This is a genomic window from Curtobacterium sp. 'Ferrero' (assembly GCF_002412165.1).
In the GTDB taxonomy this organism is placed as follows: Bacteria; Actinomycetota; Actinomycetes; order Actinomycetales; family Microbacteriaceae; genus Curtobacterium.
This window is the reverse complement of record NZ_NXIA01000005.1, coordinates 56530-171379: the sequence shown is the minus strand read 5'-3', so window position 1 is coordinate 171379 and position 114850 is coordinate 56530. Positions and strand designations below refer to the sequence as shown.

Sequence of the window (114850 nt, the reverse complement as noted above, 5' to 3'; positions counted from 1 at the left end):
GGTCGACGGCACGGCCGTGTCGATGCTCCCCGCGGCGCTCTGTCGTCGACACGGGGTGCTCGGCGTCGGGTTCGAGGGGGAGACCCTCGTGCTCGCGATGGTGAACCCGACCAACGTGCTCGCGATCGACGACGCCCGAACGGCCTCCGGCCGGAACGTCAAGCCGCTGCAGGTCGAGGAGCGCGACCTCGTCGCCGCGCTCGACCGGTACCTCCGTGCTGACGACGAACTGAACGACCTGACGTCCTCGCTCGAGGAAGAAGCGGCCCAGCAGTCGCAGCAGCAAGCCGACCTGACCGACGGGTCCCTCGACGACGTCCCGATCGTCCGGTTCGTGAACCTGCTCGTGTCCCAGGCGATCCAGGACCACGCGTCCGACATCCACATCGAGCCGGGCGAGCACGAGGTCCGGGTGCGGTACCGCATCGACGGCGTGCTGCACGAGATGACCCCGGCGCCGAAGAACATCCAGAACGGTGTGATCAGCCGCCTGAAGATCATGAGCGACATCGACATCGCCGAGCGTCGCAAGCCGCAGGACGGCCGCATGTCGGTGCGGCACGGCGGGCGCCAGATCGACCTCCGTGTCGCTACCCTGCCGACGGTGTGGGGCGAGAAGGTCGTCATGCGGATCCTCGACAACACGAACACGTCGCTGACCCTGAAGGACCTCAACCTCCTCGAGCACAACTTCCGGGCCTACCAGCGCTCGTACTCGAAGCCCTACGGCATGATCCTGGTCACCGGGCCGACCGGCTCGGGCAAGTCGACGACCCTGTACACGACGCTGAACGCCGTGGCCCGACCCGAGATCAACGTCATCACCGTCGAGGACCCGGTCGAGTACCGCATGGCCGGCATCAACCAGGTGCAGGTGAACCCGAAGGCCGGGCTGACGTTCGCGTCCGCGCTCCGGTCCATCCTCCGGTCCGACCCGGACGTCGTGCTCCTCGGTGAGATCCGCGACCACGAGACCGCGCAGATCGCGATCGAGGCGTCGCTCACCGGTCACCTCGTGCTCTCGACCCTGCACACGAACGACGCACCGTCCGCGGTGACGCGGCTCACCGAGATGGACATCGAACCGTTCCTCGTCGGCTCGGCGCTCGACTCCGTGGTCGCGCAGCGGCTCGCCCGCCGGCTCTGCGACCGGTGCAAGGCCCCCGCGTTCTACGAGGCCGAGCAGCTGCACGTCCTCGGGTTCCTGCCGTCGCCGGACGCCGAGGTCCCGGAGTTCTTCGCGCCGATCGGGTGCGCCGTGTGCTCGAACACCGGCTACCGCGGGCGCATCGCCCTGCACGAGGTCATGACCGTGACCGAGGAGATCGAGCGGCTCGCCGTCGCGCGGGCCTCGAGCGCGGAGATCAGCCGTGTCGCCCAGCAGCAGGGCATGCTCACCCTCCGGCAGGACGGGTGGGAGAAGGTCAAGCTCGGCCTGACGAGCGTCGACGAGATCCTGCGCGTGGTCGCGTAGCCCGGGGGAGTGGACCGATGACCGATTCCGTGTACGACATCACCGGGGGCGACGACCCGGTCGCGGGCTGGCACCCGGGCGCCCCCGGGAACGAGGTCGGCGGTCGACGTGCCGCACGACTGGCCGCCGCCGCAGCTGCGGCCGCGGCGCAGCCGACCTCGCCCGTCGACGGGGCAGGGACGGCAGCGCCGAGCGCGTCCCCCGTCTACGACCTCGCCGACGACGCGGCCTGGGCAGCGCCGGCGCAGTCGACCTGGACCGAGCCGGCGCAGGACTCCTGGACCGACCCTGGGCAGGCGGCCGTCTGGCCCGCACCGACCGGCGACCCCGTCGCCGTGCCGGTGGCGCAGCCGCAGGCGGCACCCGCCACGCCACCCGCAGCCGTCCCGCCCTCCACGGCGTCCTACGGGTACGCCGACGAGGCGACCCGGCAGTACCCGGTCGTCGGTGGCGGCGTCCCCACGGGCCTCCAGACCGGACCCGCCCCGGAGGGGCACGAGGAGATCGGCTTCACGCGCCACGCGCGTGAGGTCGCCGACCCCGACCTCATCACGGCGCTCGCCCAGGTCGTCTACCAGGGCGCGTCCGACCTGCACCTCACCGCGGACGCACCGCCCACCGTGCGGGTCGACGGCTCGCTCCGACCGGCCGTGCCGGGAGGCCCCTGGTCGCGCAACAAGGTCATCGCGGCCCTCAAGACGCTGCTGTCCGTCGAGCAGGCCGGCCAGTTCGACCACGAGCAGGAACTCGACTTCGCGTACTCGCTGTCGCCCGAGTTCCGCTTCCGCGTGAACTACTACCAGCAGCGCGGCAACTGGGGAGCCGCCTTCCGCATCATCCCCACGAAGATCAAGACGCTCAAGCAGCTCGGCATCCCCGAGTACGTCGGTGACTTCGCGAAGCTGCCCCGCGGGCTCGTCCTCGTCACCGGCCCCACCGGCTCCGGCAAGTCCACCACCCTCGCCGCACTGATCGACCTGGTCAACGAGACCCGGGCCGACCACATCGTGACGGTCGAGGACCCGATCGAGTTCATGCACGACCACAAGAAGGCGATCATCAACCAGCGCGAGGTCGGCGCCGACACGCACTCGTTCGCCGCCGCGCTCAAGCACGTGCTCCGGCAGGACCCCGACGTCATCCTCATCGGCGAGCTCCGCGACCTCGAGACCATCTCCGTGGCGCTCACCGCCGCCGAGACCGGCCACCTCGTGTTCGCGACCCTGCACACGCAGAGCGCCCCCGGCACCATCGACCGCGTCATCGACGTCTTCCCGCCGCACCAGCAGGGACAGATCCGGACGCAGCTCGCCTCCACGCTCGAGGGTGTCGTCTGCCAGACCCTCGTGCCGAAGGCCAACGGCTCCGGACGGGTCGTCGCCACCGAGATCATGAAGACCACCCCCGCGATCGGGAACCTCATCCGCGAGGGCAAGACCTACCAGATCACCTCCGCCATGCAGGCCGGACGCGACCTCGGCATGCACACCATGGACCAGGACCTCGCGGAGCTCGTCAACGTGGGCACCATCACCCGTCGGGCCGCCATGGAGAAGGTGCACGACCACGACGGCTTCGACCGGCTCGTGCAGCGCGTCGAGTCCCCGTCCGACTCCTCGGCCGCAGCGATCGCCGCGTCCGAGATCGACTTCGGCGACAAGTACTCGGGAGGGCACTGATGTCACTCGCGTTCGACTACCGGGGCCGTGACGGCAGCGGGAAGCTCGTGAAGGGGCGGCTCGATGCCGCGTCCGAAGGGGCCGTCGTCCAACGACTCCGGGGCATGGGCGTCTCGCCGATCGCGATCACCGAGGCGAAGCCCGGCACCGGCCTGCAGACCGAGATCAAGATCCCCGGGTTCGAGAAGGGCGTCGGGCTCAAGGACCTCGCGATCATGTCGCGTCAGGCGTCGACGATGCTCGCGTCCGGGCTCTCGCTGCTGCGTGCCCTGTCGATCCTCGCCGACCAGACCGACAACAAGAAGCTCAAGGAGATCCTCGGGAAGGTCCGCGACGACGTCGAACGGGGTGTGTCCTTCTCGGACGCGGTCGCGAAGTACCCGGTGGACTTCCCGCCGATCATGATCAACATGATCCGGGCGGGGGAGACCGGCGGCTTCCTCGACCAGGCGATGGACTCGATCGCGACGAACTTCGAGAAGGAGCACAAGCTCCGGTCGACGATCAAGTCGGCGATGACCTACCCGGTGGTGGTGCTGTGCATGTCGCTGGCAGCCGTCGTGATCATGCTGGTCTTCATCGTGCCGATCTTCCAGAACATGTTCGCGTCCCTCGGCGGTCAGCTGCCGTTGCCGACACAGATCCTCGTGGGCCTCTCGCACGCGATGCGGTGGGTCGGACCGATCCTGGCGGTGGCCGTGATCGTGGGGTGGCTCTGGTACCGCGCCAACAAGAACACCGATCGTTTCCGGTCGTTCCGGGATCCGCTGCTGATGCGCCTGCCCGTGTTCGGGCCGCTGACGAAGAAGATCGTCATCGCGAGGTTCGCGCGCAACTTCTCGAACATGATCGGGGCCGGCGTGCCCATCCTGCAGGCATTGCAGATCGTCGGGGACGTCTCGAACAACTTCGTCGTGAAGAAAGCGCTCGAACGTGTCGGCGAGAGTGTGCGAAAAGGTGAATCAATCGCGGCGCCGCTCGGCGAGGAGAAGGTATTCCCGAGCATGGTTTCGCAGATGATCGCAGTGGGTGAGGACGCCGGTTCCCTCGAGGTCATGCTGGACAAGATCGCGATCTTCTACGATGCCGAGGTCGAGTCGATCACCGAGTCGCTCACGGCGCTCATCGAGCCACTGCTGATCGCCTTCCTCGGCGTCGTCGTGGGCGGGATGATCATCGCGCTGTACCTGCCGATCTTCCAGATTACGTCGCTCGTCAAGTAGTGAGCCGTCGCCGCTGAGCCCGAGGCGGACCCTCGCGCGGGGGTGGTTTGCCCCTCCGTGCCCCCGGTAGTGGGGGCATTTCACTGCGGCGGTGGCCCCCGTTCTCGGGATTATGCACCGAAACGGCCGTGAATAATCTTGTCAGCGGCGGCGGAGCAGTCCCCGGCAACATTTCCCAATTGCATTCCTGAAGAATGGAAACCACCATGTACTTCGCACTCATGGGCAAGCTCGACGCTCGCCGCAAGGGTCTCCTCGAGGACAACGAGAAGGGCTTCACGCTCATCGAGCTCCTCGTCGTCGTGATCATCATCGGCATCCTCGCCGCGATCGCCATCCCGGTCTACCTGAACGTGCAGAACAACGCGAAGGACGCCTCGGTGAAGTCCGACCTCGCCAATGCCAAGACCGCAGTCATCGCATACCAGACCGACAAGAACGGTGCGCTGCCCGCGGCAACGGACTTCAACCAGACCACGCTCGGCCAGTACGGCTTCACGCAGAGCACCGGTAACACGCTCACCTACAAGGCGATTTCGACGACGTCCTTCTGCATCGCTGGGGTTGGCGCCACGACCACCTCGTACAAGATCACCGACAGCACCTCGGCCGTCGCGGGGACCTGCTGACAGGCCTGATCGCTGAGGGGCGGCCCGTCATCCGACGGGTCGCCCCTTCCAGTTCCGATGACTGACGACCCACGATCGACGAGGAGGTGATCATGATCCAGCGACTGCGCGACGTCCTCAGCCCACGTGACGTGCGCGGGATCGAGGCGGGCTTCTCGATCATCGAGGTGATGGTCGCCATGATGGTGTTCGCCATCATGTCGGTCGGCATCGCCTACGGCATCGCGAACACCCTGCAGCTGACGCAGACCTCACGAGGTCGCGAGACCGCGGTTGCGCTCGCCTCGCAGGACATCGACACGCTCCGCCAGACGGCAGCGGCGTCCACCGGCGGCATCTTCAAGGTGATCAGCGCAGCCGGTACCGACAACACGAAGACCGTCGGGGGTGTGCAGTACCGGATCGACCGGGCGGTCTCGTGGGTCCAGAGCGACGGTGCGACCGGGGCCTGCGGCACGTCGAACGGCAAGCTCGCCTACAAGAGCGTGGTCGAGACCGTTAGCTGGCCGAGCCCGCGAGGTGGCGGGACGAGTTCCACATCGGTCACCTCGGCGATCGCTCCGAGCGACGCCGTGACCGATCCCGGGTACGGCACCCTGATCGTCTCGGTCGCGACCGCGTCGGGGGCGCCGTACGCGGGAGTCGCCATCACCGTCACCCCGGTGTCCGGGAGCGGTGCCGCGGCCCTGACCACGGCTGTTCAGCCGACCGACGCGCAGGGCTGTTCGTACGCCGTCAACGTGACGCCGGGTGACTACACGGTCACTGCGTCCACACCGGGTGGCATCGACACCGCACAGGCGCAACCGTCCTCGCAGACGCCGATCACGGTCACGGCCGGAGCCAGTTCTCCGGTCCCGTTCGTCTACGATCGCGCGAGCCAGCTGACGCTGCGCTACGCCGAGGGGTTCAACGCGACGCTGCCCACCAACATGGTGACGACGCTCTCCTCATCGAGCGGCGGGCTCGACACGGTCAGACCGTGGGACGTCACCAGCAGCACGCTCGCCATCACCTCCTCCTCCACCCCGAGCCTCCCGGTGTTCCCGTTCACCTCCGGCTACACGGTGTACGCGGGACCGTACTCGAACAGCTCTGCGTCCTCGTCGAGTTGCCTCAGCCCGAACCCGGCCGCGTGGTCGACCCCGAACCCGTCGGGTGCCATCGGAGTCGCTCCGCAGTCCATCGAGACCTCGCCCGGAGCAGCAGCGTCCGCTTCGGTGATGATGGGCGTCGCCGCCATCAAGGGCGTCAAGGGTCGCTACATCACAGCGGTGTCGTCGTCCAGCCCCGCCGCAGGCGACCCCGGCTGCTCCGCCGGCATGACGATGAAGTTCCCCGTCTCGGCTTCGGACACGGCGACCATCGCCCTTCCGTTCGGGACGTGGACCCTGTACTCCGGCACGGCGTTCGGAGCCACGACCAAGAACGAGGTCGCCTCGAACGCCTCGAACGTCTCGACGGTGACCAGCGGCAGCGTCAACCAGAAGAGCGTCCTCCTCGTCATCAGCTACGACAACACCATCACCCTCGACCCACGGGGACAGACCTCGTGAGCGGCTGGCTGCGGCGGCTGCACGCGGACGAAGCAGGCGTCTCGCTCTCCGAGTTGCTCGTGGCGATGAGCGTCGCGATGGTCATCCTCGTCGCGGTCGGGGGGTTCTTCACGGCGACGCTCCGAGCCGGTTCGACGAACACGACCTCGGACCAGAACTCGCGATCCGCATCGATCGTCATGAACTCGGTGACGCGGTACATCCACGCTGCGAGCCTGTTGCCCAAGTCCGATGGGAGCTACGCTGCCGCACTCACCGAAGCCGGCCCGACACGCGTGACCTTCTACGCGTACATCAACCTGGACGGCAACAGCACCGACAAACCCGTACAGATCCGTTACTCGGTGAACGCCGCGAAACGGATCGTCCTGGATCAGTGGGACGGCACCGTGTCGAACGGCTTCTGGACCTTCCCGCCGACGACCCAGACACCGGCGCGCTCGATGGTGGTCGGCGGTCCAGTCGCGTCGCCGACCAGTGACGGCGACCCGCTCTTCGAGTACCTCGGCGCCGACGGGAACGACCTCCCGATCCAGACCGACGGCACGCTCGCGACGTCTCAGTTCGGCAACGTCCGCGCCGTCCGGGTCAACCTCGAGTTGGGGTCGTCGACGCCGGGCCTGCCGGGGAACACCCACATCCAGAACACCCTCTACCTGTTCAACGTCGTGTACGGAACGAGCACCGGAGGATCGTCGTGAACCGCATCAGTGCATTCCTGAGTCGAGCCGACCGTGAAGAACGCGGCATGATCCTCGGCAACGTCCTCATCTTCGGCACGGTCATGATGCTCCTCGTCGCGACGATGATCGCGGTGTCGACGTCCGGGGCGGTGAAGTCCGCGACCGACCGCAACTTCCAGAACGCGATGACAGCCGCCTACGCGGGTCTGGCCGACTACCAGTCCAAGCTCTCCAACGACAACGGGTACGCCCTCTTCGGGAACGCAGCAGCGCAGTTCAGCAAGGACAGCGGATCGAGCTTCTCCGGCCAGAACGGCAACGGAGCCTTCAGCGCGTGGACCAAGGTCATCGGGTCGACCGACCAGTGGTACCGCTACGAGGTCGACAACTCGAACTACTCAGCGAAGGGTGTCCTCAAGGTCCGGGTGTCCGGCAAGTCGGGGAGCAGCGTCCGCTCCCTGGTGGCCAACCTCAAGGGCGACGGGTTCATCAACTACCTGTACTTCACGAACTACGAGTCGTCGAACCCGGCCATCTCCGGGAGTTCCTGCACCACGGCGTACCAGTGGCAGTCCGGGAGCAAGTGCCCGGCGGTCCAGTTCGCGAGCACCGACATCCTGAACGGACCGATCCGCACCAACGACGTCTTCACCGCAGCGTGCTCAACTGTGTTCAACGGCAGTGTCGAGCAGCACGACACGTCCGTGCGGTCTTCGAGCGGCGGGTGCAGCGGCACGTTCAACGGCGGTGCGGCAACCGCGGTCCCCTACCTCGGACTCCCGGCCCTGAACTCGAACATGTCCCAGGAGACCCGAGCAGACCTGCCGACGACGGTGCCCCGTCCCGGCTGCCTCTACACCGGCCCCACCCGTGTGGCATTCCTCGGCAACGGCAAGATGACGGTGTGGTCGCCCTGGACCAAGGCCACGCAGATCCAGGTGGTCGCCTCGACAGGGGAGGTCCAGGCAGCGAGTGACGCCGCCAAGTCGGCGGCCCTCTGCGGCACCGTGTCGGATCTCCAGAGCGCCGCCGGTGCCACCATCCCGACCCTCCCGTCCAACCTCATGTACGTGCAGGACATCCCGTCCGCGTCCAGCAACGTCAACTCCTGGGCGACGAACACCTACCCGTCGAAGTACACGAACACGTACTGCACGACAGCCGTCACCGTGAAGTCCAACGGAAGCGTGACGACCACGTCGAACCAGCCCTTCAGCAACGGCCAGGGGTTCCCAGCCGCAGGAGAGTGGATCAACGGTGGAGCATCTGGGTCCTCCTACCAGACTGGGTCGGCCTCGGACGCGTACAGCTGCTCTGCCGGCGACGTGTTCGTCAGCGGAGCGTTCAGCGGCGCGATGACGATCGCCTCGTCCGGGACCATCTGGGTCACCGGCGACGTCACCTACGTCAGCGCCACCGACGACATCCTCGGACTGGTCGGGCAGAACGCGGTCGAGGTCTACAACCCGGCACGGTGCACGTCCTACCCGACGGTCTACCAGCGCGGCGTCGGCTACGTCACGGACACCACCCGCTGCAACCAGAACGGAGTCGGGCTGCTCAACCGGAGTGCCGGGAATTCCCTGACGATCAGTGCAGCGATCGCGAGCAATGCGGGCACCTTCCTGAACCAGGACTACGACATCGGACCGAAGCTCGGAGTGCTCAAGGTCATCGGGTCGATCGCTCAGAACTGGCGCGGTCCCGTCGCGACGACCGGCGGCACCGGGTTCTCGAAGAACTACGTGTACGACCAGCGGCTGCTCACGACCGCGCCCCCGAAGTTCCTCCAGCCCGTGTCCACCTCCTACGGCGTCACCACACAGGTCGAGGTCCAAGCCGCGTTCAAACCCGACGGGTCGTGCGCGACGACCAGTACGGGGGCATGCCGATGAGCGTCCTGGCGCAGTCCGCGACGGTCCTCGTCGTGCTGGCAGCCGTACTGGGCCTGCTGGTCGGTTCGTTCCTGAACGTCGTGGTGTACCGGGTCCCGGCTGGCTTGTCGGTGGTGGCGCCGGCCAGCGCATGCCCGGAGTGCGGCCATCCGATCCGTCGTCGTGACAACGTGCCGGTTCTGTCGTGGATGCTCCTCCGCGGACGGTGTCGTGACTGCGCGGCCCCGATCTCGGCCCGGTACCCGCTCGTGGAAGCCGGGACGGCGACGCTCTTCGCCGTGGCGGCGATCGCGGCGGTCCCGTCAGCGCCCGGTGCTGGAGCCGCCCCTCGATCCACAGCGGCGGCGCTCGTCCTCGTGATCGCGCTGCTCTACCTCATGGCGGTCTCCGTGGCGCTCGCGCTCATCGACATCGACACCCACACCCTGCCGAACGCGATCGTCTACCCGTCGGCGGTCGTCCTGGCAGGACTGCTGGCGGTCGTGACGATGCTGAGCGGCGATCTCGGAGCGCTCGCACGCGCGGGGATCGGTGCCGTCGTGCTCGGTGGCGCCTACCTCGCGCTCGCGGTGGTGGTCCCGGGGGGCATGGGGCTCGGCGACGTCAAGTTGGCGGTCGTCCTCGGCCTCGTGCTCGCGTACCTCGGATGGGGACCCCTCGCAGTGGGAGCTTTCGCAGCTTTCATCGTCGGCGGTACCGTCGCGATCGCGATGCTCCTCACGAAGCGCGTGCGGTGGCGTGGCGGTGTCCCCTTCGGCCCGTCGATGCTCGCCGGCGCATGGATCGGCATCGTGTTCGGGCACGCCATCTGGAACCAGTACCTCGGACTCCTCGGGCTCTCCTGAGCAACCGCAGCCGAATCGAAGGAAGCAGCATCATGGGCAAGACCATCGTCGGCGTCGACATCGCGGGCGCATCGATCCGCGCGGTCGAGGTCGCGAACGCTGATCGGGCGCGGCCGACGGTGCTGCGCTTCGCCGAGGTCCCGACCCCGCCCGACTCGGTCAGTCGGGGCGAGGTCCTCGAGCCGAACACGGTGAGCGCGGCACTGCGTTCCCTCTGGTCCATCGGCAGGTTCCGATCCCGCGACGTCGTGATCGGCATGGGGAACCAGCGCGTCCTCTCCCGCGACCTCACCGTACCGGCCGCACCGCTCGCCCAGATCCGACAGAGCCTCCCCTTCCAGGTGCAGGACATGCTGCCGGTCCCGGTCGGCGACGCGATCCTCGACTTCTACCCCGTCAGCGAGGGGACGGAGGAGGGCGGTCCCGTCCTGCACGGGCTGCTGGTCGCCGCGATCAAGGATGCGGTGCTCGCCAACGTGAAGGCCGTCCAACTCGCGGGCCTCAACCCGGTGGGCGTCGATCTCATCCCGTTCGCGCTCACACGAGTCCTCGTCGGCCGGGCAGGTCTGCAGGGAACGACCGCCCTGGTGCAGCTCGGAGCGGACACGACGACCGTGGTCTTGGCTTCTGACGGCATTCCCCAGTTCGTCCGGATCATCCCGACAGGGGGAAACGACATCACGAAGGCACTGGCGGCATCCCTCGAGATCGATGCCGGACAGGCGGAGGCGGTGAAGCGGCACCTCGGCATCGGAACGGGAGCCCGCACCCACGACGACGTCCGAGCCGTCGGAGTGATCCGCGACGCGGTCATGGAGCTGATCGCGAGCATCCGCAACACGATCTCCTACTACGTCAACACGCGGCCGGGTGAGCTGGTCGAGCGGATCGTGCTCGTCGGCGGAGGCAGCAAGCTCGTCGGTCTCCCTGATGCGTTGGCGACGCACGCCCATCTGCCGGTGCAGCGGGGTTCCGCGTTCGCCGCCGCCGATGTGGCGCGCTCGATACCCCGCGAGGACGCAGCCGAACACGAGGACGCGATCGCAGTTGCCTTCGGCTTGGCTGTTGGAGGGCGGGCCGCATGACCGCCGTCGATTCGCGGAGCCCCTCTGCCCACGGCATCGACGGTGCGTTCGGGAAGTCAGGCGCACTGAAGCGATCGGCAAGCAGCGGCCGCCCCACGATCGTGGGCAGCGAACCCCGGGTCGACCTGTTGCCGACCGAGGTGCACACCGATCGTCGGGAGCGCGCGACGGCACGCCGGGCCTGGCTCGCCGTCATCGTGGCTGTGCTCGTGGTGGCTCTCGCCTGTGGTGCCGCATTCGTGCACCAGGCGGACACAGCGCAGTCGTTCGCCGACGCGCAGAACGAGACCACTGCCCTCCTCCAGCAGCAGCAGCGATACGCCGAGGTCCGCGCCGCCGAGAACGACACCCGGTTGCTCGAAGCTGCGCAATCCGTCGGGGGGTCGACCGAGATCGACTGGGCTTCGACCCTCACCGAGCTCCGGTCGGTGCTCCCGGCGGGAGTTTCGATCACCGCGATCACGATCCAGTCGGCGGACTCAACCGAGGCGTTCGCACAGTCGACCGTTCCCATGCAGGGCGCGCGTGTGGCAACGCTCCAGATGACGGTCCGGAGCCCGAGCATCCCGTCGGTGCCGGATTGGGCTGCCCGGCTCTCGCAGCTCCGCGGGTACGTGGACTCCACCATCACGACGGTCGCACTGGAGCAGGACAGTGGCCAGTACTCGGCGACGATCGAGGCCCACCTGGACGAGAAGGCCTACGACGGCAAGTACACGAAGGACGGGTCGAAGTGAACAAGAACCAGCTCTCGTTGATCGTGGCCCTCGCGGCGACGGGCGCGGTGCTCGCCGGTGGATGGTTCGTCGGGGTGCAACCGCAGCTGGCGCTCGCGGCGTCGAACACGGCTCAGCAGGCGGACATCGATGCGGCGAACGCTCGCAACCGGACGGAGCTCCGCCGTCTCGAAACCGCATATCGCTCGCTCGACGCGACCAAAGCGGAACTGGCAACCCTGCGTGACTCGGTTCCATCGTCCCCCGACACCGCCTCGCTCGTCTCCGAGATCAACGCGGCCGGGTCGGTCAGCGGGGTGACGGTGACGTCCGTCACGATCAGCGACCCGAAGGCGTACACGCCCGTGGTCGACCCGACCTCGGGCTCCACCGCGAGTGCCGCGACCGGCGCGACGCCGTCCCCGAGCGCGACGCCGGCACCGACCGCGACGCCGTCGACTCCGGCGGCTCCGGCGCCGTACCGCGATGCCCAGATCACCAGCACGAACTTCCTGGTCGTCCCGGTGACCACAGCCGTCAGCGGCTCGTACGACCAGGCAGTCGCCTTCACGAAGCGCGTGCAGAACGGCTCGCGGCTCTTCCTCGTCAACAGCCTCGCCGCGACGAGTGGCGACTCCGGCACCGACCCGATGTCGGACCAGTCCTGGTCGCTGTCCGGGTACGTCTACGTGCTCGCTGACTCCGCAACCTCCACCCCCGCCAACGGCTGACCCTCCACCGCTGAGCGACCCCCCGCGAAGTGGGTGCGACACGCCACGCCGCACCCACTTCCGTCGAGGCTCCCGGTCTGCGTACGATGCTCCCGGCCCCGCACTCGCGGTAGCTCATCCCCCTCTCGAACGGTCGCACAAGTCGGCCGTTCCTCGTCGTGCCCGGAGTCGCGCGTGTTGGTCGGAATCGTGGAGTTCCTCGGTTGGTTCGGAGCCGTGACCGTTCTTGCTGGTTACATCTTGTTCTCGACGGGCAAGCTCCAGAACGGGCCGACGTACCAGCTCCTCAACCTCGTCGGAGGGCTGGCGATCGCGGTCAACGTCGGCGCACACCACGCCATCCCGTCGCTCATCGTCAACGGCATCTGGTCGATCGTCGCGGTCGTCGTGCTGACCAAGATGCTCCGAGCGCGCCGGGCGGCGCAGCGTGGCACCCCGATCGAGTCCGCCGCCGCCAGTGCGCTCGTCGAGCCGCCGACCACCACGGCGATCTTGCCGGTCATCGGGCCGGCCCTCCGCGACCACGAGGACGAGCACGAGCACCAGCACGAGGACGCGCACGAGGACGAGCACGAGCACCAGCACGACGATGCGCACGAGCCCGACCGCGCGCACGAGCCCGACCACGCGCACGAGCCCGAGCATGCACACGGCGTCGTGACCGGCGAGGCCAGCCCCGTCGGAGCCGAGCGCCCCGCGGAGCACGCCGCCACGGGCCTCCTGGCCTCCACCGGAGCCGACGACGCCGAGCCGGCACCCGCGCCGATGACGGAGACCGTCCCGATCATCACCGCGACCATCGCGTTGGCGCTCGTGGCCGCAGCCCAGCAGGAGCAGCAGGACCAGCAGGCCCAGCACGAACGAGCCCGGCACGACCAGCGAGTCCAGCACGACGACCGGACCCAGCAGGCCCACCACCCGCACTGACCCGATCCGGACCCCGCGGCCCGATCCGGACCCCGCGACCCCCGCCCCGGCCGAGCGGCCCGGCGATACGATCACCTCATGTCCCGATGGCTGATCGCGACGATGACGTCGATCCTCTTCATCGCGCTCGTGATCGCCGTTTCCGGCTTCGAAGCGCTCCTCGCCGACGTCGAACCGATCACCCAGCCCGACGCGACCCCGTACCTCGGCCCGGCCATGGTCGTGTCGGTCGCGATCGTGGTGTTCCTCGCCACCGCGTCCGGCGCCCGCGAGGGCAACCCCGGCGTGACGGGCCTCGTGGCGGCGGCGACGGCGTACCTCGTCATGCTCGGCGTGGGGGCGGTCGGGTACTCCCTCATCCGCGCGGACGCCACGGAACTCCTCGTGTTCCCGGCCGGCTACGCGCTCGGGCCGTTCGTCGTCGGGTCGGTGGTGGTCGCGCTGGTCACGGTCGTCGGCGGCATCGCGGTCGCGCGGCACCAGTCCCGGGCGTCCGTGGAGGGTCGTCACGACGGCCGTCCGCAGTAGGATCGCCGGGTACGACGCACGGCGACCGGGGACCCGATGACCGACCACCACCAGGCCGACGGCTGGGACGCCGTCCCGCACGTCGCCGCCATCAGCGGAACACGCGTCGCCGCCATCAGCGGAACACGCGACGCCGCCCCCGGCCCCGTCACCGACGACCTCCGGCGCCCCCGGCGCCCCCGCTCCCGCCCGTTGCGTCGCCGGACGCTCGTCGCGCTCGTCGCCGGCGGCGCCGCGCTCCTGCTGGTCGTCGTGGGCGGCATCGTCGGCCTCTCGGTGGGCGCGGGCGCGCACACGGCCGACCGCCCGGTCCGCGCGTTCCTCGACGACCTCACGGCCGGACGGGTCGCGACGGCGCTCTCGGACGCCGGCATCGACCACAGCGCCGACGACGTCCTGCTGACCGAGGCCGCCTACCGAGCCGCGGAGGACACCGTCACCGGCTACCGCGTGGCCCGGGTCCGGCAGGGCGACGGCTCGGCGACCGTCGACGTGTACCTGCGCCAGGGCGGGAGGGACGTCGGGGCGACCTTCACGCTCACCCAGACGGGCACCGACTGGGGCGTGTTCCCGGTGTGGCACCTCGACGCCCCGAAGCTCGGGACGGTGGAGGTCGCCGTCCGCGGTCCGTCCGGCACCCGGTTCGACGTCGCGGGACGCTCCGTGCGGACACCGCAGGACGGCACGGTGACGCTCTCAGCGCTGCCGGGCACCTACCCGGTGACGCTCGACGGCGGGAAGTGGGTGGCGTCGACGAGCAGCTCCGCGACCGTGAGCGGCTTCGGACAGACGGCCTCGAGCCCGGTCTCGATCGCGACGACGCTCACCGCGGCCGGACGCCAGGCCGCCACGAAGGCCGTGGACGGCTGGGTCGACGCCTGCATCGCGTCGGCCGACCCGGCGCCGTCGGGTTGCAGCTTCTACGCCTACGGCGAGGACCCCACCTACACCTACACGAACGAGCACTGGACCCTCGACACCCGTCCGGTGGTCTCGGTGGGCGACTGGACCTCGGCGGGGTGGATCGTCACCACCACCACGTACGGCCGCGCCACCTTCACGGCTGACATCTCCGGTCCGGGAGGCGTCGGCACCGCCTCCGCGGGACCGATGAACGTCAACGCGAGCGGCTGGATCACCGGCTTCACCGCGGACGGTGCGACCTTCCGGTCGGCCGTGGCGGGCTCTTCGGCCGAGTCCGGTTCCTGACCGGGGCGCCGCAGCGGGAAGCCGCCGGCCGGGAGGCACGACGCACCTCCGACGGACCACCCGCCGACGGCGCAGGCCGGGAGGCGCGACGCACGCCCGTCGGACCACCCACCGGGACCGCCGACCGGGAGGCGCGACGCTTGTCCGGCAGGCGGCCAGCGGCCGCACCGGGGTGCGGACGGCGAACGCGACCACGCACCGGGCGGGCGTTCGCCCACGGCGTCCCCACGGGCCTCCCGGGCGACGCGCCCGGATTGATTTCGCGTGGTGCCGCGGGTAGGCTCTACCGGGTGTGCGCCCTCGGGCGCGCCCGAAAGTCCGGTCGGCCGACGGCCGTCACCGGACCACTCCGTCCCCCACCGATCCCCTCCGCCGACCGGCGGTCCTCGGTGTGGGACGAGGAAGCCGGCGGTCCGCGCCGGCCGGAGAGCACGAGCGAAGAACCAGGAGAACAGTTGCCTACCATCCAGCAGCTGGTTCGCAAGGGTCGTACGCCGAAGGTCACCAAGACCAAGGCGCCCGCCCTCAAGGCGAACCCCCAGCAGCGTGGTGTCTGCACCCGCGTCTACACCACCACCCCCAAGAAGCCGAACTCGGCACTGCGCAAGGTCGCTCGTGTCAAGCTCTCGAACGGCACCGAGGTCACGGCCTACATCCCCGGTGAGGGCCACAACCTCCAGGAGCACTCGATGGTGCTCGTCCGTGGCGGTCGTGTGAAGGACCTGCCCGGTGTCCGCTACAAGATCATCCGCGGTGCGCTCGACACGCAGGCCGTGAAGAACCGTAAGCAGGCGCGCAGCCGCTACGGCGCGAAGAAGGGTTGAGTCAATGCCTCGTAAGGGTCCCGCTCCCAAGCGTCCCGTCGTCGCAGACCCGGTCTACGGCGCGCCGATCGTCTCGCAGCTCGTGAACAAGATCCTGCTGGACGGCAAGAAGGGCCTCGCCGAGCGCATCGTCTACGGTGCACTCGAAGGCGTCGCCGCCAAGAACCAGCAGGACGCCGTCGCGACGCTCAAGAAGGCGCTCGACAACGTCCGTCCGACCCTCGAGGTCCGCAGCCGCCGCGTCGGTGGCTCGACCTACCAGGTCCCGGTCGAGGTCAAGCCGCACCGCGCGAACACCCTCGCGCTCCGCTGGCTCACCTCGTACGCCAAGGCCCGTCGCGAGAAGACGATGACCGAGCGCCTCATGAACGAGATCCTCGACGCGTCGAACGGTCTCGGTGCCGCGGTGAAGCGCCGCGAGGACACGCACAAGATGGCCGAGTCGAACAAGGCCTTCGCCCACTACCGCTGGTAGACCCGGCATCGTTCCGGGGCGTCGGCGGTCAAGAACCCCGGCGCCCCGGAACGGACGCCCATCTCTCCTACAACTCTTCCGGAGGAACCCTGTGGCACAGGACGTGCTCACCGACCTGAACAAGGTCCGCAACATCGGCATCATGGCGCACATCGATGCCGGCAAGACCACGACGACCGAGCGCATCCTGTTCTACACGGGCATCACGCACAAGATCGGTGAGGTCCACGACGGCGCTGCGACGATGGACTGGATGGCGCAGGAGCAGGAGCGCGGCATCACGATCACGTCGGCCGCGACGACCTGCTTCTGGGACAACAACCAGATCAACATCATCGACACCCCCGGTCACGTGGACTTCACGGTCGAGGTGGAGCGTTCGCTCCGCGTCCTCGACGGTGCGGTCGCCGTCTTCGACGGCAAGGAGGGCGTCGAGCCCCAGTCCGAGACCGTGTGGCGCCAGGCGGACAAGTACAACGTCCCGCGCATCTGCTTCGTCAACAAGATGGACAAGCTGGGTGCGGACTTCTACTTCACCGTCGACACGATCATCAACCGCCTGGGTGCGGAGCCGCTCGTGCTCCAGCTCCCGATCGGTGCCGAGAACGACTTCGTCGGTGTCGTCGACCTCATCGAGATGCACGCCAAGGTCTGGCCGGGCGACGCCAAGGGTGATGTCACCATGGGCGCCCAGTACGAGGTCCAGGAGATCCCCGCGGACCTGCAGGCCCGTGCCGAGGAGTACCGCGCGAAGCTGATCGAGCGCGTCGCCGAGTCCGACGACGCCCTCCTCGAGAAGTTCTTCGACGGCCAGGAGCTCACCAAGGACGAGATCCGCGCGGGCATCCGCAAGCTCACGATCGCGTCCGAGGTCTACCCGGTCCTCTGTGGCTCGGCGTTCAAGAACCGCGGCGTCCAGCCGATGCTCGACGCCGTCATCGCGTACCTCCCGTCGCCGCTCGACGTCCCGCCGATGATCGGTCACGACGTCAAGGACGAGGAGAAGGAGATCATCCGCAAGCCCGACGCCTCGGAGCCGTTCTCGGCCCTGGCGTTCAAGGTCGCGGTGCACCCCTTCTTCGGTCGCCTCACCTACGTCCGCGTCTACTCGGGCTCGATCGAGTCGGGTGCCCAGGTCATCAACTCGACCAAGGGCAAGAAGGAGCGCATCGGGAAGATCTTCCAGATGCACTCCAACAAGGAGAACCCGGTCGACAACGTGACCGCGGGCCACATCTACGCGGTGATCGGCCTCAAGGACACCACCACCGGTGACACGCTCTGCGACCCGAACGACCAGGTCGTCCTCGAGTCGATGACGTTCCCGGAGCCGGTGATCGAGGTCGCCATCGAGCCGAACACGAAGGCCGACCAGGAGAAGCTCTCCACGGCCATCCAGAAGCTCGCGGAAGAGGACCCGACGTTCCGCGTCGAGCTCAACGCCGAGACCGGTCAGACCACGATCAAGGGCATGGGCGAGCTCCACCTCGACATCCTGGTCGACCGCATGAAGCGCGAGTTCAAGGTCGAGGCGTCGGTCGGCAAGCCGCAGGTGGCCTACCGCGAGACCCTGACCAAGCCGGTCGAGCGCTACGACTACACCCACAAGAAGCAGACCGGTGGTTCCGGTCAGTTCGCGAAGGTGCAGATCGCGCTCGAGCCCATGGAGGTCACGGCCGAGAAGGTCTACGAGTTCGAGAACGCCGTCACCGGTGGCCGCGTCCCGCGCGAGTACATCCCGTCGGTCGACGCCGGTATCCAGGACGCCATGCAGGTCGGCATCCTCGCCGGGTACCCGACGGTCGGCGTGAAGGCCATCCTCAAGGACGGTCAGTCGCACGACGTCGACTCGTCCGAGATGGCGTTCAAGATCGCCGGTTCGATGGCCTACAAGGAAGCTGCCCGCAAGGCCGGCCCGGTCATCCTCGAGCCGATCATGGCCGTCGAGGTCCGCACGCCCGAGGAGTACATGGGCGACGTGATCGGTGACCTGAACTCCCGTCGTGGCCAGATCGCCTCGATGGAGGACGCTTCGGGCGTCAAGGTGGTCCGCGCGAGCGTGCCGCTGTCCGAGATGTTCGGCTACGTCGGCGACCTCCGGTCGAAGACCTCTGGTCGCGCCGTCTACTCGATGACCTTCGAGACCTACGCACAGGTCCCGGCCAAGGTCTCCGAGGAGATCGTCGCGAAGAGCAAGGGCGAGTAACGCTCCCGCGTTGCTCCCCAGGCGAGGGCGCCCGGCGACGGGCCCCTCGTCACCAAGTACAGTAAAGACACACACCCTGCAGGCCAACGGTCCAGAACGGACCGGGGGCATGCGATCCGAGTCCTGAGGAGGACCCACAGTGGCCAAGGCCAAGTTCGAGCGGACCAAGCCGCACGTCAACATCGGAACCATCGGTCACGTCGACCACGGCAAGACCACGCTCACGGCGGCGATCACCAAGGTTCTGCACGACCAGTACCCGGACCTCAACGAGGCTCGCGACTTCGCGCAGATCGACAACGCTCCCGAGGAGCGCCAGCGCGGCATCACGATCAACATCTCGCACGTCGAGTACCAGACCGAGAAGCGCCACTACGCGCACGTCGACGCCCCCGGTCACGCCGACTACGTGAAGAACATGATCACGGGTGCGGCGCAGATGGACGGCGCGATCCTCGTGGTCGCCGCCACCGACGGCCCGATGCCCCAGACGCGTGAGCACGTCCTGCTCGCCCGCCAGGTCGGCGTCCCCTACATCGTCGTCGCGCTGAACAAGTCCGACATGGTGGACGACGAGGAGATCCTGGAGCTCGTCGAGCTCGAGGTCCGTGAGCTCCTCGGCTCGCAGGAGTTCGACGAGGAAGCCCCGGTCGTGCAGGTCTCGGCCGTCGGCGCGCTCGAGGGCGACGAGAGGTGGGTCAAGTCCGTCCAGGACCTGATGGCCGCCGTCGACGAGAACGTCCCGGACCCGGTGCGCGCCACCGACCAGCCGTTCCTCATGCCGATCGAGGACGTCTTCACGATCACCGGTCGTGGAACCGTCATCACCGGTCGCGTCGAGCGTGGCACGCTCAACGTGAACGAGGAGGTCGAGATCGTCGGTATCCGTCCGACGCAGAAGACCACCGTCACGGGCATCGAGATGTTCCGCAAGCTGCTCGACTCGGCTGAGGCCGGCGACAACGCCGGTCTGCTCCTCCGTGGCCTCAAGCGTGAGGACGTGGAGCGCGGCCAGGTCGTCGTGAAGCCGGGTTCGGTCACGCCGCACACCAACTTCACCGCGAACGCGTACATCCTGACCAAGGACGAGGGTGGGCGTCACAACCCGTTCTACGCGAACTACCGTCCGCAGTTCTACTTCCGCACCACGGACGTCACCGGCGTCATCACGCTGCCCGAGGGCACCGAGATGGTCATGCCCGGCGACACCGTCTCGATGACGGTCGAGCTAATCCAGCCGATCGCCATGGAGGAGGGCCTCCGCTTCGCCATCCGTGAGGGTGGTCGTACGGTCGGCGCCGGTACGGTCGAGAAGATCATCAAGTAACTCCGGTTGCTCCCACAGCGGGGTCGGGCCTTCGGGCCCGGCCCCGCTGTTCGTTTCCGTGGTGCGGACCGCACCACGCGACGGACGGGAGGCGCGGTGCGCGTCGTGCGCCGCGCCTCCCGTCCGCCACTGGGTCACGTCGTCCGGGATGGGCCGCTCCCGGGTGTCCCCTCGTTGGGGGACTCCGCGTACCCCGCACTGGGTGTGGTTGCGGTTTCCCGCAGGTCGATACTCTCGGGTCGCGGGGCCGAACCGGCCCCGAGTGGTGACCCGAACACCGCACTCACGCACGCTGGACCCTGCCGGCGTGCGTGACCTCGCTTCGCGCTGCGTCCACGCCGCGCGGTCGTCGTCGTGCGCGCCCCGGGCCGCCGACCGTCGACCCGAAGGACCAGCGTGTCTCCGAAGCACCGTGCTCCAGCACGTCGCCGTTCCGCCCGTCTGCTCGCAGGAGTCGCCGTCACCGCGCTGGTCGCGGGTGGCGCGGTCGTCCTGTCGCCGCAGTTGGCGTCGGCGGCGGCCCCGTTCCCGACCACGCAGCTGTACGCGACCGTGTCGGGGTCGTCCACGGTGTACTCCGTCGACCGCTCGACCGGCGCAGCGACGGCCGTGCTCACCGCCCCGAACAACGCGACCGGGCTCAACCAGATCGGCATCTCCGGCGACGGGGACCGGCTGTTCATGACGAACAGCACGACCGTGTTCGAGTACACGGCGTCGACCGACTCGTGGGAGACGGCTGCTCGGCCGAACCCGCCGCTGGTGGCGAACCAGATGGGCGGCGTCGACCCGAAGTCGGGGAAGTTCTTCTTCGGGGGACAGTCGAGCGGCTCGACCTTCACCTTCACCTCGTACGACCCGGACACGAACACGATCTCGTCGAACGTGACCTCCGTGACGGTGCCGAACCCGCCGGGCGGCAACGGCGACCTCGCGTTCGACCGCCAGGGCAACCTCTACTTCATCTCGAGCAGCGCGACGGCAGCCCAGCTCTACCGTGTCGACGCCGCAGACCTCGGCGGAGGGTCCACCACCGCGACGCCCGTCGGCCCGATGATCACCCCCGCTTCGGCCCTGACGTCCCTGGCGTTCGGCGACGACGGGTACCTCTACATCGCCGGTTCCACGGCCAACACGTTCCTCCAGGTGAACCCGGTGACCGGCAAGACGGTCGCGCAGCGGAGCATCGCGAACGGCGGGACAGCCCTCGCCGTCACCGACCTCGGATCCCGCGCGGTCCCCTCGACCGGTGCCGCGTCCGGCGGGTTCACGGACGGCAGGGCGAAGCCGACCGACCAGCTGACGGTCAGCGTCGGCGGCGGAGACGTCCCCACACCGGTCAACGCGACGACGTCCTCGGGCAACGACACGGTGACCGCCGGTCCGATCATCTTGCTCCCGGGCCAGTCGTACACCGTGACCCAGAGCCCCGGCAACGCCTCGACCGATCCGGACGACTACGACACCTCGTACACCTGCACGAACCTGGTCGACAACACCGTGGTGTCCTCCGGCAGCGGCACCACGGCACCCTTCACGGTGCCCGCTTCGGGCGGCGACGTGAGCTGCGCGTTCGTCAACCCGCTCAAGCCGAAGGTGGAGAACACCTCGTCGACGGCGAACACCCCGGGTCAGCCGGTCACGGTCGACGTCCTGCAGGGCTCCACCGGCGACATCGACCCCACGTCGGTGCAGCTGACCGACACGGGCGTCCCCGGTTCCACGGTCAGCGACGCCGGCAAGACCCTGACGGTGCCGGGCCAGGGCGTCTGGACCGTCGACCCGCAGAGCGGCGCGGTGACCTTCACGCCGGAGCGCGGCTTCACGAAGAACCCGACCCCCGTCACCTACACGGTCCAGGACACCCGCGCGAACACCACGCAGGGTCAGGTGTCCGTCACCTACCGCGGCGCGGCCCAGGACGACACCGCGACGACGACGCAGGGGACCGCCGTCACCGTGGACGTCCTCCGCAACGACCAGGGCGGCGTGGTTGCGACCTCGGTGGTCTTCCCGACGGCGGGTCAGCCGGCGAGGGCCACGGTGTCCGCCGACGGCCGCACCCTCACCGTCCCCGGCGAGGGTGTCTGGACGGCCGACCCGTCGACCGGCGCGGTCACGTTCACGCCCGAGTCGACCTTCCGCGGGAGCGCCACCCCGGTGACCTACCGCGTCGCCGACGCCGACGGGAACACCTCCACGGCGCAGATCGCGGTCGACGTGACCGCGGTCGGGCCGAAGGCCGCGAACGACAGCGCCACCACGCAGCAGAACACCCCGACGACCATCGACGTCGCCGGGGACGCGACCCCGGGCGTCAGCGGCGGCACCCCGATCGACCCGACCTCCGTCGTGTTCCCGACCACCGGGCAGCCGACCGGCGCGACCGTGTCGGACGGCGGCAAGCGGCTCACCGTGCCGACCGAGGGCGTCTGGACGATCGACCCCGACACCGGCGTCGTGACGTTCACACCCGCCGAGGGCGTCACCGGCACCACCAGCCCCGTGACCTACCAGGTCGGGGACACCGGCGGTGCGACCGGTACCGGCACGATCGTCGTGAGGGTCACCCCGGTGGCACCGACGGCCGCACCCGACACCGCGACGACCACGCAGGGCGCGGCGACCACCGTCGACGTGCTCCGCAACGACACCGCCGGCAACGCGAGGACGCCCCTCGACCCCGCCTCCGTGGTGTTCCCGAGCGCCGGCCAGCCGAGCGGCGCCAGCACCTCGACCGACGGCCGCCAGCTCGCCGTCCCCGGTGTCGGCGTGTACACGGTCGACCCGTCCACCGGCACCGTGACGTTCACCCCGGAGCCGACCTTCCGCGGGACCGCGTCCCCGGTGACCTACCAGGTGGCGGACGTCGACGGCACCACGACGTCCTCCACGATCACGGTCACCGTCGCGCCGCTCGGGCCGGTCGCCGAGGCCGACGTCGCGAGCACCGGGCAGAACACCCCCGTGTCGATCACCGTCCTCGGCAACGACCGACCCGGCGTCGCCGGCGGGACACCGATCGACCCGACGTCGGTCGTGTTCCCCGCGACTGGTCAACCCGCCGGAGCGGTGGTCTCCACCGACGGACGCACCCTGACGGTCCCTCACCAGGGCGTCTACACCGTGGACCCGGCGGACGGGCACGTCGTGTACGTTCCGGCACCAGGCGTCTCCGGCACGGCGACCCCGGTGTCGTACCAGGTCGCTGACACCGGCGGACGGACCACCACGGCCACGATCACGGTGACCGTCGTCGCGGTGCGACCGACCGCCGCCCCGGACACCGCCCGGACGGCGCAGGACACCCCGGTGGAGATCCCCGCGCTCGGCAACGACACCGCCGGCAACGCACGCACGCCGATCGAGCGTGGCTCGGTCCGCCTGGTGGACGCCGGCGGCCAGGCCGTCACCACGCTCGCGGTCCCGGGCAAGGGCACGTTCACGATCGACACGTCGACCGGGACGGTCACCTTCACCCCGGCGGCCGGCTGGACCGGCACGGTCGTGGAGCCGTACCGGATCGCCGACGTCGACGGCACCGAGGCGGCCTCGACGATCACCGTGACGGTGGGTGCGGCGCCGAAGGCGGTCGACGACGTCCGGACCGGGACCCCCGGCCAGCCGATCACCGTCGGCGTGCTGGGCAACGACGGGCAGGGGTCCTCGCCGATCGACGCCGGTTCGGTCCGGCTCGTCGACCCGACCACGGGCGGGCTCGTCACCACCGTGACGAAGCCGCACGAGGGCACCTTCACGGTCGACCCGGACGGCACGATCACGTTCACGCCCGACCACGGTTTCAGCGGCACCGCCGAGATCGCGTACTCGGTCGCCGGTGACGACGGGAGCCGAGCGACCGCCACGCTGACCATCACCTACCCGGCAGCGCCGGCAGCGGCCGCACACGGTGGCGGACTCGCCTTCACGGGCACCGACGTCGTGTGGCCGGGCTCGATCGCCGCGCTCCTGCTGCTCACGATCGGCGGCACGGTCCTGGTCCTGCGGCGTCGCCGCCGCGCGTAGCGACCACACGACGGACGGGAGGCACGGATCACCGCGATCCGTGCCTCCCGTCCGTCACAGGGTCGGGTGGGCATGCTCGGAACCGTGACCCGTCTCCGCCGCTCCACGACCACCGGTCGTGGCTACCACCGTGTCCGGTCCGGACGCGGGTTCTCGTACCGCGACCCGGACGGCGCCACCGTCACCGACCCGGCGGTCCGCCGGCGCCTCGAGGACCTCGTCATCCCGCCCGCCTGGGAGGACGTCTGGATCTCCCCCTACGAGAACGGGCACATCCTCGCGACCGGGATCGACGGGGCCGGACGCCGCCAGTACATGTACCACCCCGGCTGGCGGGAGCGGATGGACCGCATCAAGTACGACCGGGCCCTCGCGCTCGCCGAGTCGCTGCCGAGCGCGCGACGGATGGTGACGCAGGACCTCCGCCGCCCGGAGCCGGACCGGCGCCGGGCGCTCGCCGCGGCCTTCCGGATGCTCGACCAGGGATCGCTCCGGGTCGGTTCGGAACGGTACGCGACCGAGCACGGCAGTCGTGGGCTCTCGACGCTGCTCTGCGCGCACGCCCATGTGTCGGGCGACGACATCGAGCTCGACTTCCCCGGCAAGAGCGGGCAGGAGTGGTCCTCGTCCATCCACGACGCGGACCTCGCCCGGGTCATCGCCGGCATGAAGCGTCGTGGTCCGAACGCCCGCCTGCTGTCGTTCCGCGAACGGCGCGGCGCCGAGTGGGAGCCGCTCTCGGCCGAGGACATCAACGAGTACGTGAAGGAACGCGCGGGCGAGGAGTTCACCGCCAAGGACTTCCGCACGCTGCACGGCACGGTCGCGGCCGCCGTCGACCTCGCCGTCACCGGGCCGCAGACGAGCCAGGCGAAGCGGAAGAAGGCCGTCTCGCACGCGGTCAAGGCCGCGAGCGAGGAGCTCGGCAACACGCCGACGGTGTGTCGGCAGAGCTACATCGACCCGCGGCTGCTCGACGCCTTCGAGCACGGGGAGACCATCGACCCGGCACGCCTGCACGCCGCCGAGTCCGAGGTGCGCGCGCTGCTCTACCGGCAGTGACCGGAGGGGCGCCCGGATGACGTACCGTTGACCACCGTGCCGCCCACCCCACACCCGGCACGGAAGGACCCCCGACAGTCGTGACCGACGAGTGCATCCACGGTTTCCCCACCGAGCTCTGCGACATCTGTTCCCCGCGCCAGCGGGAGACGCCCGTCACCCCCGCCGCCCCGGCACCGCGCCGGACCCGCATCACCACCGACCTCCGTTCGACCCCCGCCCCGTCCCGCGCTCCCGGGACCCCGTTGCGCAGCGCCGTCCCCGACCTGCCGGCGGCGCGGGTGTTCGCCTCGCTCCGGGCGCACCACGTCACCCACCTCGACAACCTCGACGGCATCGTCTCCGCCGGTGCGATCCTCGCGGCCGACCAGGCCGCTCCCGCCGTCGACGTGAGCTCGGCCGCCACCCGTGCGGCGCGCGCCGAGGCCCAGGCACCCGACGGCTCCCCGGTCGCCGGGCACGTCGCGTTCACGCTGTCGCCCGACGCCACCCGGTGGGACGAGCTCCGCCGCGGCGCCGAGGGCGAGCGGTGGTCGGACGCGGCACGGCGCACCCGTGCGACCGACTTCGTCGTCCTCGTCGTGCCGGTGTCGGCGTTCGGGGCGTCGGTGATCGTCGCCGACCAGGACGCCGAGGCGGAGGACGTCCGGTTCGCCGTCGGCCCCGAGGCGGCGACCAACCTCATCCGCCGCACCGACTTCACCGACCCGGAGATGCACGGCCTCGAGCTGCTCGCGGGCCCGAGCGTGCCGTTCTCGGCGGTCGCCGTCATCGGGGTGCCGAACGACCGCGCCCGCCAGCAGGTGAAGGCGCTCCTGGCCGACCACGGCGGCCACGCACCCCGCGTCGCGGTGTTCCCGCCGTGGTTCGTGCCGCCCGTGGCCGACGCCGAGTAGCGCGCACGGCGAGCCCGTCAGCATGCCCTCCCGACCCCGTCGGGAGGGCATGTCGCACGTCCGGGCCGGGACGTGCCTCCAGGCCGTCGATCCCCGTCGTTCCGGGGGAGTGGCCCGTCCGCGACACGCCCGCGGATCGCGACACGCCCGGGTTGCATGGATGCCGTGCCTGTGCGAGACTTGTCCGGTTCCGAATTCCGCAGGGCGCTCGCGCCCGCAGGATCACTGCTCTGGCAGTGCACAACCCCCCTGTCCAGCAGGGCTGGGTTGGGCCGCAGGCAGCAGAACACGATCGAATCCCCCTCGAAGCGCGACGAGCACTGCTGTGCCCGGACCGCGGGGGAAGCGACATGCCCACGCTGGACGGCCCCGGTCGCCCTGCGCGGTTGACAGGAGAACAGCGGTCATCCCCAGTGGATGCGGCCGGTTGGTTCAGGTAAACGGCCTGGCCCGCAGCAGTGCGGAGCGCAGGCGGCGTCAGGCGGCCCGGAAGGGTGCGCGGCGCAGAGAGGACAGAGAGACACATGGCGGGACAGAAGATCCGCATCCGGCTCAAGTCGTACGACCACGAGGTCATCGACACGTCGGCCCGGAAGATCGTCGACACGGTGACCCGTGCCGGTGCGACCGTGGTCGGCCCGGTGCCGCTCCCCACCGAGAAGAACGTGGTCACCGTGATCCGTTCGCCCCACAAGTACAAGGACTCGCGCGAGCACTTCGAGAAGCGCACGCACAAGCGGGTCATCGACATCGTCGACCCGACGCCGAAGGCCGTCGACTCGCTCATGCGTCTCGACCTCCCGGCCGACGTCAACATCGAGATCAAGCTGTAAGGGGGCACTGACAGATGACTGCAACCAAGACTGTCAAGGGCCTGCTCGGCAAGAAGCTCGGCATGACCCAGGTGTGGGACGAGAACAACAAGTTCATCCCCGTGACCGTGATCGAGGTCGGCCCGAACGTGGTCACCCAGATCCGCAACGTCGAGCGCGACGGCTACGAGGCGATCCAGATCGCCGCCGGCGCCATCGACCCGCGCAAGGTCAACAAGCCCGCCGCCGGCCACTTCGAGGCCGCCGGCGTCACCCCGCGTCGCACCCTCACCGAGGTCCGTACCGCGGACGCCGCTGAGTACACGCTCGGCCAGGAGCTCACCGTCGACACGTTCGAGGCGGGCCAGAAGGTCGACGTCGTCGGCACGTCCAAGGGCAAGGGCTTCGCCGGTGTCATGAAGCGCCACGGCTTCGCCGGCGTCTCCGCATCGCACGGTGCGCACCGCAACCACCGCAAGCCCGGTTCGATCGGCGCCTCGTCGACCCCGTCGCGTGTCTTCAAGGGCATGCGCATGGCCGGTCGCATGGGTGGCGAGCGCGTGACCGTCCTCAACCTCACGGTGCACGCCGTCGACGCCGAGAAGGGTCTGCTGCTCGTCAAGGGCGCCGTCCCCGGTGCTCGCGGTCGCTCCGTCTTCGTCCGCACCGCCGTGAAGGGTAAGTGATCATGGCCACCACGACCGCAACCACGATCGACGTCCTCGACGCATCGGGTGTGAAGTCCGGCACCGTCGAGCTCCCCGCAGCGATCTTCGACGTCGAGACCAACGTCCCGCTGATCCACCAGGTCGTCACCGCGCAGCTCGCCGCCGCGCGTCAGGGCACCCACAAGACCAAGAACCGCGGCGAGGTCCGCGGTGCGGGTCGCAAGCCGTTCAAGCAGAAGGGCACCGGCCGCTCCCGTCAGGGTTCGGTCCGCGCTCCGGAGCACACCGGCGGTGGCGTCGTCCACGGACCGACCCCGCGCGACTACTCGCAGCGCACCCCGAAGAAGATGATCGCCGCGGCGCTGCTCGGCTCGCTCTCGGACCGCGCCCGCGGTGGCCGCATCGCCGCCGTGGAGGGCTTCGTCGGGGCCGACGTCCCGTCGACCAAGACCGCCCGCACGCTCCTCGAGAAGGTCGCGCCCGTCAAGAACGTGCTCGTCGTGCTCGAGTCGGACGACGAGCTCACGCTCAAGTCGGTCCGCAACCTGCCGAACGTCCACGCGCTCTCGTACGGCCAGCTCAACGCCTACGACGTGCTCCGTGCCGACGCGCTCGTCTTCAGCAAGAGCGCACTCGACGCCTTCATCGCGTCGAAGACCGCGAAGGAGATCTCCGCATGAGCGGCTTCAACAAGGACCCGCGCGACATCATCATCTCGCCGGTCGTCTCGGAGAAGAGCTACGGCCTGATCGACCAGGGCAAGTACACGTTCATCGTGGACCCCCGTTCGAACAAGACCGAGATCAAGCTCGCCATCGAGAAGATCTTCGACGTCAAGGTCGCGAGCATCAACACGCTGAACCGCCCGGGCAAGACCCGTCGCACGCGTTTCGGCATGGGCAAGCGCAAGGACACCAAGCGCGCCATCGTGACGCTCAAGTCCGGTTCGATCGACATCTTCACGGCTGTCGGCTGAGGACCAGAGGGATAAATCATGGCTATTCGTAACTACAAGCCGACGACCCCGGGTCGTCGCGGCTCGTCGGTCGCCGACTTCGCCGAGATCACCCGCTCGACGCCGGAGAAGTCCCTGCTTCGTCCGCTGCCGAAGACCGGTGGTCGCAACAGCTCGGGTCGCATCACGACCCGCCACATCGGTGGTGGCCACAAGCGCCAGTACCGCGTGATCGACTTCCGTCGCCACGACAAGGACGGCGTCGACGCCAAGGTCGCGCACATCGAGTACGACCCGAACCGCACCGCGCGCATCGCGCTCCTGCACTACGTGGACGGCACGAAGCGCTACATCATCGCGCCGAACAAGCTCAAGCAGGGCGACGTCGTCGAGCAGGGCCCGGGCGCCGACATCAAGCCCGGCAACAACCTGCCGCTGCGCAACATCCCCGTCGGTACGGTCGTGCACGCGATCGAGCTCCGCCCCGGTGGCGGCGCCAAGCTCGCCCGTTCGGCCGGTGCCTCGGTGCGTCTCGTCGCCAAGGACGGCCCCTACGCGCAGCTCCGCCTGCCGTCGGGCGAGGTCCGCAACGTCGACGCCCGCTGCCGCGCCACGATCGGCGAGGTCGGCAACGCCGAGCAGTCGAACATCAACTGGGGCAAGGCCGGCCGCATGCGCTGGAAGGGCGTCCGCCCGACCGTGCGTGGTGTCGCGATGAACCCGATCGACCACCCGCACGGTGGTGGTGAGGGCAAGACCTCCGGTGGTCGTCACCCGGTCAGCCCGTGGGGTCAGGCCGAGGGTCGGACGCGCAAGCCGAACAAGCCGAGCGACAAGCTCATCGTCCGTCGCCGTAACGCCGGCAAGAAGCGCAAGTAGGAGTTCAGAAGATGCCACGCAGTCTGAAGAAGGGCCCCTTCGTCGACGAGCACCTGCTCCGCAAGGTCGTCACGCAGAACGAGGCCAACACCAAGAACGTGATCCGCACCTGGTCGCGTCGCTCGATGATCGTCCCGAACATGCTCGGGCACACGATCGCCGTGCACGACGGCCGCAAGCACATCCCGGTGTTCGTCACCGAGTCGATGGTCGGTCACAAGCTCGGCGAGTTCGCGCCGACCCGCACCTTCCGTGGTCACGTGAAGGACGACAAGAAGGGCCGTCGCCGCTAACGCGGGGACGCAGAGGAGGAACGAAATGGTGGAGTCGATCGCACGCGTGCGACACATCCGCGTCACGCCTCAGAAGGCCCGTCGCGTCATCGAGCTGATCCGCGGCAAGCAGGCCCACGAGGCGCTCGCCATCCTGAAGTTCGCCCCGCAGGCCGCTTCGGAGCCCGTGTACAAGCTGGTCGCCTCGGCGATCGCGAACGCCCGGGTGAAGGCGGACTCGACGAACAGCTTCCTCGACGAGCGCGACCTCTACGTGAGCCGCGTCTTCGTCGACGAGGGCACGACTCTGAAGCGGTTCCAGCCGCGTGCCCAGGGCCGCGCCTTCCGCATCAACAAGCGCACCAGCCACATCACGGTCGTCCTCGCGACGCCGGAAGAGGCCGAGGTCGCAGCGACGAGCAAGAAGGCGGTCAAGTAATGGGCCAGAAGGTCAACCCGTACGGCTTCCGTCTCGGGATCACGACGGACCACGTCTCGCACTGGTTCACGGACAGCACCAAGGCCGGTCAGCGCTACGCCGACTACGTGGCCGAGGACATCAAGGTGCGCGAGTACCTGAAGAAGACCCTCGACCGTGCCGGCGTCGCCCGCATCGAGCTCGAGCGCACCCGTGACCGTGTCCGCGTGGACATCCACACGGCGCGTCCGGGCATCGTCATCGGTCGCCGTGGCGCCGAGGCCGAGCGGGTCCGCGGCGAGCTCGAGAAGCTCACCAAGAAGCAGATCCAGCTCAACATCCTCGAGGTCAAGAACCCCGAGACCGAGGCCCAGCTCGTCGCGCAGGGCATCGCCGAGCAGCTCTCCGCGCGTGTCGCGTTCCGTCGCGCCATGCGCAAGGGCCTGCAGGGTGCGCAGCGCGCCGGCGCCAAGGGCGTCCGGATCCAGGTGTCGGGCCGTCTCGGCGGCGCCGAGATGTCGCGCTCGGAGTTCTACCGCGAGGGCCGCGTGCCCCTGCACACGCTCCGCGCGAACATCGACTACGGCTTCTACGAGGCCCGGACCACGTTCGGCCGCATCGGCGTGAAGGTCTGGATCTACAAGGGCGACATCACGAACAAGGAGCTCGCTCGCGAGCAGGCGAACCAGCGTTCGTCGCGCCCGGAGCGTCGTGGCGGCCCCCGTGGCGAGCGCGGCGACCGTCGTGGCGGCGACCGTGGCGGCCGCCAGCAGCAGGCCCCGCAGGACGCGCCGGCCGGCGCAGGAGTTGAGGCGTAACCATGCTTATCCCCCGTCGAGTCAAGCACCGCAAGCAGCACCACCCGAAGCGTTCGGGTCAGGCGACCGGTGGCACCAAGGTCAGCTTCGGTGACTTCGGTATCCAGGCGCTCACCCCGGCGTACGTGACGAACCGGCAGATCGAGTCCGCTCGTATCGCCATGACCCGTCACATCAAGCGTGGCGGCAAGGTCTGGATCAACATCTACCCGGACCGCCCGCTCACCAAGAAGCCTGCCGAGACCCGCATGGGTTCCGGTAAGGGTTCGCCCGAGTGGTGGGTCGCGAACGTCAAGCCGGGTCGTGTGCTCTTCGAGCTCTCCGGCGTCAACGAGGACATCGCCCGCGAGGCGTTGACCCGTGCAATCCACAAGCTGCCCCTCAAGGCACGCATCATCAAGCGCGAGGAGGGCGACGCATAATGGCGATCGGTTCCAAGGAGCTCCGTCCGACTGAGCTCGACACGTTCGAGAACGAGCGTCTTGCCGACGAGCTGAAGAAGGCCAAGGAGGAGCTGTTCAACCTCCGCTTCCAGTCGGCCACCGGCCAGCTGGAGAGCCACGGCCGTCTCCGTGCCGTCAAGCGCGACATCGCCCGTATCTACACCGTCCTCCGCGAGCGCGAGCTCGGCATCCGTGCCACGCCCGCGCCCGTCGAGACCGCCACGAAGGCCAAGAAGTCGACCAAGAAGGCTGAGAAGCCGGCTCAGTCGACCGAGGCTGCCGAGACCGCCGAGGAGAACTGATGGCGAACGAAGAGAAGGACTCCGCCGCCGTCGTCCGCGGCTACCGCAAGACCCGCCGCGGCTACGTCACCAGCGACAAGATGGACAAGACCATCGTCGTCGAGGTCGAGGACCGCGTGAAGCACCCGCTGTACGGCAAGGTCATCCGCCGCACCTCGAAGGTGAAGGCGCACGACGAGCTCGGCACCGCCGGTGTCGGCGACCTCGTCGTGATCAGCGAGACCCGTCCCCTCAGCGCCTCGAAGCGCTGGCGCCTGGTCGAGATCCTCGAGAAGGCCAAGTAGGCCTCGGCCCGCTTGAGAAATAGGAGACAGCAGTGATTCAGCAGGAATCCCGCCTCAAGGTCGCCGACAACACGGGTGCCAAGGAGATCCTCACCATCCGTGTCCTCGGTGGCTCGGGTCGTCGCTACGCCGGCCTCGGTGACGTCATCGTCGCCACGGTGAAGGACGCCATCCCCGGCGGCAACGTGAAGAAGGGTGACGTCGTCAAGGCCGTCATCGTTCGCACCAAGAAGGAGACCCGTCGTCCGGACGGCTCCTACATCAAGTTCGACGAGAACGCGGCAGTGATCCTCAAGGCTGACGGCGACCCGCGCGGCACGCGCATCTTCGGTCCGGTCGGTCGTGAGCTTCGTGACAAGAAGTTCATGAAGATCATCTCGCTCGCGCCGGAGGTCATCTAACTCATGGCGAAGATCAAGAAGGGCGACCTCGTCCAGGTCATCACCGGCCCGTCCCAGGACCGCGGCGGCGACCGTGGCAAGCAGGGCAAGGTCATCGAGGTGCTGCCGGACCAGGAGCGCGTCGTCGTCGAGGGCGTGAACTTCGTCACGAAGCACGTCCGCGTCGGCCAGACCCAGCGCGGTTCGAAGACCGGCGGCATCGAGCAGCACGAGGCTCCGATCCACGTGTCGAACGTCGCGATCGTCGACCCGAAGACCAAGACGCCGACCCGTGTCGGCTTCCGCACCGAAGAGGTGGAGAAGGACGGCGTCACCAAGACCGTCCGCGTCCGCTACGCCAAGAAGTCGGGTGAAAAGCTCTGATGTCTGACACGACTGCCGCGGCGGCTGGCAAGATCCAGCCCCGCCTGAAGCAGAAGTACAACGCCGAGATCAAGCCGGCGCTCACCGAGCAGTTCGGCTACGCGAACGTCAACCAGGTCCCCGGCCTGGTCAAGGTCGTCGTGAACACCGGTGTCGGCGAGGCGGCTCGCGACTCCAAGATCATCGAGGGGGCCATCAAGGACCTCACGGCGATCACGGGTCAGAAGCCCCAGGTCACCAAGGCCCGCAAGTCCATCGCGCAGTTCAAGCTGCGTGAGGGCCAGGCCATCGGTGCCCACGTCACCCTCCGCGGTGACCGCGCCTGGGAGTTCCTCGACCGCCTGATCTCCCTCGCCCTGCCCCGCATCCGCGACTTCCGCGGGCTCAGCGACAAGCAGTTCGACGGGAACGGCAACTACACGTTCGGTCTCACGGAGCAGTCCGTGTTCCACGAGATCGACCAGGACCGCATCGACCGCGTGCGTGGCTTCGACATCACCGTCGTGACCACCGCGAAGACGGACGACGAGGGCCGCGCGCTGCTCAAGCAGCTCGGCTTCCCGTTCCGTTCGGCCGAGCAGACGGTCTAAGATACTTCGGGCGGTGCGGGCCGGAGGATTCACGTCCTCCGGCCCGCACGCACGAACACACAGGTCTCCGGGAACCGCCCGGGGACCCCGATCGCTCAGGTCGGCATTCGTGGAACGGGTGTCGAAACCAGGCGAGAATGGATACGCATCATGACGATGACCGATCCGGTCGCAGACATGCTGACCAGATTGCGGAACGCGAACTCGGCGCACCACGACGCCGTCTCGCTTCCCAGCTCCAAGCTGAAGAAGAACATCGCTGAGATCCTCAAGCGCGAGGGTTACATCAGCGAGTGGAAGATCGAGGACGCCCGCGTCGGGCAGACCCTCACGATCGACCTGAAGTACGGCCCCGAGCGCGAGCGCTCGATCGCCGGCATCAAGCGCGTCTCGAAGCCGGGCCTCCGGGTCTACGCGAAGTCGACGGAGATCCCCCAGGTCCTCGGTGGCCTCGGCGTGGCGATCCTCTCGACGTCGTCCGGCCTCCTGACCGACCGCGAAGCCGAGCAGAAGGGCGTGGGTGGGGAAGTCCTCGCCTACGTGTGGTGATCGACAATGTCTCGAATCGGACGTCTTCCCATCGACATCCCCGCCGGCGTCACCGTCTCCATCGACGGCCAGGACGTGGCGGTCAAGGGCCCGAAGGGTGAGCTCACGCTCACCGTCGCCGAGCCCATCCAGGCCAAGGTCGAGGAGAACCAGGTCCTCGTCACCCGTCCGGACGACGAGCGCTCGTCGCGGTCGCTCCACGGCCTGACCCGCACCCTGATCGCGAACAACATCATCGGTGTGACCCAGGGCTACTCCAAGGGCCTCGAGGTCGTCGGCACCGGTTACCGCGTGCAGGCGAAGGGCTCCAGCGTCGAGTTCGCGCTGGGCTACTCCCACCCGATCACGGTCGACCCGCCCGCGGGCATCTCGTTCGCCGTCGAGGGCAACACCAAGCTCACCGTGACCGGCATCGACAAGCAGGCCGTCGGCGAGGTGGCCGCCAACATCCGCAAGCTGCGCAAGCCCGAGCCCTACAAGGGCAAGGGTGTCCGCTACGCCGGCGAGATCGTGCGCCGCAAGGCCGGAAAGTCAGGTAAGTGATCATGGCTCTCGGTATCCGAGGAAAGAGCAAGTCGGCCGCCAAGGCGCGCCGTCACAACCGACTCCGCAAGAAGATCACCGGCACCGAGGCGCGTCCGCGTCTCGCCGTCACGCGCTCGTCGCGTCACGTGTTCGTGCAGGTCATCGACGACGCCAAGGGTCACACCCTCGCCAGCGCATCGACGATGGAGGCCGACCTCCGCTCGTTCGACGGCGACAAGACCGCCAAGGCCCGTCGTGTCGGCGAGCTCCTCGCCGAGCGCGCGAAGGCCGCCGGCGTCGAGGCCGTGGTCTTCGACCGTGGTGGCAGCAAGTACGCCGGTCGCGTCGCCGCGATCGCCGATGGTGCCCGTGAAGGAGGGCTGAACCTGTGAGCGACATCGCGAACAACAACGAAGCGCCGGAGGCCAAGGCCCCGGCCACGGACGCAGCTGCCGTCGCCGAGCGCCCGGTGGAGACCGCCGCGGGCTCCGCGTCGAACAACCGCGACTCGAACGACAACCGTGGCCGCCGTGGTGGCGGACGCGACCGTCAGCAGGGCCGCGACCGCAACAACCGCGGTGGCGACAGCCAGTTCCTCGAGCGCGTGGTGACCATCAACCGCGTGTCGAAGGTCGTCAAGGGTGGTCGTCGCTTCAGCTTCACGGCGCTCGTCGTCGTGGGTGACGGCAACGGCCTGGTGGGCGTCGGCTACGGCAAGGCCCGCGAGGTCCCGACCGCCATCTCGAAGGGTGTCGAGGAGGCGAAGAAGAACTTCTTCCGCGTCCCGCGCGTCGGCAACACCATCCCGCACCCGGTGCAGGGTGAGGCCGCTGCCGGTGTCGTGCTCCTCCGTCCGGCCGCCGCCGGTACCGGTGTCATCGCCGGTGGTCCGGTCCGCGCCGTCCTCGAGTGCGCCGGCATCCACGACGTCCTGAGCAAGTCGCTCGGTTCGTCGAACACCATCAACATCGTGCACGCGACCGTCGAGGCGCTGCAGCAGCTCGAGGAACCCCGCGCGGTCGCAGTCCGCCGTGGCCTCGACGTCGACGCGGTCGTCCCGGCCCGTCTGCTGCGTGCCGAGGCCGCCGCAGCGCGTGCCGCGTCCGAGAAGGCAGGTGCGTGATGGCGACGCTGAAGATCACGCAGACGAAGTCCGTTATCAGCGAGAAGCAGTACCAGCGCGACACGCTCCGCAGCCTGGGTCTCAAGCGCATCGGCCAGACGGTCGAGCGTGAGGACAACGCCCAGAACCGCGGGTACGTCGCCACGGTCGCGCACCTCGTGAAGGTCGAGGAGGTCGACGCATGAGCGACGAGAAGAACGAGCGCGTGCAGATCCTGAAGGTCCACCACCTCCGTCCGGCAGCCGGTGCGAAGAAGGACCGCACCCGCGTCGGTCGCGGTGAGGGCTCGAAGGGCAAGACCGCCGGCCGCGGTACCAAGGGCACGAAGGCCCGGTACCAGGTCAAGGTCGGCTTCGAGGGTGGGCAGATGCCGCTGCACATGCGCACCCCGAAGCTCCGCGGGTTCAAGAACCCGTTCCGTGTCGAGTACCAGGTCGTGAACCTGGACAAGATCGCGGAGCTCTACCCGAACGGTGGTGACGTCACCGTGGCGGACCTGGTCGCCAAGGGCGCCNTCAGGGTGACATCAGCGTGAAGCTCACGGTCACGGTCGACAAGGTCTCGGCGTCCGCCGCCGAGAAGATCGTGGCTGCTGGCGGCACCGTCTCCCAGTAACCCCGTCGGCGGCCCGTGCGTTTGCGCACGCCCCGCCGTTACGGTTTCCTTGACAGTGGTCGGCGTCCGTCGACCAGGTCGGCCCTGCCGACCACACCGGCGACGGTCCCTCGGTGGGCCACCGGTCCCAGAAGTTCGGAGTCCTCGTGTTCAGAGCGGTCGCGCGCATCATGCGCACCCCAGATCTTCGCAAGAAGATCGGCTTCACCCTCGCGATCATCGCGCTGTTCCGTCTGGGGTCGTACATCCCCGCCCCGTTCGTCGACTACGCGTCCGTGCAGAGCTGTCTCGCCAGCGCGTCCTCGCAGCAGGGCCTCTACGACCTGATCAACCTGTTCTCCGGCGGCGCGCTCCTGAAGCTCTCGGTCTTCGCGCTCGGGATCATGCCGTACATCACGTCGTCGATCATCGTGCAGCTGCTGCGCGTGGTGATCCCGCACTTCGACGCCCTCTACAAGGAGGGGCAGTCGGGTCAGGCGAAGCTGACGCAGTACACGCGCTACCTCACGATCGCGCTCGGCGTGCTGCAGTCCACCACGCTCATCACCGTCGCCCGCTCGGGCGCCCTGTTCGGCACGAACGCCTCGGCGTCCTGCTCGTCGATCATCTCGAACGACAGCTGGTACGCGATCCTCCTCATGGTCGTCACGCTGACCGCCGGTACCGGCCTCATCATGTGGATGGGCGAGCTCGTGACGGAGCGCGGCATCGGCAACGGCATGTCGCTCCTGATCTTCACGTCGATCGCGGCGCAGTTCCCGTCGGCGCTGTGGGCCATCGAGCAGTCGAACGGCTTCGAGCTGTTCCTGTTCGTCATCCTGGTGGGCTTGGTCATCATGATGGCCGTCGTCTTCGTCGAGCAGTCGCAGCGCCGCATCCCGGTGCAGTACGCCAAGCGCATGGTGGGGCGCCGGACGTTCGGCGGCAACAACACCTACATCCCGATCAAGGTGAACATGGCCGGCGTCGTGCCCGTCATCTTCGCCTCGTCGCTGCTGTACCTGCCGGCCCTGGTCGCGCAGTTCAACCAGCCCTCGAACGGCACCGAGCCGGCCGCATGGGTGACCTGGATCCAGAACAACCTGACCTCGGGTGACAACTGGTTCTACATGGTCCTGTACTTCCTGCTCATCGTCGGCTTCACGTACTTCTACGTCGCGATCACCTTCAACCCCGAAGAGGTCGCCGACAACATGAAGAAGTACGGCGGGTTCATCCCCGGCATCCGTGCCGGACGGCCCACCGCCGAGTACCTCGACTACGTCCTGACCCGGGTGACGTTGCCCGGCTCGCTCTACCTCGGTCTCATCGCACTGATCCCGCTCGGTGCGCTCGCGTTCTTCGGCGCGAACCAGAACTTCCCGTTCGGCGGCGCGAGCATCCTCATCATCGTGGGTGTCGGTCTCGAGACCGTGAAGCAGATCGACTCCCAGCTGCAGCAGCGTCACTACGAAGGGCTTCTCCGTTGAGCGCACGTCTCATCATCGTCGGACCTCCCGGAGCCGGGAAGGGCACGCAGGCCGGTCGGATCGCCGAGGCGTTCGGCATCCCCGCCGTGTCCACCGGTGACATCTTCCGCAAGAACGTCGCCGAGGGCACGCCGCTCGGCGTCCAGGCGAAGGCGATCATGGACGCCGGCGACTACGTCCCGGACTCCCTGACGAACGAACTCGTGAAGGCGCGGCTGGCCGAACCCGACGCGGAGTCGGGCTTCCTGCTCGACGGCTACCCCCGTACGGTCGGGCAGGTCGAGTACCTCGACGCGCTGCTCGCCGAGCAGGGCACCGGCATCGACGCGGTCGTGCAGCTCGTGGCCGACCAGGACGAGCTCGTCGGGCGGCTGCTGAAGCGTGCCGAGGAGCAGGGCCGCAGCGACGACAACGAGGAGACGATCCGTCGTCGGCAGGAGGTCTACGTCGAGCAGACCGCGCCGATCGTCGCGGCCTACGCCGAGCGTGGGCTCGTGGTCGACGTCGACGGCCTCGGCGGGATCGACGAGGTCGGCGACCGGATCCAGGCCGCTCTCGCGTCCCGCGGGCTCGCCGCGAGCGTCTGATCCGGCGTGGTCCGGTTCCGCAAGCCCTCGATCTACAAGTCGCCGGAGGAGCTCCGCGCCATGGTGCGCCCGGGGCTCCTCACGGCGCAGGCGCTCGACGCCGTGCGTGCGAGCATCCGTCCGGGCGTCACGACGGCCGAGCTCGACGCCGTCGCCGAGCAGACCATCCGTGACGGCGGCGGCATCCCGAACTTCCAGCTCGTCCCGGGGTACCGGCACACCCTGTGCGTGTCGGTGAACGACGAGATCGTGCACGGCATCCCCGGTGACCGCGTGCTGCAGCCCGGCGACATCGTGTCGGTGGACGCGGGCGCCGAGGTCGACGGCTGGAACGGCGACAGTGCGTTCACGGTCGTCCTCCCGGGTGGCGACGCGCACCGGGCGGCCGCGCGGCAGCGGCTCAGCGACACCACCGAGCGCGCGCTCTGGCACGGCATCGCCGCGCTCGCCACGGCGAAGCACCTGCACGACGTGGGCGCCGCCGTCGAGGACGCGATCGAGGAGACCGGGGACTGGGGGATCGTCGAGGACTTCACGGGGCACGGCATCGGCCGCTCCATGCACGAGGATCCGCCGGTGTACAACCACCGCGTGCGCGGGGGCGGCCCCGCCGTGAAGCCCGGCCTGGTCGTCGCGATCGAGCCCATGGTCACCGCTGGCACGATCGACAGCTCGACGGACGCCGACGAGTGGACGGTCCGCACGCTGGACGGCTCCGACGCGGCGCACTGGGAGCACAGCGTTGCGGTGCACGCCGACGGCATCTGGGTGACCACGGCCGCCGACGGCGGCGCGGCAGGGCTCGCGCCGCTCGGCGTCACGCCCGTCCCGATCCCCTAGCGTCCACCGCCCGCCCCTGGCGGACGGACCGGCCACGTCGCGACCGCGGCGTGCGCGCGGACGCGGGTCGCGCCTCCAGTCCGGTGTCCGGCCCGCGTCGACCGCCGGACGGGAGGCGCGGCTCGCCGCCGCAGGTCGGCGTCAGTTGCCGACGGAGCAGGTCTGTTCGTTCGCGCTCTGGCCGGTGATGCTCGAGGGGAGCGGGGTCGCGGACGCCGAGGCGGTCGCCGTGCTCGCGGAGGAGGGGCTCGCGGCCGACGAGGTGCCGGAGGAGCCGGACGACGTCGACGAGCCGGCTGCGGACGACGTGCCCGTCGTGCTCGTGCTGGTCGGGGTCTCGTCCTTCGAGGCGCGACCCGTGGTGGAGTCCGACAGCGAGGTCTTCTGGTCGGTCTGGAGTGCCACGTTGAGGGCGTGTGCGGCCTCCTGCGAGACGATGACCCGGGCGGTGTCCGCGGGGTCGTCGACCACCGGGTACTGCACGAACAGCATGTTCGACGTGCTCATCCCGCGCAGGGTCGTCGCGAGCCCGACGATGGTGCGGGCCTTCGCGAGCCCGTCCGACAGGGTCATGTTCTGCAGTGCCGCGGTCGCGAGCTTGTAGAGCGTGACCGGGTTCGACAGCGTGCCGTCCGAGGTGATCTTCCGGAGGAGCGCCGACAGGAACACCTGCTGCGAGCTGATCCGGGCGAGGTCGCTGCCGTCGCCGACGCCGTGCCGGGTGCGCAGGAACGCAAGGGCGTCCGATCCCTGGAGGTTGTGGGACCCGGCGGTCAGGTGCAGTCCGGTGTAGGTGTCGTTGATCGGCTCCGCCACGCAGACGTCGACGCCGCCGAGCGCGTTCGACATGTCGATGACGCCGTCGAACGTGATCAAGCCGGCGTACGGGATGGTCAGGCCGGTGAGGTTCTCGACGGTGTCCACCACGCAGCTGACGCCCCCGTTGCCGAGCGACGTGTTGAACATCGCCGAGCTCGACGCCGGGTAGGTGGTGCCGGTCGCGGGGTTCGTGCACGCCGGGATCGGGACCATGAGGTCGCGCGGGAAGCTGACCGCGGTGAGCTGCTGGTGGTCCTGCGAGATGTGGATCAGCATCGTGACGTCGTTGCGGGCGCCCTGGACGTCCTCGTCCGAGTCGAACTGCCCGATGCGGGTGTCGCTCCCGATGAGCAGGATGTTCGCGCCACCCTTCATCGCCGTGATGTCCGCGGTGTCGGCGACCTTCTGGTCGTCGGTGCTGAGGCTGACGGTCTTCGGGGACGTGGCGAGCTGCGCGCCGGCGATCGCGGCGACGCTCGTCCCGCTCACGAGCACGACGGCGACGGCCGCTGCGAGGACGCCGAGCGCGGTGCCCCACCCGCGACGACGGGGAAGACGTCCGTGACGGGCGAGGGGGCCCCGGTTGCTGCGGGGTCGGCGGGTGGCGCTGCGGTCGCCGGCTGCGTCGGGCACGGGTCTCTCCGTTCGGTGGGCTGCCGTGTCACGCTACGGGCGGAGCACTCGAGACGGCCCAGAACCAGGCCGGGAACCACTGTGGAACGTTCAGGCAGACCTGGGGAAGCCCCAGACCGAGGGGGCGACCCCGGCGCACTTGGCAATCGGCGGCCCATCACATAAGATCGATCTTTGGTGTGTCATGCCCTCCGGGCGTGGCGCCCGACCCGCAGACCGGCTCGGGGATCACACCGGTTCATCCAACCAAGCGACAGTGAGGCTATGGCCAAGAAAGACGGCGTCATCGAGATCGAGGGCTCGGTGCTCGAAGCTCTGCCCAACGCGATGTTCCGCGTTGAGCTGACCAACGGACACAAGGTCCTCGCGCACATCTCCGGGAAGATGCGCCAGCACTACATCCGCATCCTCCCCGAGGACCGCGTGATCGTGGAGCTGAGCCCGTACGACCTGACCCGCGGCCGGATCGTCTACCGCTACAAGTGATCCGCGAGCTGGAAAGGAACGGCTCGGCGAACCCGCCGAGCACGAAGCCAGCGAGCAACAGGAAGCAACCATGAAGGTCAACCCCAGCGTCAAGCCCATCTGCGAGCACTGCCGAGTGATCCGCCGGAAGGGCCGCGTCATGGTGATCTGCAAGAGCAACCCGCGCCACAAGCAGCGCCAGGGCTGAGCTCCCAGCAGGACCCACAACTCAACACCGAACACGCAGTACCAGAACCCGCGGCTCCGGCCGCGGGGGACACCTCGGGGAGGAGGCCCGGGCACCGGTACTGCGCCACACCTCCACCAACCACAGGAGCAGCCAGCACATGGCACGTCTAGCAGGCGTCGACATCCCGCGCGAGAAGCGCGTGGAGATCGCACTCACCTACATCTACGGCGTCGGCCGTACCCGGTCCGTCCAGGCACTCGCCGAGACCGGCATCTCGGGCGACATCCGCGTCAAGGACCTCACCGACGACCAGCTCGTCGCCCTCCGCGACTACATCGAGGGCAACTTCAAGGTCGAGGGTGACCTCCGCCGTGAGGTCGCCGCCGACATCCGCCGCAAGGTCGAGATCGGTAGCTACGAGGGTCTCCGCCACCGTCGTGGTCTCCCGGTGCGTGGTCAGCGCACCAAGACCAACGCGCGTACCCGCAAGGGACCGAAGCGCACCGTGGCAGGCAAGAAGAAGGCCCGATAGGAGATCATCATGGCTACCCCCAAGACTGCCGCGCGCAAGCCGCGTCGCAAGGAGAAGAAGAACGTCGCCGTGGGCCAGGCCCACATCAAGAGCACGTTCAACAACACGATCGTCAGCATCACCGACCCGTCGGGTGCCGTCCTCAGCTGGGCGTCCTCGGGTGCCGTCGGCTTCAAGGGTTCGCGCAAGTCGACGCCGTTCGCGGCGCAGCTCGCCGCCGAGTCCGCCGCGCGTCAGGCGCAGGAGCACGGCGTCAAGAAGGTCGACGTCTTCGTGAAGGGTCCGGGTTCGGGCCGCGAGACCGCGATCCGTTCGCTCCAGGCCGCCGGCCTCGAGGTCGGTTCGATCAACGACGTCACGCCGCAGGCGCACAACGGGTGCCGCCCGCCGAAGCGTCGCCGCGTCTGACGCGAGGAGCAACCGGCCGTTCCCCGCTCGTCCCCTGACCGGGGCGAGCGGGGCCGGCCATTCCTGGTCGTTCGATCGCGTACGACGAGCCCTCCGGGTTCGTCGCTGCGCGTGATCACAACTCAACAGACCCGTCGGGGCCCGGTCGGCCCCGTCGTACCGCCGAGTGTCATATAGCGGACACTCCGCCGAAAGGAATCCCACAGTGCTCATTGCACAGCGCCCCACCCTGACCGAGGAGTCGATCTCCGAGTACCGCTCGCGCTTCGTCATCGAGCCGCTCGAGCCGGGCTTCGGTTACACCCTCGGCAACTCGCTGCGCCGCACGCTCCTCTCCTCGATCCCCGGCGCGGCCGTCACCAGCATCCGCATCGACGGCGTCCTCCACGAGTTCAGCACCGTGCCCGGTGTCAAGGAGGACGTCACCGAGATCATCCTCAACATCAAGAGCCTCGTCGTCTCCAGCGAGCACGACGAGCCGATCACCGCGTACCTGCGCAAGCAGGGTGCCGGTCAGGTCACCGCGGCGGACATCTCCGCGCCGGCCGGTGTCGAGATCCACAACCCGGACCTCGTCATCGCGACCCTGAACGACACCGCGCGCTTCGAGCTCGAGCTCACGATCGAGCGTGGCCGCGGCTACGTGTCGGCGACGCAGAACCGGTCCGAGTTCTCCGAGGCCGGGCAGATCCCGATCGACTCGATCTACTCGCCGGTCCTCAAGGTCACCTACCGCGTCGAGGCGACACGTGCCGGTGAGCGCACGGACTTCGACCGCCTGGTCGTCGACGTCGAGACGAAGCCGGCGATCTCGCCGCGCGACGCCATCGCGTCGGCCGGCCGCACGCTGGTCGAGCTGTTCGGTCTCGCTCGCGAGCTGAACACGGCGGCCGAGGGCATCGAGATCGGCCCCGCGCCGGTCGACGCGGTGCTCTCGAACGAGCTGCAGACCCCGATCGAGGACCTCGACCTGTCGGTCCGCAGCTACAACTGCCTCAAGCGGGAGGGCATCAACACGGTGTCCGAGCTCGTCGCCCTGTCGGAGACGCAGCTCATGAACATCCGCAACTTCGGTCAGAAGTCGGTGGACGAGGTCAAGGACAAGCTCACCGAGCTCGGCCTGTCCCTCAAGGACACCGTCCCCGGATTCGACGGCGCCCACTTCTACAGCGGGTACGACGAGGACGAGTCCAACTGACCTCGCGCGAACGCGCACGCGCGCTGACGCGCGCACCACTTTCACCACTGGAGAACTGACATGCCGAAGCCCACCAAGGGCCCCCGCCTCGGTGGCGGTCCCGCCCACGAGCGCCTGCTCCTGAGCAACCTCGCCAACGCCCTCTTCACGCACGGTCGCATCACGACGACGGAGACGAAGGCCAAGCGCCTCCGCCCCCTCGCCGAGCGGCTCATCACGTTCGCGAAGCGCGGCGACCTGCACGCCCGTCGTCGCGTGATCAGCGTCCTCCGCGACAAGTCCGTCGTGCACACGCTGTTCACCGAGATCGCCCCGCAGGTCGAGGACCGTCAGGGCGGCTACACCCGCATCACGAAGCTCGGCTTCCGCAAGGGCGACAACGCTCCCCTCGCGGCGATCGAGCTCGTCCTCGAGCCGGTGTCGGGCAAGCCCGCCCCGGTCAAGCGCGACGCGGCCCCGGCCGCCGCCGCTCCCGTCGAGGAGCCGGCCGCCGAGGAGTCGACGACCGAGGAGGCCCCGGTCGAGTCGACCGAGACCACCGAGGAGTCCGCCCCGGTCGAGGCCGAGACCGAGACCGCGGCTGCCGCCGAGGTCGAGGACGACGCCGCCACCAAGGCCGACGACGCCAAGTAGTCACCCGCACCACCACGAGGAAGCCCCCGCGACGATCGTCGCGGGGGCTTCCTCGTGTCCGGCCCCTGCGCTCCGCGGATCGTCAGGACACCGCTCCCAGGCGCGGGCCCGTAGCGTCACCGCTGCCATGGCACGAGCGGAACGGATCACGGGCGCGGGACGGCGCATCTGGCGGTGGAGCCGCGACTCGGGGACGCAGCCACGGCTGCTGCTCGCGGCGAAAGCGGCCGGCGCGGCGTCGATCGCCTGGTTCGTGGCGCGGCACGTGCCCGGGGTCGCGGGCGACTACCCCTACTACGCACCCCTCGGCGCGATCGTCGCGATGCGGACGACGGTGTTCGCCGGCATCCGCTCCGGGGTGCAGACCCTGGTCGGGATCGTGCTCGGGGTGCTCATCGCCGGCACCGCGATGCTCGTCGGCGCACCGGGCATCATCGGCGTCGCGCTCGCGGTCGGTCTCGGGGTGCTCGTCAGCGGGTTCCGGGTGCTCGGGGAGGGTCACTCCTGGGTGCCGATGGTCGCGCTCTTCGTGCTGCTCATCGGTGGGCGGAACGCCGAGGGGTACTCGTTCGGCTACGTCGTCCAGATGGCCGTGGGGATCGCGATCGGCCTGGCGGTCAACTTCCTCGTGTTCCCGCCGCTGCACTTCTGGGACGCCGAGCGCCGCATCGACGAGGTCAACCGGGTGCTCGCCCAGCACCTCGACGACCTGGCTGACGTCCTGGTCGACGGCGAACCGGACACGCGGGCGTGGGACCGGCAGCAGGAACGCCTCGACCGTGCGATCGCCGACGTGCGCGACCGGGTCTCCGTGGCGCAGGAGAGCCGTCGGATGAACCCACGCGGAGTGCTGCGCGGCTCGCGGGCACGGCTCTCGACGGACGGTGCGCGGTTCCGGGCGCTCGAACGCGTCGCCTGGTACACGACGGACCTCACCGAGCTCGTGGCGCGGTCGGGTCCGGTCGCGGACGCCATCGGTCGCCCTGACGCCGCCTTCGCCGAACCCCTCGCAGCGGCGCTGCGGCAGGTCGCGTGCGTCGTGCGCGGCGACTGCCCGGACGACGAGGGCGACGAAGCACTCCGGACCCTCGAGCAGGCCCTCGACGCCAGCCGGTCGAACCCGTCGCACGTGGCCGTGACGGCCAGTGCGGTCATCGCCCTGCGCGGCGTGCTGGAGTCCGAGCGACGTGCGACGGAGGACGTCGACACCGAGACGGGGCCGTTCGGCCAGGCACGACGCCCGGGCCGCCGCTGAACGGTGCCACGCCGGCCGCTGCCACGCCGACTCCTGCTCCGTAGACTCACGAGGTGACCTCGCCGCCCCGCATCGCCGTGCTCGGTCCCGTCCTGGCCGCAGGGCCGGACGGTGCGCTCGCGCCGGTGACGGGCGCGCTCGCACGGGCGTTCCTCACCGCGCTGGTCCTCGCCCGCGGACAGGCGATGTCGACGGGCGCGCTCGTCGACGAACTGTGGCCGTCCGACGCAGCACCGGGTTCACGAGCCGCCCTGCAGACCCTGGTGTCGCGCTTGCGCCGGAGCACGGCGGAGGGAATCGTCGTCTCGACCGCGACCGGGTACATGCTCGGGTGCCTCCCGGACGAGGTCGACCTGCTCCACGCCGAACGGGTCGCGGGTACGCCCTCCGCCGTCGACGCGCTCCCGGACGTCGGGGTGGTCCGGGACGCCCTGGACCGGTGGCGGGGCACCCCCGGGGACGACGTCGAGGGCGACCTCGGCACCACACTCGCCGAGCGGGCGACGACGGTCCGCCGGACGCTGCGACGGGCGCTGGCGTCCGGGCTCGTCGCGGCCGGACGGCCCGAGGACGCCGTCGCCGTCTGGGCAGCGGAGGCCGGAGCGGACCCCTTCGACGAGCTGGCGGTCGGCGGCTGGATGCGCGCCCTCGACGCAGCCGGCCGGGCCCCCGAGGCGGTCGCGGTGTTCGCGGCGCACCGGCAGCGGCTCGTCGACGACCTCGGCGCCGACCCCTCGGCGGACCTGGTCCGGCTCAACGCCGAGCTGCTCCGTCGATCCGCGAACGACAGCGCACAGCCGCGCCGGGTCGGGCTGCGCGCCGCCGCGAACACGCTCGTCGGGCGCGAGGACGACCTCGCCGCCGTCACCGGGCTGCTGGCCGCCAACCGGCTGGTCACGATCCTCGGCGCCGGCGGCCTCGGCAAGACGCGGCTCGCCCAGGCCGTCGCCGCCGACGTGCCGGCCGACACCTCGGTGGTCGTCCTCGAGCTCGCCCCGATCACCGCGGCGGAGGACGTCGTCCCCGCCCTGGGTGCCGTCCTCGGCATCGCCGAGGTCCGCGGCGCGCGCTCGCTCCGGGACGCCGTCGTGTCCGATCTGCACGGCCGGGTCGTCCGGGCGCTGTCGGACCGACCGACCGTGCTCGTGCTCGACAACTGCGAGCACCTCGTGGGGCCGGTCGCGTCGCTGACGGCCGACCTGCTCGCGGCCGCGCCCGACCTCCGGGTCCTGACGACCTCGCGGGCGCCGCTCGCGATCGCCGGCGAGGTGGTCGCCCCGCTCGCACCACTGCCCGTCGAGGCCGACGGTGCCGCCGTCCGCCTGTTCACCGAGCGCGCCAGGGCGGCCCGACCGGGAGCGGTCCTGCCGGTCGACGCCGTCCGTCGCATCTGCACCCGCCTGGACGGCTCGCCGCTCGCGATCGAGCTGGCCGCGGCACGGATCCGCGGCATGAGCACCGACGAGATCGAGCGCCGACTGGACGACCGGTTCGCGCTCCTCCGCGGCGGTGACCGGACCGCGCCCGAACGGCACCGCACGCTGCTCGCGGTGATCGAGTGGAGTTGGCGGCTGCTCGACGGCGGTGCACAGGACCTGCTGCCGCGACTGGCGCTGTTCCCCGACGGGCTCTCCGTCGACGCCGTCGAGGCGGTCGCCCGAGCCGGTGGGGCCGAGCGCGACGACGTCGGGACGCTCGACGACCTCGCCGAACTGGTGGAGCAGTCACTCGTCCAGCTCGTCGAGGACGAGGGCGCGCCGGTGCGCTACCGGCTGCTCGAGACCGTCCGCGAGTTCGGCGCCGCGCGGCTCGCCGAGCGCGGCCAGGTCGAGGCCGTCCGCGCGGCCATGGTCGACTGGGCACGGCGGTTCGGTGCCGAGCGCAACCTCTTCACCATCTCCGGCGACACGCAGCTCGAACGCTTCCACGAGGTCCGGCGGGAGGCCGACAACCTCGTGACGATGCTCCGCTGGGCCCTCCGCGCCGGCGACGTCCCCGCGACCGCCCAGGTGTTCGCCGCGCTCTGCGCCTACTGGACCCTGCGCGGCACCCAGGGCGAGATCACGGGAGTGGCGCCGGACGTCGTCGCGCTGCTCCGCTCGGCCCCGACGACGGACCGCGACCGGGCGGCGACCCAGATCGGACTCGTCGTCTCCGGTGTCGCGTCGGCGTTCGAGGACCGACGCACCTCGGCCGTCGCGCGGTCCACGCTCCGGCGCACCACCCGGATCGCGTGGTCCGGGTTCCCGGTCGTCGACGCGCTCGCGGAGCTGTTCCTGGCGATCGGGCGTCCCGGTCGGCTCCAGGCGCTCCTCGACCGGTTCCGCGGCGATCCCGACGACGGTGTGGCCTGCATCGCGGCGCTCCTCAGCGCCCCGCTCGCCGAGAACGACGGCGACCCGGCCGCGGCACTCCGCTACGCCTCCGACGCCGTGCGGCTGGCCGAGCGCACGGGCGACGCCTGGACGACGGGCACCTCGGCGGTGACCACGACACAGCTGCTGACCCAGTCCGGGCGGTACGACGAGGCACTCGCGACCGCTGAGCGTGCCCGTGCCCGCCTCGAACGGCTCGGCGCCGACGACGACCTGTACGAGATCGGGTGGTCGGTCGGCCTGTGCGCCGCGGCGACCGGGGACGTCCGTCGTGCACGTGCGGTGGCTGCCGACCTGCAGCACCGTCCGGTCGAGCTGCGCGGGGGGCCCGACGCGCAGCGGTCACAGGTCGCCGTCCTCGCCCTGGCGATCGAGGCCGAGTGCCTGCGTACCGAGGGCGACCTGGTCGGTGCGACCGAGCGCTACACGGCGGCGTGGGACCTGGCGACGACCCACCGGGGACCGATGCCGAACTGGTGGCTGATGGCGGGCGCCGCCCGCCTGGCGGCGCACGACGAGACCCAGTCGCACGACGAGACCCAGTCGCACGACGAGACCCAGGGGCCCGCCGCGTTCCAGGAGCCCGCCGCGACCGGGGGACCGCTGGAGGCGAGCGAGCGTGCCGGGGCCGAGCCGGGCCTCCCGTCCGACACGGCGACCGTCGTGCGCCGCATCCGTGTCGCCTCGCTCGCCCTGCTCCGCGTCCGACCCTGGTGGGTGGACCTGCCGGTCGTCGGGACGGCGCTCGCCGGACTCGCGCTCGCGGCAGCGCGGAGCGGCGACGACGGACGTGCCGCGCGGTGCTGGGCCCTCGCGGTCCGGCTGGGGGCGCGCCAGGACCTCGCCGTGCTCGCCCACGCTCGGCTCCGGCCCCTGCTCGCCGCGACCGTCGGTGCGGACGCCCTGGCGGACGCCGAGACGGCCGCGTCCGGCTGGGACCGGGACGCGGCCGTGGCGGCGGCGCGGGTGCTCCTCGAGGAGCGGTGGCTGGACGCGGAGCCGGCCGTCACGCCTTCCGCATGTACGACCGCACCGTGAGCGGTGCGAACACGGCGACGACGATCGCTGCTCCGAGCAGGCTGATCCAGAGGTCGCCGGTCACGGCACCGTGGTTGACGAGGTCGCGCACCGCCGTGATGAGGTGCGAGACCGGGTTGACCTCGGTGAACCAGCGGAGCCAGCTCGGCAGCGTGTCGACGGGGACGAACGCGTTCGACAGGAACGTCAGCGGGAACAGCACGAGGTTCGCGATGCCGGAGACGCTCGACGCTGTCCGGGCGATCACGCCGAAGTAGGCGAAGATCCAGCTGATCGCCCACGCCACCGCGATGACGAGGAGCCCGGCGAGCACCACGGCGGCCGGCCCGCCGGCGGGACGCAGGCCCATGATGATCCCGACCGTGAAGGTGATGGTGGTTGCGATCGCGTACCGGACGGTGTCGGCGAGGAGCGCTCCGGCGAGCGGGGCGATGCGGGCGATCGGCAGGGACTTGAAGCGGTCGAAGACGCCCTTGTCCATGTCCTCGCGGAGTTGCACACCGGTGACGATCGACGACGTGATGTTCGTCTGCACCAGGATGCCGGGGATGATCACGGGCAGGTAGCTGCCGATGTCGCCGGAGATCGCGCCGCCGAAGATGTAGGTGAAGATGACGGTGAAGACGATCGGCATGAGCGTCACGTCGAACAGCTGCTCAGGGGTGCGGCGGATCTTCACGAGGCCGCGGTACGCCATCGTGAACGACTGTCGGACGGTGGCGGCCAGACCGCTCGTGCCGACGCCGGGCCGCGGCGTCACCCGGGGCTGGGCGGTGGTCGGGGTGGGGGCGATGGTGGTCATGCGAGGCTCCCTTCGAGCTCGCTCGTGGTGGACTTCGGGTCGCGCGCGTCGCTTTCGGCGTCGTCGGCTCCGGACGCGGGCGCACCGGTGATCTGCAGGAAGACCTCGTCGAGCGTCGGCTTCTGCACGCTCATCTCGGCGAGGGAGACCCCGGCCTCGCGGAACGCCACCAGGAGGTCGGTCACGCGGTCGGGGTCGGTCATGGGGGCCGTCAGGCGGGAACCCTCCGGGCTGGCGACGGCCTCGACACCGAGCGCGGAACGGACGATCGTGCGCGCGGTGTCGAGCCGCCCCGGGTCTGTCAGACGGAGTTGCAGCGAGGCGGTCCCGATCGACGCCTTCAGCTCGTCGCCGGTGCCCTCCGCCACCACACGGCCGTGGTCGATCACGGCGATCCGGTCGGCGAGCTGGTCGGCCTCGTCGAGGTACTGCGTGGTGAGGAGCACGGTCGAGCCGGTCGCCACCAGTTCGCGGATGGTGTCCCACATCTGCGCGCGGGTCCGGGGGTCGAGGCCCGTCGTCGGCTCGTCGAGGAAGATCAGCGGCGGCTGCGCGATGAGACTGGCGGCGAGGTCGAGCCGGCGACGCATGCCGCCGGAGAACGCCTTGAGCGGGCGCGAAGCCGCCTCGGTCAGCCCGAACCGCTCGAGCAGCTCGGACGACTTCGCCCGGGCGTCCCGGCGGGACAGTCCGAGCAGCCGCGAGAAGATGACGAGGTTCTCGGTGGCGCTGAGGGTCTCGTCGACGCTGGCGTACTGGCCGGTCACGCCGATCAGCGACCGGACGGTCTGTGCCTCGCGTCGGACGTCGTGCCCGAAGACGCGGGCCTCGCCGGCGTCCGGCGCGAGCAGGGTGGCGAGCATCGAGATGGTGGTGGTCTTGCCCGCGCCGTTCGGGCCGAGCACGCCGTAGACCGTGCCGGCCTCCACACGGAGGTCGACACCGTCCACGGCTCGGTTCGTCCCGAAGGTCTTCACGAGGCCGGAGGCCTCCACCGCGAGGGGTGTCGTGGTCATCGCTGGTCCTTTCATCGGTGGTGCGTCGGTCATCGGTGGTGCGTCGGTCATCGGTGGTGCGTCGGTCATCGGTGGTGCGTCGGTCGTCGATGGCAGGAGCGATGCTGCCGGGTGCCGCTCACGCGGCTCTGACGTGCCGCTGTCACCGTGGCGGTCGACACGTCAGCGACGGATCGGCAGGTCGGCGACGGATCGGCACGTCGGCGACGGTCGGGCACGGATGCGCGGGGGCGGCCGGGAGGCGCGGTGCGGCCCCGGTACGGTGGTCGCGTGGTCGAGACGGGCACTGGTGGAACGGGCGCTGCTGAGACGGGCGCTGCTGAGACAGGTGCTGGCGGGACGGGTGCCGGCGGGACGGGTGCCGGCGGGACGGGCGCGGCGCCGGACGGCGTGCGGCTCCGGCTCGACCTCGCCTACGACGGCGCCGCGTTCTCCGGGTGGGCCCGGCAGCCCGGGTTGCGCACCGTGCAGGGTGCGCTCGAGACCGCCCTCGCCACGGTGTTCACGCGCTGGGGTGAGCCACCGCTGCTCACCGTGGCCGGCCGGACCGACGCGGGGGTGCACGCCACCGGACAGGTCGCCCACCTCGACCTCGCACCCGAGCAGTGGTCGGCGCTGCTGGCGAAGCGCGGGTCGACCGGACGCTCACCGCTCGACGGGCTCGTCAAGCGCATCAACGGGATCGCGGCACCCGAGGGCGACGTCGTGGTCACGCGGGCCACGGTCGCGCCGGACGGGTTCGACGCCCGGTTCTCCCCGCTGTGGCGGCGCTACCAGTACCGGATCGCGGACGCCGACGCCCCGCGCGACCCACGACGGCGGGGGCACACCGTCTGGCACGCGGCGCGCCTGGACCCGGCGGCGATGGAGCGCGGTGCGCTGACGTTGCTCGGGCTGCACGACTTCGCGACCTTCTGCAAGCCGCGCGAGGGCGCGACCACGATCCGGACGCTGCAGGAGTTCCGCTGGGACCGCGAGCCGGACGGCACACTGGTGGCGAGCCTCCAGGCCGACGCCTTCTGCCACTCGATGGTCCGCGCCATGGTGGGCGCGACCATCGCCGTGGGCGAGGGCCGCTTCGGCCCGGACCGGCTCGAGGAGCTCCGCCGTGCCGAGACGCGCACGAGCGCGTTCAAGGTCGCGCCCGCGAAGGGGCTGACGCTCACCGAGGTGGGGTACCCGGCGGACGCCGACCTCGCCGCCCGCGCGGCCCGCACCCGCGCCCGCCGGGCTCCCGAGGGTGACGGCGGGCGCGTCGGGGCATGAGCTCCCGTGCACCCCGCTCCGTCGTCCCCGTCGCGCCCAGCGTGGTGTTCGTCGAGGGCCCGGTGTCGAACTGGGTCGTGCTCGCCGAGGAGGACGGCGTCGCCCTCGTCGACGCGGGGTACCCGGCCGACACCGACCTCGTGCTCGACACCGTCCGCGACGCCGGGCACGACCCGGCCGACCTGCGACGGGTGTACGTCACGCACGGGCACGTCGACCACGTCGGCGGGATCCCGGGCATCCTCGCGCGGTACCCGCACGTCGAGGTCCTCGCGCACGCCGACGAGCTCGACAACGTCCGCGGCCCGCAGCGCGAGCAGGTGACGCCGGCCGAGATCGGCGGCCGGCTCGCAGCGCCCCGCGTGCTCCGGTGGCTCGTGCAGGCGGTCCGTGCCGACGCGCTGCGCCCGACGACCGTGCCGAGCGTCCGGGCGTTCACCGCGGCGGACTTCGACGGGCGGGCGATCACGCCGATGCCGGCTCCCGGACACACCGCGGGGTCGACGGCGTACCTGCTCCCCGCCGCCGACGCGCTCGTGACCGGCGACGCCGTCGTCTCGCACCACGACACGCAACCAGGGTCGTGGTCGCCCCGGCCGCGGATGATCACACCGTTCTTCACGGGCGACCAGGACCGGGCGCTCGAGTCCGCCCGTGCCCTGCCGGTGCCGGGGACGGTCCTGCCCGGTCACGGGCCCGCGGTGCGGCGCGCCGGGGACGGGTGGGTCGCCCTCCGCTGACCGGCGCGTGCCGGTGCGCGGGCGCGCCGGCGCCACTGTGGGGGCTCGGCGGACCGGCCTGGCGGTCTCGTAGACTCGTCCGGTGACTGGAACCGGGGGAGGCCACGTGCCGGCGCACCGTGCGCGCGACACCACCCGGTGGGACATCCAGGCACTGCGCGCGTTCGCGGTGCTGGCGGTCGTCGTCTACCACCTCTGGCCGCACGCGCTGCCCGGCGGGTTCGTGGGCGTCGACGTGTTCTTCGTCATCTCGGGGTACCTGATCACCGGTCACCTGCTGCGCGAGCAGCTCGCGGAGGGCCGGATCCGGCTCGGGCAGTTCTGGGCCCGCCGTGCGAAACGGCTGCTCCCGACCGCCTTCCTGACGATCGCCGCCACGGGTGCCGCCGTCGTCCTCGCCGTACCGAACACGCTGTGGACACAGTACGGCCAGGAGCTCATCGCCTCCACCGTGTACGTGCAGAACTGGGCGCTCGCCGCGAGCTCGGTCGACTACCTGTCCGCCGACGAGGCGCCGTCGCCGTTCCAGCACTTCTGGTCGCTGTCGGTCGAGGAGCAGTTCTACATCGCCCTGCCGCTGCTGCTCATCGGGGTCGCGGCCCTGGCGCGGTTCGCCGGACCGGGTCGCGGCGCCGCTGCCGGGCTGGGCGTCGGGTCCCGGCGGGGGATCGGACCGCGACGTGGCGTGGGGCCGCAGCGCGGTGTGGGGCCGCAGCGCGGTGTCGGGCCCCGGCGCGGTGCGGTGGGGACCCGGGGCGGCCGTCCGGTCGTCGCCGCCCGCGTCCTGCTCGCGGTCGTCGGCGTGGTGTCCTTCGTGTGGTGCGTCGTGCAGACCCACTCGGACGCCGGTGTCGCCTACTTCTCCACGGCCACCCGGGCGTGGGAGTTCGCGCTCGGCGGGCTCGTCGCGACCGTGTCGCTGCCGGTCGTGCGGACCGTCCGGGCCGAGGTCGTCCGGAACGTCGGCGCCGGCATCGGCGTGGTGGGGCTCGTGCTGTCGCTCGTCGTCGTGACCCCCGCGATGCCCTTCCCCGGAGCGATCGCGCTGCTCCCCGTCGCGTCCGCGGCGCTCGTCGTGCTCTTCGGCGCCGGCACCGTCGTCGAGGAGTTCGGCACGGCCCGACCCGTCGCGTTCACCGGACGGGTGTCCTACGCGCTGTACCTGTGGCACTGGCCCGCCGTCGTGATCGTCCCGCTCGTCCTCGGACGGCCGATGGACGACGGCTGGAAGGTCGTCGTGCTCGTCGGCGCGTACCTGCTGGCGACGGGGACCACCGTCTGGTTCGAGGAGCCGCTCCGGTTCTCGGCGCCGGTGCGTCGCCTCCGTCCCCGGGGCGTGGCGTACTACGGCGCGGTCGCCACCCTCGTCGTCGTGGCGCTCGGCGCGAGCACGCTGAGCGTGGTGCACACGCAGCAGGTGCAGGCGGCGGCCACGACGAAGCGAGTCGCGAAGCAGGCCGCGTCGTGCTTCGGCGCCGCCGCACGCATCGACTCGGCGGATCCCTGCGTCGACCCCCGCCTGGCGGACGTCCGGGTGCCCGCACCGGCGGCGGCGCGGGCGGACGACCCGAACCCCGGGCCGGACGAGACGGACCCGAACCGGCTGAAGTGCTGGAGCGGCGCGTTCCGCACCTGCGTCCTCGGCAAGGCCAGGGGGTACTCGGAGCGGCTCATCGTGCTCGGCGACTCGCACAGCAACAGCTTCCTCGACGCCTACGAGCAGATCGCGGACGAGCACGGGTGGCGCATCGACCTCGCCGGCATCGGTGGGTGCTACCTCACCACGGCCCAGCAGCAGGCGGTCAGTGCGTCGTCCCGGCGCGGGTGCGACCAGTGGAAGCAGCAGGCGATCGCGTACGTACGGGAGCACCGCTCGGTGGCTGACGCCCTCGTCGTCGTGCACTCGGCGACGCAGATGCCCGTCGACGCGCCAGCGGGTGCCGTCCGCGACGCCGCGACCCGCGCCGGGCTCGTGGACGCGTGGACGCAGGCCGCCGGCGACGAACTGCCGGTCATCGCGATCCGGGACAACCCGGTGCCGCGCCGGGACGTCCTGGCGTGCGTCAGCCGGATGACCGGTCCGACGGACGGGTCCTGCGACAACCCCCGCTCCGATGCGCTCGCCCAGACGGACTCCTCGCGCGAGGCCGTCGCCGCGTTCACCGCAGCTGGAGGCCGTGCCACGTCGATCGACCTCACCGACTACTACTGCACCGCCACGGTGTGCCCCGCGATCATCGGCGGGGTGCTCGTCTACCGGGACACGAGCCACGTCACGAACACCTGGGCGAAGTCGCTCGCGCCCTACCTCGGGGAGCGCATGGTGGCGGCGCTCCGGTCGTTCCGCACCGCGCGCTGACGAAGTTGCGGGACGCAATCATTCACCTGATCGAAACCTGAGGGGCTGAACAGGTCGCTAGGGTGCTGCTGGCCCCTGGACGGGGGCAGACAACCTCGAACCGAAGGTCCTCATGCTCCGATCAGACCGCCTGCCCCGGACCGGCAACCGCCCGGCCCGGACCGCAGGACGCACACTGCTGTGCACCACCGTGGCAGCGACGCTCCTCGCCGCCCCGCTCGTCTCCGTCACCGCCGCCTCCGCCGACACCGCGGGCACCGGCCTCGTCATCGAGGAGGCCTACCTCAAGGGCGGCAGCGCGAACCAGCCGTTCACGAACAAGTTCGTCGAGCTCGGGAACCCGACCGACAGCCCCGTCAATGTCGACGGGTGGTCGGTGCAGTACCGCTCGGCGACCGGCACCGGGGCACCGAGCGTCGGCAAGCTCGCCGGCACCGTCCCCGCACACGGCACGTACCTGGTGCAGATGGGCTCGAACGGGTCGAACGGCCAGGCACTCCCCGAGGCCGACGCCGTCACCGGCCTGAACCCGTCCGGCTCCACCGGCACCCTCGTGCTGTCCGACCAGGCGACCGCGCTGACGCTGCCGACCGGGTCGGTCCCGGCGGGGACGCCGGGCGTGGTCGACCTCCTCGGCTACGGCACGTCCAACACGTTCGAGACCGCGGTCGCCACGACCGGCACCGCGAACTCCGTCCCGGACGCGCTCACCCGCACGGGCACGACCGACACGGACTCGAACGCGGCGGACTTCACGCTGACGAGCACCGTCACCCCGGAGAACGCGGCCGGCGAGACGACGCAGCCGACCGACCCGACCGACCCCACGGACCCGACCGACCCCGGGACGCCCTCGACCCCGGCCGAGCAGGTCACCATCGCGCAGCTCCAGGGCACGACCGACACCTCGCCGTACGTCGGCAAGACCGTGCAGACCGACGGTGTCGTCACCGCGGTCTACGCGACCGGCGGGTTCAACGGGTACACGATCCAGACCGCCGGCACCGGCGGAGCGCTCGACCTGGCGCAGCACACGGAGTCCGACGCGGTGTTCGTGTACTCGACCGCCACCGCGGGGAAGGTCGCGATCGGTGACGTCGTCCGCCTCACCGGCACGGTCTCCGAGTACAACGGCCTGACCGAGCTCACCGTCCCGACCGCCGCGGGCCTCGAGCAGCTGCCGGAGGACGGCGTCGCGAAGCCGGTCCCGGCGACGCTCACCCTCCCGCGCACCGACGCACAGCGGGAGTCGCTCGAGAGCATGCTCATCGCGCCGCAGGGCGATTACACGGTCGCGGACAACTACACCACGAACCAGTACGGCGAGATCGTCCTGGCCGCTGGGAAGCAGCGCCTGCTCCAGCCGACCGAGGTCGCCCGTCCGGGCAGCGCCGAGGCCGCCGCGGTGACCGCGGACAACGCTGCGCGCCAGGTCACGCTCGACGACGGGGCGAGCACGAACTTCCTCAGCGCCGCGAACCAGTCGATCCCGGTGTCGTGGCTCACCCAGGGCCCGGTCACCGTCGGTGCCGCCGCGACCTTCCGCGAGCCGGTCGTCCTCGACTACCGCAACGACTCGTGGAAGTTCCAGCCGACGTCGCCGATCACCGGCGCCACGCCGGCCGCTGACCTGCCGGCGTCGTTCTCGAACGTCCGCACCACGGCACCGGAGAACGTCGGCGGCGACGTCAAGCTCGCCGGGTTCAACGTGCTCAACTACTTCCCGACCACCGGTGACCAGCTCACCGGCTGCACGTACTACACCGACCGCGACGGCGACCCCGTCACCGTCCGCGGCGGCTGCGACGCCAGAGGTGCGGCGAACGCGGACGACCTCGCCCGCCAGCAGGTGAAGATCGTCAGGGCGATCAACGCGCTCGGCGCCGACGTGGTCTCCCTCGAGGAGATCGAGAACTCGGCGCGCTTCGGCCAGGACCGCGACGCCGCCGTGGCCACCCTCGTCGCCGCCCTCAACGCTGCGACCGGCAAGGACACGTGGGCCTACGCGAAGTCCCCGTCGAAGCTCCCCGCCAGCGAGGACGTCATCCGTCTGGCCCTCATCTACAAGAAGGACCGCGTGCAGCCGGTCGGCGGATCGACGATCCTGACCGGTTCGGACGCGTTCGCGAACGCCCGGCAGCCGCTGGCGCAGGCCTTCGCGCCGGTCGTGACGAAGCCCGGCAAGGGCAAGGGCGTCGAGAAGCCGAAGCAGGCCGACACGTTCCTCGTCATCGCGAACCACTTCAAGTCGAAGGGCTCCGGTACGGGGGCGGACGCCGACCAGGGCGACGGTCAGGGTGCGTCGAACGCTTCCCGCGTGGCGCAGTCGAAGGCGCTCCTGGCCTTCTCGGCGACGATGCAGAAGACGTCGGGTACCGACAAGGTGTTCATGCTCGGTGACTTCAACGCCTACAGCCAGGAGGACCCGGTGAAGGTCCTCGACGACGCCGGCTACACCGACCTCGGCCCGGCCCAGGACCCGACCGAGTGGTCGTACGTGTACGGCGGCCTGAGCGGCTCGCTCGACCACGTGTTCGCCTCGCCGGCGGCCAAGAAGGCGGTCACGGGCGTGGACATCTGGAACATCAACTCGGTGGAGTCCGTCGGCCTGGAGTACTCGCGTCACGACTACAACGTCACGGACCTGTACCGCGACGACGTGTACCGAGCCAGTGACCACGACCCGATCCTCGTCGGCATCGACCTGCCCGGCGTCGGCACCCCGGGCGGTGGGAACCCCGGTCACGGTGGCGACCCGGGCCACGGCGGCGGCCACGGACACGGCGGTGCGGTCGCGGATGCGCTGGCGGCGCTCGCCGCGTTGATCGCGTGGTTGCGGAGCCTGTTCGGCTGATCGGCAGTGCGGTGACGGTCGGGTCCGCGGTTCGGGCCCGACCGTCGCTGCATCCGGAGCGCCACCGTGGTCGCGGCCCACTGCCGGACGGGAGGCGCGGGGCGGGACTGCGCCGCGCCTCCCGTCCGGCGCGCAGCGCGTTCCGACCCATCGCACGTGCAGTAGGAAGCCGGATCGCTCGTAGGAGGTCGGAACTTCCGGGTCACCACGAGCGGAACGGCTTCCCACGAGCGGAACGGCTTCCCACGAGCGGAACGGGTGGGAGTGCGCGCGTTCGACAACGGGGGACACGTCGGGTAGGCTCTCTCCTTGGTCTGTGCGCCACGCGCGCCGGACAGTCAGATGAGCCCTCCACCGGGCCGTTCCACGGGCGTCGTCCGCGGAACACCCACCGGAGCGGGATTCACGGACTCCTCACCTCGACACGAAAGCAGCACACCTGTGACTCGCACGTTCTCCCCGAAGCCGGCAGACGTCCAGCACGACTGGATCGTCATCGACGCGACCGACGTCGTCCTCGGCCGCCTCGCCACCCACGCGGCTGCGCTCCTGCGCGGCAAGCACAAGGCGACCTTCGCCCAGCACATGGACATGGGCGACTACGTCATCATCATCAACGCGGACAAGGTCGCCCTCACCGGCTCCAAGCTCGCCAAGAAGGTCTACTACCGTCACTCGGGCTACCCGGGCGGCCTCACGGCGACCTCGTACCCGGAGATGCTCGAGAAGCACCCGACCCGCGCCGTCGAGAAGGCGATCCGCGGCATGCTCCCGAAGAACACCCTCGGTCGCGAGCAGCTCAAGAAGCTGAAGGTCTACGCCGGCGCTGAGCACCCGCACGCCGCGCAGCAGCCCAAGGCGTACACCTTCGACCAGGTCGCGCAGTAACGACGGCCACGACGACTTCAAGGACAGAAAAGACTCATGGCACAGATCGCTGACTCCATCGACCAGACCCCGGAGAGCTTCACCACCGAGAGCGCGCCCGTCGCGACCGAGGCTGCTCCCCGCCAGATCCTCAACGTCTCGGGCGGTGCCGTCGGGCGCCGCAAGGAGGCCATCGCCCGCGTCCGCCTCGTCCCCGGTGGCGGCGCGTTCACGGTCAACGGCCGCACGCTCGAGGACTACTTCCCGAACAAGCTGCACCAGCAGCTGATCAACGACCCGTTCAAGGTGCTCGAGCTCCTCGGCGCCTACGACGTCACCGCCCGCATCACCGGTGGTGGGCCCTCGGGTCAGGCCGGTGCGCTGCGCCTCGCCATCGCGCGTGCGCTGAACGAGATCGACCGCGAGAACAACCGCCCGGCGCTCAAGAAGGCCGGCTTCCTCACCCGTGACGCCCGCGTCATCGAGCGCAAGAAGGCCGGTCTCAAGAAGGCCCGCAAGGCGTCGCAGTTCTCGAAGCGCTAGTCGCGCACCGAACCCCGATCGCAATGCCGCGTCTGTTCGGTACCGACGGTGTTCGTGGTCTCGCCAACGGCGAGCTGACGGCCGCGCTGGCTCTGGGTCTCGCCCAGGCCAGCGCGGCCGTGCTCACACACGGACACCATGCGGACGCCCGCCGGGCGTCCGGTCGACCGCGTCCCCGCGCGGTCCTGGCGCGCGACCCGCGCGTCTCCGGTGAGTTCCTCGGCGCGGCCGTCGCCGCCGGGCTCGCCTCCGCCGGTGTCGACGTGCTCGACGCCGGGGTCATCCCCACCCCCGCCGCGGCGTTCCTCGTCGCGGACATCGACGCCGACTTCGGCGTGATGATCTCCGCGTCCCACAACCCCGCGCCCGACAACGGGATCAAGTTCTTCGCCACCGGTGGCCGCAAGCTCCCGGACGAGGTCGAGGACCGCATCGAGGCCGCGATGCACGACCACTCGGCGCCCACCCCCACGGGCGGTGACGTCGGGCGGATCACCCGGTTCGCCGACGCCGAGGACCGCTACGTCGTCCACCTGCTGAGCACCCTGCCGGCCCGGTTGGACGGCCTGCACGTCGTCCTCGACTGCGCGCACGGTGCCGCCTCGGCCGTCTCGCCCGAGGTGTTCCACAACGCCGGTGCCCGGATCACCGTGATCGGTGCCGACCCCGACGGCGTGAACATCAACGACGGCGTGGGCTCGACGCACCTCGACAACCTCGCCGCGGCCGTCCTCGAACACGGTGCCGACGTCGGCATCGCGCACGACGGTGACGCCGACCGCTGCCTGGCGGTCGACGCTGCGGGCAACGTCGTCGACGGCGACCAGATCATGGCGATCCTCGCGCTCTCCCTCAAGGAGCGCGGGCACCTGGCCTCGGACACCCTCGTGGCGACGGTCATGTCGAACCTCGGGCTCATCCGTGCCATGGCCGCGAACGGCATCACCGTCGAGCAGACCGCCGTGGGCGACCGCTACGTGCTCGAGCGTATGAACGAGGGCGGCTTCTCACTCGGCGGCGAGCAGTCCGGTCACGTGATCTTCAACGAGTACGCCACCACCGGCGACGGCATCCTCACCGGGCTGCACCTCGTGTCCGAGATGGCGCGCACGGGCAAGTCCCTGGCGGAGCTCGCGGCCTGCATGACCGTCTTCCCGCAGGTGCTGCTCAACGTGCGCGGTGTCGATCGTGAGGGGCTCGGCGACCAGGGCGTGCAGGACGCCGTCGCCGCCGCCACCGCCGAGCTCGGCGACTCCGGACGGGTGCTGCTGCGGCCGTCCGGCACCGAGCCCGTCGTGCGGGTCATGGTCGAGGCGGCGTCCCAGGCGGACGCGACCCGCGTCGCCGAGTCGCTCGCCGCCGTCGTGCGCGAGCGGCTGAGGATCGAGGACGCCGCGTAGGACCGTCCCTGCCGGAACCAAGTTCCGGACACGACACCACGGAAGATCACGGTGCTGTGTCCGGAACATGGTTCCGTGGGCGCGCCCCCGCATCAGATCTTGCGGAGCAGCACCGAGTTGACCTTGTGGTTCGCGCCCTTCTTGAGCACGAGGGTCGCCCGGGAGCGCGTCGGGAGCACGTTCTCGATGAGGTTCGGCTCGTTGATCGCCCGCCACACCTCGGTCGCGGTGCGGACGGCGTCCTCGCGGGACAGCGAGGCGAAGCGGTGGAAGAACGAGTCCGGGCTGGAGAACGCCTCCTCCTGCAGGGCGAGGAACCGGTCGACGTACCAGGACTCGATGTCCTTGGTCTTGGCGTCGACGTAGATCGTGAAGTCGAACAGGTCCGACAGGGCGAGTCGTCCGTTCGTCGGGGCCGCGAGGACGTTGAGTCCCTCGACGATGAGGATGTCCGGCTGCCGGACCACCACCTCGGCGTCGGGCACGATGTCGTACACGAGGTGCGAGTAGTACGGCGCCCGGACCTCGGCTGCACCGCTCTTGACCTGGCTCACGAACCGCAGCAGGCTCCGGCGGTCGTACGACTCCGGGAAGCCCTTGCGGTCCATGATCCCGCGGCGTTCGAGTTCGGCGTTGGGGTAGAGGAACCCGTCGGTGGTCACGAGTTCGACCCGCGGTGTGTCCGGCCAGCGCTTCGTCAGCTCACGCAGCAGTCGGGCGACGGTCGACTTGCCGACCGCGACGGACCCGGCGACGCCGATGACGAACGGCGTCCGGCTCGCGCGCTCCCCGAGGAAGGCGGAGGTCGACGCGTGCAGGTTTCGAGCGCCGGCCGCGTACAGGGTCAGCAGCCGGGACAGCGGCAGGTAGACCTCCTGCACCTCCCGCATGTCGAGCCGGTCGCCGAGTCCGCGCAGCTGCACGATCTCGGTCTCGGTGAGCGACAGGTGCTCCTTCGGTGCGAGCTGCGCCCACTCGTCGCGGGGGATCTCCACGAAGGGGGTCGGGTGCGCGACGGTGGTGTCCGTGATCGGCATGGGGACGAGCGTACAGACGGGAGGCCCTGATCACGTGAGCCGACCGGCTCACGTGCACCGCGCCTCCCGTCGGCACCGTCAGGCGGGCAGGGCCGCCTCGATGGCGGCGACGACCTCGGGGGCGTCGGGCTTCGTCGTCGGGCGGAACCGCGTGACCGTACCGTCAGGAGCGACGAGGAACTTCTCGAAGTTCCAGCTGACCCGGCCGGCCTTGCCCGCGCTGTCCGGGGTCTCCTTGAGTGCCTGGTAGAGCGGGTGGGCGCCCTTGCCGTTGACCTTGACCTTCTCGGACATCGGGAACGTCACGCCCCAGGTCGTCGAGCAGTACTCCTCGATCGCCTCGGACGAGCCGAGCTCCTGGAGGAACTGGTTGCTCGGGAAGCCGAGGACCGTGAAGCCGCGCGGGCCGTACCGCTTCTGCAGGGCTTCGAGCTGCTCGTACTGCGGCGCGAGGCCGCACCGCGAGGCGACGTTCACCACGAGCACGGCCTTGTCCGAGAACGCCCCGAACGTGGTGTGCTCCCCGTGCAACGTGGTGATCTCGATGTCGTCGAACCGGCCCATGTCCAGAACGTTATCCCCAGCCCTGGGACTTCGCAGGGTCGTCGTCCAGCCAGACCCTAGGATCGTTCCCATGTGTGGAATCGTCGGCTACGTCGGCAGCAACAGCAGCCAGGACGTCCTCCTCGGGGGCCTCCGTCGTCTCGAGTACCGCGGCTACGACTCGGCGGGCATCGCCGTGGTCGACGGCTCGCACGAACTCGCCTCGGCGAAGAAGGCCGGCAAGCTCCAGGCGCTCGTCGACGAGCTCGACGCCAACCCCATCGCGGACGGCAGCACCGGCATCGGCCACACCCGCTGGGCGACGCACGGCGGACCGACCGACGGCAACGCCCACCCGCACCTGGCGGACGACGGCAAGCTGGCGCTCATCCACAACGGCATCATCGAGAACTTCGCCCCGCTCAAGGACGAGCTGCTCGCCCAGGGCGTGACGTTCCACAGCGAGACCGACTCCGAGGTCGCCGCGCACCTCGTCGCGGCGGCGTTCCGCGAGACCGGCGACCTGACAGCGGCGATGCAGCGGGTGGTGCAGCGGCTCGAGGGTGCCTTCACGCTCCTGGTCGTCCACGCCGACCAGCCGGGCGTCGTGGTCGGTGCCCGTCGCAACTCGCCGCTCGTGGTCGGCCTCGGTGACGGCGAGAACTTCATGGGCTCCGACGTCGCGGCGTTCGTGGCCTACACGCAGCGGGCGCTCGCGATCGGCCAGGACGAGATCGCCACGATCCGCCCGGACGGGGTCGACGTCATCCACTTCGACGGCACCCCGGCGACGCCGAGTGAGTTCGAGGTCAACTGGGACGCCTCCGCGGCCGACAAGGGCGGCTGGTCGTCGTTCATGGCGAAGGAGATCAGCGAGGAGCCCGAGGCCGTCGCGAAGACCGTCCTCGGCCGGGTGCACGACGGCGCGGTCACGCTGACCGACCTCGACCCGATCGCGGACCGGCTGCAGCGGGTCGAGCGGATCATCGTCATCGCCTGCGGTACCGCCGCGTACGCCGGACTCCTCGGCAAGTACGCCATCGAGCAGTGGGCACGCGTCCCCGTCGAGGTCGAGCTCGCGCACGAGTTCCGGTACCGCGACCCGGTGCTCGACGACCGCACGCTCGTGGTCTCGATCAGCCAGTCCGGCGAGACCATGGACACGCTCATGGCCGTCAAGTACGCGCGCGAGCAGGGAGCCCAGGTGCTCTCGATCTGCAACACGCAGGGCGCGACGATCCCGCGCGAGTCCGACGCCGTGATCTACACGCACGCCGGCCCCGAGGTCGCGGTCGCCTCCACGAAGGCGTTCATCGCGCAGGGCGTGGCGCTGTACCTGCTCGGCCTGCACCTGGCGACGCTGCGCGGCACGCTCACCGCGGAGGAGATCGCCGAGCACGTCGCCGAGCTCGAGGGTCTGGCGCCGAAGCTGCAGCAGACCATCGAGGACGCCGCGGGCATCAAGGACCTCGCCCGTTGGATGGCCGACTCCCGCAGCGTGCTGTTCCTCGGCCGTCACGTCGGGTACCCGATCGCGCTCGAGGGCGCGCTCAAGCTCAAGGAGCTCGCGTACATCCACGCCGAGGGCTTCGCGGCGGGCGAGCTCAAGCACGGTCCGATCGCGCTCATCGAGCCGGGCCAGATCGTCTTCGTGATCGTGCCGTCGCCGCGCGACAGCCGGTCGCTGCACCCGAAGGTCGTGTCGAACATCCAGGAGATCCGCGCCCGCGGCGCCCGGGTGATCGCCATCGCCGAAGAGGGCGACGCGGCCGTGCTGCCGTTCGCCGACGAGGTCCTGCGCATCCCGCTCGCGAAGCCGCTGTTCGAGCCGCTCCTCGCCGTGGCGCCGCTGCACATGTTCGGCATGGAGCTCGCCGCCGCGAAGGGCCTCGACGTCGACCAGCCGCGCAACCTCGCGAAGTCGGTCACCGTCGAGTAGTCGCTCGTGATCATCGGCATCGGCGTCGACGTGGTCGACCTGGAGCGGTTCCGGGGTGTGCTCGATCGCACCCCGGCGCTCCGGACGCGCCTGTTCACGCCGGCCGAGTTGCTCCGCGACGGAGAACCGCGTCCGATCGCGTCGCTCGCGGCCCGGTTCGCGGCGAAGGAGGCGCTGATCAAGGCCTTCGGGACGAGCGCCGGGCTGAGCTGGCAGGAGCTCGAGGTCGTCGCGGACGACCAGCGGAACCCGTCGCTGACCCTGCACGAGGGCGCACGGCGGGTCGCGGACCAGCGCGGCGTGACGGGCGTGCACCTGTCGCTGTCGCACGATGGAGGGATCGCGACGGCGTTCGTGATCATCGAAGGGAAGCCGGATTGACCAGCCACTTGCTCGAGCCGCGCCGATCGGCGCGGCTGCACCCGTGCCTCCAGGCCGGAGGCGGTGACGCGCGGTGAGCGCGTTCACCGGCGTCACGGTCGATCGCCAGGGGTGGACTCTGCCGCTGATCGCCGGAGGCGGTGACGCGCGGTGAGCGCGTTCACCGGCATCACGGTCGACCGGGAGGCCCTGATCGCCAACTACGCGACGGTCGCCGAACAGGTGGCTCCGTCCGGCGTGATCGCGGTCGTCAAGGCGAACGGGTACGGGCACGGCGCAGCGGACGCCGCGCGGGCGTTCGTCGACGCGGGCGCGGAGTGGCTCGGCGTGGCGGACATCGATGAGGGCATCGCCCTCCGCCAGGCCGGCATCGACGAGGGCGTCCGCATCCTCGCCTGGCTGCACGCACCCGACGAGGACTTCCGCCGCGCGGCGCAGTTCGACATCACGCCCGCCGTCTCCAGCGTCTCGCAGCTCGCCGCGGCGGCCGACTCCGAGGTGCCCGCCGTGCACGTCTGCGTCGACACCGGGCTGAGCCGGAACGGTGCCGTCGAGTCCGAGTGGGCGGAACTGTTCGAGACCGCGGGGCGCATCGCGCGTCAGGGCTCGCGGACGCGCGTCGAGGGCCTCATGTCACACCTGTCGAACGCGTCACGAGCCGACGACCTCGACCAGGACGCGGCGCTGCAGCGCGCCCTCGACGGCCTCGCGGCGAACGGTGTCGTGCCCGATGTGGTGCACCTGGCGGCGAGTGCGGCCAGCATCGCCGTCCCCGAGACCCGGCACGACCTCACGCGGGTCGGACTCGCGCTCTACGGGCTCAGCCCGTTCCCGGACCGCACCTCGGCCGACCTCGGTCTCCGTCCCGCGATGCGCGTCACGGCGGCCGTCCTGCGCACCGTCCCGGTCCGGGCCGGTGAGGGCGCCAGCTACGGCTTCACCTGGCGGGCCGAGCACGACACCCGACTCGCCGTGATCGGTCTCGGCTACGCCGACGGGTTCGACCGGGCGCTCGGCAACCACGTGTCGGTGCGGATCGGCGATGCCCGCTACCCCGTGGTGGGCCGGGTGGCGATGAACGCGATGCACATCGACATCGGGGACGCCGACGTGCGGGTCGGCGACGAGGTCGTGCTGTGGGGCGACCCGGCGTACGGCGACCCCGCGGTCGAGGAGTGGGCCGACGCGATCGGCACGATCAACTACGAGGTCGTCGCCCGCATCGGCCGCAGCGTCGAACGGAGGACCACGTGAGCGCCTCACTGCGACAGGCGTCGATCGACCTGGATGCGTACCGGGCGAACCTCGACCTCGTCCGCGAGTGGATGGAACCCGTCGAGCTCATGGCGATCATGAAGGCCGACGCCTACGGCCACGGCCTCGAGCCGATCGCGCTCGCCGCGGTGGACGCCGGCGTGCGGTGGATCGGCGTGCTGACCGTCCCGGCCGCCCTCCGTCTGCGCGCCATCGGGGTCGACGAGGACGTCCGCGTGTTCACGTGGCAGCACGCCCCGGACCTCGACTTCCGCGACGCGATCGACTCCGCGATCGACCTCGGGGTCTCGAACGTGCCCGAGCTGCAGCGAGTCGTCGACGCGGTCGACCACCGACCCGCGCGGGTGCACCTCGGTTTCGACTCCGGCCTCCACCGCGACGGCGCGACGCCGGAGGACTGGCCCGCCCTCGTCGCCGCCGCGCTCGACGCCCAGCGTGCCGGCCGGATCGAGGTCGTCGCCGCGTACACGCACCTCGCCGAGTCCTCGGACGACGAGGACACCGCGTCCGTCGCGGCGTTCGACGACGCCGTCGAGCAGGCCGAGGACGCCGGACTGGACATCCCGGTGCGCCACGTCGCAGCCTCGCTCGCGGGTCTGGAGCGCAAGGAGTTCCGCAAGGACATGGTCAGGATGGGCGCGAACCTGTTCGGCATCCCGGGTGCCGACGGCGTCTCGGCCGCCGACCTCGGTCTGGAAGCCGTGATGACGCTGCGCGCCTCGGTCGCGAAGACGAAGCGGGTGCCGGTCGACACGGGCGTCTCCTACGACTACACCTACCGGACGACCGCCGAGACGACCCTCGCGCTCGTCCCGGTCGGGTACGCGGACGGTGTGCCGCGCCTGGCGCAGGGACGGGTGCAGGTCGCGATCAACGGGAAGCGGTACCCGATCGCGGGCCGGGTCGCGATGGACCAGTTCCTCGTGGACGTCGGCGACGACGACGTCCGGGTCGGCGACGCGGTCACGCTGTTCGGCACGGGGGAGCACGGCGAGATGACGGTGCTCGAGTGGGGTGCTGCGCTCGACACCATCGGCGAGGAGATCGTCTGCCGCATCGGCGAGCGGGTGCCCCGCGTGTACGAGGGGCACGAGGCCGAGGGGCACGTCGCCGAGTACCTCCGGGGCGAGCGGTGACCGAGCCGCGCGTCCTGCTCGACACGACCGTCTCCACGACGGAGGAGATGGGACGGCTCGGAGCCCGGCTGGCCGCGGTGTTGCGGGCGGGGGACCTCGTCGTGCTCACCGGGCCGCTCGGTGCCGGCAAGACGACGCTCACCCGAGGGCTCGGCGCCGCACTCGGTGCCCGGGGGCAGGTCTCCAGCCCGACCTTCGTGCTCGCCCGGACGCACCCGACGACGAGCGGCCCGGACCTCGTGCACGTCGACGCCTACCGCCTGTCGGATCCGCTGGAGCTCGACGACCTCGACCTCGACTGGGACGGCTCGATCGTCGTGGTGGAGTGGGGGCGCGGCTTCATCGACGGCATCTCCGACGACGTGCTCGACGTCGAGATCGTCCGGGCGACCGGCGGTGCCGGCGAACCCGGCGGCGACGAGGACGTGGACCCGGACGACGTGCCCGACGAACCCCGACGGGTGATCGTCACCGCGACCGGCTCCCGCTGGGACGGCGTCCGGCTCTGAGCGCTCGCCACCTCCGCGCCGCCTACGATGGTCTGGTGCTGCTCGCGATCGACACCTCCGCCGGGACGTCCGTCGCCCTCGTCGACCCCGCCTCCGGCCGGGCGCTGGCTGAGCGCACCACCGACGACTCCCGTCGCCACGCCGAGGTCATCGGCCCGTTCCTCGCCGAGGTCCTCGCCGAGGCCGGTGCCACCCGCGCACAGGTCAGCGGCGTGGTGGCAGGCATGGGCCCCGGCCCCTTCACCGGCCTGCGCGTCGGCATCGCCGCAGCCCGCACCTTCGCCGCCGCCCGCGGCATCCCCTTCCTCCCGCTGGTCAGCCACGACGCCGTCGCGGCGGACCAGCCGCAGGCCGGTCCGTTCGTCGTGCTGACGGACGCCCGCCGCCGCGAGGTCTACTGGTCCGCGTACGACGCGGACCGCGTCCGCGTCGCCGGCCCGGGACTCGCCAAGCCGGCGGACCTGGACGAGGCGATCCGCGCCTCCCGTCCGGAAGCGGCCGCCTGGGAGCGGGTCACCGCCGTCGCGATCCCGGCCTGGAGGCTCGGTGCGCTCGCCGCGGACCGGCTCGCCTCCGGCGCGCCCTTCGCCGACGACACCCCGCTCTACCTGCGCGACCCCGACGTCACGATGCCGGGAGCCCCGAAGCGGGTCGTCCGGTGACGGCCCTCCCCGACGGGCTGCGGCTCCGGCCGGCCCACCCGCAGGACCTCGACGACATCATGTGGCTCGAGCACGTGTCGTTCCCGACGGACGCGTGGTCCGCGTCGCAGATGTCCGGCGAGCTCTACTCGCCGCACGGGTACTACGTCGTGGTGGAGACCGTCGCCGAGGGGCAGGCGCCGACCGTCGTCGGGTACGCCGGGCTCTCATCGCTCGCGGGCAACCCCGTCGCCGACGTGCAGACCATCGCCGTCGCCGCCGAGCAGCGCGGTCGGGGCGTGGGCAAGGCGCTGTTCACCGAGCTCCTCGACGAGGCCCGGCGGCGCGGGGTTCACGAGGTGTTCCTCGAGGTGCGCGCCGACAACCCGGTCGCGCAGGCGATGTACACGACGTTCGGCTTCGAGCACATCGCGACGCGGCCCCGCTACTACCAACCGGACGGCGTCGACGCGTGGGTGATGCGCGCGGAGCTGCCGGCGGCGACCGGCTCGGGTCCCGTCGGGCCCATCGGACAGGAGGCGCTCGATGAGCACCGCTGAACCCCTCGTGCTCGGCATCGAGACCAGCTGCGACGAGACGGGGGTGGGCATCGTCCGCGGGACCACCCTGCTCGCGAACGTCATCGCGTCGAGCATGGAGGAACACGCGCGCTACGGCGGTGTCGTGCCCGAGGTCGCCGCCCGTGCGCACCTGGAGGCCATGACCCCCACGCTGCGCGAAGCACTCGACCGGGCCGGCGTCACCCTCGACGAGCTCGACGCCGTCGCGGTCACCGCGGGGCCGGGGCTCGCCGGAGCGCTCATGGTGGGTGTCGGTGCGGCGAAGGCGCTCGCGGTGGCGACGGGCAAGCCGCTGTACGGCGTGAACCACCTCGTCGGGCACGTCGGCGCCGACGTCCTGCGGTCGGACGGTTCCGAGATCGAGCTGCCGACCGTGGCGCTGCTCGTCTCGGGCGGGCACACGTCGCTGCTGCTCGTGCGCGACCTGGTCGGCGACGTGGAGCTCCTCGGTGAGACCATCGACGACGCCGCCGGCGAGGCGTTCGACAAGGTCGCACGGCTGCTCGGACTGCCGTACCCGGGCGGCCCGCAGATCGACAGGGCGGCCGCTGACGGGGACCCGACGGCGATCCGGTTCCCCCGCGGTCTGACGCTGCCGAAGGACATGGCGGCGCACCGGTACGACTTCTCGTTCTCCGGCCTGAAGACCGCGGTCGCGCGCTGGGTCGAGAAGTGCCGCGACGAGGGACGTGAGGTCCCCGTGGCCGACGTCGCCGCGTCGTTCCGCGAGGCCGTCGTGGACGTGCTCCTGACCAAGGCGCTGAACGCCTGCCGCGACACCGGCGTGGACCGGCTCCTGCTCGGCGGCGGTGTCGTGGCGAACGCGCGGCTCCGAGCGGTGGCGACCGAGCGGTGCGCGGCGGCCGGTGTGGCGCTGCGCATCCCGCCGTTCGACCTCTGCACCGACAACGGCGCGATGATCGCCGCGGTCGGGGCGCGGCTGGTCGCCGAGGGACATGCGCCGAGCGACCTCGGCATCGCCGCCGACTCGACGCTTCCGGTGACGACCGTCCAGGTCTGAGCCGGGCGGACACCTCCGAGTACACCACCTGCCCCCGGACTGGGTCTCCGGACGCCGTCGGACCGGCGTGGGAGGATTCACAGGACGTCGCCGACCCGGCGTCGAGGAGGGTGGACACCGTGTCCGATCAGAACGAGTGGCCGAAGCCCGGTCAGCCGAACGACCCGCACGGTGACGCCGCGCCGACGTCGCACGAGGGCACGCACGCGTCCGGGTCGACCGAGCACGAGCCCGGGGTCGCGCCGAGTGCCCCGCAGCCGCCGAGTGCTCCGCAGGCACCGCACAACCCGTACGCCGCTCCCGGTCAGCAGCCGGGCTCGTCGAACCCGTACGCGACCCCCGGGCAGCAGCCGGGGCAGTCGAACCCGTACGGCCAGCAGGCCCAGTACGGCCAGCAGGCACAGTACGGCCAGCAGAGCCAGTACGGTCAGCAGAACCCCTACGGCCAGCAGGCCCAGTACGGTCAGCAGGCCCAGTACGGTCAGCAGAACCCGTACAGCGCGCCGCAGAACCCCTACGCCGCGTCGTCCCAGGCGTACGGCGGCCCCTACGCCACCGGCTACCAGCCCTACGCCCAGCGCCCGAAGACGAACACCCTCGCGATCCTGTCGATCGTGTTCGCGTTCGCGGGCATCATCGTGTGGCCGATCATCATCCTGTCGAGCCCGGCCGGAGCGATCATGGGCCACATCGCCCTCGGCAAGATCAAGCAGACCGGCGAGGGCGGCCGCGGCCTGGCGCTCGCCGGGATCATCGGTGGGTGGATCATGACCGCCCTGTACATCCTCGGCGTCGTGCTCTTCTTCGTCCTCATCGGCATCGCACGCTCGGACGGGTACGGCGGCTACGACGACTACGGGACCTCGGGCGCCTTCATCCTCTGACCGCTCGCGGCCCACAGCGCACGGCGGCGGGTGCCCGGACGGGCGCTCGCCGCCGTCGTCGTCAGCCGGCCACGTCCGCGAGCCGATCGCACAGGATCGCGGTGTGTCGTCCCTCCAGGCGGGTGAGCACGAGCGTGACCGCACGCCGGCCCCGCAGCCGCAACCGCTTCCGGAACTGCGCCGGGTCGACGTCGACCCCGCGCTTCTTGATCTCGACCGTCCCGACGTCCTCCGCCGCGAGCCGTGCCGCGAGCTGCTTGACGTCGAGCGGCATCGTGTCGAGGACCCGGAACCCCTGCGCGAACGGCGTCGTCACGGCGCGGTCCGACGTGACGTAGGCGATGCCGTCGGAGAGCATCCTGCCGTCGAGCGACCTCGCGAGGTCCCCGATGAGCCGGGCGCGGATGACGGCGCCGTCGGGTTCGTAGAGGTACGTGCCGAGGGTCCCGACCGAGACGTCCGGGGCGTCCGCGGCCGCGGTCAGCTCCGCGACGCCGTGGACCCCGACGACGGTCGCAGCCCGGAAGATCCCGGGACGTGCGAGGGGGCCGAACCACAGGGCGAGCTCGACGACCTCGCGGTCGACGGAGACCCACTGCGCCTCGGCCGTGTCGGGGATCAGGTCGCGGTCGATGCCCGGGCCGAGCTTCACGCCGGTGGGCTTCGTGGTGGCCGCAGCGAACACCGTGTCGAGCGACGGCGACCAGTCGTCCGGGTCGGCCAGCCGACGGGTGTGCCCGTGTCCGGCGGTGCGGCGTGCCGGGTCCATCCAGACACCGTCCACCCGCCCGAGGTCGAACGCGGCGGCGTCGCCGAGCTCCACCCGGGCGGAGTCCCACGGCGCCAGGTTGTGCGTCGCGACCGCCGCCGTGACCTCGTCGCGGTCGACGGCGGTGACGTCGAGGTCGAGCGCGGCCATCGCCATCGCGTCGCCCCCGATGCCGCAGCCGAGGTCGGCGACCCGCGTGAGCCCGGCGGCGGCGAAGCGACCGGCGTGCTGCGCGGCGACCTGGAGCCGGGTGGCCTGTTCGAGCCCCGCCTCGGTGAACAGCATGCGCGAGGCGAACGGTCCGAACTTGCCGGCAGCCTTCTGGCGGAGCTTCGCCTGGGTGAGGACGGCGGCGACGAGCCCGGGGTCGTGGCCCTCGTTCCGCAGCCGGGAGACCACGCGGACGATCTCGCCACCGTCGGAGACGCTCGGAGTACGGTCGAGCAGGGCCATCCCCTCGGGGGTGAGCAGCTGGGCGAGTTCGGCGGCGTCCATCCTCCGATCCTCCCAGGTGCGGCACCGAGTCCACCGCGCTGGCACTCGGATTGACCGAGTGCCAGCGACCCCCTAGAGTTGGCGTTGGCACTCTCCTGTGCGTAGTGCCAACCCGGTTCCCATCTGTACCGAGTCAGTACCGAGAAAGAAGAGGTCACCGTGGCCGTCAGCATCAAGCCGCTCGAGGATCGCATCGTCATCCGCCAGGTCGAGGCGGAGCAGACCACTGCTTCTGGTCTGGTCATCCCGGACACCGCCAAGGAGAAGCCCCAGGAGGGCGAGGTCGTGGCCGTGGGCCCGGGCCGTGTCGACGACAACGGCAACCGCATCCCGCTGGACATCGCCGTCGGCGACAAGGTCATCTACTCGAAGTACGGCGGCACCGAGGTCAAGTACTCGGGCGAGGACCTGCTGGTCCTCTCGGCCCGCGACGTCCTCGCGGTCGTCGTGCGCTGAGCCCAGCCCACACCTCGAACGCCCCGTCGGCCAGCTGGTCGGCGGGGCGTCCGTGCGTCCGGCACCCGTCCGGCAGGTGGTCTCTGCGCGTTCCGGCCTGGGCCCACGTCGCCGGTTCCGACGCGACGCGCCAGCGGCGTGGCGGTCGTGCCGACGGGGAGCGGCACGGTGCCGGTCGGCAGCGTCGGTCCGGCTTCCTAGGATGGTTCCGTGAATGAACCGACGACCACGCGACCCGCCCGCAGCGAGGCATCCGTCGGTGTCGTCCAGGCGATCGTCGCGTACGGGCTGTGGGGACTCATGCCGCTGCTCTTCGCGGCGATGTCCCCGGCCGGCGCGTTCGAGATCGTCGCCTGGCGGATCGTCTTCGGGCTGGTGTTCTGCGCGGTCGCGATCGCCGTCACCCGCTCGTGGCTGCGCACCCGCTCCCTGATCGCGCAGCGCCGCGTGATGCTCGTGATGGGACTCGCCGCGGTCCTCATCCTCGTGAACTGGACCGTGTACGTCGCGGCGACGACGACGGGGCACACGGTCGAGGCCGCGCTCGGGTACTTCATCAACCCGCTCGTCACGATCGCCCTCGGCGTCGTCGTGCTCCGTGAGCGGCTCCGTCCGGCGCAGTGGGCGGCCGTCGGCATCAGCGTCGTCGCGGTCGTCGTGATCGCGGTCGGGTACGGGCAGATGCCGTGGATCTCCCTCGCGCTGGCGTTCTCGTTCGGGTTGTACGGGCTCGTGAAGAAGCGGGTCGGCGGGACGGTCGACGCCCTGAGCGGCCTGACGATCGAGACCGTGTGGCTGCTGCCGCTCGCCGTGGTCGCGCTCGTCGTGATGGGGGCGACGGGCCTCGGCGGCGGGGTGACGTTCACGAGCGAGGGGTGGGTGCACGTCCTCGTGACGGTGCTGACCGGGCCGGCGACCGCGGTGCCGCTGCTGTTGTTCGCGTCCTCCGCCCGCCGGGTCAGCCTGTCGACCCTCGGGCTGACGCAGTACCTCGCGCCGGTGATGCAGCTGCTCGTCGGGGTGGTCGTGCAGCGTGAGCCGATGCCGCCCGAGCGGTGGGCGGGCTTCGCGATCGTCTGGCTCGCGCTCGTGATCCTGACGGTGGACAGCTTCGCCGCCGCGCGGGCTGCGCGCCGTGGTGCCCGACCCGCACCGGTGGCCGACCCGGCCTGACCCGCCGGGCGCGAGCCGCGCCTCCCGTCCGGCCGGGGCGGCGGACCAGCTCGCGTTCGTGCCGTGGAAGCGACACCGCTCGCGCCCCCACACCGCGAAAGCGACAGTTCCCCGCGGGCGCGCCGCGGGGAACTGTCGCTTTCGCAGACCGTTCGGGACAGCCGGAGCCCTACTTCACCGAGCCCTGGATGGCGCTCTGGTAGACGGGCTTGTTGTCGGCGTCGAACTTGTAGATGCCGATGTAGGCGCTCGACGGGTCGTTGTTCTCGTCGAACGGGCCGATGCCGGACGGACCCGTGTAGTGGATGTCCTTCCCGTCACCGAGCAGCGACGAGCACTCCTCGAACGTCGAGCACTCGGTGCCGCCGTCCGCGCCGGAGACCGCGGCCATGTTCGCCTGGATCGTGCCGGAGTCGGTGCCCTTGCCCTTCACCGCGGCGAGGGCGGCGAGCACGGTGGCGTCGTAGGACTCGGCCGCGTACGAGTAGTCGGCGAGCTCCTTGCCCGAGGACTTCTGGTAGTACTCGGCGAAGCGCTTCTTCAGGTCGTCCTTCGGCGAGGCGCCGGGGATGGTGCCCTGCGCGCCCTCGAGGGTGCCCTTGTCGAAGTCCTTCGAGTAGTCGGCCGTGTTGCCGTCCGACATGTAGATCTTCGACATGTCGGCGTTCTGCGCCTTGAGCTCGGGGATGATCGACTTCGTCTCGTCGAACGCGAGCACGACGATGGCGTCCGGCTTCGTGTCGAGCGCGGCCGTCACCTCGGACGAGAACGTGGTCTGGCCGGGCGGGAACTCCTGTCCCTTGCCCTCGCCGCCGTAGACGACCTGTCCGCCGGAGGCCTCGACCGCCGCCTGGACGGAGTTGCGCAGGCCCGTGCCGTAGGTGTCGTTGAACACGAGGAAGGCGACCTTGGCGTTGCCGTCACCGGTGACGAGCTGGCCGAGCGCCGAACCCTGCACCGAGTCCGGCGGAGCGGTCCGGAAGTAGTACGACGAGTAGCCGGAGAGGTCGGTCGCCGTGTTCGCGGGGGAGATCTCGACGATGCAGTTGCTCGTGAGCTGGTCGATGACGTTGAGCGTGACGGACGACGATTCGGCGCCGATCGCGACCGGCACCTTGGCGTTGACGAGCTTGGTCGCGGCGGCGCTCGACACGGTCATGTCGTTGCTGTCGCCGGAGTCCGTCGCCGGGCTGATCGACACGTCCTTGCCGAGGACGCCCCCGGCGGCGTTGATGTCCTCGACCGCCAGGCCGACGCCCGACTCGGCGGGCGGGTTGAGGTACGCGAGCGACCCGGTGAGCGGCAGGATCGTGCCGATCTTCAGGGCGTCGGTGCTCGGCGAGTCCGGCGCCTTGCAGCTCGCGGCGGGGTCCTTCTTCGCGCCGCCGGAGGCCGACTCCGAAGGCGAGTTGCCGCTCGAGGTGGTGGAACACGCGGCGAGCAGGAGCGCTGCGACTCCCGCCACGGCCAGTGCCGAGGTGGCACGGGTGGTTCTGATCATCCGTGGAGCCCTTTCTCTGCGCGGGAGCCGGACCGCATCGGGTCGAGCGCGGTGTGCCCCGCGTGGGATGTCGAGAAAGCTAGATCGGATGTGTTTCGCCCGTGTGTCGATCATCCGCACCTGGATGTTTCGTTACAGAGCCGTGATGAATCTGAGCATGCCCACAAGCAGTGTGTGCCCCGAACGACGAACGCCCCGCTCCTCGGGGAGGAGCGGGGCGTCGGTCGTTGGGGCTCAGCGGCTGTAGTTCGGCGCCTCGACGACCATCTGCACGTCGTGCGGGTGCGATTCCTTCAGGCCGGCCGGGGTGATCCGGACGAACTTGCCACGGGCCTTGAGCTCCGGGACGGTCCGGCCACCGACGTAGAACATCGACTGCCGGAGGCCGCCGACGAGCTGGTAGACGGCGTTCGCGACCGAGCCACGGTACGGCACCTGACCCTCGATGCCCTCGGGGATGAGCTTGTCGTCCGAGGGGACGTCGGCCTGGAAGTAGCGGTCCTTGGAGTACGACGTCTTCTTGCCGCGGGTCTGCAGCGCGCCGAGGGAGCCCATCCCGCGGTAGGCCTTGAACTGCTTGCCGTTGACGAACACCAGGTCGCCGGGGGACTCGTCGGTGCCCGCGAGGAGCGAGCCGAGCATGACGGTGTCGGCGCCGGCGACGAGGGCCTTGGCGATGTCGCCGGAGTACTGCAGGCCACCGTCGGCGATGACCGGCACGCCGGCCTCGCGCGCCGCCAGCGACGCCTCGTACACGGCGGTCACCTGGGGCACGCCGACCCCCGCGACCACGCGCGTGGTGCAGATCGAACCCGGCCCGACACCCACCTTGACCGCGTCGACACCCGCGTCGATGAGCGCCTGGGCGCCCGCTCGGGTCGCGACGTTCCCCCCGATGACGTCCACGCCGACGAAGGCCTTGTCGGCCTTGATGCGGCGCACCATGTCGAGCACGCCCTCGCTCTCGCCGTTGGCGGTGTCGACCACGAGGACGTCCACGCCCGCCTCGAGGAGGGCGGTCGCACGCTGCCAGGCGTCGCCGAAGAACCCGATCGCCGCACCGACGCGCAGGCGACCGCCCTCGTCCTTGGTGGCGTCCGGGTACTTCTCGCTCTTGTCGAAGTCCTTGACGGTGATGAGGCCCTTGAGCCGTCCGGCCTCGTCGACCAGCGGGAGCTTCTCGATCTTGTGCTCCGCGAAGATCGCGACGGCGTCGTCCGGGTCGATCCCGACCGGTGCCGTGATGAGCGGAGCCTTCGTCATGACGTCGCGCACGAGCGTGGTCTGGTGCTCGAACGGTGCGACGAAGCGCATGTCGCGGTTGGTGATGATGCCGACGAGCTTGCCGTCGCCCTCGACCACCGGCAGGCCGGAGACCCGGAACTGCCCGCAGATCGCGTCGACCTCGGACACGGTGGCGTCGGGGGTCGTGGTCACCGGGTTGGTGATCATGCCGGACTCGCTGCGCTTGACCTTGTCCACCGCGGCGGCCTGGTCGGCGATCGACATGTTGCGGTGCAGGATGCCGATGCCGCCCTGGCGGGCCATCGCGATGGCCATGCGGGCCTCGGTGACGGTGTCCATCGCGGCGGACAGCAGCGGCACGTTGACCGAGATGCGCTTGGTGAGCCGGGACGTCGTCGACGCCTCGCTCGGGATGACGTCGGTGTGCCCCGGCAGGAGCATGACGTCGTCGTACGTGAGTCCGATGAATCCGAACGGATCCGGCTGGTCCATGGGTCCCCTTCGTGGGCGAACTGAAGTGGTCGAGACACCGGGAACGCAGCGACGAGTTCCGGATGAGCAATGGTAACGCGCGGGCGTGGATGCGCATTCCGGAGCAGCGCACACCGAGGAACCTGTGCAGGATCACGGTTACGGCACGATTTCTCCAGGGAACGTGGTGGAAACACGGGGGACACAAAGACTGCCTAGGGTCCTCGACATCCGAACGAGAGGCTCACCCGTGCGTTCCATCACTCCGCCGGGACCAGCGCTGCGGCGCCGGTTCCGCCGAGGGGCACCAGGCCGCAGCCGCCTGCTCCTCGCCGCAGTACTCTTCCTGGCCTTCCTCGCCACCTTCGCGATCGACTGGGCAGTGTCGCCCGCGGCGCAGGCGGCGACGGCGAGCCCGTCCGCCAGCGCCAGCTCGTCCGCCTCCACCGAGCCGTGTGCGGTGAGCCCGACGACCGGCTGCATCCGCGGCACGATCCTCGACTCCGAGCGGGAGCCCGCTGCCGGGGTCGCCGTCGACGTCACGGGGACCGGCGGGTTCGACCAGACCGCGAGCACCGACGACGCCGGTCGCTGGTCCGTCGCGGTCACCACGGCCGGGCGGTACACCGTCAGCGTCGACCAGGACTCCCTGCCGGAGGGGCAGTACCTGACGAACGCCGCCGACGCGAAGCGGACCGTCAACGCGACGCTCGGTGCCAACGTGGGACAGATCTTCCAGCTCTCCGACCAGCAGGGCGCCACCACCGAGGCCGACACGAGCAGCTTCAGCTTCACCCGGGCCTGGCAGCAGTTCGCGTCGGGCATCCGGCTCGGGCTCCTCATCGCCCTCGCCTCGATCGGCCTCTCGCTCATCTACGGCACGACCGGGCTGTCGAGCTTCTCGCACGGTGAGCAGGTCACCCTCGGCGGACTCCTCGCCTACGTCTTCGCCAACCAGCTCGGGTGGAACATCTGGGTGACCGGCATCGTGGTCACGCTGCTCTGCGCCGCCACCGGGTACCTGCAGGACGCGGCGATCTGGCGGCCGCTGCGCCGCAAGCGCATCAGCCTGACGCAGCTCATGATCGTCACGATCGGCCTCTCGATCGCGGCGCAGTACCTCTTCCAGTACTTCTTCGGCGCCTCGACCGTGCGCATCCAGCAGGGCAACCCGGAGACGGTCTCGTTCGCGGGCATCACCCTGACGGTGCAGTCCTACGTGGCGATGGCGATCGCGCTCGTCGTGCTCGTCGCCACCGGCCTGTTCCTCGCCAAGACCCGCTTCGGCCGCGCGACCCGCGCGGTGTCGGACAACCCGGCGCTCGCCGCGGCGTCCGGCATCGACGTCGACCGGGTGATCCGGTTCGTGTGGACGCTCGCCGCCGGCCTCGCGGGGCTGTCCGGCGTGATGCTCGGCCTCGTGCTCAACGGCGTGAACTGGCAGACCGGCCTGCAGCTGCTGCTCCTCATGTTCGCCTCCGTGACCCTCGGCGGGCTCGGCACCGCGTACGGGGCACTCGCCGGCTCGATGATCATCGGCATCGTCGTCGAGCTCACGAACCTCGTGCTGCCGGGCGACTTCAAGTACGCCACGGCCCTCGTGATCCTCATCCTCATCCTGCTGTTCCGGCCGCAGGGCATCTTCGGTCGCGCCGAGCGGATCGGCTAAGGGAGCGCGTCATGGACTACTTCGTCAACCTGCTCAGCAGTCTCAGCCAGGAGGCCCTGGCACCCACGACGGCCGCGTTCGCCCTCGCCGCGATCGGCCTGAACGTGCACTTCGGCCTCACCGGCCTCGTCAACATGGGCCAGGCGGCGTTCCTGCTGCTCGGCGCGTACGGCTTCGCGATCTCGATCACGAACGGGCTGCCGTTCGTCGTCGCGGTGCTCATCGCCCTCGCGATCGCCATCGTGTTCGCGATCATCCTCGGCATCCCGACCCTGCGGCTCCGCGGCGACTACCTGGCGATCGTGACGATCTCCGGTGCCGAGATCATCCGCATGGTCGGTCGGTCGAGCCTGCTGACCGACACCACCGGCGGGTCGAACGGCATCGCCGGCGCCACCTACCGCGACCCGTTCAACGCGATCAGCCCGCTGCCCGACGGCACCACGACCATCCTCTGGTTCACGTACGCGAACAACGGCGTCAACGGCTGGTGGATCCGGATCGCGGCGTGGGGTCTCGTCGCGCTGTTCACGCTCGTGCTGTTCCTCCTCATGCGCAGCCCCTGGGGTCGGGTCGTCAAGGCGATCCGGGAGGACGAGGACGCCGTCCGCTCCCTCGGCAAGAACGTCTACTCGTACAAGATGCAGGCGCTCGTGTTCGGCGGTGCGCTCGGGGCGCTCGCCGGGGTGGTCTACGTCCTGCCGAGTTCCGTCCAACCCGACGCGATGGGCCGCTCGATGACGTTCTTCATCTGGACGGCGCTCATCCTCGGTGGCGCAGCGACGGTGTTCGGCCCGGTGCTCGGCGCGGTGCTGTTCTTCGTCGTCCGGCTCTTCATCCGCACGGTGGCGGGCGACTTCATCCCCGACTCGATCATGAACCAGCAGCAGGCCGAGCAGTTCTCCTACGTGCTCGTCGGCGTCGCGCTCATGCTCCTCATCGTGTTCCGTCCACAGGGACTCCTCGGCAACAAGAAGGAGCTGACGTTCAGTGTCTGAGACCTACGCGCACCCGAAGGACGACCCGATCCTCACGGTCGACACCGTCACCCGGCGCTTCGGCGGCATGACCGCGGTCGATGTCGACCACCTCGAGGTCCAGCGCGGCTCGATCACCGCGCTGATCGGTCCGAACGGCGCCGGCAAGACGACGTTCTTCAACCTGCTCACCGGGTTCGACAAGCCGAGCCCGGGCGCGCGGACCCGTTTCGACGGCGACACGCTGCAGAAGACGAGCGCGACGCACATCGCGAACAAGGGCATGGTCCGCACGTTCCAGCTCACCAAGGCGCTCTCGCGGCTCACGGTGATGCAGAACATGCTGCTCGGCGCGCGCGACCAGCCCGGAGAGAACTTCTTCGTCGGTCTGGTCCCGGCGCTCTGGCGGAAGCGCGAGCGGGAGATCACGGCGAAGGCCGAGGACCTGCTCGCCCGCTTCAAGCTCCTCGAGAAGCAGGACGACTACGCCGGCTCGCTCTCGGGCGGGCAGCGGAAGCTCCTCGAGATGGCGAGGGCGCTCATGTCCGACCCGACGATGATCATGCTCGACGAGCCGATGGCCGGCGTGAACCCGGCGCTGACCCAGTCGCTCCTCGGGCACATCCAGTCCCTGCGCGACGACGGCATGACCGTGCTGTTCGTCGAGCACGACATGCACATGGTCCGGCACATCTCGGACTGGGTGGTCGTGATGGCCGAGGGCAAGGTCGTCGCCGAGGGGCCGGCGGACACCGTGATGGACGACCAGGCCGTCATCGACGCGTACCTCGGCGCCCACCACGACACCGACCTGGGCGACGACTCGCTCCTCACCGAGGAGACCTACGAGGAGCTCGCCGACGAGGTCGAGCAGGAAGACGAACAGCGCGAAGAGGACGAGCAGGAGGCGACCCGATGACCGACGCAAGCGAGTCCACGAACGCGAGCAGCGCCTCCAGTCCGGCGACCGACGCGACGGGCGCGACCGCGACGGGCGCGACCGCGACGGGCGCCACCGCGACGATCGACCGCGGTGAGCCGGTCCTCAGCGCGAAGGACCTCGTCGCGGGCTACCTGCCCGGGGTGAACATCCTCAACGGCTGCGACCTCGACTGCTACCCGGGCGAGCTCATCGGCATCATCGGCCCGAACGGCGCCGGCAAGTCGACGCTCCTCAAGGCGCTGTTCGGGCTCGTGTCGGTCCGCGACGGCTCCGTGACCCTGCAGGGTGAGGACATCACCAACCTCAAGGCGAACAAGCTCGTCCAGGCCGGCGTCGGGTTCGTGCCGCAGACGAACAACGTCTTCCCGTCGCTGTCCATCGAGGAGAACCTCCAGATGGGGCTCTACCTCCGGCCCCGGAAGTTCGCCGAGCGCCTCGAGGTCATCTACGACCTCTTCCCCGTCCTCGCGCAGCGACGGAACCAGCGGGCGGGGTCGCTGTCCGGCGGTGAGCGCCAGTCGGTCGCGATGGCCCGCGCGCTCATGATGGACCCGAAGGTGCTGCTGCTCGACGAGCCGAGCGCCGGCCTGTCGCCGGTGCGGCAGGACGAGACGTTCATCCGCACCCGCCGGATCAACAAGGCCGGTGTGTCGATCATCATGGTCGAGCAGAACGCGCGACGCTGTCTGCAGATCTGCGATCGTGGGTACGTGCTCGACCAGGGGAGGAACGCGTACTCGGGCACGGGGCGTGAACTCGCCGACGACCCGAAGGTCATCGAGCTGTACCTGGGGACGCTCGCCAAGGACGTCGACTCGGCGCGGTAGCGCCGGTCGACCCGCGGGTCCCGCTGTGGGGGCGGGATCCGCACCGAGCGGGGTCGTGCGTGGACGCTCCGCGCCGCACGGCCCCGCTCCTCATCCCGCTCGGCTGGCTCGCCGACTGCCTGCTCGCCGACGGCCGGGAGGCACGGCTCGCGTCCGCCCCGCCGGTATCGTCGTCCGGGTGCGCACCCCCGGCCCCCTCGTGCTCGACGCCGCCGCCTGGCTGGTCTTCGCCGTGCTCTTCGTCGGTGCCGCGCTGCTCGTGAAGGCCGCCGCCGTGCTGCTCGTCGTGCTCGTGGTGCTCGCGCTGCTGCTGGGCCTGGTGCTGCGGGTGCTCCGCCGCCGCCGTCGTCGCGGCCGGGCCCCGCGCTGAGGCCGCCCGCTAGGCTGTCCCGCGTGAGTGAAGTCGAGATCGGTGCAGGCAAGCGCGGACGGCGGGCGTACGCGTTCGACGACATCGCGGTGGTCCCCTCGCGACGGACGCGCGACCCGCGCGACGTCAACGTGCAGTGGACGATCGACGCGTTCACCTTCGAGTCGCCGATCCTCTCCGCCCCGATGGACTCCGTCGCCTCGCCGGCCACGGTGATCCAGATGGGCAAGCTCGGCGTCCTGGGCGTGCTCGACCTCGAGGGCCTGTGGACCCGGTACGAGGACCCGACGCCGTACTACGACGAGATCAGGTCGCTCACCGACGGCAACGTCACCCGGCGGATGCAGGAGATCTACTCCGAGCCGGTCAAGGCCGAGCTGATCACCGCCCGCCTCGCCGAGATCCGGGCCGCCGGGGTGCCGGTCGCGGGGTCGCTCAGCCCGCAGCGCACGCAGGAGTTCTCGCAGACGGTCGTCGACGCCGGTGTCGACCTGTTCGTCATCCGCGGCACCACGGTCTCCGCCGAGCACGTCTCGCAGAACACCGAGCCGCTCAACCTCAAGAAGTTCATCTACGAGCTCGACGTCCCGGTGATCGTCGGCGGCGCCTCGACCTACACCGCGGCCCTGCACCTCATGCGCACCGGTGCCGCGGGCGTGCTCGTCGGCTTCGGTGGCGGCGCGGCCTCGACCACCCGCGCGGCGCTCGGCATCCACGCCCCGATGGCCACGGCCGTCGCGGACATCGCCGGCGCGCGCCGCGACTACATGGACGAGTCCGGTGGCCGCTACGTGCACGTCATCGCCGACGGCGGCCTCGACACCGCCGGCGACGTGGTCAAGGCCATCGCGATGGGCGCCGACGCCGTCATGCTCGGCACCGCCCTGGCGCGCGCGGCGGAGGCCCCCGGCGGCGGCTTCCACTGGGGCGCCGAGGCCCACCACCCCGAGCTGCCGCGCGGCCGCCGGGTCGAGGTCGGCACGATCGGCCCGCTCGAGAACGTCCTGCACGGTCCGACCCCGACGTGGGACGGCCGCGCGAACATCGTCGGTGCGCTCCGCCGGTCGATGGCGACCACGGGATACTCCGACGTCAAGGAGTTCCAGCGAGTAGAAGTGGTGGTGGCGCCGTACCACCAGCAGTGACGCCGTCGCCCGGGAACCGACCCGGGTGACGCCCCGGCGCCGACCGTGACTCGGAGGCGACGATGGCGAAGGCACCCACCACCACGACCGGCAGCACCGCGGCCGGAGGAGTCGGGTTCGACCCGACGACCAAGCTCGGTCCGGACGAACGCGCCGCCGCGATCGCGACGCTCAAGGAGCACGAGGTCGACGTCCTCGTCGTCGGTGGCGGCATCGTCGGTGCCGGCAGCGCGCTCGACGCCGCGACCCGTGGCCTGAGCGTCGGGATCGTCGAGGCGCGCGACTGGGGGTCTGGTACCTCGAGCCGCTCGTCGAAGCTCGTGCACGGCGGCATCCGCTACCTCGAGCAGCTCAACTTCGCACTCGTCCGCGAGGCCCTGATCGAACGCGGGCTGCTCCTCCAGCGCATCGCCCCGCACCTGGTGAAGCCCGTCCGGTTCCTGTACCCGCTCAACCACCGCGTGTGGGAGCGCTTCTACATCGGCATCGGCATGGCCATGTACGACGTGTTCAGCTGGTCCGGCGGTCGACCTCCCGGGGTCCCGCACCACCGGCACCTCAGCCGCAAGCAGGTGCTCAGGAACATGCCGGGCCTGAAGAAGGACGCCTTCATCGGCGGCATGACCTACTACGACGCCCAGGTCGACGATGCGCGCTACGTCGCCTCGCTCGTCCGCACGGCCGCGTCGTACGGTGCGCACGCCGCGAGTCGGGTCCGGATCGAGGGCTTCATCAAGGTCGGGGAGCGGGTCGTCGGGGCGCACGCGCACGACATCCAGACCGGGGAGAAGTTCGACATCCGGGCGAAGCAGGTCGTCAACGCGACCGGCGTCTGGACCGACGACACGCAGGCGATGGTCGGCACCCGCGGGCAGTTCAAGGTGCGGGCGTCGAAGGGCGTGCACCTCGTCATCCCGCGCGACCGCTTCCAGTCGAACACCGGCATGATCCTCCGCACCGAGAAGAGCGTCCTCTTCGTGATCCCGTGGGGTCGGCACTGGCTCGTCGGCACCACCGACACCGACTGGAACCTCGACAAGGCGCACCCGGCGGCGACCGCGGCCGACATCGACTACATCCTCGAGCACGTCAACAAGGTGCTCGCGGTGCCGCTGACGCGCGAGGACGTCGAGGGCGTCTACGCCGGCCTCCGTCCGCTGCTCGCGGGCGAGTCCGACCAGACGTCGCAGCTCAGCCGCGAGCACGTCGTCGCGCACACCGTGCCCGGGCTCGTCGTCGTGGCCGGCGGCAAGTGGACGACCTACCGCGTGATGGGCAAGGACGCCATCGACGAGGCCGTCGCGGCGATGGACGGCAAGATCCCGGAGTCGACCACCGAGGACATCCCGCTGCTCGGCGCCGAGGGCTACCCGGCCGCCTGGAACCGGCGGGGCCGGACGGCCAGGACGTTCGGCGTGCACAAGGTCCGCATCGAGCACCTGCTCAACCGGTACGGCACGCTCGCGACCGAGGTCCTCGACCTCGTCGAGCAGGACCCGTCGCTGGCCGAGCCGCTCCCGCAGGCCGACGACTACATCGGGGCCGAGGTCGTCTACGCGGCGTCGCACGAGGGAGCGCTGCACCTGGAGGACGTGCTCGCCCGCCGAACCCGCATCTCGATCGAGGCGTGGGACCGCGGCGAGTCGGCGGCGCCGGTCGCGGCGAAGCTCATGGCCGACGTCCTCGGCTGGGACCAGGAGACCACCGAGAACGAGGTGTCGAACTACCTCAAGCGCGTCGCCGCCGAGCGCGAGTCGCAGCTGCAGCCCGACGACGAGTCGGCGGACCGCGTCCGGCTCGAGGCGCCGGACATCGCGTTCGGCTTCGACGAGGACGACGTCGTCGTGGGCGGCGGCCGGTCGAGCGGCGCGGACGGCGCGAAGGCGTCCGACGGCCAGGTGGTCGGCGAGAAGACGAGCGAACCCCGGTAGGCGACGGACGTCGCCGACCCGCACCGCGCCTCCAGACCGGACCCGCCCCCCGACCGGACCTGCCCCCCGACCGGCCTGCTGGCGCGGTGCGCTGCGGAATGCGCGAGGGCCGCCCGTGGTTATCATCGGGGTACTCAACAAGGGAGGCCATCCAATGGTCGACGTCCATCGCGTCAAGCTCCCCGGAGTCGGCGTGCTGCACAGCTTCTACACCGACGACGGTGGCAAGTGCGGCGTCATCACGCACCGGTCGGGACACTCCGACCTCATCTCCTTCGCCGACGTCTCGGACGGCGCCGACAAGTCCGAGAAGGTCTCGCTCCGACTCAGCGAGGACGAGGCACACACGCTCGCCGAACTGCTCGGCGGCACCCGCATCACCGAGGGCCTCGACAAGCTCGACGAGATCCCGGGCCTGTCGATCGACTGGTTCTCCGTCGACTACGACGACGCCATCGCCGGCAAGCCCCTCGGCGACCTGCACGACGCCGGGTTCATCGGCCTGACGGTCGTCGCGGTGGTCCGCGGCGACGCCGCCAACCCCGCACCCTCGCCCGACTTCGTCGTGTTCCCCGGGGACACCATCGTGGTCGCCGGCTCCCCCGAGAAGGTCGCCAAGGCGTTCTCGTACTACCGCAGCGGTCAGCTCGCGGCCGCGGCGCAGGCCCCGTCCCCGCCGGGGGCGTAAGGGTGGAGCTCGGTGGTGAGCTGCTGACCATCGGTGGCCTGTTCCTCATCGCCTACGTCCTCGGACGCCTCGGCAAGACCATCGGTCTGCCCGCCATCCCGATCTACATGGTCGTCGGGCTCGTCGCGAGTCCGCACACGCCCTGGTTCGGCCTGAGCGTCGAGTCCGACACGATCGAGCTCATCGCGACGTTCGGGCTCGTCCTGCTCCTGTTCAACCTCGGGCTCGAGTTCGACCAGGAGGAGTTCTACGGCAACGCGGGCAAGCTCCTCGTGTCGGGCGGCACGTACGTCGCCATCAACATGGGGGTCGGCTTCGCGTTCGGGTTCTCGCTCGGGTGGGGCACGCGCGAGGCCCTGATCATCGCGGGCATGACCGCGACCTCGTCGAGTGCCATCGTCACGAAGCTCCTCATCGAGCTCCGGCGGCTCGCGAACGACGAGACACCGATGATCCTCGGCGTCACGGTCATCGAGGACGTCTTCATCGCCATCTACCTGGCGATCGTCTCGGTCGTCCTCTCCGGTGACACGAACGTCTGGGGAGTCGTCGGCAAGCTCGCGCTCGCGTTCGGCTTCCTCGTCGTGATGTTCACCCTCGCCCGGTTCGCCGGCAAGTGGGTCTCGCGGATCTTCGCCACGCGTGACGACGAGCTCTTCACCGTGCTGTTCTTCGGCCTCGCGGTGATGTTCGGCGGGATCGGCGAGATCCTCGGCGTCACCGACGCGATCGGCGCGTTCGTCATCGGCCTGCTCTGCGGCGCAACCCGCTACCGTGACCGGATCGAGCAGCTCGCCCTGCCGATGCGCGACGTGTTCGCCGCGTTCTTCTTCGTGAACTTCGGCCTCGGCCTCGACCTGTCCACCTTCGGCGAGGTGCTCTGGCCGGTCCTCGGCGCGATCGGCATGACCGTCGTGCTGAACGCCGTCGCCGGACAGGTCGTCGCCCGGATGAACGGGTTCTCGGTCCAGCAGGGGATCAACACCGCGGTCATCCTGGTGAACCGCGGCGAGTTCGCGCTCATCCTGGCGACGCTGTCCGCCGCCGCCGGCCTGGAGGCACGGATCACCGCGTTCGCGGGCCTCTACGTCCTCGTGATGGCGATCCTCGGTCCCGTGCTCGCCGTCAACTCGGACCGCATCGGTCGCGTGGCGGTCCGCCCGGCGCGCGTCGCGCGCCTGCGCTCGCGGCTCCGCGCGCGCCTCGGCCGCGGCACGAGCACGGCGATGGACGACGCCGTCGACGCCGCGGCCGTCGCCGGCGTGGCCCAGCAGGACGCCGACGCCGCCGCCCGCCGTGCCGAACGGGACCGCCAGTTCGCCGAGGAGTTCGCGCTCGTGGAGGCGGCTGGTAGGGAAGAGCGGGAGAATGGGTCACCGGAGCCCGTCGACGAACCCGTGACCTCGTCGGTGGAGATCCCCGCCGAGCGTCCCGAACGTCCGGTGCGACAGCGCGATCCGGAGTACTGATACGAATGTGGGCCGTTGCCCGACGACCGAAGTGGATCGCGTTGCTGCTGCTCGCGCTCCTGCTCGCGGCGGTGTTCGCGTTCCTCGGCAAGTGGCAGCTCGAGCGGAGCATCGAGAACGGGAAGCCGCTCCCGGCGACGACCGAGACGCGGAAGTCCCTCGAGGACGCCCTCGCGCCGATGCGCCCCGTGGTGGACTCGCTCGCCGGACAGAAGGTGCGCGTCAGCGGCACCTTCGTCGAGGGCGACACGACCGTCCTGACCGGCCGCAGCGGGGGTGGGACCTACCAGACCGTCGGACACCTGGTGGTCTCGGGGACCGGAGCGAGCCTCCCGGTCGTCATCGGGTGGTCCGACCAGCGAACGGCCGCCGTCGCCGGGGGCGACCGTCTGGCGGACGGCGCGACCGTGACGGTCGAGGGCCGGCTGTACCCGGCCGAATCGCCGGACCAGGACGCCTACGACAAGGGCGAGTACTCGGCGGTCGCACCCGCACGGTTCGTCAACACGTGGAAGCAGTTCGACGACCGGATGTACCTCGGGTACGTCGTCGCCGACGGCAGCACCGCGAAGGCAGCGGACCTCGGCACGATCGCCGACCGTGCCCCGACGCGGGAGGTCCAGTTCGACTGGCTCAACCTGTTCTACGCGATCGAGTGGGCCGTCTTCGCCGGGTTCGCGGTGTTCCTCTGGTACCGCTTCGTGAAGGACGCCTTCGAGCGCGAGGAGGAGGAGCGTCGTGAACGGCTCCTCAGCGCGGACGGTGCGAGCGCCGACGGGGCCGTCCTCGACCGACGGTAGGATGGCGGATATGGCCCTGACCGTCCGAACCCGCGACGTCCCGAAGATCCCGGGTGCGGTGAAGTGGTACCGCGTCTCCGCGTACATCACCGGTGTGCTGCTCCTCGCCCTCGTGGTCGAGATGATCCTGAAGTACACCCCGTTGCACCTCGAGATGCAGCTCGGTGGCGGCCAGTTCTTCGTGCCCGAGGGCACGGCGGGCAAGGCCCCCGGCACGTTCAACCTGTCGATCGGCATCCTCATCGCCCACGGTTGGCTGTACGTCCTCTACCTCTTCACGGACTTCCGTCTGTGGAGCATCATGCGCTGGAAGCCGATCCGCTTCCTGCTGATCGCCCTCGGTGGCGTCATCCCGTTCATGTCCTTCGTGGTCGAGCACCGCATGCAGAAGATCGCCATGGACACCTACCACGAGCTGACCGCTGCCCAGCAGCGTGAGAAGGAGGCCGCTCGGTGAGCGAGACCGAACAGCGTCCCGTCCTCGTCGTCGACTTCGGAGCCCAGTACGCGCAGCTCATCGCTCGCCGCGTGCGCGAGGCCAACGTCTACAGCGAGATCGTCCCCCACTCCATCACCGCGGACGAGGTGCAGGCGAAGAACCCGGCGGCCATCGTGCTGTCCGGCGGCCCGTCCTCCGTGTACGAGGCCGGTGCCCCGTCCCTCGACGGCGCGATCCTCGACCTCGGCGTCCCGGTGCTCGGCATCTGCTACGGCTTCCAGGCGATGGCGACGGCCCTCGGCGGAGAGGTCGCGCAGACCGGCCAGCGTGAGTACGGCGCGACCGACGTCACCGTGACGGGTACCGACAGCGTGCTCCTCGGCGACCAGCCGGGGTCGCAGGTGACCTGGATGTCGCACGGCGACTCCGTGGCCAAGGCGCCGGAGGGCTTCGACGTCCTCGCTTCGAGCGCCTCGACCCCCGTCGCCGCGTTCGCGTCCGACGAGCGCAAGCTCTACGGCGTGCAGTGGCACCCCGAGGTCAAGCACTCCGTGTTCGGCCAGGCCGTCCTCGAGAACTTCCTGCACCGTGCCGCAGGCCTCCCCGGCGACTGGAACTCCGCGAACGTCATCGAGGAGCAGGTCGCGCGGATCAAGGAGCAGGTCGGCTCCGCGCGGGTCATCGCGGGGCTCTCCGGCGGCGTCGACTCCGCCGTCGCCGCGGCCCTCGTGCACAAGGCCGTCGGCGACCAGCTCACGTGCGTCTTCGTCGACCACGGGCTCCTCCGCGCCGACGAGCGCAAGCAGGTGGAGGAGGACTACGTCGCCTCCACCGGCGTCCGGCTCGTCACGGTCGACGCCGAGCAGCAGTTCCTCGACGCCCTCGCCGGCGTCAGCGACCCGGAGCAGAAGCGCAAGATCATCGGGCGCGAGTTCATCCGCACGTTCGAGGCGGCGGCCGAAGCCCTCGTGCTCGAGGCCAAGGCTTCCGACTCCGAGGGCCAGGTCAAGTTCCTCGTGCAGGGCACGCTCTACCCCGACGTCGTCGAGTCCGGGGGCGGTTCGGGCACGGCGAACATCAAGTCGCACCACAACGTCGGTGGGCTGCCGGAGGACATGACCTTCGAGCTCGTCGAGCCGCTCCGCACCCTGTTCAAGGACGAGGTCCGCGCCGTCGGCCGCGAGCTCGGTCTGCCCGAGGTCATCGTCGGACGCCAGCCGTTCCCCGGCCCGGGGCTCGGCATCCGCATCGTGGGTTCGGTCGACAAGCAGCGGCTGGAGCTGCTCCGTGCGGCCGACAAGATCGCGCGCGAGGAACTCACCGCCGCCGGCCTCGACGAGGAGATCTGGCAGTGCCCGGTCGTCCTGCTCGCCGACGTCCGCTCGGTGGGCGTCCAGGGCGACGGCCGCACCTACGGTCACCCGATCGTGCTGCGTCCGGTCTCGTCGGAGGACGCCATGACGGCCGACTGGACGCGCCTGCCGTACGACACCCTCGCGAAGATCTCGAACCGCATCACCAACGAGGTCCCGGACGTGAACCGCGTCGTGCTCGACGTCACGTCGAAGCCGCCGGGGACGATCGAGTGGGAGTAGCCACTCCCCGCCACGAGGGCCCGGCACGCGCGCTGCGTGCCGGGCCCTCGTGCGTGCGGGGAGCGCGGCGCGTGCGGGGTGTCGTGCGTGCGGGGCGCCGTCGGATCGCGTGTTGGTCGCAGAACGTGTCGCCCGAGCCGGTCGGTGACGACAGGTTCTGCGACCAACCGGTTCTGCGCGCGGCACGTCGTGCGACCAACACGGGCGGGTGCTCCCAGCACGACGAAGGGCCCCGGTGTGGTCGCCGGGGCCCTCGGTGTCGTGTCGTGCGTGCGGGTTAGTTGCGGGAGCTGCTCGCGATGATGGCGAGGATGCGCAGGATCTCGAGGTACAGCCACACGAGTGTGACGATGAGGCCGAACGCCGCCGTCCACGCGTAGATCCGCGGAGCGCCGCGCTGGACGCCCGTCTTGATCTGGTCGAAGTCGAGGACGAGCGAGTACGCCGCCATCAGGACCACGAAGATGCCGATCACGACGCCGAGCGGGATGCCGAACACCGTGACGCCGAGCAGACCGAACGCGGTGTTCGTGACACCGGTCCACATGAGCACGAGGTTCACGAGCGAGAACGCCATGTAGCCGACGATCGCGACGAGGAAGAACCGGGTGGCCTTGGGCGTCGCCCGGACCTTGCCGGAGGTGAAGAGCAGCAGCGTGACCGCGAACACCCCGAGCGTGCCGAACACCGCCTGGGTGACGATGCCGTCGAACGCGCTGTTGTAGTAGCCCGAGATCCCACCGACGAACAGCCCCTCGAAGAAGGCGTACAGCAGGACGAGCGCCGGCGACGGCTTCTTCTTGAAGGTGTTCACCATCGCGAGGACGACGCCGACGAGCGCCCCGACGATCCACACGACCGGCGGGAGGTTCCAACCCGCGACCGCACCCACCAGGAGCACACCGAAGGCGAGGAGCGTCTTGACGATCGTGTCCTCGTACGACATGCGGTCCGTGTCGACCGTGCTGGCCGACGGACGGTCGTACATGTACTGCAGCTGCTCGGGCGTCATGCCCGGGGCGTACTGCCCCTGCTGCGGCGTCTGTCCCCAGCCAGCCTGCTGCTGACCGGCGCCCGTGCCCCAGGCGTTCCGGCCCGCGTCGTTGAAGGCGGGGGACTGGTCGAAACCGGGCTTGAAGGCCATGGTGTCCTCTCTCGGATGTTTGAGTCCTCTCAGCCTACGGAGCATCGAGCCCCGGAGGCTGGGGATTCGCAGCGAGCGGAACGGTCGTCCCGCGGTCGCTCGTGCTGATCGTCGCACCGCGCGCTCGGAGTTCGCCGTGCCGGGCCTGAGCGCCCGTCGGGCGCGGGCTGCGAGGCGGACGCGAGCCGAGCCTCCCGGCCCGTTCAGGTGTCGCCCCATCCGCGACGGCTGCCGTTCGCGGCAGCGCGCTAGGGTGCGCCCATGACCCTCGTGATCGCCCACCGCGGCGCCTCCGGACACCGCCCGGAGCACTCGCGGAGTGCGTACGCGCTCGCGATCGACCAGGGGTGCGACGCGATCGAGCCGGATCTCGTGCCGACCCGGGACGGCGTGCTGGTCCTGCGGCACGAGAACGAGATCTCCGGCACGACCGACGTCGCCGACCACGCCGAGTTCGCGGACCGTCGGACGACGAAGACCGTCGACGGACACACCCTGACGGGGTGGTTCACCGAGGACTTCACGTGGGCGGAGCTGCAGACGCTCCGGACGCGCGAACGACTGCCGGAGCTCCGCCCCGCGTCGGCGGCCCACGACGGCACGGACCCGGTCCTCCGGCTGGAGGACCTGCTCGCCATCCTCGACGACGCTCCGCGGCCGGTCGGACTGGTGGCGGAGGTCAAGCACGCGACGTTCTTCGAGCGGGCCGGGTTCCCGATGGGCGAGCTGCTCGACGGGGCGCTCGCCGCCGCCGGGTGGCGGCAGGACGAGCGGCTCACGGTCGAGTCGTTCGAGAAGGGCGTGCTCCGCGACCTCCGCGCGCGTCGGACGGGTGGTCGGCTCGTGTACCTCCAGGAGGCGCGGGGCAGCGCCGCGGACGAGGTCGCCGTCCACGGGTCGGCGGCTCCGTCGTACGCGTCGGAGCGGTCGGACGAGGCGCTCGCTGCGCTCGCCGGCGAGTTCCACGGCATCAGCGTGCCGCTGCGGACCCTGATGGCCGGGGTCGACACCCGCGCGGTGGACGACCGCGGGCCGGTGCGCAGCTCGATCGTCGACCGGGCGCACGCCGCCGGGCTGGCGGTGTTCACGTGGACGCTGCGGCCGGAGAACCGGTTCCTGCCGGCGCCACTCCGACGCGGTGGGGACCTCGCCGCGGACGGGGACTGGGAGCGGTGGTTCACGTCGATCGTCCGGACGGGCGTCGACGGTGTGTTCGCGGACCACCCGGACCTGGCGATCGCGGCCCGATCCGCCGCTTCGGAACCGACATCTGGAACATGACATGATGGCTCGGTGCGAAGACGTCCATTCCTGATCGGGTCCATCGGTGCGGGCCTCGCCCTGGCTGTCGGGGTGCCGCCCGCCGACCGCGCGCGGGCAACGGTGGCCGAGCGCTGGGACGGAGAGGTCATCGATTCCGTGCGGGGACCGATCGTCGTCGACCGCCCGGGCACCGTCACCTTCGGCCCGGGCGGTTGCATCGTCGTCGGTGCCGGCCAGACCGGGATCACCGTGCGGTCGTCCGGCGTCACCCTCCTCGATCCGCGTGTGGAGGGACCGGGGAGCACGTTCACCGGGCAGGACGCCTCCCGGTCGAGCGGCATCGCGGTCAGCGCCGGGGCGACCGGGACGCTCGACGACGTGCAGGTGCTCGGGGGGTCCGTGCGGGGTTTCCCGTACGCCGGCGTGCTCGTGAGCGGAGTCCGCGGCCTGGTGTTGGAGCGCATCGGCATCTCTGACATCGCCTACTCGGGAGTGCGGCTGCTGTCCGTCGTCGGCGGGACCGTCCGTGGCTGCGTCGTCTCGGGGTTGCACCAGCAGGACTACCCCAACTCGTACGGGATCGCGGCGACGCGGGACACGAACCAGAGCCTCGAGGACGCGCCGCGCTGCTCGGACATCGTCATCGTCGGCAACGAGGTCCGCGACGTTCCGCGATGGGAGGGGATCGACACCCACGGCGGGGTCCGCGTGACGATCCGGGACAACACCGTGGTGGACTGCGCGACCGGGATCGCACTCGTGCCCCTGAAGGGCCTGGCCGGGACGGCGCCCGACGCGGCACCGCTCGACGCACTGGTCTCCGGCAACACCGTGACGTGGACGGGGAAGTACTCCGACACGGGCACGAGGTGGGGCGCGATCAAGGTGCAAGGAGCCGGCAGCACGGTCGGGTCCTCCGCTGAGCGGGCGACGGGAGCGGTGCGCGGCAACACCATCAGCGGCTACGGCGACGGGACCTCGATGTCGGCCAGCGTCTTCGCGTCGCTCACCTCGGGGCTCGTCATCGCGGACAACCGCATCACGTCCGGACTGACCAGGGGCATCATGCTCTCGCACTCGAACACCGCCTCCGAGGTCGTCGGCAACACCGTCGAGGACCTCGGCTGGGTGGACAAGCCCGCCTACCGGAGCGCCGTCGACGTCCGCGACGCTGCGAACGACGTGACGATCAGCGACAACCGTGCGTTCGGGTCGGTCGTCGCCACGGCCGCGCATCCGCGGTACGGCGTCTACGCTCCGGGGACCGGGAGCACGATCCGGATCGGGCGGAACGACTGGGGTGTCAGCGACCTGCCGCTCGTGCCCGTCGCCCAGCGGAACGTCGTGGTGGCGGCGGGGTGACGGCACGGGGAACGGGGGTGAGCCACTCCGTGGGGTCGTGGTGGGCGGCACTGCACCGGCTGTCGGGGGTCCGGCTGTCGGGGGTCCGGCTGCCGAGGGTCCGGCTGTCGGGGGTGCGGCCTAGACTGAACCGGACATGACGATCGTGCTGGAACCGTTCGACTCGTCGCCCGAGCAGGGTGGCGGGGCCGCTGCCTACGAAGACCCGTTCACCGCGGGTCTGAACCCCCAGCAGAAGGAAGCCGTCGAGTACCGCGGCGAGTCCCTGCTCATCGTGGCGGGTGCGGGATCGGGCAAGACGAGCGTGCTGACACGTCGCATCGCGCTGCTGCTCGCCAACCGCGAGGCATGGCCGTCCCAGATCCTCGCGATCACCTTCACGAACAAGGCCGCGGCCGAGATGCGCGAGCGCGTCCGAGCCCTCGTCGGGGGCGAGTCGGAGGGCATGTGGATCTCGACGTTCCACTCCGCCTGTGTCCGGATCCTGCGGCGTGAAGCCGAGCGGTTCGGGTTCTCGCAGTCGTTCACGATCTACGACTCGGCCGACTCCCGTGCGCTGCTCAAGCGGATCATCAAGGAGTACGAGGCCGACCAGCTCGGTCTGACGGTCGGTGCTGCGGCCTCGAAGATCTCGAAGCTCAAGAACGAGCTGCAGGACGTCGACACCTACGTCCGGAACATCAACGCGAACGACCCACAGGAGGTCATGTTCGCCCAGGTGTTCCGCCGCTACACCGACGAGCTCCGCCGTGCGAACGCTTTCGACTTCGACGACCTCATCGGCCAGACGGTCTTCCTGTTCCGGGCGTTCCCGGACGTCGCGGCGCTGTACCAGCGGCGGTTCCGGTTCATCCTCGTCGACGAGTACCAGGACACCAATCACGCCCAGTACGCCCTCATCCGTGAGCTCACGCGTCCGGTCCCGGTCGAGCAGGTCGACGCGCTCGAGGACGCCGGGCAGCACGTCGCGCGCATGCGGGAGGCCGACGGATCGATCGCGCCCGCGTCCCTGACCGTGGTCGGCGACTCGGACCAGTCGATCTACGCCTTCCGTGGGGCCGACATCCGCAACATCGTCGAGTTCGAGCGGGACTTCCCGAACTCGAAGGTCATCCTGCTCGAGCAGAACTACCGTTCGACGCAGAACATCCTCGACGCCGCGAACGCCGTCATCGCGAACAACTTCGACCGGCAGGCGAAGAACCTGTTCACCGATGTCGGTGCCGGGGACAAGATCGTCGGCTTCACCGGGTACACCGGCCACGACGAGGCGCAGTTCGTCGCGGACGAGGTCCAGCGGCTGCACGAGGACGGCATGGACTACCGCGACATGGCGGTGTTCTACCGGACGAACTCACAGACCCGCGCGCTGGAGGAGATCTTCATCCGGGCCGCGATCCCGTACCGGGTGCTGGGCGGCACGAAGTTCTACGAGCGCGCAGAGATCAAGGACGCGATGGCGTACCTGATCACCATCGCCAACCCGGCCGACCCGATGGCGCTCCGCCGCATCCTCAACGTCCCGAAGCGCGGCATCGGCGCCGTCACCGAGACGACCCTGCAGCGGTACGCCGACGAGCACGAGACCACCATGCGCGAGGCCCTGCGACATGCGGACGAGCTCGGCTTCGGTCCGAAGGTCCGGAACGCGATCACCGCGTTCGCGGCACTCCTCGACGAGGTCTCCGCCAAGGCGCAGGACCAGCCGGTCGTCGACACGTTGACGCAGCTCCTCGACGGATCCGGGCTGCTCGAGAACCTCCGGAAGTCGCCGGATGCGCAGGACGCCGCGCGGGCGGACAACATCGACGAGCTCGTCGCGGTGACGCGCGAGTTCCAGAAGAACAACCCGGACGGCACCCTGTCCGACTTCCTGACCGAGGTGTCGCTGGTCGCGGCTGCGGACGAGCTCGACGACTCCTCCGGCACGGTGTCGCTCATGACGCTGCACACGGCGAAGGGTCTGGAGTACGACGCGGTGTTCCTCACGGGTGTCGAGGAGGACCTGCTCCCGCACCGGATGTCCGCGAACGAACCCGGTGGTCCCGCGGAGGAACGCCGGCTGTTCTACGTCGGCATCACCCGCGCCAAGAAGTCGCTCTTCCTGTCTCTCGCGATGACCCGGGCGCAGTTCGGCGACGTCAACGTGGCGATGCCCTCGCGGTTCCTCCAGGAGATCCCCGAAGGCCTCATCGAGTGGAAGCAGTCGCCCGGCATGGCGAACAGCCGTGGCGGCACCGAGCCCCGCGCGCTGAACGCCCGTCGTGGCGGCGGCGCTGGTGGGTTCGGCGGCGGGGGCGGTGGCGGCTACCGCGGCGGAGGCGGCTGGGGCGGCGGCTCCTACGACCGTGCGGCAGCGGCGCAGAAGACCCGCCCGAAGACGGAGTGGGCGAACCGGGTGTCCGGCCAGGTCCGCGACAACGGCGACATGGAGCTCGTGGCTGGTGACCGGATCAAGCACGTCGACTTCGGCGAGGGCACGGTGTCGGCGGTCACGGGCCAGGGGGCGAAGCGTATCGCCGAGATCGCGTTCGACGCCGCAGGACGCAAGAAGCTCCTGATCAAGATCGCGCCGATCGAGAAGCTGTAGCGGCGCGGGCGCGTGCCGGCGGGCGGGAATCGGGCTACGGCTGCAGTCGCGCCGTGTCCCACCCGTCCTCCGTGCGCACGTACTGCAGCCGCCGGTGCATCCGGTCCCGGCTGCCGTGCCAGAACTCCACGACCTCCGGCTCAAGCCGCCAGGCCACCCAGCCTTCAGGCCGGGGCACGTCGTCGTCCGTGTCGGACAGCAGCGTGTTCGCGTCGTCGATCAGGTCCTGCAGGGTCCGCGGTTCGAGGACGTCCGACTGGTCGGCGATCGCGGTCGCGGCGCGGGACTTCGGCGAGCGGTCGGCGAACAGGGCGTCGGACTCCGCGTCGGAGAGCTGCACGGCGCGCCCCTCGAACCGGAGCTGCTGCATCGTCTCGCGCCAGTAGACCTGGAGCGCCGCGTGGGGGTTCTCGGCGAGCTGCCGTCCCTTGGGGCTGAGCGTCGAGGTGCCGAACACCAGGCCGCGGTCATCGAGTCGCTTGACGTCGACCGTCCGCGCGCTCACGCGGCCGTCGGCTCCCGCGGTCGCGAGGGTCATCGACATCGGCTCGGACACCTCACGTGACGCAGCGTCGTCGAGCCACTTGCGGGCGAGGTCGATCGGCGATGCGGGCGGGGCGTCGAACTCGGGCAGGTGCAGGGACTCGTCACCGGACAGGGAAGCGGACATGACCCCAGCCAACCGCGCGCGGTCCGCCCACGTCCAGGTCGCCGGGGGACGGTCACATCCCGATCGCCCGTAGGGTTCAGACGTGCTGTGCGGTCATCTCGCCGTCGAACCTGATGCCGGGCACGTCACGGCACGAGGGTCAAGCTGTCGGTGGCCGCGGCGGCGGTGGCTCGGGCAGGAGGTGCCGTGCGGCTCGCCTCCAAGCGCGAGGCAACGCATCCGGCCGGTTGACCACGAAGACCTCCGGGTGCGGCCTCGGGCCGAGCGCGGCGACGACACGGATGCACCACGCGTCCGGGTCGGGATCGAGCACGAGGGAGAGGCGCCGCGCGTCGGCACCCGTCGTGAACAGCGTCCAGGCTGAGTCCGGCCCCGACGACCGCACGACGATCTCGGCCCAGATCCCCTGCGCAGCCGAGAGGGGGAGTGCGCGTACGTGCTCCGGCGGGATGCTCAGCACCCCGGGACGACGAGCCGGACGGTGGAGGACCGAGAGCCCGTCGCCGTGGTCGGCTGCCGCGTCGACCTGCACGGCGAAGCGGCCGCTCCGTTCGTCCTCGACGAGCGCCTCGCGGGAGACGGGCTGCGTCGCCGTCCCTCTGGCAGGAGGGCGATCGTCTGCGACCGAGTACGCGAAGACGGACGACCGACCACGGTCGAACGGCACCGTCACAGGCTGGCCGGCGCCATCGACAGCCAGGTGGAGCTCGTTCGGGACCTTGGTCGCCGCCAGAGTTCGTCCTGCCATCTCGTCCTGCAACGCGATCGGCGACTGCACACGGCCGTGATCCGACCGGTCAGCGAGGCTCCGATACCAACGGTTCGCCGCATCGGACTGTTCGGCGAGCGTGACCCCGTGCTTCGCAGGTTCGAGCACATCGACCATCGCGTCCCGGTCGGCAGGTCGTCCGATCTGCACCCGGTAGCCTCGGCGTCCCTGACCCATCTGACGGCTCATCGGGCTGACGACCACATCGGGCTCAGCTCCGGCGACCTGGATCAGGAGATCGGCGGCCTCGAGTCGGGACCGAAGCGCATCGAGAGCCGCAGTGACATCACTCCCCTCGCCCCGGAAGCGAAGCCCCTCGACAGCGCACTCGAGGACGAAACGGCCAACGCGGTCTTCGGTGTCCTCCCCGACCAGCGAGAGGTTCCCGGCCACCGCCTCTTCTCGATGCATGAGGACGACCGGACGGGAGACGATCTCGCCTCGCATCAGCGCTGTGGAACGTTCGCGAGCGGAGCCTGACGGCGAACCCAGGTGGCGTGATCGACCGGCAGCTCGTCGATCCAGGCAGTGAGGACCGGGACCGCAACGTCATGCACCCGAGCAAGTTCGAACACGACGTCGGCGAAGGCGATCGCAGCGTTGCGGTCAGTCGTCGACACGACGACCATCAAGTCCGCGGGCACGATGTCGACGGCATGACTGAACAGCCACACCCGGACCACGCCCGGGGTGCGAGGTGCATGCTCGGCGAGCGCGTCAGAGAACTCCTGGGAAGCGGCCTGTGCCGCACGGAGCGAGACATCAGCGCCTTCAGGGAACGGGCCGCCAGCGGCGATGACCGCTTGCTTCTCGTCCGGCTGCACGACCTGCGGGTAGGGGTGGCCGATGTCGAGCACGAGACCCCAGTCAGCGGGCAGGCCGGCGACCAGACTCGACATCGGCAGGGACAGCGGCGTCGCGGCGACTCCCGCCGGAATCCGGGCGAGGGCCGCAGCGGGATCGGTGAACGCCAGCGCGAGCGGGACACCCTCGGGGCTGAGGACGCCGAGCGGTATGCCCTGCTCGTCGTGCCGGAGTGCGATGACCGAGGCAGCTGCGAACGCGAACCGAGAGCGCACCATCAGCGCCCGCCGTTGTTCCGACGAGATGTTCGTGTTGTTGCTCATCATGAGAAGATCCTTGCCGAGAAGCTGGATGCGGCAGGTGGCCGGGGTGTGAAGACCAGCGCGAAGGTCGGCTGCAGTGGGACGTCGGGGTGCGGGATGTCGCGGATCAGGGCGTAGCCATCGGAGAGCACCTCCGCCTGGACGCCCTGCGGGAACGCGAATCGTGCGAGCAGCTCCGTCCAGTCGTCGGCTCCGCGGATCTCAATGCCCCAAGAAGGCCGGACGACGGCGGACAGCGACCTGTACGCGCCGAGGTCCGGACGGACGTCGAACCCGAGTTCAGCGATCGTGCGGAGGACGGGTGCGAGTCTGCCCCACCCTCGTTCGTACGGACTGGTCGGCGGCACGGTGTAGATCCCACGCTCATCCGGCTGGAGCGGCTCCACGGACTTCTCGATGCGGGAGACCGTGATCGGCACCACACCGGGCTCGTGGCGATCGAGTGCTCCCCTGTCCGGACTCACGGTGGTGCGGAAGCGACGGGCTTCGTACTCGTTCCTCCGACCATCCTCGATGTTCACGTCGGTCCGCCCGTCGAGCGCGAAGGACGCGACGTGGAACGTGTGCGCCAGCGCCAGCGACGCGAGCACGGTCGGCGCAGATCTCGTGTGGACGAGTGCCACATGCGGGACGACGACCTGTCGCCCACGCTCGAACAGCATGCCGTCGAGGTCATCGACGTCGTACCCGTCGGCGGACAGCGCGTTGAGCAGTTGCAGGCTCGCGCCGTACTCCGGCCACATCGGAGCGACGGAGTCGGTGATGACCCATCGCCCGTCCGCGGCGCGGTCAGGCAGGGCGTTCCACGACGGTGAACGGTCGAGCAGTTCGTGGCCCGCCCGGGTGATGCCGCTTCGGGTCACCGTGGTCGGTCCTGGACGTACTGTGTCGCTTCACTGATGTCCCACGGTGCCGTGACGATCCCCGCTGCGACCGATGTGCCACGCGTGCCGAGGTCCCGCAGCGCGTTGGCGTACTGGTGTGTCGTGAGGACGCCTGGCTGCGGGCTCCGCGTGGCGGGATCCATCAGCACCTGGTTCATCCCGTCCGGGACAACGTTCCCGGCGTGGTCGATCAGACCGTGCGCGTCGTCGCCCTGGTCATCGAACGAGAACGACTTGGCAGGCTGGCCCTCGAGTGCGAGGACGACCGATTGGCCGTCCTCGTCAGCCGCCATCCACACGTCGAGCTCAACTGACTGACCCCAGATGGTGAGCGCATCCGCTCCGGTCATGTCCACGGCCCCTCGAGGGCACGTTCGGCGTCGCTGCTCTTCCGCTGCCACCGTTCGAGCTGCTTGTCCCAGAGTCGCGCCCGGCGGTCGCCCTCACGACGATCACGACCGGTCACAGCACCGGCGAACGAGAGCAACTGGTCGAAGTAGTCGCGTTCGCCGTCCGGATACCACGTCACCCCCGGTCCGAGCTGCTCGACCAGGCGCCCCACTCGCGGGTACCGCAGCGACATCGCGTCGTTCGCAGGCCCTCCGGGGACCCGATCGTGCACCAGGACCGCATGCCGATCGAGGAGGTCGAGGTCGAGGGGAACGTCCACGAGGGCGCCGTACGCCTGCCTCTCCGGAGGGGGGTTGCCCGTTCTGGTGTCGATCCGACCGTCGATCCGGCTGTTCAGGATGAAACGGTGTTCCGCACCGACCTGCGCATCGACCGCAGGGTCCAGGACGTCCACGACGAGTGCGAGCGCTGCCGCTCTCGACACCAGCCGCTCGATCGGTGTGCCGACCCAGGAACCCTGTTCGACGCCGTCCAGGGGGATCTCGAGACGGCCGCGCTCGTCGAAACGTCGGGCTGCGATCGGGCCGACTCGGATGAAGCGTGGTGCGCTCGTCTCAGTCATCGGTCGGAAGGAGTGCGCGCCCGGCGTGCCGCCAAGCGAGGGGCAGCGCATCTGGACTGTCGACCACCGTGACCTCGGGGTGCGGGCGCGGTCCGAGCGCGGCCGCGGCCCGAGTACACCAGGCGTCGGGGTCGGGGTCGAGCACGACGCAGAGCGTGCGCGCATCGGCGCCCGTGGTGAGCAGCTTCCACGCTGAGTCGGCTCCGGACTCCCGCGAGGTGATCTCGGCCCAGATGCCGGCCGCCGCCGTGAGCCGAAGGGCCCGTACGTGTTCCGGGGGGATGCTCAACAGGCCGTGGCCACGACGCTTCGGGTCGACGACCGGGAGCCCCTCGACATGGCCGTCCGCGGCGTCGACCTGCACAGCGGCACTCCCTCTCCGTTCGTCGTCGACGAGCGACTGCCGGGAGACCGGCCGGGTGGTGGTTCCGCGGCTGGCAGGGCGGTCGTCGGCCACCGAGTAGGCGAAGACCGACGAACGACCCCGGTCGAACGGCACGGTCAGAGGGCTCCCCGTGGTGTCGACCGCCAGGTGCAGCTCGTCAGGGACGGGCGTCGCCGGCATTGTCCGACGCACCACGCTCAGGCGCTCTCGTAGAAAGGCTCAGCCTCGTCCTGCATCCAGGTGGTGAACTCGTCGCGGTCGTTCGTGAAGACCGCGTCCACGGAGAATCCGGTCTCGTGGTCCCGCGCGGCCTGCCCGATCGTGTCGACCGCGGCTCGCCGGGTGTCCGGGCTGTCGGGGTCGAGGTCGACCCCGATGACGAGTCCGGGCTGCTGGTCGCCCACCGAGGCCCACGCACGACGTGCTGCGTGGACGGCGGGGACCTGGCGCAATCGAGACGCGAGCGCCTCGAGGAACGCAGTCGGCTCCGCCGCGGGGTGGCCGATCCGGATCCGGGTGCCGGCCGTCAGTCGCGTCGAGCCCTCGGCAGCCTGACGCAGGGTCTCGGCGTGGACGGGGAGACCGAGGTCACCGCCGGGGTTGACGGCGAACCCGACGTGGTCCGGGACGGCGCCGAGGAGGGTACGGGCGGGGACGGTGTCGAGTTCACCGGCCGCCGAGGCAGCGGACGCCTGGTCGGTGGAGGTGAACACCGTGACGTACGCGCGGTTGTCGATCGAGAGGACGTCGAGCGAACGTCCGCCATCGGGCGTGGGCACCGTCGGCACGACGAGGTCCGAGTCGAGGAGCCGATCGAGGAACGAGCTGATCCCCGTCTCGTTCCGGCTCGCCGCGAGCAGGACTTGTTCCAGGTCGTTCGTGGGGAAGGTCACGGGTCCTCGATCAGCGGCCGGTGACCGGCAGGGTGGCCGGTCGGTTCAGGGCATCATCCCATGGCAGGCCGAGGCGCTTGGCGGCCTCTTCTTGGGTGCCGAAGGCGTTGCGCGGCAGGTAGACCTGCTCCTTGCCGCCGGGCGTCTGCTGGAAGGCGTTGCCGTAAAGCGTCTGGTCGGTCTCGTGGTTCCACGACATCGACGACTGCGGTGCGGCGGGACCTTCGTAGACACGGGTGCCGACGGGCATGTCCGCCTTGAGGTACTGGTCGGCCTGCGGGAGAGGCGTGTTGATGCCCGGCGTGTTCGGATCGGCGTTCCACTCGGGCCGCAGGGCGAACTCCTGCTGGGTCGCGAAGGGTCCCGTTGGCTCGGTCTTCCCCCAGAACTCGCCGATCGGGTACCGCGAACCGCTGTTGACGCTGCGGTAGAGCGTGGTCTCGCGGTTGGTGACGAGGACCTCGCTGTAGGTGCTCGACCGGAAGGTGTCCGCCGTGTTCGCGACCTCGCCGCTGAGCGGCCCCCGCTCGACGGGCGTCCATCGGTGCACGACGATGTTGCCCTGGTCGGTGAACTGCCCGCCGCGCAGCCGATGGATCGTGGTGCGAGCCGCGAGGTAGGCGTCTTGGAACCGATCGGAACGAGCAGCGCTCAGGGCGAATCCGTCAACCTTCTGCCCGAACCGGTAAGCAGCCCGGCTCGCGGCCGAACCAGCGATTCGGGAAGCTCCGCCCGCGAGTGTCCGGACGACCCGGACCGCGCGGAGCGATCCGACCGCTTCCACCGACCTGGCGATGGCGGTTGCTGCCCGCGTTCCCTTGAGCGCGGCCGCCGCAGCACCGCCTGCGGGCACACAGTCGAGGAGGGCGAAGGCGAGGTCCCATCCGTCGGCTTTGCCCTGGCTCATCTTGTACAACGTGTCGGCGAGGACCACGAGTGCGATCGCGGCGATGACCAGGGTCCATGGTCCGGGGATGATCATCGCGATGATCCCGCCGACGGCGACGACGACCTTCGCGACCGACACGATCGTCTCCCACGTTTCGGAGCCGAACACCTTGTCCCAGAACGACTGCTTCCCCAGCCCCGCGTCGGCGGCGTCACCGATCTTCGTCGCGGTCCGCCGCTCTGCGTCTTCCCAGTCACCCTTCGCGTCGGCGACGAGGCGTTTCGCGGCATCGATCCGGGACTGCGCCGCGGCGATGTCCCCCTGCGCACTCGACACGGAGCCCTGTGCGACGGACGTGTTGTCGGTCGCTGCCCGCAACTGCGCCGGCGTGGGCACGTCCACCCCGTCGGGCACGTCGGAGCCGGCCGGGTACCGGTCCGCGACCTGCGACAACGACCGGGCGGCGCTCTGGTAGTGGGTCAGGGTCGCTTGCGCGTCCGACAGCCGGTCCTGCGCGGCGGTGAGGTCACCGGCGGCGTCCTTCGCGTCCGCCAACGCACCATCGGCACGGTACTGGGTGTCATCGACCACGTCTGCCCACCCCGACAACGCCGACGCGGCCAACGCGTAACTGTCGACGAGTTTGGACAGGTCCGACGGGGTGTCCTGGATCGCGTCGACGAACACGTCCGCCGCCTCGCCCTCCCAGTCGGTCAACCACCCCGACCCCTTCACCGAGTTCAACCGGGTCGACGCGTCGGAGGCGGCGTCGGAGATGCGCTGGTACTCCCGACTCATCATCCGGATCGTCGCCGGGTCCCCCTTGACCGGGTCACCACCCTGATCGACCACATCCCACCCAGACGGCCGCACCATCATCCCTCCCCAGGTCTCGATGCGATGCGAGCCTAGCAGCCCGACATATCAGCCGGACACGATGGCGACCATCTTCATCCACACGATCCCCTCCCGCGTCTCCGGGCCGTACATCGTGTCTCGGACCTTCGTAGACCAGTGGCTCACCGACGTGGTCCGGCTGCGGGGGCACCCCTTCGCGGTACCGCTGACGCGGTCAGATCGCGTTGTCGGCACTGTCGGGGGCTTCCGCCAGGATCCGCTGACCGTGTTCGCTGAGCTGCGACTCGATGCTCGTGTTGAGTAGGCGTTCCTGGTCGGATCGTCCCCGAGTGATCAGCCGAGCTGCACCTCGTCCACCAGCCCGACCACCGGCTCCGCCCGCAGGGTGTGCCCGCCGAAGACCACGGTGTCCCCCGGCGCGACGACGGTGCGTTGAGCGGGGGCGAGCATGACCGCCGGGAACCCGGGGCGACGGAGCTCGGCTCCGTTCGCCGAGCCCGCGTCGAGGACCCAGAACGACCCCTCGGCTCCGAAGCCGAACTCGAGGTGCGTGCGGCTGAGCAGGCGTTCCGGATCGTCGAGGGCGATGACGTGGTCGTGCGCGCCCCCCGGGTGCGTGCTCGCCGGGTCGCGGCCGATGAGGCCGGAGCCCGACACCGTGACCCGCCGCTCGTCGTCGAGCACGAGGACCGCTCCGGGCCGCTGTCGTGCCGGCGCACCGCCCCGCCCGACCGCGGCCCCGCCGAGGGGCCGGCCGGGGAGCTGCGCGACGGTCGCCCGCACCCGGTCGGCGGACGCGCGCGGTGCCGGGGGCGGTGTGGTGACCACGCGGGCGAGTTCGCCACGTTCGGCCATCCGGGCGAGGTCGGCCTCGGTGACGTGCTCGACGACGGGCTCGGCGGGCTTCCGACGGCGGCGGAACGGCCAGATGCGCATCAGCGGACTCCGTCGGACCCGGCAGCCGAGTCGAGCAGTTCGAAGGTGTCGGTCACGGTCTCGAACAGCTCGAGCAGCGGCTCGGCGAGGTCGGTCGCCGGGGAGGAGACGCTCACGAGGGCGACCTGGCCGTCGGCGGGGACGAACGTCTGCATGAGCACGACGTCGAAGGAACCGCGGTCGTCCGGCGCCTGCACGGTCGAGGTCCCCCACACCCGCGGGACGCGTCCCGCCCTGGGGAGGTCGTGCACGTCGACGTGCATGCCCGCGTCGTTCCCGCCGAGCGCAGCGACGTGGTCGATCAGGGAGCCGGTCGGGTCGTCCTGGTCGCCGGGTGCGGGGAGCACCGTCACCGTCAGGGCACCGGAGACGACGCCGTCCTCGCTCGGTTCCGCGAACGCTGCGCAGTACCGCGCACCGCTGTCCCACGCGGAACGGGCGAACCGCCGCAGGACGCGGACGATCTCGGTGCGGTGGTCCCAGAGCTCGCGGTGTTCGGCGATGCGGTCCTGGACGAGGGTGCTGATGCGGTCGTCGCGGCGGTCGGGCTCGACCGGCAGCTCGAACCAGGACCGCGGGACCGTGATGGCGAAGTGGTCGACCGGCATGCCCGTCACCGTACCGTGTGGTGCTTCCCCGCCGCCCGCCGCATCGCCCGCACCAGCAGCGGCCCGGGCAACCGGAGGAGCACCCCCGGCACGACCCGTCGCACCGCGCGGAGCCGACGGACGGCACGTTCGTACCGCCGACGTTCGCGCGGCCCCCACGCGAACCCGTACTCGGCACGGAGCCGATCGGGCAGCATCCCGACGGTGACGACCCGCACGAGCGGCATCGCGACCCGCACCCACCACGGCGCGGCGCGCGGGTGCAGGAGGTCACGCACGACCCCGCGGGCGTCGTCGGTCACGGTCAGCCGGTCGAGCGACTCCGACCAGTACCGGTCGAACGCGGCGACGGACCCGGGCCACCGCGACGGCGGCACGCGGAGCGCGGTCCCGATGGGGGCGTAGGCGGCGAGGACCTCCTCGGCACGGTCGCCGAACCGCTCCGCGCCGAAGCGCCGGTGCGCCAGTCGGGCCGAGTCGAACAGGGTCGCCGCGACCCAGAGCTGTCGGTCGACGTCGTCGGCACCCGCGACGGGCACGTGCGCGCGATCGACGAACGCGGCGGCGAGGGCGGCGTCCGCGGGCGTCCCGGAGACGACGGCGGAGACGAAGGCGAGCGTGTGCGCGAGCCGCTGCTGCGGCCGCCGCGCGAAGTCGGAGTGGCGTCGGACGCCCGCGGCGACGACGGGGTCGGCGATCTGCAGCAGGATGGCGCGGCCGCCGGCCGCGACCGGGGTGCTGTCGGCGAGCAGGTCGCGCAGTTCGCGGTCGCGACCAGCGGTCGGACGGGAGGCGCGGTGCGGGTCGTGCGCCGTGCCTCCCGTCCGACCGGGACGGACGTGGCGCTCAGCGCTCACGCCGGGACCGACGCGCCCGCGCGCGGGCCGCCGCCACATCCGCCCAGACCGCCGCACCGAGCGCGACGGTGCCGAGGGCGAGCGCCCCCACGAGGAACCCCGAGCTGCCGACCTCGCCCTGCGCTGCCGTGAGGAGTGCGACGACGAGCCAGACGGCCGGCAGCGGCCACACCGCGCCGGAGCCGCCGACCACCGCGGCCAGCACCCCGGCGACGAGCAGTACGACCCACCCCGCGTTCGTCGCCGTGCAGCCGGGCCCCGCGGTCTGCGGCCCGCAGGCCGTCAGGCCCGAGCGGACGCCGGTGTGCGCCGCGGACGCGATCAGCAGGAGGCCGGCGACCGCCAGGAGCCGTGCCGCGCCGGGGTACCGACGCAGATGCTGCCGGAGCCGGGTGATCACGCTGCGATGCTAGCGAGTGCATCCCCTCGTGCACGGTCTGGCGTCAGAGCGGCTTGGTGCCGAGGTCGTCGCCGAGGTCCGGGTGGTCCTCGTCGCCGTCGTGCTCCCACAGGTCGGGCGATCCCTCTGCGGGCGCGCCGCCGGTCGGGCCGTCGTCGGTACCGTCGCCCGGCTGGGGCTCGACGGTCTCGCCCGCGACGGCGTCGTTCGTGACGGTCTCGAGGGACTCCTCGCGCTCGTCCACCTCGTAGGGGCCGGTGTGCTCGGTGTCCACGTCGTCGCCGCGCAAGCCCTCGGTGTCGAAGCCGTCGTTCGGGGTGGTGCCGGGGTCGCTCATGGTGTTCCTCTCGTCGTGTGGGTGTCCTGTCTACGCGCCACGCCTAGGCGGACACGAAGCGGACGTCGCCGTGGTCGTCGCTCGACGCGTCGTCGAGCCCGAGCTGCTGCGCGAGACCCTGCTCGTCGGTCGCTCCCCAGCGCTCGACGATCTTGCCGTCGCGGAACTTCGCGACCTGGATGCCGCGGACCTCGAACGACTTCCCGGTGGGCTCGTGTCCCTGGAACGGCCCGGTGTGGGTGCCGCGGATCGTGAACACCGCGGTGACGAAGTCGTCGGTGACGACCAGCGGGTCCGGGGTCAGCTCGAGGTCCGGGAACGCCGTCGTGAAGTCCTGCCAGAAGTCGACGATGCCGGCGAGCCCGGGGGCCTGGTCGGGCGCCGGGTCGTGGTCGACGACGTCCTCCGCCCAGACCTCGCCGAAGCGGTCGAACGCGCGGTCCTGGATGATGCCGCCGAGGCGTTCCTGTGCGGCCTGGTTGACGTCGGTGCTCATGTGGTGTTCCTCTCGTCGTGGTCCTCCTGCGTACGCGACGGCCGTCGGAGGAACGGGACGGTACGGGGGACAGGTGTCCGGTGCGCGCACCGGACCGGCCTGGAGGCACGGGGAGCGGCCCGGGTTCGGGTCGCGTTCACCCCATGGTCACCTCCGCGACACGACGCCGGTGCATGCTCTGGCGTGCTCGGGGGAGTGGAGCGCGGTCGCCGACGGGTGGTCGAGCGGCCGCGCCTTCCCCCGCCCGAGCGACGAGAGCCGGGCGTCAGACGCGCTCGAGCAGGTGGCGCTCCTCGACGTCCGCGATGCCGAGGGTCCTGTACCCCGCGGACTCGAAGAACACCGTCACGCGGTCGTCCTCGGTGCTCATCACGGTGCCGCGGCCCCACGTGGCGTGCTCGACGGCCGACTCCGGCGGCCAGACGTCGTCGTGCGCCCCGTCGGCGCCGTGCGCGGCGTCCTCGTAGGCGGTGCCGGACGTGCACGTGTCGCAGTTGCCGCACGGCTCCGCGAGCTCGTCGCCGAAGTACCCGAGGAGGAACTGGCGACGGCACCCGAGCGTCTCGGCGAACCGGCGCATCATCGCGATGCGGGACTGCTCGACCTCCTCACGCTGGTCGGCACGCTCCGACGCCGCCTTCGCTGCCGCGGCCGCGCTGGTGGGCCCGCCGTCGACCCGCGCCAACCCGTCGGGTCCGTCGTCGAGCGCACCCGCCTCGACCAGGGTGTTCGCGGCGCGGGCTGCCGTGCGGGACGACAGGCCCGACGCGTCCGCGACGGCCGAGCGGGGGATCGACCCGGTCGTGGGCACGGCGTCGAACACGGCGCGCAGTGACGCGGGCCTCGGGGTCCCGGAGGCGAAGAAGCGGCGGAGGCCGAGGTCCTCGGAGCGGTAGTGCAGCGTCGCGGTGGCCGGCTGGCCGTCACGTCCGGCACGACCGATCTCCTGGTAGTGGGCGTCGACGGACTCGGCGACGTCGGCGTGCAGGACGAAGCGGACGTCGGGCTTGTCGATGCCCATGCCGAACGCACTCGTCGCGACCACGACGTCGAGCTCGCCGTCGTGGAAGGCGTGCAGCACGGCCTCGCGGTCCTTCACCCGCATGCCGGCGTGGTACGGCCGGGCGTCCTTGCCCCGCGCGCGGAGAGCGTCGGCGTACTCGTCGGTCTCGCGACGGGTGGCGACGTACACGATGCCGGTGCCGGTCGCCGCGGCTGCCTGCTCGACGACGGCCGAGCGCTTGTCGTCGGCGTCGGCGTACCGCTCGACCTCGATGCGGATGCCGGGGCGGTCGAAGCCCGCGGCCAGCACCACCGGGTCCCGCATGCCGAGCCGGGCGATGACGTCGTCACGGACCGGAGCCGAGCCGGTCGCCGTCAGGGCGAGGACCGGCGGACGCCCGAGGCGCTCGGCAGCCTCACCGAGCGCGAGGTACGCGGGACGGAAGTCGTGCCCCCACGACGACACGCAGTGCGCCTCGTCGACCGTGAGGAGCGCGACGCCGGCGTCGGCGAGGCGTTCGACGACCTCGTCCTTCGCGAGCTGTTCCGGCGCGAGGAACACGTAGCGGACGTCCCCGGCGGCGATGGCGTCCCACGCGTCGGCGACTTCGGACGCCGAGACGGTCGCGTTGATCGTCACGGCGGCCGGCGCGTCCGGGTGCGACCGCAGCCCGACGACCTGGTCCTGCTGCAGCGACACCAGCGGCGACACCACGACGACCAGCCCGTCCAGGGCGAGGCCGGCGACCTGGTAGATCGCGGACTTGCCCGAGCCGGTCGGCATCAGCGCCAGGGCGTCACGGCCGCGGAGCACGGCGTCGATGACCGTTGCCTGGGCGTCTCGGAGGTCCCAGCCGAAGACGTCGGCGGCGCGGGTACGGAGTGCGGTGTCCATCGCGTCCACCGTGCCGGAGCGGTCCTGGGGGCACCTGCGGCAGTGCGCGCTGCGGCCAGCGCGCACCAGGGGCGATCCGTGCCTCCCGGTCGACCGCCAGTGAGCGGTCCGCACCCGCGCGCACCGCGCGTCCACCTGCCGGCGCTAGGCTGACCCGCGGCCGTTGTCTCGACATCGAGCGACCCTCGATGTGGAGTGTGGCAACCAGGTGACCGATGCCGATCGCACGGAACGTGCGGGAAGAAGAACAGCGTGGATCTTTTCGAGTACCAGGCCAGGGACCTCTTCGAGTCCTACGGCGTCCCCGTCCTCCAGGGGATCATCGCCGACACCCCTGAGGAGGCGAAGGCAGCGGCCGAGAAGATCGGCGGCGTGGTCGTCGTCAAGGCGCAGGTGAAGGTCGGCGGTCGCGGCAAGGCCGGCGGCGTCAAGGTCGCGAAGACCCCGGACGAGGCGTACGAGCACGCGCAGGCGATCCTCGGCCTCGACATCAAGGGCCACACCGTCCAGCGCGTGATGATCGCCCAGGGTGCGGACATCGCCGAGGAGTTCTACTTCTCCGTGCTGCTCGACCGGGCGAACCGCTCCTACCTGAGCCTCGTGAGCGTCGAGGGCGGCATGGAGATCGAGCAGCTCGCCGTCGAGAAGCCCGAGGCACTGGCCCGGGTCGAGGTGAACCCGCTGACCGGCATCAACCAGGAGGCGGGCGAGGACATCGCACGCCAGGCCGGCTTCCCGGACGACCTCGTCCCGCAGGTCGCCGCCGTCTTCGCGAAGCTCTACGACGTCTTCGCCGGCGAGGACGCCACCCTGGTCGAGGTCAACCCCCTCGTCCGCACCGGCGACGGCCAGATCCTCGCGCTCGACGGCAAGGTCTCGCTCGACGACAACGCCGAGTTCCGCCACGAGGGCCACGCGCAGCTCGAGGACACCGCCAGCGAGGACCCGCTCGAGGCCAAGGCGAAGCAGCACGGCCTCAACTACGTCAAGCTCGACGGCGAGGTCGGCGTCATCGGCAACGGCGCCGGACTCGTCATGTCGACGCTCGACGTCGTCGCCTACGCCGGTGAGCGCCACGGCGGCGTGAAGCCCGCGAACTTCCTCGACATCGGTGGCGGCGCCTCGGCCGAGGTCATGGCGAACGGCCTCGACGTCATCCTCGGCGACCCGCAGGTGAAGAGCGTCTTCGTGAACGTCTTCGGCGGCATCACCGCCTGCGACGCCGTCGCGAACGGCATCGTCGCCGCGCTCGGCATCCTCGGCGACTCGGCGACCAAGCCGCTCGTCGTGCGCCTCGACGGCAACAACGTGGACGAGGGTCGCCGGATCCTGGCGGAGGCGGCACACCCGCTCGTCACCGTCGCCGCGACCATGGACGATGCGGCCGAGAAGGCCGCCGAGCTCGCCGCGGCCGCGGCGTAAGGAGCCTGCAGAACAATGTCGATCTTCCTCATCAAGGACTCGAAGGTCATCGTCCAGGGCATCACCGGCGGCGAGGGCACGAAGCACACCGCGCTCATGCTCAAGGCCGGCACGAACGTCGTCGGCGGGGTCAACGCCCGCAAGGCCGGCACGACCGTCACGCACGGCGACGTCGAGCTCCCGGTCTTCGGGTCCGTCCGCGAGGCCGTGGACACCACCGGCGCCGACGTCTCGATCGTCTTCGTGCCGCCGGCGTTCGCGAAGGACGCCGTCATGGAGGCCATCGACGCCGAGGTCCCGCTCGTCGTCGTCATCACCGAGGGCATCCCCGTGCAGGACTCCGCGGAGTTCTGGGCGCACGCCAAGGCCCTCGGCGGGAAGACCCGGATCATCGGCCCGAACTGCCCCGGCATCATCACGCCGGGGGAGTCGCTCGTCGGCATCACCCCGGCGACGATCACGGGCAAGGGCCCGATCGGTCTCGTCTCGAAGTCGGGCACCCTGACCTACCAGATGATGTACGAGCTCCGTGACCTCGGCTTCTCGACCGCCATCGGCATCGGCGGCGACCCGGTCATCGGCACGACGCACATCGACGCGCTCGCCGCGTTCGAGGCCGACCCCGAGACCGAGGCCATCGTCATGATCGGCGAGATCGGTGGCGACGCCGAGGAGCGCGCCGCCGACTACATCAAGGCGCACGTCACGAAGCCGGTCGTCGGCTACGTCGCGGGCTTCACGGCGCCCGAGGGCAAGACCATGGGCCACGCGGGCGCGATCGTGTCGGGTTCCGCGGGCACGGCCGAGGCGAAGAAGCAGGCGCTCGAGGCCGCCGGGGTCAAGGTCGGCAAGACGCCGTCCGAGACCGCGGCGCTCCTGCGCGAGGTGGTCGCCGCCGCGAAGGCGTAGCGGGTCCGTCGGACCGCGGGTCCGTCGACACGGTCGGGAGGCACGGTGCGGGTTCGCGCCGTGCCTCCCGTCGTTCCCGCCCCACGGCACGTACCCTGGCCCGGATGAACCGCCTGGGAACCGCCGTGCTCGCCGCGATCGAGGGGATCGTGACGGTCGGCGTGGGCGTCGGGATCGCGCTCGTGCCGCTCACGCTCCTGTGGGGCTTCGAGTACGGGCTGCAGGTCGACTGGGACGTCTTCTGGAAGGCGACCGGCAGCGTGTGGCTCGTCGGGCACGGGGTCGACGTCACGTTCGTGCTCGGTTCCGCCACCGCGAAGGCGTCCGGGGTGAGTGGGGCGTCCGCACCGATCCACGTCACGGTCGCGGCGCTCGGGTTCGCGATCGTCACCGCCTGGCTCGGGGCCCGTGCCGGGCGCCGGTTCGCCGAGACCGCGCACCGCACCACCGGCGTGCTCGTCGGCACCGCGGTCGTGGCCGTCCTCGGCCTCCTGATCGCCCTGTCGTCCACGTCGACGGCCACGCAGCCGAGCACGTGGCAGGCCGTCGTGCTCCCCGCGCTGTGGTTCGGCATCCCCGCCTTCGCCGCCTCCGAGCTGTGCCGCGTGCGGCGGATGCTCCCGGCGGACGCGGTGTCGCAGCGGGCGATCGACCTCGTGCAGCGCATCCCCGCGGTGTGGCGTGCGGTCATCGCGTTCGGGCTCCGCGCCGGGACGGCCGTCACCGCCGTGGTGGTCGGGATCGCCGGTGTCGTCGTCGCCTTCCTGCTGTTCGGGTCCTTCGCCGAGGTCATCACCCTCTACGAGCGCTCGCACGCCGGTGTCGTCGGGGGCGTCGCCCTGACCGTCGGCCAGCTCGCGTTCGTCCCGGACCTCGTGGGGTGGGCGACCGCGTGGCTCGTCGGACCCGGCTTCGCGATCGGGACCGGGTCGAGCGTCTCGCCGATCGGCACAGCGCTCGGTCCGATCCCCGGGCTACCGGTGTTCGGCGCGCTGCCCGCGTCCGGGCACACCTTCGGCCTCGTCTGGGTCTTGGTGCCCGTCGTCGCCGGGTTCGCGGTCGCCGGCATGCTCCGGCCCCGGCTCGTGCGTGCGCTCGGCGCGCAGGACTCGGCGCTGTACCGGGCGCTCGGCGGCGTGGCGGCCGGCGTCGTCGCCGGGGTGCTGACCGGAGGGGTCGCATGGCTGTCCTCCGGGTCCTTCGGACCGGGACGGCTCGCCGACGTCGGGCCGGACGGACTGGTCGTGGGCCTCGTCGCCGCGCTCGAGGTCGGCGTCCCGGCCGCGGTGGCGCTCGCGATCGGGAGCGACCTGGTGCGCCTGCCCGCGCGACGTGAGCGGTGGACCGAGACCGAGGACGACCCGGTCGAGCCCGAGGAGTCGCTGCTGGCGGCCCTCGACCGCGCCGGAGCCGTGCGGAGCACCGACAGCCACCGGTTCGTGGTCCGCGAGACCCACGGAGCTCACGGAGTCCCCGGCGAGCCCGACGAGCACAGCAAGCACGACGAGCACGACGAGCACCACGAGCACGCCGAGCACGCCGAGCACCTCCGCGTGGCCGGCGCCGGACCGTCCGCCCTGACCGAGCCGATCACCGACGACGATGCCGCCGCAGACGCGCCGCCCGCGCGCCGGACCGGCCTGGCGGAGCCGAGCCGTGCCTCCCGGTCGGCCGCCGATGCGCAGCACCCAGCCGGCCCCGACGCAGCCGCAGCCGCAGCCGCAGCCGCATCCGACCCCGACGCCGACGTCGCCCTGCCGGACTGGGCCCGCACCGACGCCGTGGCCAGCGAGCGCGTCACGCCGACACCCGCAGCGGGCCCGCAGCGCGCGCGCACCGCTCTGAGGGACCGGCTCCGCGACGCCGCGGGCGACGTGCGCGACCGGGCCGGGGCCCTCCGCGACCGCGTGACCGGCGCCGACGCCGAGGCGCAGCGGCGCCCCGTCGACGACGAGCCGCTCCCGACGGCGCCCGGTACCGAGCCGCAGCCCGCGTTCCCGTGGAGCACCGAGGAGTTCGTGGCGGGTCGCGACGACGTCGACGACGACGCGGCGACGGCTCCCGCCGCCTCGGCACCGGCCCGTCCGGGATGGGACGCGACCGACCAGATCCCCGAGGACGAACTGCCCTGGTGGCGGCGGCCGAAGTCGGAGTAGTGCGCCCCGACGCCCCGCTAGGCTGGACACCGTGCTCGAACTGGTCGTCCTGATCTCCGGTACCGGGTCGAACCTCCGAGCGCTGCTCGAGGCGACCACGGACGCCGAGTACCCCGCCCGCGTCGTCGCGATCGGGGCCGACCGCGACGCCGAGGGACTCGGCCTCGGCGAGGAGTTCTCGATCCCCACGTTCACGGTGCCGTACTCCCGCTACGCCAGCCGTGCCGAGTGGGGCGCCGCGCTCGCCGAGCAGATCCGCCCGTGGACGCCCGACCTCCTCGTGCTCTCCGGGCTGATGCGGCTGCTGCCGCCGGCCGTGGTCGCCGAGTTCTCCCCGGCGATCATCAACACCCACCCGGCGTACCTGCCCGAGTTCCCCGGCGCCCACGGCGTGCGGGACGCCCTCGCTGCCGGAGTGACGGAGACCGGCGCGAGCGTCATCGCGGTCGACGACGGCGTCGACTCGGGTCCGATCCTCGCCCAGGAGCGCGTCCCGGTGCTGCCGGGCGACACCGAGTCGACGCTGCACGACCGCATCAAGCCGGTCGAGCGCCGCCTCCTCATCCAGACCGTCCTCGACATCGCCAACGGCACCATCGACCTGAAGGGTTCACCGACCACATGAGCGTGCACGCCGCCGACCCCGCCCTGTACCGCGACCGCGACGTGGTGCCCGTGCGCCGCGCACTCGTCTCGGTGTCCGACAAGTCCGGCCTGCTGGAGCTCGCCGGGGCGCTCGCCGAGTCCGGGGTCGAGATCGTGTCGACGGGTTCGACCGCACAGACGATCCGCGACGCGGGCTTCGCGGTGACGGACGTCTCGAGCGTGACCGGGTTCCCGGAGTCCCTCGACGGTCGGGTGAAGACCCTGCACCCGTCGGTGCACGCGGGCCTCCTCGCCGACCTGCGGCTCGAGTCGCACGAGCAGCAGCTCGCCGAGCTCGGCATCGAGGCCTTCCAGCTCGTCGTCGTGAACCTCTACCCGTTCGTCGAGACCGTGGCGTCCGGTGCCGACGCCGCGACGGTGGTCGAGAACGTCGACATCGGCGGGCCGGCGATGGTCCGCGCGTCGGCGAAGAACCACCCGAACGTGGCGATCGTCGTGTCGCCGTCGTCCTACGCCGAGGTCGTCGAGGCCGTCCGTGCGGGCGGGACGACGCTCGAGCTGCGGAAGCGCCTGGCGGCGCAGGCGTTCGCGCACACGGCCGCGTACGACACCGCGGTGGCGTCGTACTTCGCCTCCGACGTCGTCGGGGCCGCAGCCGCCGACCAGGAGGCCCGTGCGGACTTCCCGGAGCGCCTCACGCTCGACGGGGGGCTGGCCTCGACCCTCCGCTACGGCGAGAACGCGCACCAGCGTGCGGCGCTGTACCGCTCCGAGCACGGCACCGGCATCGCGCAGGCGACGCAGCTGCACGGCAAGGAGATGTCGTACAACAACTACGTCGACGCTGACGCGGCGGTCCGGGCGGCCTACGACTTCACCGAGCCCGCCGTCGCGGTCATCAAGCACGCGAACCCCTGCGGCATCGCGGTCGCCCCGACCGACGCGTCGGACCCGATCGCCTCCGCCCACGCCGCCGCGCACGCCTGCGACCCGCTGTCGGCGTTCGGCGGTGTCATCGCGGCGAACCGTCCGGTGACGCTCGGGATGGCCGAGACCGTCGCCGACATCTTCACCGAGGTCGTCGTGGCGCCGGCGTTCGACCCCGAGGCGCTCGAGGTCCTGTCGCGCAAGAAGAACATCCGCCTCGTCCAGCTGCCCGCCGACTTCGCCCTCGCGCCGCAGGAGGTCAAGCAGGTGTCCGGCGGCT

The 114850-nt window shown here is 70.6% G+C and carries 115 protein-coding genes and 1 pseudogene (2 of these 116 running past the window's edge); 91 read left to right on the top strand and 25 right to left on the bottom strand.

All coding sequences use genetic code 11. The features are described 5' to 3' along the window. The 45 genes and pseudogenes from Csp2054_RS07315 to map all read left to right on the top strand — a co-directional run. Positions 1-1474 carry the 3' portion of a GspE/PulE family protein gene (locus tag Csp2054_RS07315; RefSeq protein ID WP_096898632.1) on the top strand. The gene continues 197 nt to the left of window position 1, outside the view, so the window shows 1474 of its 1671 coding nt (coding positions 198-1671); the start codon falls outside the window, past its left edge; it ends in the stop codon at positions 1472-1474. Positions 1475-1491: 17 nt separating this feature from the next. After that, complete coding sequence (locus Csp2054_RS07310; protein ID WP_096898631.1) at positions 1492-3153, top strand: type IV pilus twitching motility protein PilT; 1662 nt, start codon at positions 1492-1494, stop codon at positions 3151-3153. Beyond that, on the top strand, positions 3153-4376 hold the full coding sequence (locus Csp2054_RS07305) for a type II secretion system F family protein (protein ID WP_096898630.1): 1224 nt from the start codon (positions 3153-3155) through the stop codon (positions 4374-4376). The genes Csp2054_RS07310 and Csp2054_RS07305 overlap by 1 nt, the downstream gene beginning before the upstream one ends. A gap of 206 nt (positions 4377-4582) precedes the next feature. Next, positions 4583-5005 (top strand): type II secretion system protein, encoded by a 423-nt coding sequence (locus tag Csp2054_RS18675; RefSeq protein ID WP_317951584.1) that lies wholly within the window; start codon positions 4583-4585, stop codon positions 5003-5005. Between the two features lie 92 nt (positions 5006-5097). Further along, the gene (locus Csp2054_RS07295; RefSeq protein WP_141399169.1) at positions 5098-6561 is read left to right on the top strand and encodes a prepilin-type N-terminal cleavage/methylation domain-containing protein; all 1464 of its coding nucleotides are present in this window, start codon (positions 5098-5100) and stop codon (positions 6559-6561) included. After that, a complete protein-coding gene (locus tag Csp2054_RS07290; protein WP_096898628.1) occupies positions 6558-7262 on the top strand; it encodes a PilW family protein in 705 nt (234 codons plus the stop codon). The genes Csp2054_RS07295 and Csp2054_RS07290 overlap by 4 nt, the downstream gene beginning before the upstream one ends. A gap of 47 nt (positions 7263-7309) precedes the next feature. Then, positions 7310-9139, top strand: a complete 1830-nt coding sequence (locus tag Csp2054_RS07285) for a hypothetical protein (protein ID WP_217990882.1) — start codon at positions 7310-7312, stop codon at positions 9137-9139. Next, positions 9106-9984, top strand: coding sequence for a prepilin peptidase (locus Csp2054_RS07280; RefSeq protein ID WP_317951583.1), 879 nt, complete (start codon positions 9106-9108; stop codon positions 9982-9984). Before Csp2054_RS07285 ends, Csp2054_RS07280 begins: the two co-directional genes overlap by 34 nt. A gap of 32 nt (positions 9985-10016) precedes the next feature. Continuing rightward, positions 10017-11069 (top strand): type IV pilus assembly protein PilM, encoded by a 1053-nt coding sequence (pilM, locus tag Csp2054_RS07275; protein ID WP_096898626.1) that lies wholly within the window; start codon positions 10017-10019, stop codon positions 11067-11069. Then, positions 11066-11806: a hypothetical protein gene (locus tag Csp2054_RS07270; protein WP_096898625.1), complete on the top strand. Its 741-nt coding sequence runs from the start codon at positions 11066-11068 to the stop codon at positions 11804-11806. Before pilM ends, Csp2054_RS07270 begins: the two co-directional genes overlap by 4 nt. Further along, a complete protein-coding gene (locus Csp2054_RS07265; RefSeq protein ID WP_096898624.1) occupies positions 11803-12516 on the top strand; it encodes a type 4a pilus biogenesis protein PilO in 714 nt (237 codons plus the stop codon). Before Csp2054_RS07270 ends, Csp2054_RS07265 begins: the two co-directional genes overlap by 4 nt. Before the next feature lie 174 nt (positions 12517-12690). Then, positions 12691-13443, top strand: coding sequence for a CBU_0592 family membrane protein (locus tag Csp2054_RS18045; protein WP_176491602.1), 753 nt, complete (start codon positions 12691-12693; stop codon positions 13441-13443). A gap of 78 nt (positions 13444-13521) precedes the next feature. Continuing rightward, positions 13522-13971, top strand: a complete 450-nt coding sequence (locus Csp2054_RS07250) for a DUF6121 family protein (protein ID WP_096898621.1) — start codon at positions 13522-13524, stop codon at positions 13969-13971. Positions 13972-14007: 36 nt separating this feature from the next. Beyond that, on the top strand, positions 14008-15180 hold the full coding sequence (locus tag Csp2054_RS07245) for a hypothetical protein (RefSeq protein ID WP_096898620.1): 1173 nt from the start codon (positions 14008-14010) through the stop codon (positions 15178-15180). A gap of 455 nt (positions 15181-15635) precedes the next feature. Then, positions 15636-16004 carry a 30S ribosomal protein S12 gene (gene rpsL, locus Csp2054_RS07240; protein WP_017885540.1) on the top strand — a complete coding sequence of 123 codons (369 nt, stop codon included), beginning with the start codon at positions 15636-15638 and terminating at the stop codon, positions 16002-16004. Between the two features lie 4 nt (positions 16005-16008). Beyond that, positions 16009-16479, top strand: coding sequence for a 30S ribosomal protein S7 (rpsG, locus tag Csp2054_RS07235; RefSeq protein ID WP_058724694.1), 471 nt, complete (start codon positions 16009-16011; stop codon positions 16477-16479). Positions 16480-16570: 91 nt separating this feature from the next. Then, the gene (gene fusA / locus Csp2054_RS07230; RefSeq protein WP_096898619.1) at positions 16571-18685 is read left to right on the top strand and encodes an elongation factor G; all 2115 of its coding nucleotides are present in this window, start codon (positions 16571-16573) and stop codon (positions 18683-18685) included. 139 nt (positions 18686-18824) lie between these two features. Then, positions 18825-20012, top strand: coding sequence for an elongation factor Tu (gene tuf, locus Csp2054_RS07225; protein ID WP_096898618.1), 1188 nt, complete (start codon positions 18825-18827; stop codon positions 20010-20012). A gap of 396 nt (positions 20013-20408) precedes the next feature. After that, positions 20409-24038 carry an Ig-like domain-containing protein gene (locus tag Csp2054_RS07220; RefSeq protein ID WP_096898617.1) on the top strand — a complete coding sequence of 1210 codons (3630 nt, stop codon included), beginning with the start codon at positions 20409-20411 and terminating at the stop codon, positions 24036-24038. 84 nt (positions 24039-24122) lie between these two features. Further along, a complete protein-coding gene (locus Csp2054_RS07215; RefSeq protein ID WP_176491601.1) occupies positions 24123-25100 on the top strand; it encodes a DNA topoisomerase IB in 978 nt (325 codons plus the stop codon). Positions 25101-25180: 80 nt separating this feature from the next. Continuing rightward, on the top strand, positions 25181-25996 hold the full coding sequence (locus Csp2054_RS07210; protein ID WP_096898616.1) for a DarT ssDNA thymidine ADP-ribosyltransferase family protein: 816 nt from the start codon (positions 25181-25183) through the stop codon (positions 25994-25996). A 524-nt stretch (positions 25997-26520) separates the two neighbouring features. Then, positions 26521-26829, top strand: a complete 309-nt coding sequence (gene rpsJ / locus Csp2054_RS07205) for a 30S ribosomal protein S10 (RefSeq protein ID WP_022903286.1) — start codon at positions 26521-26523, stop codon at positions 26827-26829. Positions 26830-26843: 14 nt separating this feature from the next. Further along, positions 26844-27494 carry a 50S ribosomal protein L3 gene (gene rplC / locus Csp2054_RS07200; protein WP_096898615.1) on the top strand — a complete coding sequence of 217 codons (651 nt, stop codon included), beginning with the start codon at positions 26844-26846 and terminating at the stop codon, positions 27492-27494. Positions 27495-27496: 2 nt separating this feature from the next. Then, entirely contained in the window at positions 27497-28156 is a 660-nt protein-coding gene (gene rplD, locus Csp2054_RS07195) for a 50S ribosomal protein L4 (protein ID WP_096898614.1), read from the top strand. Continuing rightward, a complete protein-coding gene (gene rplW / locus Csp2054_RS07190) occupies positions 28153-28452 on the top strand; it encodes a 50S ribosomal protein L23 (RefSeq protein ID WP_022903283.1) in 300 nt (99 codons plus the stop codon). Before rplD ends, rplW begins: the two co-directional genes overlap by 4 nt. A gap of 18 nt (positions 28453-28470) precedes the next feature. Then, on the top strand, positions 28471-29310 hold the full coding sequence (gene rplB, locus Csp2054_RS07185; RefSeq protein WP_096898613.1) for a 50S ribosomal protein L2: 840 nt from the start codon (positions 28471-28473) through the stop codon (positions 29308-29310). Positions 29311-29321: 11 nt separating this feature from the next. After that, positions 29322-29603, top strand: a complete 282-nt coding sequence (rpsS, locus tag Csp2054_RS07180; protein ID WP_017885529.1) for a 30S ribosomal protein S19 — start codon at positions 29322-29324, stop codon at positions 29601-29603. Between the two features lie 25 nt (positions 29604-29628). Further along, on the top strand, positions 29629-30021 hold the full coding sequence (gene rplV / locus Csp2054_RS07175) for a 50S ribosomal protein L22 (protein WP_096898612.1): 393 nt from the start codon (positions 29629-29631) through the stop codon (positions 30019-30021). Continuing rightward, positions 30021-30818: a 30S ribosomal protein S3 gene (rpsC, locus tag Csp2054_RS07170; RefSeq protein WP_022903280.1), complete on the top strand. Its 798-nt coding sequence runs from the start codon at positions 30021-30023 to the stop codon at positions 30816-30818. The genes rplV and rpsC overlap by 1 nt, the downstream gene beginning before the upstream one ends. A gap of 2 nt (positions 30819-30820) precedes the next feature. Next, entirely contained in the window at positions 30821-31240 is a 420-nt protein-coding gene (gene rplP / locus Csp2054_RS07165) for a 50S ribosomal protein L16 (RefSeq protein ID WP_022903279.1), read from the top strand. Further along, on the top strand, positions 31240-31563 hold the full coding sequence (gene rpmC, locus Csp2054_RS07160) for a 50S ribosomal protein L29 (RefSeq protein WP_096898611.1): 324 nt from the start codon (positions 31240-31242) through the stop codon (positions 31561-31563). Before rplP ends, rpmC begins: the two co-directional genes overlap by 1 nt. After that, positions 31563-31847, top strand: coding sequence for a 30S ribosomal protein S17 (gene rpsQ, locus Csp2054_RS07155; RefSeq protein ID WP_096898610.1), 285 nt, complete (start codon positions 31563-31565; stop codon positions 31845-31847). Before rpmC ends, rpsQ begins: the two co-directional genes overlap by 1 nt. A gap of 32 nt (positions 31848-31879) precedes the next feature. Beyond that, positions 31880-32248, top strand: a complete 369-nt coding sequence (gene rplN, locus Csp2054_RS07150; RefSeq protein ID WP_096898609.1) for a 50S ribosomal protein L14 — start codon at positions 31880-31882, stop codon at positions 32246-32248. A 3-nt stretch (positions 32249-32251) separates the two neighbouring features. Next, on the top strand, positions 32252-32611 hold the full coding sequence (rplX, locus tag Csp2054_RS07145) for a 50S ribosomal protein L24 (RefSeq protein WP_096898608.1): 360 nt from the start codon (positions 32252-32254) through the stop codon (positions 32609-32611). Then, complete coding sequence (gene rplE, locus Csp2054_RS07140) at positions 32611-33201, top strand: 50S ribosomal protein L5 (protein ID WP_096898607.1); 591 nt, start codon at positions 32611-32613, stop codon at positions 33199-33201. The genes rplX and rplE overlap by 1 nt, the downstream gene beginning before the upstream one ends. 150 nt (positions 33202-33351) lie before the next feature. Next, the gene (gene rpsH, locus Csp2054_RS07135) at positions 33352-33750 is read left to right on the top strand and encodes a 30S ribosomal protein S8 (RefSeq protein ID WP_058725384.1); all 399 of its coding nucleotides are present in this window, start codon (positions 33352-33354) and stop codon (positions 33748-33750) included. 6 nt (positions 33751-33756) lie between these two features. Beyond that, entirely contained in the window at positions 33757-34293 is a 537-nt protein-coding gene (gene rplF / locus Csp2054_RS07130; RefSeq protein WP_096898606.1) for a 50S ribosomal protein L6, read from the top strand. A 2-nt stretch (positions 34294-34295) separates the two neighbouring features. Further along, positions 34296-34667: a 50S ribosomal protein L18 gene (gene rplR, locus Csp2054_RS07125; RefSeq protein ID WP_058725386.1), complete on the top strand. Its 372-nt coding sequence runs from the start codon at positions 34296-34298 to the stop codon at positions 34665-34667. Then, complete coding sequence (gene rpsE / locus Csp2054_RS07120) at positions 34664-35398, top strand: 30S ribosomal protein S5 (protein WP_411897142.1); 735 nt, start codon at positions 34664-34666, stop codon at positions 35396-35398. The genes rplR and rpsE overlap by 4 nt, the downstream gene beginning before the upstream one ends. Continuing rightward, complete coding sequence (gene rpmD / locus Csp2054_RS07115) at positions 35398-35583, top strand: 50S ribosomal protein L30 (protein ID WP_176491600.1); 186 nt, start codon at positions 35398-35400, stop codon at positions 35581-35583. The genes rpsE and rpmD overlap by 1 nt, the downstream gene beginning before the upstream one ends. Further along, a pseudogene (gene rplO / locus Csp2054_RS07110) lies at positions 35580-35912 on the top strand (50S ribosomal protein L15); the annotation flags it as partial. The gene rpmD and the pseudogene rplO, both read left to right, overlap by 4 nt. Position 35913: 1 nt before the next feature. Continuing rightward, positions 35914-36013, top strand: a 100-nt coding sequence (locus Csp2054_RS18525) for an uL15 family ribosomal protein (protein WP_255252650.1), incomplete at its 5' end; no start/stop codon positions are given. A 146-nt stretch (positions 36014-36159) separates the two neighbouring features. Then, positions 36160-37482 carry a preprotein translocase subunit SecY gene (gene secY, locus Csp2054_RS07105; RefSeq protein ID WP_096898655.1) on the top strand — a complete coding sequence of 441 codons (1323 nt, stop codon included), beginning with the start codon at positions 36160-36162 and terminating at the stop codon, positions 37480-37482. After that, positions 37479-38069 carry an adenylate kinase gene (locus Csp2054_RS07100; RefSeq protein ID WP_096898604.1) on the top strand — a complete coding sequence of 197 codons (591 nt, stop codon included), beginning with the start codon at positions 37479-37481 and terminating at the stop codon, positions 38067-38069. Before secY ends, Csp2054_RS07100 begins: the two co-directional genes overlap by 4 nt. 6 nt (positions 38070-38075) lie before the next feature. Next, a complete protein-coding gene (gene map, locus Csp2054_RS07095; RefSeq protein WP_096898603.1) occupies positions 38076-38909 on the top strand; it encodes a type I methionyl aminopeptidase in 834 nt (277 codons plus the stop codon). Positions 38910-39050: 141 nt separating this feature from the next. Here map and Csp2054_RS07090 read toward each other — a convergent pair whose 3' ends face one another. Next, complete coding sequence (locus tag Csp2054_RS07090; protein WP_096898602.1) at positions 39051-40361, bottom strand: LCP family protein; 1311 nt, start codon at positions 40359-40361, stop codon at positions 39051-39053. A gap of 264 nt (positions 40362-40625) precedes the next feature. Between Csp2054_RS07090 and infA the strand changes: the two genes are divergently transcribed. The 8 genes from infA to Csp2054_RS07050 all read left to right on the top strand — a co-directional run bounded on the left by infA (position 40626) and on the right by Csp2054_RS07050 (position 48455). Then, complete coding sequence (gene infA / locus Csp2054_RS07085) at positions 40626-40847, top strand: translation initiation factor IF-1 (RefSeq protein WP_017885509.1); 222 nt, start codon at positions 40626-40628, stop codon at positions 40845-40847. Positions 40848-40917: 70 nt separating this feature from the next. Then, the gene (gene rpmJ, locus Csp2054_RS07080; RefSeq protein ID WP_022903266.1) at positions 40918-41034 is read left to right on the top strand and encodes a 50S ribosomal protein L36; all 117 of its coding nucleotides are present in this window, start codon (positions 40918-40920) and stop codon (positions 41032-41034) included. 139 nt (positions 41035-41173) lie between these two features. Continuing rightward, on the top strand, positions 41174-41548 hold the full coding sequence (rpsM, locus tag Csp2054_RS07075; RefSeq protein ID WP_058725393.1) for a 30S ribosomal protein S13: 375 nt from the start codon (positions 41174-41176) through the stop codon (positions 41546-41548). Between the two features lie 9 nt (positions 41549-41557). Further along, entirely contained in the window at positions 41558-41956 is a 399-nt protein-coding gene (gene rpsK / locus Csp2054_RS07070) for a 30S ribosomal protein S11 (RefSeq protein WP_017885507.1), read from the top strand. Positions 41957-42161: 205 nt separating this feature from the next. After that, the gene (locus Csp2054_RS07065; RefSeq protein WP_058742348.1) at positions 42162-43154 is read left to right on the top strand and encodes a DNA-directed RNA polymerase subunit alpha; all 993 of its coding nucleotides are present in this window, start codon (positions 42162-42164) and stop codon (positions 43152-43154) included. Between the two features lie 60 nt (positions 43155-43214). After that, on the top strand, positions 43215-43787 hold the full coding sequence (gene rplQ, locus Csp2054_RS07060; RefSeq protein WP_096898601.1) for a 50S ribosomal protein L17: 573 nt from the start codon (positions 43215-43217) through the stop codon (positions 43785-43787). A gap of 127 nt (positions 43788-43914) precedes the next feature. Then, positions 43915-45042 carry an FUSC family protein gene (locus tag Csp2054_RS07055; protein WP_096898600.1) on the top strand — a complete coding sequence of 376 codons (1128 nt, stop codon included), beginning with the start codon at positions 43915-43917 and terminating at the stop codon, positions 45040-45042. 53 nt (positions 45043-45095) lie between these two features. Beyond that, on the top strand, positions 45096-48455 hold the full coding sequence (locus Csp2054_RS07050) for a BTAD domain-containing putative transcriptional regulator (RefSeq protein WP_096898599.1): 3360 nt from the start codon (positions 45096-45098) through the stop codon (positions 48453-48455). On the opposite strand, the gene Csp2054_RS07045 is transcribed toward Csp2054_RS07050, so the two are convergent. Together Csp2054_RS07045 and Csp2054_RS07040 are read right to left on the bottom strand one after the other, a co-directional pair. Further along, positions 48424-49257 (bottom strand): ABC transporter permease, encoded by an 834-nt coding sequence (locus Csp2054_RS07045; RefSeq protein ID WP_096898598.1) that lies wholly within the window; start codon positions 49255-49257, stop codon positions 48424-48426. The two genes, Csp2054_RS07050 and Csp2054_RS07045, sit on opposite strands and share 32 nt — an antisense overlap. Then, positions 49254-50273 (bottom strand): ATP-binding cassette domain-containing protein, encoded by a 1020-nt coding sequence (locus tag Csp2054_RS07040; protein ID WP_096898597.1) that lies wholly within the window; start codon positions 50271-50273, stop codon positions 49254-49256. Before Csp2054_RS07040 ends, Csp2054_RS07045 begins: the two co-directional genes overlap by 4 nt. Before the next feature lie 390 nt (positions 50274-50663). Between Csp2054_RS07040 and truA the strand changes: the two genes are divergently transcribed. The 7 genes from truA to glmM all read left to right on the top strand — a co-directional run bounded on the left by truA (position 50664) and on the right by glmM (position 60302). Next, a complete protein-coding gene (gene truA / locus Csp2054_RS07030) occupies positions 50664-51539 on the top strand; it encodes a tRNA pseudouridine(38-40) synthase TruA (protein ID WP_096898595.1) in 876 nt (291 codons plus the stop codon). Further along, the gene (locus Csp2054_RS07025; RefSeq protein ID WP_096898594.1) at positions 51536-52279 is read left to right on the top strand and encodes an MBL fold metallo-hydrolase; all 744 of its coding nucleotides are present in this window, start codon (positions 51536-51538) and stop codon (positions 52277-52279) included. The genes truA and Csp2054_RS07025 overlap by 4 nt, the downstream gene beginning before the upstream one ends. Positions 52280-52361: 82 nt before the next feature. Then, positions 52362-54638: an acyltransferase family protein gene (locus Csp2054_RS07020; protein WP_096898593.1), complete on the top strand. Its 2277-nt coding sequence runs from the start codon at positions 52362-52364 to the stop codon at positions 54636-54638. A 190-nt stretch (positions 54639-54828) separates the two neighbouring features. Next, a complete protein-coding gene (locus Csp2054_RS07015; protein ID WP_255252648.1) occupies positions 54829-57492 on the top strand; it encodes an ExeM/NucH family extracellular endonuclease in 2664 nt (887 codons plus the stop codon). 441 nt (positions 57493-57933) lie between these two features. After that, a complete protein-coding gene (gene rplM / locus Csp2054_RS07010) occupies positions 57934-58380 on the top strand; it encodes a 50S ribosomal protein L13 (protein ID WP_022904636.1) in 447 nt (148 codons plus the stop codon). Between the two features lie 36 nt (positions 58381-58416). Continuing rightward, positions 58417-58902, top strand: a complete 486-nt coding sequence (rpsI, locus tag Csp2054_RS07005) for a 30S ribosomal protein S9 (protein ID WP_096898591.1) — start codon at positions 58417-58419, stop codon at positions 58900-58902. A 23-nt stretch (positions 58903-58925) separates the two neighbouring features. Further along, entirely contained in the window at positions 58926-60302 is a 1377-nt protein-coding gene (glmM, locus tag Csp2054_RS07000) for a phosphoglucosamine mutase (RefSeq protein WP_096898590.1), read from the top strand. 92 nt (positions 60303-60394) lie between these two features. On the opposite strand, the gene coaA is transcribed toward glmM, so the two are convergent. Beyond that, positions 60395-61339 carry a type I pantothenate kinase gene (coaA, locus tag Csp2054_RS06995; RefSeq protein WP_096898589.1) on the bottom strand — a complete coding sequence of 315 codons (945 nt, stop codon included), beginning with the start codon at positions 61337-61339 and terminating at the stop codon, positions 60395-60397. A gap of 78 nt (positions 61340-61417) precedes the next feature. Then, the gene (locus Csp2054_RS06990; protein ID WP_176491599.1) at positions 61418-61903 is read right to left on the bottom strand and encodes a glutathione peroxidase; all 486 of its coding nucleotides are present in this window, start codon (positions 61901-61903) and stop codon (positions 61418-61420) included. Positions 61904-61973: 70 nt separating this feature from the next. Between Csp2054_RS06990 and glmS the strand changes: the two genes are divergently transcribed. The 9 genes from glmS (at position 61974) to Csp2054_RS18370 (ending at position 70249) form a co-directional block, all read left to right on the top strand. Beyond that, on the top strand, positions 61974-63821 hold the full coding sequence (gene glmS / locus Csp2054_RS06985) for a glutamine--fructose-6-phosphate transaminase (isomerizing) (protein ID WP_096898588.1): 1848 nt from the start codon (positions 61974-61976) through the stop codon (positions 63819-63821). A gap of 6 nt (positions 63822-63827) precedes the next feature. Then, the gene (locus tag Csp2054_RS06980) at positions 63828-64202 is read left to right on the top strand and encodes a holo-ACP synthase (RefSeq protein ID WP_096898587.1); all 375 of its coding nucleotides are present in this window, start codon (positions 63828-63830) and stop codon (positions 64200-64202) included. A gap of 150 nt (positions 64203-64352) precedes the next feature. Beyond that, positions 64353-65456, top strand: coding sequence for an alanine racemase (alr, locus tag Csp2054_RS06975; protein WP_096898586.1), 1104 nt, complete (start codon positions 64353-64355; stop codon positions 65454-65456). Beyond that, positions 65453-66613: an alanine racemase gene (alr, locus tag Csp2054_RS06970; protein WP_176491598.1), complete on the top strand. Its 1161-nt coding sequence runs from the start codon at positions 65453-65455 to the stop codon at positions 66611-66613. The genes alr (Csp2054_RS06975) and alr (Csp2054_RS06970) overlap by 4 nt, the downstream gene beginning before the upstream one ends. After that, the gene (gene tsaE / locus Csp2054_RS06965; protein WP_317951580.1) at positions 66610-67122 is read left to right on the top strand and encodes a tRNA (adenosine(37)-N6)-threonylcarbamoyltransferase complex ATPase subunit type 1 TsaE; all 513 of its coding nucleotides are present in this window, start codon (positions 66610-66612) and stop codon (positions 67120-67122) included. Before alr (Csp2054_RS06970) ends, tsaE begins: the two co-directional genes overlap by 4 nt. Before the next feature lie 35 nt (positions 67123-67157). After that, a complete protein-coding gene (gene tsaB / locus Csp2054_RS06960) occupies positions 67158-67784 on the top strand; it encodes a tRNA (adenosine(37)-N6)-threonylcarbamoyltransferase complex dimerization subunit type 1 TsaB (RefSeq protein WP_096898584.1) in 627 nt (208 codons plus the stop codon). Beyond that, positions 67781-68323 carry a ribosomal protein S18-alanine N-acetyltransferase gene (gene rimI / locus Csp2054_RS06955; protein ID WP_255252647.1) on the top strand — a complete coding sequence of 181 codons (543 nt, stop codon included), beginning with the start codon at positions 67781-67783 and terminating at the stop codon, positions 68321-68323. The genes tsaB and rimI overlap by 4 nt, the downstream gene beginning before the upstream one ends. Then, a complete protein-coding gene (gene tsaD, locus Csp2054_RS06950) occupies positions 68310-69365 on the top strand; it encodes a tRNA (adenosine(37)-N6)-threonylcarbamoyltransferase complex transferase subunit TsaD (protein ID WP_096898583.1) in 1056 nt (351 codons plus the stop codon). Before rimI ends, tsaD begins: the two co-directional genes overlap by 14 nt. Before the next feature lie 119 nt (positions 69366-69484). After that, complete coding sequence (locus Csp2054_RS18370; RefSeq protein WP_217990881.1) at positions 69485-70249, top strand: DUF4190 domain-containing protein; 765 nt, start codon at positions 69485-69487, stop codon at positions 70247-70249. A 61-nt stretch (positions 70250-70310) separates the two neighbouring features. Here Csp2054_RS18370 and Csp2054_RS06940 read toward each other — a convergent pair whose 3' ends face one another. After that, positions 70311-71513, bottom strand: coding sequence for a class I SAM-dependent methyltransferase (locus Csp2054_RS06940; RefSeq protein WP_096898582.1), 1203 nt, complete (start codon positions 71511-71513; stop codon positions 70311-70313). A gap of 159 nt (positions 71514-71672) precedes the next feature. Here Csp2054_RS06940 and groES point away from each other — a divergent pair, with 159 nt between their 5' ends. Continuing rightward, on the top strand, positions 71673-71969 hold the full coding sequence (gene groES / locus Csp2054_RS06935) for a co-chaperone GroES (protein ID WP_022904625.1): 297 nt from the start codon (positions 71673-71675) through the stop codon (positions 71967-71969). 210 nt (positions 71970-72179) lie between these two features. Then, positions 72180-73142: an EamA family transporter RarD gene (gene rarD / locus Csp2054_RS06930; protein ID WP_096898581.1), complete on the top strand. Its 963-nt coding sequence runs from the start codon at positions 72180-72182 to the stop codon at positions 73140-73142. Positions 73143-73311: 169 nt separating this feature from the next. Here rarD and Csp2054_RS06925 read toward each other — a convergent pair whose 3' ends face one another. Beyond that, complete coding sequence (locus Csp2054_RS06925) at positions 73312-74643, bottom strand: ABC transporter substrate-binding protein (protein WP_096898580.1); 1332 nt, start codon at positions 74641-74643, stop codon at positions 73312-73314. 234 nt (positions 74644-74877) lie between these two features. Continuing rightward, a complete protein-coding gene (gene guaB, locus Csp2054_RS06920; protein WP_096898579.1) occupies positions 74878-76380 on the bottom strand; it encodes an IMP dehydrogenase in 1503 nt (500 codons plus the stop codon). 229 nt (positions 76381-76609) lie between these two features. Here guaB and Csp2054_RS06915 point away from each other — a divergent pair, with 229 nt between their 5' ends. From Csp2054_RS06915 to guaA, 12 genes are all read left to right on the top strand, one after another. After that, positions 76610-78028 carry a branched-chain amino acid ABC transporter permease gene (locus Csp2054_RS06915; RefSeq protein WP_255252646.1) on the top strand — a complete coding sequence of 473 codons (1419 nt, stop codon included), beginning with the start codon at positions 76610-76612 and terminating at the stop codon, positions 78026-78028. A gap of 11 nt (positions 78029-78039) precedes the next feature. Next, complete coding sequence (locus tag Csp2054_RS06910) at positions 78040-79026, top strand: branched-chain amino acid ABC transporter permease (RefSeq protein WP_096898578.1); 987 nt, start codon at positions 78040-78042, stop codon at positions 79024-79026. Then, entirely contained in the window at positions 79019-79924 is a 906-nt protein-coding gene (locus tag Csp2054_RS06905) for an ABC transporter ATP-binding protein (RefSeq protein WP_096898577.1), read from the top strand. Before Csp2054_RS06910 ends, Csp2054_RS06905 begins: the two co-directional genes overlap by 8 nt. Then, positions 79921-80775 (top strand): ABC transporter ATP-binding protein, encoded by an 855-nt coding sequence (locus tag Csp2054_RS06900; protein ID WP_255252645.1) that lies wholly within the window; start codon positions 79921-79923, stop codon positions 80773-80775. Before Csp2054_RS06905 ends, Csp2054_RS06900 begins: the two co-directional genes overlap by 4 nt. Before the next feature lie 178 nt (positions 80776-80953). Then, the gene (locus Csp2054_RS06895) at positions 80954-81145 is read left to right on the top strand and encodes a hypothetical protein (RefSeq protein ID WP_096898576.1); all 192 of its coding nucleotides are present in this window, start codon (positions 80954-80956) and stop codon (positions 81143-81145) included. 23 nt (positions 81146-81168) lie between these two features. Continuing rightward, the gene (locus tag Csp2054_RS06890) at positions 81169-82290 is read left to right on the top strand and encodes a GuaB3 family IMP dehydrogenase-related protein (RefSeq protein WP_096898575.1); all 1122 of its coding nucleotides are present in this window, start codon (positions 81169-81171) and stop codon (positions 82288-82290) included. Between the two features lie 62 nt (positions 82291-82352). Then, positions 82353-84221, top strand: coding sequence for a glycerol-3-phosphate dehydrogenase/oxidase (locus Csp2054_RS06885; protein WP_096898574.1), 1869 nt, complete (start codon positions 82353-82355; stop codon positions 84219-84221). 154 nt (positions 84222-84375) lie between these two features. Beyond that, entirely contained in the window at positions 84376-84909 is a 534-nt protein-coding gene (locus Csp2054_RS06880; protein ID WP_096898573.1) for a cation:proton antiporter regulatory subunit, read from the top strand. Between the two features lie 2 nt (positions 84910-84911). Beyond that, positions 84912-86378 carry a cation:proton antiporter gene (locus Csp2054_RS06875; RefSeq protein WP_096898572.1) on the top strand — a complete coding sequence of 489 codons (1467 nt, stop codon included), beginning with the start codon at positions 84912-84914 and terminating at the stop codon, positions 86376-86378. A gap of 5 nt (positions 86379-86383) precedes the next feature. Continuing rightward, positions 86384-87178 (top strand): SURF1 family cytochrome oxidase biogenesis protein, encoded by a 795-nt coding sequence (locus Csp2054_RS06870; protein WP_096898571.1) that lies wholly within the window; start codon positions 86384-86386, stop codon positions 87176-87178. A gap of 10 nt (positions 87179-87188) precedes the next feature. Next, positions 87189-87635 (top strand): DUF3817 domain-containing protein, encoded by a 447-nt coding sequence (locus tag Csp2054_RS06865; RefSeq protein WP_096898570.1) that lies wholly within the window; start codon positions 87189-87191, stop codon positions 87633-87635. Next, positions 87632-89212 carry a glutamine-hydrolyzing GMP synthase gene (guaA, locus tag Csp2054_RS06860; protein ID WP_096898569.1) on the top strand — a complete coding sequence of 527 codons (1581 nt, stop codon included), beginning with the start codon at positions 87632-87634 and terminating at the stop codon, positions 89210-89212. Before Csp2054_RS06865 ends, guaA begins: the two co-directional genes overlap by 4 nt. Before the next feature lie 277 nt (positions 89213-89489). On the opposite strand, the gene Csp2054_RS06855 is transcribed toward guaA, so the two are convergent. After that, positions 89490-90356, bottom strand: coding sequence for a Bax inhibitor-1/YccA family protein (locus Csp2054_RS06855; protein ID WP_096898568.1), 867 nt, complete (start codon positions 90354-90356; stop codon positions 89490-89492). Between the two features lie 261 nt (positions 90357-90617). On the opposite strand from Csp2054_RS06855, the gene Csp2054_RS06850 reads away from it, so the two are divergent. The 3 genes from Csp2054_RS06850 to Csp2054_RS06840 all read left to right on the top strand — a co-directional run bounded on the left by Csp2054_RS06850 (position 90618) and on the right by Csp2054_RS06840 (position 95571). Next, entirely contained in the window at positions 90618-91637 is a 1020-nt protein-coding gene (locus Csp2054_RS06850; protein WP_096898567.1) for a glycerophosphodiester phosphodiesterase family protein, read from the top strand. 12 nt (positions 91638-91649) lie between these two features. Then, positions 91650-92981: a right-handed parallel beta-helix repeat-containing protein gene (locus tag Csp2054_RS06845; protein WP_096898566.1), complete on the top strand. Its 1332-nt coding sequence runs from the start codon at positions 91650-91652 to the stop codon at positions 92979-92981. 136 nt (positions 92982-93117) lie between these two features. Next, on the top strand, positions 93118-95571 hold the full coding sequence (locus tag Csp2054_RS06840) for an ATP-dependent helicase (RefSeq protein WP_096898565.1): 2454 nt from the start codon (positions 93118-93120) through the stop codon (positions 95569-95571). A 34-nt stretch (positions 95572-95605) separates the two neighbouring features. Here the strand turns inward: Csp2054_RS06840 and Csp2054_RS06835 are convergent, their stop codons facing one another. The 16 genes from Csp2054_RS06835 to Csp2054_RS06750 all read right to left on the bottom strand — a co-directional run bounded on the left by Csp2054_RS06835 (position 95606) and on the right by Csp2054_RS06750 (position 108550). Further along, the gene (locus tag Csp2054_RS06835; RefSeq protein WP_096898564.1) at positions 95606-96241 is read right to left on the bottom strand and encodes a pyridoxal 5'-phosphate synthase; all 636 of its coding nucleotides are present in this window, start codon (positions 96239-96241) and stop codon (positions 95606-95608) included. Between the two features lie 139 nt (positions 96242-96380). Further along, entirely contained in the window at positions 96381-97403 is a 1023-nt protein-coding gene (locus Csp2054_RS06830) for a hypothetical protein (RefSeq protein WP_141399166.1), read from the bottom strand. A gap of 53 nt (positions 97404-97456) precedes the next feature. Then, positions 97457-98140, bottom strand: coding sequence for a hypothetical protein (locus Csp2054_RS06820; protein WP_096898561.1), 684 nt, complete (start codon positions 98138-98140; stop codon positions 97457-97459). Beyond that, complete coding sequence (locus Csp2054_RS06815) at positions 98137-99000, bottom strand: hypothetical protein (protein WP_096898560.1); 864 nt, start codon at positions 98998-99000, stop codon at positions 98137-98139. The genes Csp2054_RS06820 and Csp2054_RS06815 overlap by 4 nt, the downstream gene beginning before the upstream one ends. Continuing rightward, positions 98997-99371, bottom strand: a complete 375-nt coding sequence (locus Csp2054_RS06810) for a hypothetical protein (RefSeq protein WP_141399165.1) — start codon at positions 99369-99371, stop codon at positions 98997-98999. Before Csp2054_RS06810 ends, Csp2054_RS06815 begins: the two co-directional genes overlap by 4 nt. After that, positions 99368-99994 carry a hypothetical protein gene (locus tag Csp2054_RS06805; protein ID WP_096898558.1) on the bottom strand — a complete coding sequence of 209 codons (627 nt, stop codon included), beginning with the start codon at positions 99992-99994 and terminating at the stop codon, positions 99368-99370. The genes Csp2054_RS06810 and Csp2054_RS06805 overlap by 4 nt, the downstream gene beginning before the upstream one ends. Continuing rightward, on the bottom strand, positions 99987-100559 hold the full coding sequence (locus Csp2054_RS06800; protein WP_141399164.1) for a hypothetical protein: 573 nt from the start codon (positions 100557-100559) through the stop codon (positions 99987-99989). Before Csp2054_RS06800 ends, Csp2054_RS06805 begins: the two co-directional genes overlap by 8 nt. Positions 100560-100576: 17 nt before the next feature. Beyond that, positions 100577-101272, bottom strand: coding sequence for an enhanced serine sensitivity protein SseB (locus Csp2054_RS06795; protein ID WP_096898556.1), 696 nt, complete (start codon positions 101270-101272; stop codon positions 100577-100579). A 10-nt stretch (positions 101273-101282) separates the two neighbouring features. Beyond that, positions 101283-103037, bottom strand: coding sequence for a putative T7SS-secreted protein (locus Csp2054_RS06790; protein ID WP_411897141.1), 1755 nt, complete (start codon positions 103035-103037; stop codon positions 101283-101285). A gap of 315 nt (positions 103038-103352) precedes the next feature. Beyond that, positions 103353-103955 carry an FHA domain-containing protein gene (locus tag Csp2054_RS06780; protein WP_096898553.1) on the bottom strand — a complete coding sequence of 201 codons (603 nt, stop codon included), beginning with the start codon at positions 103953-103955 and terminating at the stop codon, positions 103353-103355. Then, on the bottom strand, positions 103955-104563 hold the full coding sequence (locus Csp2054_RS06775; protein WP_141399163.1) for a hypothetical protein: 609 nt from the start codon (positions 104561-104563) through the stop codon (positions 103955-103957). Before Csp2054_RS06775 ends, Csp2054_RS06780 begins: the two co-directional genes overlap by 1 nt. 5 nt (positions 104564-104568) lie before the next feature. Continuing rightward, positions 104569-105420: an oxygenase MpaB family protein gene (locus Csp2054_RS06770; protein ID WP_176491597.1), complete on the bottom strand. Its 852-nt coding sequence runs from the start codon at positions 105418-105420 to the stop codon at positions 104569-104571. Next, complete coding sequence (locus Csp2054_RS17705; RefSeq protein WP_141399162.1) at positions 105410-105820, bottom strand: hypothetical protein; 411 nt, start codon at positions 105818-105820, stop codon at positions 105410-105412. Before Csp2054_RS17705 ends, Csp2054_RS06770 begins: the two co-directional genes overlap by 11 nt. Before the next feature lie 43 nt (positions 105821-105863). After that, the gene (locus tag Csp2054_RS06760) at positions 105864-106157 is read right to left on the bottom strand and encodes a hypothetical protein (RefSeq protein WP_096898549.1); all 294 of its coding nucleotides are present in this window, start codon (positions 106155-106157) and stop codon (positions 105864-105866) included. Positions 106158-106200: 43 nt separating this feature from the next. Beyond that, on the bottom strand, positions 106201-106653 hold the full coding sequence (locus tag Csp2054_RS06755) for an ester cyclase (RefSeq protein WP_096898548.1): 453 nt from the start codon (positions 106651-106653) through the stop codon (positions 106201-106203). 265 nt (positions 106654-106918) lie between these two features. Then, positions 106919-108550 (bottom strand): RecQ family ATP-dependent DNA helicase, encoded by a 1632-nt coding sequence (locus Csp2054_RS06750; RefSeq protein ID WP_096898648.1) that lies wholly within the window; start codon positions 108548-108550, stop codon positions 106919-106921. A gap of 252 nt (positions 108551-108802) precedes the next feature. On the opposite strand from Csp2054_RS06750, the gene sucC reads away from it, so the two are divergent. The 5 genes from sucC to purH all read left to right on the top strand — a co-directional run. Continuing rightward, positions 108803-109972, top strand: coding sequence for an ADP-forming succinate--CoA ligase subunit beta (sucC, locus tag Csp2054_RS06745; RefSeq protein ID WP_096898547.1), 1170 nt, complete (start codon positions 108803-108805; stop codon positions 109970-109972). 15 nt (positions 109973-109987) lie between these two features. Beyond that, the gene (gene sucD, locus Csp2054_RS06740) at positions 109988-110881 is read left to right on the top strand and encodes a succinate--CoA ligase subunit alpha (protein WP_096898546.1); all 894 of its coding nucleotides are present in this window, start codon (positions 109988-109990) and stop codon (positions 110879-110881) included. 104 nt (positions 110882-110985) lie between these two features. Then, positions 110986-113037, top strand: a complete 2052-nt coding sequence (locus Csp2054_RS06735; protein WP_096898545.1) for a DUF6350 family protein — start codon at positions 110986-110988, stop codon at positions 113035-113037. 31 nt (positions 113038-113068) lie between these two features. Further along, complete coding sequence (gene purN, locus Csp2054_RS06730; protein ID WP_096898544.1) at positions 113069-113662, top strand: phosphoribosylglycinamide formyltransferase; 594 nt, start codon at positions 113069-113071, stop codon at positions 113660-113662. Next, on the top strand, positions 113659-114850 hold the 5' portion of the coding sequence (gene purH, locus Csp2054_RS06725; protein WP_096898543.1) for a bifunctional phosphoribosylaminoimidazolecarboxamide formyltransferase/IMP cyclohydrolase. It continues 428 nt past the right edge of the window; only the first 1192 of its 1620 coding nucleotides appear in the window; the start codon lies at positions 113659-113661; the stop codon falls past the right edge of the window. The genes purN and purH overlap by 4 nt, the downstream gene beginning before the upstream one ends.

Excerpts from the sequence above, each read along its gene's own strand:
- rplB (WP_096898613.1), top strand. The coding sequence starts at position 28,471 with ATGGCTATTCGTAACTACAAGCCGACGACCCCGGGTCGTCGCGGCTCG.
- guaB (WP_096898579.1), bottom strand. The coding sequence starts at position 76,380 with ATGGACCAGCCGGATCCGTTCGGATTCATCGGACTCACGTACGACGAC.
- Csp2054_RS06855 (WP_096898568.1), bottom strand. The coding sequence starts at position 90,356 with ATGGCCTTCAAGCCCGGTTTCGACCAGTCCCCCGCCTTCAACGACGCG.
- Csp2054_RS06735 (WP_096898545.1), top strand. The coding sequence starts at position 110,986 with ATGAACCGCCTGGGAACCGCCGTGCTCGCCGCGATCGAGGGGATCGTG.
- Csp2054_RS07245 (WP_096898620.1), top strand. The coding sequence starts at position 14,008 with ATGACCGACCACCACCAGGCCGACGGCTGGGACGCCGTCCCGCACGTC.
- Csp2054_RS06865 (WP_096898570.1), top strand. The coding sequence starts at position 87,189 with ATGGCCCTGACCGTCCGAACCCGCGACGTCCCGAAGATCCCGGGTGCG.
- Csp2054_RS07040 (WP_096898597.1), bottom strand. The coding sequence starts at position 50,273 with ATGACCACGACACCCCTCGCGGTGGAGGCCTCCGGCCTCGTGAAGACC.
- rplW (WP_022903283.1), top strand. The coding sequence starts at position 28,153 with ATGAGCGGCTTCAACAAGGACCCGCGCGACATCATCATCTCGCCGGTC.
- Csp2054_RS06880 (WP_096898573.1), top strand. The coding sequence starts at position 84,376 with ATGGTCGACGTCCATCGCGTCAAGCTCCCCGGAGTCGGCGTGCTGCAC.
- Csp2054_RS06885 (WP_096898574.1), top strand. The coding sequence starts at position 82,353 with ATGGCGAAGGCACCCACCACCACGACCGGCAGCACCGCGGCCGGAGGA.
- rpsI (WP_096898591.1), top strand. The coding sequence starts at position 58,417 with ATGGCACAGATCGCTGACTCCATCGACCAGACCCCGGAGAGCTTCACC.
- Csp2054_RS06820 (WP_096898561.1), bottom strand. The coding sequence starts at position 98,140 with ATGATGAGCAACAACACGAACATCTCGTCGGAACAACGGCGGGCGCTG.
- rpmC (WP_096898611.1), top strand. The coding sequence starts at position 31,240 with ATGGCGATCGGTTCCAAGGAGCTCCGTCCGACTGAGCTCGACACGTTC.
- Csp2054_RS06940 (WP_096898582.1), bottom strand. The coding sequence starts at position 71,513 with ATGGACGCCGCCGAACTCGCCCAGCTGCTCACCCCCGAGGGGATGGCC.
- rpsM (WP_058725393.1), top strand. The coding sequence starts at position 41,174 with ATGGCACGTCTAGCAGGCGTCGACATCCCGCGCGAGAAGCGCGTGGAG.
- rplX (WP_096898608.1), top strand. The coding sequence starts at position 32,252 with ATGGCGAAGATCAAGAAGGGCGACCTCGTCCAGGTCATCACCGGCCCG.
- Csp2054_RS06755 (WP_096898548.1), bottom strand. The coding sequence starts at position 106,653 with ATGAGCACCGACGTCAACCAGGCCGCACAGGAACGCCTCGGCGGCATC.
- rplV (WP_096898612.1), top strand. The coding sequence starts at position 29,629 with ATGGTGGAGTCGATCGCACGCGTGCGACACATCCGCGTCACGCCTCAG.
- Csp2054_RS07305 (WP_096898630.1), top strand. The coding sequence starts at position 3,153 with ATGTCACTCGCGTTCGACTACCGGGGCCGTGACGGCAGCGGGAAGCTC.
- Csp2054_RS07025 (WP_096898594.1), top strand. The coding sequence starts at position 51,536 with ATGAGCTCCCGTGCACCCCGCTCCGTCGTCCCCGTCGCGCCCAGCGTG.
- rplE (WP_096898607.1), top strand. The coding sequence starts at position 32,611 with ATGTCTGACACGACTGCCGCGGCGGCTGGCAAGATCCAGCCCCGCCTG.
- rplP (WP_022903279.1), top strand. The coding sequence starts at position 30,821 with ATGCTTATCCCCCGTCGAGTCAAGCACCGCAAGCAGCACCACCCGAAG.
- Csp2054_RS07295 (WP_141399169.1), top strand. The coding sequence starts at position 5,098 with ATGATCCAGCGACTGCGCGACGTCCTCAGCCCACGTGACGTGCGCGGG.
- rpsQ (WP_096898610.1), top strand. The coding sequence starts at position 31,563 with ATGGCGAACGAAGAGAAGGACTCCGCCGCCGTCGTCCGCGGCTACCGC.
- Csp2054_RS06790 (WP_411897141.1), bottom strand. The coding sequence starts at position 103,037 with ATGGTGCGGCCGTCTGGGTGGGATGTGGTCGATCAGGGTGGTGACCCG.
- rpsJ (WP_022903286.1), top strand. The coding sequence starts at position 26,521 with ATGGCGGGACAGAAGATCCGCATCCGGCTCAAGTCGTACGACCACGAG.
- coaA (WP_096898589.1), bottom strand. The coding sequence starts at position 61,339 with ATGCCGATCACGGACACCACCGTCGCGCACCCGACCCCCTTCGTGGAG.
- Csp2054_RS07055 (WP_096898600.1), top strand. The coding sequence starts at position 43,915 with ATGGCACGAGCGGAACGGATCACGGGCGCGGGACGGCGCATCTGGCGG.
- rpsH (WP_058725384.1), top strand. The coding sequence starts at position 33,352 with ATGACGATGACCGATCCGGTCGCAGACATGCTGACCAGATTGCGGAAC.
- Csp2054_RS06775 (WP_141399163.1), bottom strand. The coding sequence starts at position 104,563 with ATGCCGGTCGACCACTTCGCCATCACGGTCCCGCGGTCCTGGTTCGAG.
- Csp2054_RS06800 (WP_141399164.1), bottom strand. The coding sequence starts at position 100,559 with ATGCCGGCGACGCCCGTCCCTGACGAGCTGCACCTGGCGGTCGACACC.
- tsaD (WP_096898583.1), top strand. The coding sequence starts at position 68,310 with ATGAGCACCGCTGAACCCCTCGTGCTCGGCATCGAGACCAGCTGCGAC.
- sucD (WP_096898546.1), top strand. The coding sequence starts at position 109,988 with ATGTCGATCTTCCTCATCAAGGACTCGAAGGTCATCGTCCAGGGCATC.
- infA (WP_017885509.1), top strand. The coding sequence starts at position 40,626 with ATGGCCAAGAAAGACGGCGTCATCGAGATCGAGGGCTCGGTGCTCGAA.
- Csp2054_RS07270 (WP_096898625.1), top strand. The coding sequence starts at position 11,066 with ATGACCGCCGTCGATTCGCGGAGCCCCTCTGCCCACGGCATCGACGGT.
- Csp2054_RS06840 (WP_096898565.1), top strand. The coding sequence starts at position 93,118 with ATGACGATCGTGCTGGAACCGTTCGACTCGTCGCCCGAGCAGGGTGGC.
- rpsS (WP_017885529.1), top strand. The coding sequence starts at position 29,322 with ATGCCACGCAGTCTGAAGAAGGGCCCCTTCGTCGACGAGCACCTGCTC.
- rplF (WP_096898606.1), top strand. The coding sequence starts at position 33,757 with ATGTCTCGAATCGGACGTCTTCCCATCGACATCCCCGCCGGCGTCACC.
- rplQ (WP_096898601.1), top strand. The coding sequence starts at position 43,215 with ATGCCGAAGCCCACCAAGGGCCCCCGCCTCGGTGGCGGTCCCGCCCAC.
- Csp2054_RS06910 (WP_096898578.1), top strand. The coding sequence starts at position 78,040 with ATGGACTACTTCGTCAACCTGCTCAGCAGTCTCAGCCAGGAGGCCCTG.
- Csp2054_RS06835 (WP_096898564.1), bottom strand. The coding sequence starts at position 96,241 with ATGTCCGCTTCCCTGTCCGGTGACGAGTCCCTGCACCTGCCCGAGTTC.
- rpsC (WP_022903280.1), top strand. The coding sequence starts at position 30,021 with ATGGGCCAGAAGGTCAACCCGTACGGCTTCCGTCTCGGGATCACGACG.
- Csp2054_RS06810 (WP_141399165.1), bottom strand. The coding sequence starts at position 99,371 with ATGACCGGAGCGGATGCGCTCACCATCTGGGGTCAGTCAGTTGAGCTC.
- Csp2054_RS06925 (WP_096898580.1), bottom strand. The coding sequence starts at position 74,643 with ATGATCAGAACCACCCGTGCCACCTCGGCACTGGCCGTGGCGGGAGTC.
- Csp2054_RS06850 (WP_096898567.1), top strand. The coding sequence starts at position 90,618 with ATGACCCTCGTGATCGCCCACCGCGGCGCCTCCGGACACCGCCCGGAG.
- rpmJ (WP_022903266.1), top strand. The coding sequence starts at position 40,918 with ATGAAGGTCAACCCCAGCGTCAAGCCCATCTGCGAGCACTGCCGAGTG.
- Csp2054_RS07045 (WP_096898598.1), bottom strand. The coding sequence starts at position 49,257 with ATGACCACCATCGCCCCCACCCCGACCACCGCCCAGCCCCGGGTGACG.
- Csp2054_RS18675 (WP_317951584.1), top strand. The coding sequence starts at position 4,583 with ATGTACTTCGCACTCATGGGCAAGCTCGACGCTCGCCGCAAGGGTCTC.
- glmM (WP_096898590.1), top strand. The coding sequence starts at position 58,926 with ATGCCGCGTCTGTTCGGTACCGACGGTGTTCGTGGTCTCGCCAACGGC.
- Csp2054_RS06870 (WP_096898571.1), top strand. The coding sequence starts at position 86,384 with ATGTGGGCCGTTGCCCGACGACCGAAGTGGATCGCGTTGCTGCTGCTC.
- rpsG (WP_058724694.1), top strand. The coding sequence starts at position 16,009 with ATGCCTCGTAAGGGTCCCGCTCCCAAGCGTCCCGTCGTCGCAGACCCG.
- rplR (WP_058725386.1), top strand. The coding sequence starts at position 34,296 with ATGGCTCTCGGTATCCGAGGAAAGAGCAAGTCGGCCGCCAAGGCGCGC.
- rpsK (WP_017885507.1), top strand. The coding sequence starts at position 41,558 with ATGGCTACCCCCAAGACTGCCGCGCGCAAGCCGCGTCGCAAGGAGAAG.
- Csp2054_RS06760 (WP_096898549.1), bottom strand. The coding sequence starts at position 106,157 with ATGAGCGACCCCGGCACCACCCCGAACGACGGCTTCGACACCGAGGGC.
- Csp2054_RS06750 (WP_096898648.1), bottom strand. The coding sequence starts at position 108,550 with ATGGACACCGCACTCCGTACCCGCGCCGCCGACGTCTTCGGCTGGGAC.
- Csp2054_RS07310 (WP_096898631.1), top strand. The coding sequence starts at position 1,492 with ATGACCGATTCCGTGTACGACATCACCGGGGGCGACGACCCGGTCGCG.
- Csp2054_RS06780 (WP_096898553.1), bottom strand. The coding sequence starts at position 103,955 with ATGCGCATCTGGCCGTTCCGCCGCCGTCGGAAGCCCGCCGAGCCCGTC.
- rplC (WP_096898615.1), top strand. The coding sequence starts at position 26,844 with ATGACTGCAACCAAGACTGTCAAGGGCCTGCTCGGCAAGAAGCTCGGC.
- Csp2054_RS06805 (WP_096898558.1), bottom strand. The coding sequence starts at position 99,994 with ATGACTGAGACGAGCGCACCACGCTTCATCCGAGTCGGCCCGATCGCA.
- pilM (WP_096898626.1), top strand. The coding sequence starts at position 10,017 with ATGGGCAAGACCATCGTCGGCGTCGACATCGCGGGCGCATCGATCCGC.
- rplD (WP_096898614.1), top strand. The coding sequence starts at position 27,497 with ATGGCCACCACGACCGCAACCACGATCGACGTCCTCGACGCATCGGGT.
- Csp2054_RS06900 (WP_255252645.1), top strand. The coding sequence starts at position 79,921 with ATGACCGACGCAAGCGAGTCCACGAACGCGAGCAGCGCCTCCAGTCCG.
- Csp2054_RS07250 (WP_096898621.1), top strand. The coding sequence starts at position 13,522 with ATGTCCCGATGGCTGATCGCGACGATGACGTCGATCCTCTTCATCGCG.
- Csp2054_RS07285 (WP_217990882.1), top strand. The coding sequence starts at position 7,310 with ATGATCCTCGGCAACGTCCTCATCTTCGGCACGGTCATGATGCTCCTC.
- rpmD (WP_176491600.1), top strand. The coding sequence starts at position 35,398 with ATGGCGACGCTGAAGATCACGCAGACGAAGTCCGTTATCAGCGAGAAG.
- Csp2054_RS06990 (WP_176491599.1), bottom strand. The coding sequence starts at position 61,903 with ATGGGCCGGTTCGACGACATCGAGATCACCACGTTGCACGGGGAGCAC.
- glmS (WP_096898588.1), top strand. The coding sequence starts at position 61,974 with ATGTGTGGAATCGTCGGCTACGTCGGCAGCAACAGCAGCCAGGACGTC.